78 protein-coding genes and 1 riboswitch are annotated in these 98,104 nt (G+C 73.1%); of the genes, 21 read left to right on the top strand and 57 right to left on the bottom strand.

The window, feature by feature from the left end:
• Nucleotides 1–734: 734 nt before the first annotated feature.
• The 3 genes from AB0E19_RS31325 to AB0E19_RS31315 form a co-directional block, all read right to left on the bottom strand.
• Nucleotides 735–2,696, bottom strand: coding sequence for a protein kinase (locus AB0E19_RS31325; protein WP_362185902.1), 1,962 nt, complete (start codon nt 2,694–2,696; stop codon nt 735–737).
• A 398-nt stretch (nt 2,697–3,094) separates the two neighbouring features.
• Nucleotides 3,095–4,414: a TRAM domain-containing protein gene (locus AB0E19_RS31320; RefSeq protein WP_362185880.1), complete on the bottom strand. Its 1,320-nt coding sequence runs from the start codon at nt 4,412–4,414 to the stop codon at nt 3,095–3,097.
• A gap of 68 nt (nt 4,415–4,482) precedes the next feature.
• The gene (locus AB0E19_RS31315; RefSeq protein WP_362185877.1) at nt 4,483–6,534 is read right to left on the bottom strand and encodes an APC family permease; all 2,052 of its coding nucleotides are present in this window, start codon (nt 6,532–6,534) and stop codon (nt 4,483–4,485) included.
• 235 nt (nt 6,535–6,769) lie between these two features.
• Here AB0E19_RS31315 and AB0E19_RS31310 point away from each other — a divergent pair, with 235 nt between their 5' ends.
• A complete protein-coding gene (locus AB0E19_RS31310) occupies nt 6,770–7,438 on the top strand; it encodes a TrkA family potassium uptake protein (RefSeq protein WP_362185874.1) in 669 nt (222 codons plus the stop codon).
• Nucleotides 7,438–8,112: a TrkA family potassium uptake protein gene (locus tag AB0E19_RS31305; protein WP_169094115.1), complete on the top strand. Its 675-nt coding sequence runs from the start codon at nt 7,438–7,440 to the stop codon at nt 8,110–8,112. Before AB0E19_RS31310 ends, AB0E19_RS31305 begins: the two co-directional genes overlap by 1 nt.
• A gap of 246 nt (nt 8,113–8,358) precedes the next feature.
• Here AB0E19_RS31305 and AB0E19_RS31300 read toward each other — a convergent pair whose 3' ends face one another.
• From AB0E19_RS31300 to AB0E19_RS31265, 8 genes are all read right to left on the bottom strand, one after another.
• Nucleotides 8,359–9,108, bottom strand: coding sequence for a DUF3159 domain-containing protein (locus tag AB0E19_RS31300; protein WP_362185869.1), 750 nt, complete (start codon nt 9,106–9,108; stop codon nt 8,359–8,361).
• Nucleotides 9,109–9,111: 3 nt separating this feature from the next.
• Nucleotides 9,112–9,510 carry an OB-fold nucleic acid binding domain-containing protein gene (locus AB0E19_RS31295; RefSeq protein ID WP_362185866.1) on the bottom strand — a complete coding sequence of 133 codons (399 nt, stop codon included), beginning with the start codon at nt 9,508–9,510 and terminating at the stop codon, nt 9,112–9,114.
• 45 nt (nt 9,511–9,555) lie between these two features.
• The gene (locus AB0E19_RS31290) at nt 9,556–10,242 is read right to left on the bottom strand and encodes a response regulator (RefSeq protein ID WP_362185863.1); all 687 of its coding nucleotides are present in this window, start codon (nt 10,240–10,242) and stop codon (nt 9,556–9,558) included.
• Between the two features lie 83 nt (nt 10,243–10,325).
• Entirely contained in the window at nt 10,326–12,872 is a 2,547-nt protein-coding gene (locus tag AB0E19_RS31285) for a sensor histidine kinase KdpD (RefSeq protein WP_362185860.1), read from the bottom strand.
• A 144-nt stretch (nt 12,873–13,016) separates the two neighbouring features.
• Nucleotides 13,017–13,745 (bottom strand): ABC transporter ATP-binding protein, encoded by a 729-nt coding sequence (locus AB0E19_RS31280; RefSeq protein WP_360608472.1) that lies wholly within the window; start codon nt 13,743–13,745, stop codon nt 13,017–13,019.
• Nucleotides 13,746–13,990: 245 nt separating this feature from the next.
• On the bottom strand, nt 13,991–14,758 hold the full coding sequence (locus AB0E19_RS31275) for a DUF3710 domain-containing protein (RefSeq protein WP_362185856.1): 768 nt from the start codon (nt 14,756–14,758) through the stop codon (nt 13,991–13,993).
• 1 nt (nt 14,759) lies between these two features.
• Nucleotides 14,760–15,272 carry a dUTP diphosphatase gene (gene dut, locus AB0E19_RS31270; RefSeq protein WP_043230240.1) on the bottom strand — a complete coding sequence of 171 codons (513 nt, stop codon included), beginning with the start codon at nt 15,270–15,272 and terminating at the stop codon, nt 14,760–14,762.
• Nucleotides 15,272–15,856, bottom strand: a complete 585-nt coding sequence (locus AB0E19_RS31265; protein WP_189955336.1) for a PaaI family thioesterase — start codon at nt 15,854–15,856, stop codon at nt 15,272–15,274. The genes dut and AB0E19_RS31265 overlap by 1 nt, the downstream gene beginning before the upstream one ends.
• Before the next feature lie 58 nt (nt 15,857–15,914).
• On the opposite strand from AB0E19_RS31265, the gene AB0E19_RS31260 reads away from it, so the two are divergent.
• On the top strand, nt 15,915–16,421 hold the full coding sequence (locus tag AB0E19_RS31260; RefSeq protein WP_362185851.1) for a DUF3093 domain-containing protein: 507 nt from the start codon (nt 15,915–15,917) through the stop codon (nt 16,419–16,421).
• 73 nt (nt 16,422–16,494) lie between these two features.
• Here the strand turns inward: AB0E19_RS31260 and AB0E19_RS31255 are convergent, their stop codons facing one another.
• From AB0E19_RS31255 to AB0E19_RS31240, 4 genes are all read right to left on the bottom strand, one after another.
• Nucleotides 16,495–17,559 carry a hypothetical protein gene (locus AB0E19_RS31255; RefSeq protein ID WP_362185848.1) on the bottom strand — a complete coding sequence of 355 codons (1,065 nt, stop codon included), beginning with the start codon at nt 17,557–17,559 and terminating at the stop codon, nt 16,495–16,497.
• A gap of 13 nt (nt 17,560–17,572) precedes the next feature.
• Nucleotides 17,573–17,869, bottom strand: coding sequence for a DUF4193 domain-containing protein (locus tag AB0E19_RS31250; protein ID WP_003955561.1), 297 nt, complete (start codon nt 17,867–17,869; stop codon nt 17,573–17,575).
• A 396-nt stretch (nt 17,870–18,265) separates the two neighbouring features.
• Nucleotides 18,266–19,504 (bottom strand): ATP-binding protein, encoded by a 1,239-nt coding sequence (locus AB0E19_RS31245; RefSeq protein WP_362185845.1) that lies wholly within the window; start codon nt 19,502–19,504, stop codon nt 18,266–18,268.
• Nucleotides 19,505–19,508: 4 nt separating this feature from the next.
• Nucleotides 19,509–20,162: a response regulator transcription factor gene (locus AB0E19_RS31240; protein ID WP_360608461.1), complete on the bottom strand. Its 654-nt coding sequence runs from the start codon at nt 20,160–20,162 to the stop codon at nt 19,509–19,511.
• A gap of 420 nt (nt 20,163–20,582) precedes the next feature.
• On the opposite strand from AB0E19_RS31240, the gene AB0E19_RS31235 reads away from it, so the two are divergent.
• Complete coding sequence (locus tag AB0E19_RS31235; RefSeq protein ID WP_362185841.1) at nt 20,583–20,765, top strand: hypothetical protein; 183 nt, start codon at nt 20,583–20,585, stop codon at nt 20,763–20,765.
• A gap of 103 nt (nt 20,766–20,868) precedes the next feature.
• Here AB0E19_RS31235 and AB0E19_RS31230 read toward each other — a convergent pair whose 3' ends face one another.
• Together AB0E19_RS31230 and AB0E19_RS31225 are read right to left on the bottom strand one after the other, a co-directional pair.
• Nucleotides 20,869–21,678 carry an inositol monophosphatase family protein gene (locus AB0E19_RS31230; protein ID WP_362185838.1) on the bottom strand — a complete coding sequence of 270 codons (810 nt, stop codon included), beginning with the start codon at nt 21,676–21,678 and terminating at the stop codon, nt 20,869–20,871.
• Between the two features lie 11 nt (nt 21,679–21,689).
• The gene (locus tag AB0E19_RS31225) at nt 21,690–22,817 is read right to left on the bottom strand and encodes a ferrochelatase (protein WP_362185835.1); all 1,128 of its coding nucleotides are present in this window, start codon (nt 22,815–22,817) and stop codon (nt 21,690–21,692) included.
• A 216-nt stretch (nt 22,818–23,033) separates the two neighbouring features.
• Between AB0E19_RS31225 and AB0E19_RS31220 the strand changes: the two genes are divergently transcribed.
• Together AB0E19_RS31220 and AB0E19_RS31215 are read left to right on the top strand one after the other, a co-directional pair.
• Complete coding sequence (locus AB0E19_RS31220; protein WP_362185832.1) at nt 23,034–24,293, top strand: MFS transporter; 1,260 nt, start codon at nt 23,034–23,036, stop codon at nt 24,291–24,293.
• Nucleotides 24,235–25,572 (top strand): D-arabinono-1,4-lactone oxidase, encoded by a 1,338-nt coding sequence (locus tag AB0E19_RS31215; RefSeq protein ID WP_362185828.1) that lies wholly within the window; start codon nt 24,235–24,237, stop codon nt 25,570–25,572. Before AB0E19_RS31220 ends, AB0E19_RS31215 begins: the two co-directional genes overlap by 59 nt.
• Nucleotides 25,573–25,579: 7 nt before the next feature.
• Here the strand turns inward: AB0E19_RS31215 and AB0E19_RS31210 are convergent, their stop codons facing one another.
• Nucleotides 25,580–26,566 (bottom strand): hypothetical protein, encoded by a 987-nt coding sequence (locus tag AB0E19_RS31210; RefSeq protein ID WP_362185825.1) that lies wholly within the window; start codon nt 26,564–26,566, stop codon nt 25,580–25,582.
• Nucleotides 26,567–26,977: 411 nt separating this feature from the next.
• Here AB0E19_RS31210 and sepH point away from each other — a divergent pair, with 411 nt between their 5' ends.
• Nucleotides 26,978–28,027 (top strand): septation protein SepH, encoded by a 1,050-nt coding sequence (gene sepH, locus AB0E19_RS31205; RefSeq protein ID WP_362185822.1) that lies wholly within the window; start codon nt 26,978–26,980, stop codon nt 28,025–28,027.
• A gap of 67 nt (nt 28,028–28,094) precedes the next feature.
• Here the strand turns inward: sepH and AB0E19_RS31200 are convergent, their stop codons facing one another.
• The gene (locus tag AB0E19_RS31200) at nt 28,095–28,922 is read right to left on the bottom strand and encodes a sulfurtransferase (RefSeq protein ID WP_362185819.1); all 828 of its coding nucleotides are present in this window, start codon (nt 28,920–28,922) and stop codon (nt 28,095–28,097) included.
• Nucleotides 28,923–29,081: 159 nt separating this feature from the next.
• Here AB0E19_RS31200 and AB0E19_RS31195 point away from each other — a divergent pair, with 159 nt between their 5' ends.
• Nucleotides 29,082–29,855: a VOC family protein gene (locus AB0E19_RS31195; RefSeq protein WP_362185816.1), complete on the top strand. Its 774-nt coding sequence runs from the start codon at nt 29,082–29,084 to the stop codon at nt 29,853–29,855.
• 45 nt (nt 29,856–29,900) lie between these two features.
• Here the strand turns inward: AB0E19_RS31195 and AB0E19_RS31190 are convergent, their stop codons facing one another.
• The 7 genes from AB0E19_RS31190 to AB0E19_RS31160 all read right to left on the bottom strand — a co-directional run bounded on the left by AB0E19_RS31190 (nt 29,901) and on the right by AB0E19_RS31160 (nt 41,002).
• On the bottom strand, nt 29,901–31,250 hold the full coding sequence (locus tag AB0E19_RS31190) for a polysialyltransferase family glycosyltransferase (protein WP_362185813.1): 1,350 nt from the start codon (nt 31,248–31,250) through the stop codon (nt 29,901–29,903).
• A gap of 2 nt (nt 31,251–31,252) precedes the next feature.
• Nucleotides 31,253–32,218: a glycosyltransferase family 2 protein gene (locus AB0E19_RS31185; protein ID WP_362185810.1), complete on the bottom strand. Its 966-nt coding sequence runs from the start codon at nt 32,216–32,218 to the stop codon at nt 31,253–31,255.
• 97 nt (nt 32,219–32,315) lie between these two features.
• Nucleotides 32,316–35,069 carry a YfhO family protein gene (locus AB0E19_RS31180; protein ID WP_362185807.1) on the bottom strand — a complete coding sequence of 918 codons (2,754 nt, stop codon included), beginning with the start codon at nt 35,067–35,069 and terminating at the stop codon, nt 32,316–32,318.
• Between the two features lie 296 nt (nt 35,070–35,365).
• Complete coding sequence (locus AB0E19_RS31175; RefSeq protein WP_360608437.1) at nt 35,366–36,016, bottom strand: thymidine kinase; 651 nt, start codon at nt 36,014–36,016, stop codon at nt 35,366–35,368.
• Nucleotides 36,017–36,089: 73 nt separating this feature from the next.
• A complete protein-coding gene (locus AB0E19_RS31170) occupies nt 36,090–37,295 on the bottom strand; it encodes a nucleotide pyrophosphatase/phosphodiesterase family protein (RefSeq protein ID WP_362185803.1) in 1,206 nt (401 codons plus the stop codon).
• Nucleotides 37,295–37,894 carry a DUF5998 family protein gene (locus tag AB0E19_RS31165; protein WP_189955404.1) on the bottom strand — a complete coding sequence of 200 codons (600 nt, stop codon included), beginning with the start codon at nt 37,892–37,894 and terminating at the stop codon, nt 37,295–37,297. Before AB0E19_RS31165 ends, AB0E19_RS31170 begins: the two co-directional genes overlap by 1 nt.
• Before the next feature lie 39 nt (nt 37,895–37,933).
• Nucleotides 37,934–41,002, bottom strand: coding sequence for a GNAT family N-acetyltransferase (locus AB0E19_RS31160; RefSeq protein ID WP_362185799.1), 3,069 nt, complete (start codon nt 41,000–41,002; stop codon nt 37,934–37,936).
• A 203-nt stretch (nt 41,003–41,205) separates the two neighbouring features.
• Between AB0E19_RS31160 and AB0E19_RS31155 the strand changes: the two genes are divergently transcribed.
• Entirely contained in the window at nt 41,206–41,487 is a 282-nt protein-coding gene (locus tag AB0E19_RS31155) for an HPr family phosphocarrier protein (RefSeq protein WP_362185796.1), read from the top strand.
• A gap of 165 nt (nt 41,488–41,652) precedes the next feature.
• On the opposite strand, the gene AB0E19_RS31150 is transcribed toward AB0E19_RS31155, so the two are convergent.
• The 4 genes from AB0E19_RS31150 to AB0E19_RS31135 all read right to left on the bottom strand — a co-directional run bounded on the left by AB0E19_RS31150 (nt 41,653) and on the right by AB0E19_RS31135 (nt 46,562).
• A complete protein-coding gene (locus AB0E19_RS31150) occupies nt 41,653–42,336 on the bottom strand; it encodes a GntR family transcriptional regulator (RefSeq protein ID WP_362185793.1) in 684 nt (227 codons plus the stop codon).
• A gap of 217 nt (nt 42,337–42,553) precedes the next feature.
• Nucleotides 42,554–43,324: a M23 family metallopeptidase gene (locus AB0E19_RS31145; protein ID WP_362185790.1), complete on the bottom strand. Its 771-nt coding sequence runs from the start codon at nt 43,322–43,324 to the stop codon at nt 42,554–42,556.
• Between the two features lie 7 nt (nt 43,325–43,331).
• Nucleotides 43,332–43,493, bottom strand: a riboswitch (cyclic di-AMP (ydaO/yuaA leader).
• Between the two features lie 325 nt (nt 43,494–43,818).
• Nucleotides 43,819–45,183: a pitrilysin family protein gene (locus AB0E19_RS31140; RefSeq protein WP_362185899.1), complete on the bottom strand. Its 1,365-nt coding sequence runs from the start codon at nt 45,181–45,183 to the stop codon at nt 43,819–43,821.
• Nucleotides 45,184–45,209: 26 nt separating this feature from the next.
• Nucleotides 45,210–46,562: a pitrilysin family protein gene (locus AB0E19_RS31135; protein WP_362185787.1), complete on the bottom strand. Its 1,353-nt coding sequence runs from the start codon at nt 46,560–46,562 to the stop codon at nt 45,210–45,212.
• 188 nt (nt 46,563–46,750) lie between these two features.
• Between AB0E19_RS31135 and AB0E19_RS31130 the strand changes: the two genes are divergently transcribed.
• Nucleotides 46,751–49,210, top strand: coding sequence for a DNA topoisomerase IV subunit A (locus AB0E19_RS31130; protein WP_362185784.1), 2,460 nt, complete (start codon nt 46,751–46,753; stop codon nt 49,208–49,210).
• 100 nt (nt 49,211–49,310) lie between these two features.
• Here AB0E19_RS31130 and AB0E19_RS31125 read toward each other — a convergent pair whose 3' ends face one another.
• Nucleotides 49,311–49,979: a TetR/AcrR family transcriptional regulator C-terminal domain-containing protein gene (locus AB0E19_RS31125; protein WP_362185781.1), complete on the bottom strand. Its 669-nt coding sequence runs from the start codon at nt 49,977–49,979 to the stop codon at nt 49,311–49,313.
• 93 nt (nt 49,980–50,072) lie between these two features.
• On the opposite strand from AB0E19_RS31125, the gene AB0E19_RS31120 reads away from it, so the two are divergent.
• Nucleotides 50,073–51,554, top strand: a complete 1,482-nt coding sequence (locus AB0E19_RS31120) for an FAD-dependent monooxygenase (RefSeq protein ID WP_362185778.1) — start codon at nt 50,073–50,075, stop codon at nt 51,552–51,554.
• Here the strand turns inward: AB0E19_RS31120 and AB0E19_RS31115 are convergent.
• Entirely contained in the window at nt 51,551–52,606 is a 1,056-nt protein-coding gene (locus AB0E19_RS31115) for a GTP-binding protein (RefSeq protein WP_362185775.1), read from the bottom strand. The two genes, AB0E19_RS31120 and AB0E19_RS31115, sit on opposite strands and share 4 nt — an antisense overlap.
• Before the next feature lie 180 nt (nt 52,607–52,786).
• Here AB0E19_RS31115 and AB0E19_RS31110 point away from each other — a divergent pair, with 180 nt between their 5' ends.
• Nucleotides 52,787–54,487, top strand: a complete 1,701-nt coding sequence (locus tag AB0E19_RS31110; protein WP_362185772.1) for a sensor histidine kinase — start codon at nt 52,787–52,789, stop codon at nt 54,485–54,487.
• Entirely contained in the window at nt 54,484–55,164 is a 681-nt protein-coding gene (locus AB0E19_RS31105; protein ID WP_362185769.1) for a response regulator, read from the top strand. Before AB0E19_RS31110 ends, AB0E19_RS31105 begins: the two co-directional genes overlap by 4 nt.
• A 22-nt stretch (nt 55,165–55,186) precedes the next feature.
• Here AB0E19_RS31105 and AB0E19_RS31100 read toward each other — a convergent pair whose 3' ends face one another.
• The 3 genes from AB0E19_RS31100 to AB0E19_RS31090 form a co-directional block, all read right to left on the bottom strand.
• Entirely contained in the window at nt 55,187–56,779 is a 1,593-nt protein-coding gene (locus tag AB0E19_RS31100) for a cation acetate symporter (protein WP_362185766.1), read from the bottom strand.
• The gene (locus tag AB0E19_RS31095; protein WP_362185896.1) at nt 56,776–57,159 is read right to left on the bottom strand and encodes a DUF485 domain-containing protein; all 384 of its coding nucleotides are present in this window, start codon (nt 57,157–57,159) and stop codon (nt 56,776–56,778) included. Before AB0E19_RS31095 ends, AB0E19_RS31100 begins: the two co-directional genes overlap by 4 nt.
• A 274-nt stretch (nt 57,160–57,433) precedes the next feature.
• Entirely contained in the window at nt 57,434–59,551 is a 2,118-nt protein-coding gene (locus AB0E19_RS31090; protein WP_362185763.1) for a DNA topoisomerase IV subunit B, read from the bottom strand.
• A gap of 436 nt (nt 59,552–59,987) precedes the next feature.
• On the opposite strand from AB0E19_RS31090, the gene AB0E19_RS31085 reads away from it, so the two are divergent.
• Nucleotides 59,988–60,218 (top strand): hypothetical protein, encoded by a 231-nt coding sequence (locus AB0E19_RS31085; RefSeq protein ID WP_030495106.1) that lies wholly within the window; start codon nt 59,988–59,990, stop codon nt 60,216–60,218.
• Nucleotides 60,219–60,368: 150 nt separating this feature from the next.
• Here AB0E19_RS31085 and AB0E19_RS31080 read toward each other — a convergent pair whose 3' ends face one another.
• The 7 genes from AB0E19_RS31080 to AB0E19_RS31050 all read right to left on the bottom strand — a co-directional run bounded on the left by AB0E19_RS31080 (nt 60,369) and on the right by AB0E19_RS31050 (nt 70,610).
• The gene (locus tag AB0E19_RS31080; RefSeq protein WP_362185760.1) at nt 60,369–61,190 is read right to left on the bottom strand and encodes a serine protease; all 822 of its coding nucleotides are present in this window, start codon (nt 61,188–61,190) and stop codon (nt 60,369–60,371) included.
• A gap of 140 nt (nt 61,191–61,330) precedes the next feature.
• Complete coding sequence (locus tag AB0E19_RS31075; RefSeq protein ID WP_360608405.1) at nt 61,331–62,884, bottom strand: RNA polymerase sigma factor; 1,554 nt, start codon at nt 62,882–62,884, stop codon at nt 61,331–61,333.
• A gap of 379 nt (nt 62,885–63,263) precedes the next feature.
• Nucleotides 63,264–64,154 (bottom strand): FCD domain-containing protein, encoded by an 891-nt coding sequence (locus AB0E19_RS31070; protein ID WP_362185756.1) that lies wholly within the window; start codon nt 64,152–64,154, stop codon nt 63,264–63,266.
• A 160-nt stretch (nt 64,155–64,314) separates the two neighbouring features.
• Nucleotides 64,315–66,039: an ATP-binding cassette domain-containing protein gene (locus tag AB0E19_RS31065; protein WP_362185753.1), complete on the bottom strand. Its 1,725-nt coding sequence runs from the start codon at nt 66,037–66,039 to the stop codon at nt 64,315–64,317.
• 122 nt (nt 66,040–66,161) lie between these two features.
• A complete protein-coding gene (locus AB0E19_RS31060; protein ID WP_362185750.1) occupies nt 66,162–66,923 on the bottom strand; it encodes an NUDIX domain-containing protein in 762 nt (253 codons plus the stop codon).
• 107 nt (nt 66,924–67,030) lie between these two features.
• Nucleotides 67,031–69,085, bottom strand: coding sequence for a glycogen debranching N-terminal domain-containing protein (locus AB0E19_RS31055; protein WP_362185747.1), 2,055 nt, complete (start codon nt 69,083–69,085; stop codon nt 67,031–67,033).
• Nucleotides 69,086–69,200: 115 nt separating this feature from the next.
• The gene (locus AB0E19_RS31050) at nt 69,201–70,610 is read right to left on the bottom strand and encodes a DUF4192 domain-containing protein (RefSeq protein ID WP_362185744.1); all 1,410 of its coding nucleotides are present in this window, start codon (nt 70,608–70,610) and stop codon (nt 69,201–69,203) included.
• Nucleotides 70,611–70,751: 141 nt separating this feature from the next.
• On the opposite strand from AB0E19_RS31050, the gene AB0E19_RS31045 reads away from it, so the two are divergent.
• Complete coding sequence (locus AB0E19_RS31045; RefSeq protein ID WP_362185741.1) at nt 70,752–72,935, top strand: RecQ family ATP-dependent DNA helicase; 2,184 nt, start codon at nt 70,752–70,754, stop codon at nt 72,933–72,935.
• Nucleotides 72,936–73,163: 228 nt separating this feature from the next.
• Entirely contained in the window at nt 73,164–73,790 is a 627-nt protein-coding gene (locus tag AB0E19_RS31040) for a hypothetical protein (protein ID WP_362185738.1), read from the top strand.
• Between the two features lie 51 nt (nt 73,791–73,841).
• On the opposite strand, the gene AB0E19_RS31035 is transcribed toward AB0E19_RS31040, so the two are convergent.
• From AB0E19_RS31035 to AB0E19_RS31025, 3 genes are all read right to left on the bottom strand, one after another.
• Nucleotides 73,842–74,450, bottom strand: a complete 609-nt coding sequence (locus tag AB0E19_RS31035; protein WP_362185734.1) for a hypothetical protein — start codon at nt 74,448–74,450, stop codon at nt 73,842–73,844.
• Nucleotides 74,451–74,556: 106 nt separating this feature from the next.
• Nucleotides 74,557–75,264, bottom strand: coding sequence for a ribonuclease HII (locus tag AB0E19_RS31030; RefSeq protein ID WP_362185731.1), 708 nt, complete (start codon nt 75,262–75,264; stop codon nt 74,557–74,559).
• 84 nt (nt 75,265–75,348) lie between these two features.
• On the bottom strand, nt 75,349–75,975 hold the full coding sequence (locus AB0E19_RS31025; RefSeq protein WP_362185727.1) for a TetR/AcrR family transcriptional regulator: 627 nt from the start codon (nt 75,973–75,975) through the stop codon (nt 75,349–75,351).
• 133 nt (nt 75,976–76,108) lie between these two features.
• Between AB0E19_RS31025 and AB0E19_RS31020 the strand changes: the two genes are divergently transcribed.
• Nucleotides 76,109–77,662, top strand: a complete 1,554-nt coding sequence (locus AB0E19_RS31020) for an MFS transporter (protein WP_362185723.1) — start codon at nt 76,109–76,111, stop codon at nt 77,660–77,662.
• Between the two features lie 47 nt (nt 77,663–77,709).
• On the opposite strand, the gene AB0E19_RS31015 is transcribed toward AB0E19_RS31020, so the two are convergent.
• From AB0E19_RS31015 to AB0E19_RS31005, 3 genes are read right to left on the bottom strand one after another with little or no spacing between them, the layout of a single operon-like run.
• Nucleotides 77,710–78,624, bottom strand: coding sequence for an ADP-ribosylglycohydrolase family protein (locus AB0E19_RS31015; protein ID WP_362185720.1), 915 nt, complete (start codon nt 78,622–78,624; stop codon nt 77,710–77,712).
• A gap of 12 nt (nt 78,625–78,636) precedes the next feature.
• Entirely contained in the window at nt 78,637–79,296 is a 660-nt protein-coding gene (locus AB0E19_RS31010; RefSeq protein ID WP_360608379.1) for a histidine phosphatase family protein, read from the bottom strand.
• A 33-nt stretch (nt 79,297–79,329) separates the two neighbouring features.
• Entirely contained in the window at nt 79,330–80,946 is a 1,617-nt protein-coding gene (locus AB0E19_RS31005; RefSeq protein WP_362185716.1) for an ATP-binding cassette domain-containing protein, read from the bottom strand.
• Between the two features lie 90 nt (nt 80,947–81,036).
• Between AB0E19_RS31005 and AB0E19_RS31000 the strand changes: the two genes are divergently transcribed.
• Nucleotides 81,037–81,744: a TetR/AcrR family transcriptional regulator gene (locus tag AB0E19_RS31000; protein ID WP_362185712.1), complete on the top strand. Its 708-nt coding sequence runs from the start codon at nt 81,037–81,039 to the stop codon at nt 81,742–81,744.
• A 4-nt stretch (nt 81,745–81,748) separates the two neighbouring features.
• On the opposite strand, the gene AB0E19_RS30995 is transcribed toward AB0E19_RS31000, so the two are convergent.
• The gene (locus AB0E19_RS30995) at nt 81,749–82,354 is read right to left on the bottom strand and encodes a YdbC family protein (RefSeq protein ID WP_360608373.1); all 606 of its coding nucleotides are present in this window, start codon (nt 82,352–82,354) and stop codon (nt 81,749–81,751) included.
• A gap of 233 nt (nt 82,355–82,587) precedes the next feature.
• On the opposite strand from AB0E19_RS30995, the gene AB0E19_RS30990 reads away from it, so the two are divergent.
• Nucleotides 82,588–83,118, top strand: coding sequence for a TerD family protein (locus AB0E19_RS30990; protein WP_362185708.1), 531 nt, complete (start codon nt 82,588–82,590; stop codon nt 83,116–83,118).
• Nucleotides 83,119–83,199: 81 nt separating this feature from the next.
• Here AB0E19_RS30990 and AB0E19_RS30985 read toward each other — a convergent pair whose 3' ends face one another.
• Together AB0E19_RS30985 and nrdR are read right to left on the bottom strand one after the other, a co-directional pair.
• Nucleotides 83,200–86,097, bottom strand: coding sequence for a vitamin B12-dependent ribonucleotide reductase (locus AB0E19_RS30985; protein ID WP_362185705.1), 2,898 nt, complete (start codon nt 86,095–86,097; stop codon nt 83,200–83,202).
• A 174-nt stretch (nt 86,098–86,271) separates the two neighbouring features.
• On the bottom strand, nt 86,272–86,778 hold the full coding sequence (gene nrdR, locus AB0E19_RS30980; RefSeq protein WP_030495087.1) for a transcriptional regulator NrdR: 507 nt from the start codon (nt 86,776–86,778) through the stop codon (nt 86,272–86,274).
• 435 nt (nt 86,779–87,213) lie between these two features.
• Between nrdR and lexA the strand changes: the two genes are divergently transcribed.
• Nucleotides 87,214–88,002 carry a transcriptional repressor LexA gene (lexA, locus tag AB0E19_RS30975; protein WP_031010805.1) on the top strand — a complete coding sequence of 263 codons (789 nt, stop codon included), beginning with the start codon at nt 87,214–87,216 and terminating at the stop codon, nt 88,000–88,002.
• Between the two features lie 133 nt (nt 88,003–88,135).
• On the opposite strand, the gene AB0E19_RS30970 is transcribed toward lexA, so the two are convergent.
• The 5 genes from AB0E19_RS30970 to AB0E19_RS30950 all read right to left on the bottom strand — a co-directional run bounded on the left by AB0E19_RS30970 (nt 88,136) and on the right by AB0E19_RS30950 (nt 96,343).
• Nucleotides 88,136–90,109 carry an ATP-dependent DNA helicase gene (locus tag AB0E19_RS30970; RefSeq protein WP_360608367.1) on the bottom strand — a complete coding sequence of 658 codons (1,974 nt, stop codon included), beginning with the start codon at nt 90,107–90,109 and terminating at the stop codon, nt 88,136–88,138.
• 50 nt (nt 90,110–90,159) lie between these two features.
• A complete protein-coding gene (locus AB0E19_RS30965) occupies nt 90,160–92,043 on the bottom strand; it encodes an IucA/IucC family siderophore biosynthesis protein (protein WP_362185699.1) in 1,884 nt (627 codons plus the stop codon).
• A gap of 51 nt (nt 92,044–92,094) precedes the next feature.
• Nucleotides 92,095–92,883, bottom strand: coding sequence for a GNAT family N-acetyltransferase (locus tag AB0E19_RS30960; protein ID WP_362185893.1), 789 nt, complete (start codon nt 92,881–92,883; stop codon nt 92,095–92,097).
• Nucleotides 92,884–93,083: 200 nt separating this feature from the next.
• Nucleotides 93,084–94,919, bottom strand: a complete 1,836-nt coding sequence (locus tag AB0E19_RS30955) for an IucA/IucC family protein (protein WP_362185890.1) — start codon at nt 94,917–94,919, stop codon at nt 93,084–93,086.
• Between the two features lie 80 nt (nt 94,920–94,999).
• Nucleotides 95,000–96,343, bottom strand: a complete 1,344-nt coding sequence (locus tag AB0E19_RS30950; protein ID WP_362185887.1) for a diaminobutyrate--2-oxoglutarate transaminase family protein — start codon at nt 96,341–96,343, stop codon at nt 95,000–95,002.
• Nucleotides 96,344–96,753: 410 nt separating this feature from the next.
• Between AB0E19_RS30950 and AB0E19_RS30945 the strand changes: the two genes are divergently transcribed.
• Nucleotides 96,754–97,932: a hypothetical protein gene (locus AB0E19_RS30945; protein ID WP_362185696.1), complete on the top strand. Its 1,179-nt coding sequence runs from the start codon at nt 96,754–96,756 to the stop codon at nt 97,930–97,932.
• Nucleotides 97,933–97,941: 9 nt separating this feature from the next.
• Here the strand turns inward: AB0E19_RS30945 and AB0E19_RS30940 are convergent.
• Nucleotides 97,942–98,104, bottom strand: a 163-nt coding sequence (locus AB0E19_RS30940; RefSeq protein WP_362185883.1) for a proprotein convertase P-domain-containing protein, incomplete at its 5' end; no start/stop codon positions are given.

Below are 98,104 nucleotides of genomic sequence, written 5' to 3'. Positions count from 1 at the left end.
GCAGAGATCAGACATCTGCGCAGACAGCTGGAGGCAGGCAGTGACCAAAACGGATCAAGAGAAACGACCTGATCCACAACTATTGACTATTGCTCTCGCGGCCCTGCGTTCTGTCTCATCCATGTCTGCTGCCCCCAGTACCGTTTGCCACGTTGCTGATCACAGTCTAGGGACAGCCTGAGACGGCAGGGGGCAAGAGACATCAGCCCGACGCCAGGGCGCATGCATCCGGTCACCGCGTCCAGCCAGGGGCAGACTGCATCGAAAGGCCAGCAAGTCTTGACTGCCCGAGCCCGGGAGCACCCGGACGAACCGCCGACGTGCACTCGCTTACCAGCTCGCCAATGGCCTGCGCGCCGAGGCCACGTCTCTGTCCGCGTGCGCCAGTAGCGTCGCCTTCGCCCCCATGCGACGCACGCAAGCCCCCACCGCTGGCAGCTCGACCGTCCCGAAAAGGCCCAAAGTTTTCGGCAGCAGCCAGCATTCGAGAGCGCACCCGCAGGTCATAGGCGCCCCCCTCCACCATCACCAAGTGCCTTCTCAGCACTCTGCAGCGAAGCTGCGCGGCACGCCAAAGGCGTGTAAGACCCCAATTGGAACCTCACCGAACCTCAATGCCAGCCCAGCGGGGTGCACTCGCTGAGCTGACAGGCCCAAGGTCCTGCGTTCGGCTTCTACAAACGTCGCGTTCGGCTGACCTCGACCGGACGCAACCATGGAGGGCCGAGGGAAGGTCAGCTCGTGCAGCTGCCGGCCGTGCCCCAGCGAAGAAACTCCGCACCTCCAGCGCCGTCGAGGACCGCCACAGCGTACTGTGCGTAGCCCCATCCTTGCCCCGCGCGAGATTCCGCGAGAACAGTCCGGCAGGCCACGCCGGCGGCGGCCTCTGCCCATTCCTCTCGTGTGCTCTGGTCCCACTCGGGCTTCGTGGCCCACACGTACATCACGCCTTCGTGCGGAGCGAAGCCGATGCTGGTGTTCTCGTCGCTGATGTAGCGGGGGTCTTCGAACAGACGGGAGTTGGCGTTCCAGTCGACAAAGAGCTGGTGGACCGCCTCGGTTGCCACTCTGATTTCGCGCTTGTCGACGCTGGGGATCTGGGCCGCGGCCAGTCCTTCTTCGATGGGGTGCCAGCTCGGCTCCTGTCCGGGGTCGGCGGCAGTGCGGTCGATGGTCTGCGTGATGCAGCCGGTGTTGGCGCGGAAGTCGTCCTCCCACACGATCGCCGGCGCCGTGGACGTGGTGTTGTCGACCAGGACGTACTCGTCATACGGAAGGGACTTGTAGATGCCCGCCATCATGCGCAAGGTGAGGCAGGCGTTCTTGGCCACTCCCTGCACGACGCGTGACTCCACGGCCGGGCCGCTAATGGCTATGTAGAGCTCTCTCCGGGCCGGGGCGTAGCCCACGTCGTACTGACCGCTGTAGTTGTAGTCCTCGCCCATGCCGTAGCTGAGGTCGTGCCCGAGTGCGGCCTCGGTCTCGATCTCAGCTTCTCCTTTGGCACGACGAGCTGCACGCCACGTGGCGATCGTCGCCTCGTCCGCGTTCGCAGGAGTAGGGGTCGACGCGGCGTCCACCACAGCCTGGGAGCTTGCTGTGGGTGAAGCGGAAGCTGGCATGGTGGCGGTGTTGCTGGGGGATACGCTGGCGGGAGGACGGGAACTCTTCGAAGTCGTCTCCGTCTTGTCGGGCTGCAGGGCTAGCGCTCCACCGGCCAGGCCACCTATGACGGTGCCCACCACCGCCGCGATGCCGACGAGTCGTCTGCTGGAACGGGCAGGACGTCTCCAGTTCGGGTCGTCCAGAGTGGGAACGTCCCACTGGGCGGCAACAAGATCGCCCACCAGTGTCGGCTCAACACCCGTCGGCGCGGCCTGTGTGACCTGTGATGCGAGGAGAGCGGCACATGTCTCGGCAGCGTCGCACGCGGTGGCTCGATCCCCCGGCTCCTTGGCGAGAGCGCTGCTCACGATGGCATGGAGTTCGCCAGGAACGCCACGCAGATCAGGATCCTCGGACATGACCCGGTAGGCGACCGCGTCGGGGGCTCCCCCGCCGAAGGGCGCGCGACCGGTGGCTGCGAAGGCTATGAGGGCGCCCCAGACGAACATGTCGCCCTCGGGACCCGTTGTACCGGTGCGGTAGTGCTCAGGGCTGATCCATCCTGGGGTTCCGGTCAGAATGCCGGTGCGCGTCACGGATGTGCCGTCGGCGGCATGAGCGATGCCGAAGTCCAGGACTCGGGGACCAACCGGGGTCAGGATGACGTTCTGCGGCTTGACGTCCCGGTGGACGACACCCGCGGCGTGAATGGCCGCGAGGGCCTGGGCTGTGCCCGCAGCAAAGGCGTAGAGGGTTCCACCGGCCAGCGGCCCGTGCGAGGCGATGTACCGATCAAGGGTGAGCCCTGGGGCATAGGCAGTGGCCAGCCACGGTGACGGTGCTTCGGCGTCAGCCGCGATCAGAGGTATGAGGCACGGGCCCTGGACACGGGCAGAGAGCTGCACTTCTCGGCGGAAGCGCGCCCGGAACTCCGCGTCGTCCGCCTGGGCAGGGTGGACGACCTTGACCGCGACCCGCAGACCGGCGGCGTCGAGGCCGGCGAACACCGTGCCCATGCCCCCTGAGCCGAGGCGCCCGATGATCCGGTAGGGGCCGACGCGCTTGGGGTCACCGGGGTGGGCAGCCAGCACCCGCCCACCAGAACGAGCACTGCTCACCGGGCTTCCGATCTCCTTCAGACGTGCAGCAGGCCAAAGGCCGGACGCATGCCGGTACCTGAAGCTGGATATTAGCCGCGCGTCGAGGCGATAGGCACTGCCTTCTCAGGCAATGGTCGGCAACGCTTCCTCATCAAGCGCACAAGAGCGACACGGAGCCGACGAGCCTCGCTCGCCGTGCTCCGTCGCTTTCGCCGCAGCACGTCTGTTCATCGGTGCGCGCCGCGGCCCGACCCTCCCCGACAATCGACTGACGCCCCATCAGAACGAGCGTCAAATGAGCGTCACGAGCGTCATCTCAGCGTCAAGATATCGCCCGTAACGCCCACACCGCGCATACCGCGCATCCGCAAAACCCCAGGTCAGGTGCCCTACTTCACCGGCTCCAGAATCGCCACGCACTCCACGTGATGCGTCATCGGGAACAGGTCGAAGGCGCGCAGCGTCCGGACGCGGTAGCCGCGTTCGGCGAAGTAGGAGATGTCCCGGGCGAGGGCGGCGGGGTCGCAGGCGACGTAGGCGATGCGGCGGGCGCCGAGGCCGGCGAGGTGGTGGACGGTCTGCTTGCCGGCGCCGGCGCGCGGGGGGTCGAGGACGATGAGGTCGACCTCGGTGATGCCGGTGCGCGGGAGGACCGACTCGACCTTGCCCTGTTCGACGCGGACGCGCGGGAAGCCGGCCAGGTTGTGGCGGGCGTCCTCGACGGCGCGCTTGCCGGACTCGATGCCGAGGACCGCGCCCTGCTCGCCGACGCGGTCGGCGAGGGCGCCGGCGAAGAGGCCGACGCCGCAGTAGAGGTCCAGGGCGGTGTCGCCCTTGCGCGGGAGGAGGCCCTGCATGACGGCCTTCATGAGGGTGTCGGCGGCCTTCGGGTGGACCTGCCAGAAGCCGCCGCTGCCGACGCGGTGGGTGCGCTCGTCGGCGCGCTCGCGGACGAAGGCGCGGCCGTGGACGCGGTGGACGCCGCCGTCCTTCTCGTCGACGCGCATCACGGAGACCGGCTTGTCGAGCTCGACGAGCGGGAGGCGGGCGCCGGGGCGGGGGGTGAGGATGACCTGGCGGTCGTTCGAGCCGGAGGCGGCGATCGCCTCGACGGTGGCCATGCCCTCCCAGGTACGGGCCTCGATGCCGAGCTCCGAGACGCCCTGCGCCGCGATCATGCAGTGGTCGACGACCTCGACCTCGTGCGAGCGGTGCTTGCGCAGGCCCGCGCGGCCCTCGGTGTCGATGGCGTACTGGACGCGGGTGCGCCACTGCGGGACCTCGCCCGCCGGGAGCTTGTCGCCCTCCGCGGGGACGACCGTGCCGTCCCAGCCGGCCTCCTCCGGGGTGAGGCCGGCGAGCCGCTGCAGCTGCTCGGCGATGACCTCGCCCTTGAGACGGCGCTGGGCGCCCGGCTTGGCGTGCTGCCAGTCGCAGCCGCCGCACTTGCCGGGGCCGGCGAAGGGGCACGGGGCCTCGATGCGGTCCTTGGAGGCGTCGAGGACGTCGACGGCGTCGGCGCGCAGGAAGCGGCTGCTCTCGTCGCCCTCGGTGACGCGGGCCCGGACGCGCTCGCCCGGCAGGGCGTGGCGCACGAAGAGGACGCGGCCCTCCTCCGTACGCGCGATGCAGTGGCCGCCGTGGGCCACCGGGCCGACCTCGACCTCGTACTCCTCCCCGATCAGGGACTTCACAGGGGTGTTCTGCATGATCGGGGGCTCCAGAGACAGAGGGGGAGAAGAGAAGTGGGCTGCTGTTCGGACAGCAGCCCACCAGTCTAGTTGCTCTTCGCGGTCGGTTCCCTCTTGGCCTTCTCGACCGGGCCGCGGCGGACCGAGCCCGGCGCGTTCCAGTCCTGCCGCTTCCGGGCCCGGCGCTTGGCGGCCTCGGAGGACTGGAGCTGGTACGGGACGGAGGTGACCATGACGCCGGGGGTGAAGAGGAGCCGGCCCTTGAGGCGCAGCGCGGACTGGTTGTGGAGCAGGTGCTCGTACCAGTGGCCGACGACGTACTCGGGGATGTAGACCGAGACGGCGTCGCGCGGGCTCTCCTTGCGGAGGTTCTTCACGTACTCGATGACCGGCCGGGTGATCTCGCGGTACGGCGAGTCGAGGATCTTCAGCGGCACGTTGATGCCGCGCTGCTCCCACTCCTCCTTGAGCGCCTTGGTCTCCGCCGGGTCGACGTTGACGGTCAGCGCCTCCAGCTCGTTGGCGTGCAGCAGCTTCGCGTAGGCGAGGGCCCGGAGGGTGGGCTTGTGGAGCTTGGAGACGAGGACGATGGAGCGGACCCGGGAGGGGCGTACGTACTCGTCGGGGCGCTGCTCGGCGGCGGCGATCTCCTCGGAGACGGAGTCGTAGTGGCGGCGGATCGCGGTCATCGTCACGTAGAAGATCACCATGCCGAGCAGGGCGACCCAGGCGCCGTGGGTGAACTTGGTGGCGAGGACGACGACGAGGACGAGGCCGGTGAAGAAGGCGCCGAAGGCGTTGATCGCGCGGGAGCGGATCATGTGGCGGCGCTTGGCCGGCTCGCGCTCGGTCGTCAGGTGCCGGTTCCAGTGCCGGACCATGCCGATCTGGCTGAGCGTGAAGGAGACGAAGACGCCGACGATGTACAGCTGGATGAGACGGGTGGAGTCCGCGCCGTAGACCCAGACGAGGAGGGCGGCGGCGCCCGCGAGGAGCACGATGCCGTTGGAGAAGGCGAGCCGGTCGCCGCGGGTGTGCAGCTGGCGCGGCAGGTAGCGGTCCTGGGCGAGGATCGAGCCGAGGAGCGGGAAGCCGTTGTACGCGGTGTTGGCGGCCAGGAAGAGGACGAGCGCGGTGGCGGCGGCGAGCAGCACGAAGAAGAACGTTCCGTCGCCGAAGACGGCGGCCGCGACCTGCGAGATGACCGGGTCCTGGACGTATCCCTCGCCGACCGGGACCCCGTTGTGGAGCAGGTCCTCGGCGGGCTTCTCGGCCATCCGGACGTCGGTGGCCATGGCCAGGAAGATGATGCCGCAGAACATGGTGACGGCGAGGCCGCCCATGAGCGCGAGGGTGGTGGCGGCGTTCTTCGACTTCGGCTTGCGGAAGGCGGGCACGCCGTTGGAGATCGCCTCGACGCCGGTGAGGGCGGCGCAGCCGGAGGAGAAGGCGCGCAGCAGCAGGAAGACCAGCGCGAAGCCGGCGAGGCCCTGGTGCTCGGGCTTGATCTCGAAGTCGGCCGTCGGGGCCTTCATGGTGTCGTCGAGGACGATGCCCCGCCAGGCGCCCCAGGCGATCATGCAGAAGACGCCGAAGACGAAGACGTACGTCGGGATGGCGAAGAGGCTGCCGGACTCCTTCACTCCCCGGAGGTTCATCAGGGTGAGGAGGACGATCACGCCGACGGCGCAGGCGACCTTGTGCTCGACGACGAAGGGGACGGCGGAGCCGAGGTTCTCGATGCCGGAGGAGATCGACACGGCGACGGTGAGGACGTAGTCGACGAGCAGGGCGCTCGCGACGGTGAGTCCGGCCTTCGGCCCGAGGTTGGTGGTCGCGACCTCGTAGTCGCCGCCGCCGCTCGGGTACGCGTGCACGTTCTGCCGGTACGAGGCGACGACCGTGAACATCAGGACGACGACGGCCAGCGCGATCCACGGGCTGAAGTGGTAGGCCGACAGACCGGCGACGGAGAGGACGAGGAGCACCTCACCCGGTGCGTACGCCACCGACGAGAGGGGGTCGGAGGCGAAGACGGGGAGGGCGATCCGCTTGGAGAGAAGGGTCTCGCCCAGCTTGTCGCTGCGCAGGGCCCGCCCGATCAGGATCCGTTTGGGCACGTCGGTCAGTTTGGACACGCAGAGGATCGTAAGCGTTCGAAAAGAGCCAAGCGCACCGGCACCCCCGATCGGCACCGAATCTCCCTGAGTATCACCTCGGATGAGGTCCGGGCCAGGGTTGCCGCTTAAGCTCGGACCGGGCAACCCGGCAGGGTGTTGTCCGCCACGGCCCGGGCCGATCGGGCGAGGAAAGTTGTGAGCAGGGTGTTTTCGCAGGTCAGCAGGGCGATCAGGAGTGCGGGGTAACGGGGACGTGCACATCGTCATCATGGGCTGCGGGCGAGTGGGAGCCGCTCTCGCGCAGACCCTTGAGCAGCAGGGCCACACGGTCGCCGTCGTGGACCAGGACCCGACGGCTTTCCGCCGTCTGGGCTCCGGCTTCGGAGGCCGCCGCGTGACCGGCGTGGGCTTCGACCAGGACACGCTGCGCGAGGCGGGGATCGAGGAGGCCGGTGCCTTCGCCGCGGTGAGCAGCGGGGACAACTCCAACATCATCGCGGCCCGGGTGGCGCGCGAGATGTTCGGCATCGAGAACGTCGCCGCGCGCATCTACGACCCCCGGCGCGCCGAGGTCTACCAGCGGCTCGGCATCCCGACGGTGGCGACCGTCCGCTGGACCGCCGACCAGATGCTGCGCCGGCTGCTGCCCTCGGGCGCGGAGCCGCTGTGGAGCGACCCGAGCGGCGGCGTCCAGCTCGCCGAGGTGCACACCTCCCCCTCCTGGATCGGGCACAAGATCAGCCGGCTCCAGGACGAGACGGGCGTGCGGGTCGCCTTCCTCACCCGCCTGGGCGAGGCGGTCATCCCGAGCTCGCAGACGGTGCTCCAGGAAGGCGATCTGGTGCACGTGATGATGCGCACGGACGAGATCGCGAAGGTCGAGGCGGCCTTCGCCGAGGGTCCCGAGGAGGGCGGTCACTGATGCGGGTCGCGATTGCGGGCGCGGGCGCGGTGGGCCGTTCCATCGCCGGCGAACTCCTGGAGAACGGCCACGAGGTCCTGCTCATCGACAAGGCGCCGACCGCCATCTCGGTGGAGCGGGTGCCGCAGGCGGAGTGGCTGCTCGCCGACGCCTGTGAGATCACCTCGCTGGACGAGGCGGCGCTGCAGCGCTGCAACGTGGTCATCGCGGCCACCGGCGACGACAAGGTGAACCTGGTCGTCTCGCTGCTCGCGAAGACCGAGTACGGGGTCCCCCGGGTGGTCGCCCGGGTGAACAACCCGAAGAACGAGTGGCTGTTCAACGAGGCCTGGGGCGTGGACGTCGCCGTCTCCACCCCGCGTCTGATGTCGGCCCTGGTGGAGGAGGCGGTGAGCGTCGGCGACCTGGTCCGGCTGCTGCGCTTCAGCCACGGCGACGCCAACCTGGTGGAGCTGACGCTGCCGCCGGAGTCGGCGGTGGCCGGTACGCAGGTGGGCGAGGTCGCCTGGCCGCAGGACACCTCGCTCGTGACGATCATCCGCGGTTCGCGGGTGCTGACGCCGAGCCCCGAGGAGACCCTGGAGGCCGGCGACGAGCTGCTGTTCGTGGCGGCGCAGGCCCGCGAGGAGCAGCTGGAGGAGCTCCTCCAGGTCCGCCGGGAGCCGGCGGAGTAGCAGCGCCGCACGGTACGCGGAAGGGCCCGGGACCTCACAGGTCCCGGGCCCTTCGGCGTACGGTCGGTCCGGCGGCTTACCCGGCACACGTGACTTGCCCGGCACACGTGGCCTGCCCGGCACACGTGGCCTGCCCCGGGAGACCCGGCCGGGGCCGGGGTACGTGGCGTGCGTGGCGTGCGTGGCTTGTCCGGCCGTACCCGGCGTACCCGGCCGGGGCCGGCGTACCCGGCCTGCCGGAGGCGGCTAGGCCTCGGGGGTGCGGGTGGCCGCGGCCGCGGCCTCGCGCTCCTTCTCGGCCTTCTCCTCCGCCTCCATCTCCGCGAAGACGTCGATCGGCGGCGGCGCCTTGGCCAGGAAGACCCACGTGAGGTAGACCGCGAGCAGGAAGGGCGGGATCTTCAGGGCGACGAGGACCCAGCCGAACTGGGTGGTGTCGGCCCACCAGTAGAGCGGGAAGAGGATCGCGCACTTGGCGAGCAGGATCAGGCCCCAGGCCCAGCTGGCCTTCGCGTAGGCCTTCTTCCGGCCGGGGTTCCGGGTCCGCCAGGAGAGGTTCTCCTTGAAGACCGGGCCGAGGATGAGGCCGATCAGCGGGACGCCGGCGAGCGTGGTGACGATGTACGCGAGGCCGAGGCCCAGCGTGTACAGCATGCCCGGGAGGTAGAAGTCCTTGGCGTTGCCGGTCATCATCGCGAAGACGACGCCGAAGCCGACGCCGAAGACCCCGCTGAAGGCGTGCTTGACGGTGTCGCGGCGGACGAGCCGGACGGCGACGAGCAGCAGGGAGACGGCGAGCGCGGCGACGGCCGAGCTCTTCAGGTCCTTGTTGATCGTGTAGATCGTGACGAAGAGCAGTCCCGGCAGGACCGTCTCGACCATGCCGCGGACGCCGCCGAACGCCTCGAAGAGCGCGGCCTCGGTCACCGCCCTGTCGGTCCGGGCGTCCTGGTCCGGGGGCGGCGGTGCGGTGGTCGGCTTGTCGACGGACGTCACCGGCTACTCCTGTCCGAGCGGTCGGAGCTCGTATTTGGGGTTGAAGAGGACCCGCCGGCCGTGGCTCATGGAGATCCGGCCGGAGGCGATCAGCTTGCGGCCCGGCTCGATGCCCACGATGGAGCGCCGGCCCAGCCAGACGACGTCCAGCGGCGCCGTGCCGTCGAACAGCTCGGCCTCCAGGGCAGGGACACCGGCCCTGGGGCGCAGCGTGACCGTGCGCAAGGTACCAGTGACCTTGACCACCTCGCGGTCGTCGCAGTCGGAGATCCGCGTGCAGCCCGAGGCGGCCGTGTCCTCCTGGAGCTCCTCCGACTCCAGGTCCTCCGGCGAGGAGGAGAGCCGGTCGAGCATCCGGCGGAACCGGCCTGCCGGCTTGTCGGTACGGGGTGCAGCACTCATACCCAAAAGCGTACCGGCCGCGGCCGGTACGGGAGCGGGCCCGTCTCAACGTTCGAAGCGGTACCCCATCCCCGGCTCGGTGACGAAGTGGCGCGGGTGCGAGGGGTCGGTCTCCAGCTTGCGGCGCAGCTGGGCCATGTAGACCCGCAGGTAGTTGGTCTCGGTGCCGTAGGAGGGGCCCCAGACCTCCTGGAGGAGCTGCTTCTGGCTGACGAGGCGGCCGCCGTTGCGGACCAGGACCTCCAGGAGGTGCCACTCGGTGGGGGTGAGCCGGACGTCCCGCCCGTCGCGGTGGACCTTCTTGGCGGCGAGGTCGACGGTGAAGTCCTCGGTCTCGACCACGACGACGCCGTCCTCGCCGCCGCCGACGGGCTCGGCGCGGCGGACGGCGGCGCGCAGCCGGGCGAGGAGCTCGTCCATGCCGAAGGGCTTGGTGACGTAGTCGTCGGCGCCGGCGTCGAGGGCCTCGACCTTCTCGTCGGAGGTGTGCCGGGCGGAGAGCACGATGACCGGGACCCGGGTCCAGCCGCGCAGCCCCTTGATGACGTCGACACCGTCGATGTCGGGCAGGCCGAGGTCGAGGACGACGACGTCGGGGTGGCGCTCGGCGGCGAGCCTGAGGGCGGTGGCGCCGTCGGGGGCGGAGTCGACCTCGTACTTCCGCGCCTTGAGGTTGATCACCAGGGCGCGGACGATCTGTGGCTCGTCGTCGACCACGAGGACCCGGGTCATGTCGGGGGCCTTCCTTCTCTCTGTGCGGTACGGGGGTGGGTGCGGGCCGCTGGGACCGCCGGTACGGGAACGGGGGCGCGGGGTCAGGTCACCGCGTGGGCCGGCAGGCCGGCCGGGGGCACCGGAGGCCCGCCGGCGGCGGCCCGCAGGGTGAGGACCATGGTGAGGCCGCCGCCCGGGGTGTCCTCGGCGCTGAGGGTGCCGCCCATGGCCTCCACGAAGCCGCGGGCGACGGCGAGCCCGAGGCCGACGCCGGAGCCGCGCGGGGCGTCGCCGAAGCGCTGGAAGGGCTCGAAGATGCCGTCCTTGGACTCGTCGGGGACGCCGGGGCCGCGGTCGACGACCCGGAGTTCGACCCGGTCGCCGAGGGTGCTGGCGGTGACGGCCACGGGGACGCCCTCGGGGCTGTACTTGACGGCGTTCTCGACGATGTTGGCGACGGCCCGTTCCAGCAGGCCCTTGTCGATCTCGACCATCGGCAGGGTCTCGGGGACGTCGGCCTCGGCGCTGCCGTCCGGGACGCCGCCCAGGGCCATGGGGACGACCTCGTCGAGGTCGACGGCGCGGATCAGCGGGGTGACCGTGCCGGTCTGGAGGCGGGACATGTCGAGGAGGTTGCCGACGAGGTGGTCGAGGCGGTCGGCGCCGGCCTCGATGCCCTCCAGGAGCTCGGCCCGGTCCTCCTCGGACCACTCGACGTCGTCGGAGCGCAGCGAGGTGACGGAGGCCTTGATGCCGGCGAGCGGGGTGCGCAGGTCGTGGCTGACGGCGGCGAGCAGCGAGGTGCGGATCTTGTTGCCCTCGGCGAGCTTGCGGGCCTCCTCGGCCTCGCCGACGAGCCGCTGCCGGTCGAGGACGACGGCGGCCTGGGCGGCGAAGGCGCCGAGCACCCGGCGGTCCTCGGCGGGCAGCACCCGGCCGGTGAGGGCGAGGGCGAGGTGGTCGCCGACCGGCATGTCCACGTCGGCGTCCTCGGGGCGGGCGGCCGGGTGGGGTCCGACGGCGGCGGCCCGGTTCCAGGGCTCGGCTCCGTCGGCCCGTTCGAGCAGGGCGACGGACTCCATGGAGAAGGTCTCGCGGACCCGTTCCAGGAGGGCGTCGAGGCTGGTCTCGCCGCGCAGCACGCTGCCCGCCAGATAGGAGAGCACCTCGGACTCGGCGCGCAGCCGGGCGGCCTGGTGGGTGCGGCGGGCCGCGAGGTCGACGACGGAGGCGACGGCCATCGCGACGCCGAAGAAGACCGCGATGGCCACGATGTTCAGCGGGTCGGCGATGGTGATCCGGTGGATCGGCGGGGTGAAGAACCAGTTCAGGAGCAGGGAGCCGACGGCCGCCGAGGCGAGCGCCGGCAGGAAGCCGCCGAGCAGGGCGGAGCCGACGGTCAGCGCCAGGAAGAGCAGCATGTCGTTGGCGAGGCCGAGGTCGGCGTCGGTGTGGGTGAGGAGCAGGGCGAGCGCCACCGGGCCGACCACGCCGACGAGCCAGCCGCCGAGGATCCGGGAGCGGCCGAGGCGGGCGCCGCGGGCGACCGGGAGGCCCCGGCCCTTGGCGACCTCGCCGTGGGTGACGATGTGGACGTCCAGGTCGGGCCCCGACTCGCGGGCGACGGTCTGGCCGACGCCCGGCCCGAGGACGTACTGCCAGGTGCGGCGGCGGCTGGAGCCGAGGACGATCTGGGTGGCGTTGACCCCGCGGGCGAACTCCAGGAGCGCGGTCGGTATGTCGTCGCCGATGACGTGGTGGAAAGTGCCGCCGAGGTCCTCGACGAGGGTGCGCTGGACGGCCAGCTCCTTCGGCGAGGCGGCGGTGAGGCCGTCGCTGCGCGCTATGTAGACGGCGAGGACCTCGCCGCCCGCGCCCTTCTCGGCGAGCCGGGTGGCGCGCCGTATCAGGGTGCGGCCCTCGGGGCCGCCGGTGAGGCCGACGACGATCCGTTCGCGGGCCTGCCAGGTGGAGCGGATGTTGTGCTCGCCCCGGTACCGCCGGAGGTACTCGTCGACCCGGTCGGCCGTCCAGAGGAGGGCGAGCTCGCGCAGGGCGGTGAGGTTGCCGGGGCGGAAGTAGTTGGAGAGGGCGGCGTCGACCTTGTCGGGGGTGTAGACGTTGCCGTGCGCCATGCGGCGGCGGAGCGCCTCGGGCGACATGTCGACCAGTTCGATCTGGTCGGCGCGGCGGACGATCTCGTCGGGGACGGTCTCCTGCTGCCGGACGCCGGTGATCGACTCGACGACGTCCCCGAGCGACTCCAGGTGCTGGATGTTCACGGTCGAGACGACGTCGATGCCGGCGGCGAGCAGTTCGGCGACGTCCTGCCAGCGCTTGGAGTTCCGTGAGCCGGGAACGTTGGTGTGGGCGAGCTCGTCGACGAGGGCGACGGCGGGGCGGCGGGCGAGGACGGCGTCGACGTCCATCTCGGTGAAGACGGCGCCGCGGTATTCGAGCTCGCGGCGGGGCAGCTGCTCCAGGCCGTGCAGCAGCACCTCGGTGCGCGGCCGGCCGTGGTGCTCGACGAAGCCGACGACGCAGTCGGTACCGCGCTCGACCCTGCGGTGGGCCTCGGCGAGCATGGCGTAGGTCTTGCCGACGCCGGGTGCCGCGCCGAGGTAGATCCGAAGCTTGCCACGTCCCATGGACCGACCATACGTCCGGCTGATCGGACATCCCGCACGCGGAGGAACACCCCGATGCGGTATTGACGTGATCCTGATGCCCGCCGGCGCGAGGGGCGGCGCGGCCGGCGGACCCCGGCCCGGCCCGCCGCGCCGCCGGCGGGCTCAGGCCTCGGCTATCTCCCCGTCGCGGAGTTCGAGCACCCGGTCGGCGAGGCCGAGCAGCTGGTGGTCGTGGGTGGCGACGAGGGCGGTGCAGCCCTCGCTGCGGACCACGGCCCGCAGCAGCTCCATCACGGCGAGGCCGGTCTCGGCGTCGAGCTGGCCGGTCGGCTCGTCGGCGATGAGGAGGGCCGGCTTGTTGGCGAGGGCGCGGGCGATGGCGACCCGCTGCTGCTGGCCGCCGGAGAGCTCTCCGGGCCGCTGGTCGGCGTGGTCGGCGAGGCCGACGAGGGCGAGCAGCAGGGAGACCCGCTTCTCCCGCTCGGCGGGGTCCGCCTTCCGCAGCCGCAGCGGGACGCCGACGTTCTCGGCGGCGGAGAGGATCGGCAGCAGGCCGAAGGACTGGAAGATGAAGCCGATCCGGTCCCGGCGCAGCTCCAGGAGGCCGTCCTCGCCGAGGGTGGAGAGGTCGGTGCCGTCGATGACGATCCGGCCGCCGTCGGCGCTGTCGAGCCCGCCGACCAGATTGAGCAGGGTGGTCTTGCCGGAGCCGGAGCGGCCCTTGAGGGCGACCAGCTCACCGCGCGGGATCTCGAAGGAGACGCCCTTGAGGGCGTGGACGGCCGCCTCGCCCTCGCCGAACGTACGGCGCAGCCCCTCGACCCGGATCATCGGCCCCCCGGCCGGGTCCTCGACGACGGCCGTCGCGGACCGCGTGCTGTTCTCGCTCATCTGCGTCCCCCTCCTCGAACATCTGCGCTCCAGTATGGTCGGCCGCCCGTACCGGGACCAGAGCCGGGAACCCCGACCCGACCCCGAAGTCCGGACGCCGCGTCCCGTACTGCGGACGCGGGAGGACCCGTAGGGGAACGGCCGCGGCAGGCACCGGAAACGCCGGTGGGCCGTCGCCCGTACGTCGTGCGTACGGGCGACGGCCCACCGGACCGGTTGTTCGCGCCGGTCCCGAGGGGGACGCGTCAGCGGATCTCGGAGATCTCCGGGCCGCGCTGCAGCTGGCCCATGCCGCCGGAGAAGCGCGACCCGGCCTGCTCCTCCTGCTGGACGCCGTCCGGCACCATCTGCGCGTCGTTCGGCAGCTTGAGGACGATCGGGTCGCGCGGGGCCATCGGGCCGTCACCACGGGCGACGACGGTGTCCCGGACGATCTGCTCCAGGAGGCCGGCCGCCTCGGGCTGCACCGCGCCCTGGCCGGAGATGACACCGCGCAGGAACCAGCGCGGGCCGTCGACGCCGACGAAGCGCACGATCTGCACGCCGCGGTTGCCGTCGGGCAGCTGGACGGGGACCTGCGCGCGCAGCTCCCAGCCGAGCGGGCCCTCGACCTCGTCGATCGCACCGCCCTGCTGGACGATGCCGGTGGCGATCTCCTCGCGGACCTCGCCCCAGATGCCTTCCTTCTTGGGCGCGGCGAACGCCTGGAGCTGCACGGCGCTGTCGCGCAGCACGATGGTCGCGGCGACGATCGCGTCGCCCGCCACCTCCACGCGGAGTTCCATGCCCTCGACACCGGGGACGTAGAGCCCGCCGAGGTCGACGCGGCCCTCCTCGGGCTTGGCGACCTCGGAGATGTCCCAGGGACCGTCGGGCCGGGGCGCCGGCGGAAGGTTCACCTTGCGCGGCTGGTCGGCCGCGTCCGCGGCGTCCTCGCCGTCCACGGCGTCGACGACCTGCTCGGCCTCGCCCGCCGTGTCGGCGGCACCGCTCTTCTTGCGACGTCCGAACACGTCACTGTCCTTCCCGGTCGGATACGACCGAAGCGTATCGATTCCCACCCGTCGTGCCGTCCACGGCGGCATGACCGCCGGTGGACCCGAAGCCCCCCTCGGCCCGCGCCGAGCCGGGAAGCTCCGCCACCTCGTGGAAGCGCACCTTCTCGACCTGCTGGACGACCAGTTGGGCAATCCGGTCGAAGCGCTCGAACCGCACACTCTCGCGCGGGTCGAGATTGACCACGATCACCTTGATCTCTCCACGGTACCCGGCATCGACCGTCCCTGGGGCATTCACGAGCGCGACTCCGCAGCGCGCGGCCAGTCCCGACCGCGGGTGGACGAAGGCGGCGTAGCCGTCCGGGAGGGCGATGGAGACCCCGGTGGGCAGCACGGCGCGCTCCCCGGGGGCGAGGACGGCGGCCTCGGTGGTGACGAGGTCGGCGCCGGCGTCGCCGGGGTGGCCGTAGGCCGGGATCGGCACGTCCGGGTCCACCCGGCGGATCAGCACGTCGACGGGAGGGCGCATCAGGGGTTCACCTCGAAGGCGCGGGCGCGCCGGAGCTGGTCGGGATCGGCCATGGCGGCCTGGATCTCCTCCGGCCGGCCGTTGTCGATGAAGTGGTCGACCTTGACCTCGACGAACATGGCGTCGGCGCGGACGGCGACGGGCCCGTCGGGGCCGCCGATCCGGCCGGTGGCGGTCGAGTAGATCTTGCGGCCGTGGACCGCGGTGACCTCGGCCTGGAGGTGGAGGACGGTGCCGACCGGGACGGGCCGGCGGAAGTCGGTCTCCAGGCGGCCGGTCACGGCGATGACGCGGAGCAGCCAGTTCAGGGAGCCGAGGGTCTCGTCGAGCGCGGTGGCGAGCACGCCGCCGTGGGCGAGGCCGGGGGCGCCCTGGTGGTCGGCGGTCACGGTGAACTCCGCGGTGACGGTCACACCCTCTCCCGCGCGCGCGTCCAGGTGGAGCCCGTGGGGCTGTCCGTCGCCGCACCCGAAGCAGTGGCCGTAGTGCGAGCCGAGCGCCTCGCCGGGGGCGGGCGCGTCGGGGTGGCGGGTCGGCGCCACGGCGTCGGCCGGCGGGGTGAGGGCGGCAGATGTTGCAGTCACAGGCCCAGACCTTACCCGCGCGGTCGGAGGCGGGTCGCGCCGTGCCAAGCTTGGACGCATGCAGCCTTCCGCACCGTCTCCCGCCCCGTCCCCCGAGTCCTCCGCGTCCCCGGCGGCGCCGCGCTTCGACGAGCGGCTGACCGTGCCCGGTTCGTGGTGGGTGATCGTCGTGCTGCTCGGGCTCTCCGGCGGTCTCGTCACCTTCCCGCTGGGGACGGTGCCGATGCTGGGCGGGGTGATCGTGGCGGGCGTGGCGGCCGGTGTGGCGGCGTCCTCGTACGGCTCGGCCCGGATCCGTGTGGTGGCCGGTTCGCTGGTGGCGGGCGAGGCCCGGGTGCCGGTGTCGGCGCTGGGGGCGGTCGAGGTGCTCGACGAGGAGGAGGCGCGCGCCTGGCGCTCGCACAAGGCCGATCCGCGCGCCTTCATGCTGATGCGGAGCTATGTGCCGCGGGCGGTGCGGATCGAGGTCACGGACCCGGCGGACCCGACGCCGTACCTGTACCTGTCGAGCCGTGACCCGGAGGGCCTGGCGGCCGCCGTGGAGGCGGTACGCGGCGAGGCGTGAGCCCGGGAGACCGGCCCTGGGCCCGGGAAGGGACGGCGGGCCGCCCGGTGGCGGCCCTGGACGGCCCGGAGCGCTAGAAGCCCAGTTCCTTGGGGTTGTCCGGCTGTTCCAGCGGGGGCAGCTCCACCAGCTTCTCCCAGGGCACCTGGCGGGCCCTGAGGTCCTTGCGGATGTGCCCGGCGAGCTTCCTGGTGTCGCGCCGGTTCATGACCGCGCCGACGGCGGCGCCCACCATGAACGGGGTGAGGTTCGGCAGGTTGCGGACCATGCGCTTCATGATCTGCTGGCGCAGTTCGCGCTTGAGCTGCCCGCCGAGGGCCGCGTTGATCGTCGTGGGCTTGGTGGGGTCGATGCCCCGCTCCTCGGCCCAGGAGGTCAGATAGGCGGCCGAGCGCTGGGGCAGGGTGCCGGGCGGCCGGAGTCCGTAGACCTCGTGCAGCTCGGCGATGAGCTTGAGCTCGATGGCGGCGACGCCGGTGATCTCCGCGGCCAGCTCGGCCGGCATGGCCGGCGGCACGGGGAGCATGGCGGCGGCACCGATGCCGGCACCGACGGTCGAGCTCGCGTTGGCCGCGCCGAAGACCAGTTTGTCGGCCAGCTCCTCGGGGCCGAGCCCGGGGAACTGCTTGCGCAGGGTCGCGAGGTCGCGGACGGGGACGCGCGGGGCCAGGTCGATCAGCCGGTCGGCCAGATAGCCGATGCCCGCCTTGGCTCCGTCGCCGCTCCGCTTCACGCCCTGTCGGACGCCCTCCACGCTGCGGCGGACGGCGTCGATGCGCGAGGCGTCGATCCTGATGCGGTCGAGCTGGGTGCGCGCCGGATCGGCCAGCCGCCTGACGGCGCCGAGCTTCCCGCGCCTGCGGTCGTCACGGTCTCCCGTCGCCTCGGGGTCCGCGGACCCTTCGGGGTCCCGCTCCGCGGGGAGCGAGGCCCGGTCCGGTCCGGGGGCGGCGGCAGCTTCGAGCGAGGCCGTGGGGCCTCGCTCGTCGTCCGCCACGCCGAGGGAGGGCAGAGGGGCGGCCCGCTCGGCGTCGGGAGCCTCCTGGGCGCCCTCCGTCGGGCCTGTGCCGCCCTCGTACGCCCGGGGCTTCACGGGAAGCCTCAGACGCCGCTTCCGGGACGGTGTGTCGCCTGCCACGGCCGCGCCCTGCTCAGTCGCAGTCGCGGCAGATCGGCTGGCCGTTCTTCTCGCGCGCGAGCTGGCTGCGGTGGTGCACCAGGAAGCAGCTCATGCAGGTGAACTCGTCGGCCTGCTTGGGCAGGACGCGGACGGCCAGTTCCTCGTTCGAGAGATCGGCGCCCGGGAGCTCCAGGCCCTCGGCGGCCTCGAACTCGTCGACGTCGACGGTCGAGGTCGACTTGTCGTTCCGGCGGGCCTTGAGCTCCTCAAGGCTGTCCGAGTCGACGTCGTCGTCGGTCTTGCGTGGGGTGTCGTAATCCGTTGCCATGTCGCTCTCCCCCTCTGGGTGGTTGCGGGTGTCTCAGCGCACGTAACGCGTGAGAGGTCGGACTTGTGCCCGACCTGAGGCGCAGATTTTGCCTCACATCAAGGTCTGTTACTCAATCGACACCCGTCCCGGGCTCTTCACGAGTGATCGGTACGAGTGGCGAAGCGGACCGTACACGGTCCTCGCCGCGCCCGCGTGGAGCGCCACCCCGTGTACTTTCCGCCGCCCGACGCCCGGGAAACCCGGACTTTTCCGGGTTTTCCCCCGGAATTCACGGTCACGGAGCGCGGTCGATCGGGCACTCGTGCTTGTGATCGATCACACATGACCGTCTCGGGACGGGACTCGCCGAATTCCGCTCAAAGCGAACACATCGGGCTTCGTCCCTGCAGTGTGTCAGATCGGCAGAGTGACACGCATCACCAGCCCGCCGCCCTCCCGGGGCTCCGCGCTGATCCGTCCGCCGTGCGCCCGGGCCACCGAGCGCGCGATCGAGAGTCCGAGGCCGACGCCCTTGTCGCTGCCGGTCCGCTCCTGGCGGAGTCTGCGGAACGGCTCGAAGAGGTTGTCGATCTCGTACGCGGGGACCACCGGGCCCGTGTTGGACACCACGAGCACCGCCTGGCCGTGCTGGGCCTCGGTGGTGACCTCCACCCAGCCGTCCTCGGGAACGTTGTACCGCACGGCGTTCTGCAGCAGGTTCAGGGCGATCCGTTCGAGCAGGACCCCGTTGCCCTGGACGACCACGGGGGCCCGCTCGCCGCGGATCTCCACGCCCTTCGCCTCGGCCTCGGCGTGCACCTGGTCGACGGTCCGCTCGGCGACCTCGGCGAGGTCGACGGGCTTGCGCTCCACGATCTGGTTGTCGCTCCGGGCGAGCAGCAGCAGGCCCTCGACCAGCTGCTCGCTGCGCTCGTTGGTGGCCAGCAGGGTCTTGCCGAGCTGCTGGAGCTCGACCGGCGCCCCGGGGTCGGAGAGGTGGACCTCCAGGAGCGTGCGGTTGATCGCCAGCGGGGTCCTCAGCTCGTGCGAGGCGTTGGCGACGAAGCGCTGCTGGGCGGTGAAGGCCCGCTCCAGGCGCTCCAGCATCTCGTCGAAGGTGTCCGCGAGCTCCTTCAGCTCGTCGTCCGGCCCGTCCAGCTCGATCCGCCGGGCCAGGTCGGAGCCGGCCACCTGGCGGGCGGTACGGGTGATCCTGCCGAGCGGCGAGAGCACCCGCCCGGCCATGGCGTAGCCGAAGGCGAAGGCGATGATGCTCAGCCCCAGCAGGGCGAAGAGCGAGCGGCGCAGGAGATCGTCCAGGGCCAGGTCGGTCTGGTGCCGCAGGCAGATCGAAACGGCTTCGTTGAACTGCTCGCCCGTGCCCTTGTCGGGCAGCACGCACCACGAGGTGGTGGGCAGGACCTCGCCCTTGACGATCCTGAACGGCAGCTGGGCCGCGCTGTCGCTGAGGGTCTGGGCCGTGAACAGGTAGATGATCGACAGCAGCAGGATCCCGGCGATCAGGAACATGCCGCCGTACAGCAGCGTCAGCCGTATCCGGATGGTCGGCCGGAGCAGCGGTCGCACCGGGTCCCTGGGGTCCCAGGTGGGCTTCGGTGGCGCCTGCGGGTGCGGCGCCGGGGTCGCGGCCATCGGGTCAGATCCGGTAGCCGGAGCCGGGCACGGTGACGATGACGGGCGGCTCGCCCAGCTTGCGGCGCAGGGTCATCACGGTGACGCGGACGACGTTGGTGAAGGGGTCGGTGTTCTCGTCCCAGGCCTTCTCCAGGAGCTGCTCCGCCGAGACGACGGCGCCCTCGGAGCGCATCAGCACCTCCAGGACGGCGAACTCCTTGGGGGCCAGCTGGACCTCCCGGCCGTCCCGGAAGACCTCGCGGCGGTTGGGGTCGAGCTTGATGCCGGCGCGCTCCAGGACGGGCGGCAGCGGCACGGAGGTGCGGCGGCCGAGGGCCCGCACGCGCGCGGTGAGCTCGGTGAAGGCGAAGGGCTTGGGGAGGTAGTCGTCGGCGCCCAGCTCCAGGCCCTCGACCCGGTCGCTGACGTCGCCGGCGGCGGTGAGCATCAGGATGCGGGTGGGCATCCCCAGCTCGACGATCTTGCGGCAGACGTCGTCGCCGTGGACCAGGGGCAGGTCGCGGTCGAGGACGACGACGTCGTAGTCGTTGACCCCGACGCGCTCCAGGGCGGCGGCGCCGTCGTACACGACGTCGACGGCCATGGCCTCCCGGCGCAGTCCGGTGGCCACCGCATCGGCGAGCAGCTGCTCGTCCTCGACGACGAGTACGCGCACGTCGTTCTTCCTTCCCTCGGCGCACCCCGGTCCGGGCGGACCGGGGGCGATTCTCGAACACTGACTGTGCGTGTCCATCCTGCCCCGGACGCGCGTAAACCGGCTGTAAGGCGGGGGTGCGGGGGTCACGGAGGGGTGTGGATGAAGGGACGGCGAACGGGAGGGGACGCGACGGGGACGCGGCGCGGACGGGACGGGTGCGTGGCGGGGACTCGCCACGGCGCACGGAGAATTCACCATGAATCACGGGCCAGTTGAGGTTTCCCGGCGGACGGCGCCGGGGAGGAGGAGTGCACACCCCGCGATCACGCCCTGTCTGTGGCACGCCCACGGCTCTTCCGTCCCCCGGGGAGCGTCGCAGAGCGTGATCCATCCATCCTCGGCACACCCCCGTGCCGCCGGACCCACGAGGAGGGGCGCATGGACGCGTTCACCGCAGGACTGCTGCACCGCATCAGGACCACGCAGTCGGACCTCACGCGGGCCCGCGAGACCGGCGACGAGTACCTCGCGGAGGTCGAGCAGGCCGAGCTGGACGACCTGCACCGACTGGCCGCGGAGCACGGCGTGGAGGTCACGACGGTCTACGCACAGAGCGCCTGAGCGTCGGCGCTCCCCCCCGGGAGCGCCGACGGCGATGCCCCGGAGCCTTCCCGGCTCCGGGGCATCGCCGTGTCGGGGCGCGGGACGGGCCCGAGGGCCCGTCTCAGTCGTGCCAGGCGCCCAGCCGGTCGAGCAGCTCCTGGAGGGGCCCGAAGAGCCCCTCGGGGGCCGCCACGGCCAGTTCGCCGGACTCGGGCTCCCCCGGGCGTCCACCGGTGCGCGCGCCCGCCTCGCGGGCGATCAGGGCCCCCGCCGCGTGGTCCCAGGGGTTGAGCCCGCGCTCGTAGTACGCGTCGAGCCGGCCGGCCGCCACGTCGCAGAGGTCGATGGCGGCCGAGCCGCCGCGCCGGATGTCCCTGACCAGCGGCAGGACCTCCCGGAGGACCTCCGCCTGGTGGGCGCGGCGCGCCTGCACGTAGCCGAAGCCGGTGCCGAGCAGGGCCTGGTCGAAGGGGGGCGCGGTGCGGACCGCCAGCCGGCGCTCGCCCAGGTACGCGCCGCCGCCGCGGACGGCCCGGAAGGTCTCGCCGCGCAGCGGGGCCTCGACGACGCCGACGACGGTCTCGCCCTCGTACTCGGCGGCGATGGAGACGGCCCAGGACGGCAGGCCGTAGAGGTAGTTCACGGTGCCGTCGAGGGGATCGATGACCCAGCGGACGCCGCTGGTGCCGGGGGTGGCGGAGCCCTCCTCGCCGAGGAGGCCGTCCTGGGGGCGGTGCTCGGTGAGGAAGCCGGTGATCAGCTTCTCGGCGGCGATGTCCATCTCGGTGACGACGTCGATGGCGCTGGTCTTGGTCGCGGCGACGGTCAGGTCGTCGGGCCGGCCGTCGCGCAGCAGGGCGCCGGCCCGCCGGGCGGCCTCCAGGGCCAGCGCGAGCAGTTCGTCGAGCGGGGGCGGGGGTGCGGGGGTCACGGCGTGGCTCCTCAGGCGTAGGGGCTGTCGGCGCCGGCGGCCGCGGCGCGCTCGGCGCGGGCCGGGCAGCAGCCGATCGGGCAGAGGTCGTGGGAGGGGCCGAGGGCGCCGAGGGCGCACCGCTCCGCGCGCGTGCCGCGCTCGGCGGCGGCCCGCTCCAGGACCAGTTCGCGGACGGCGGCGGCGAAGCGGGGGTCGGCGCCGACGGTGGCCGAGCGGCGGACCGGGAGCCCCAGCTCGGCGGCCTTGGCGGTGGCCTCGGTGTCGAGGTCGTACAGGACCTCCATGTGGTCGGAGACGAAGCCGATGGGCACCATGACGACGGCGGGGGCGCCGCTGGCGTGCAGCTCCTCCAGGTGGTCGCAGATGTCCGGCTCCAGCCACGGGATGTGCGGGGCACCGCTGCGGGACTGGTAGACGAGCTGCCAGGGGTGGTCGGCGCCGGTCCGCTCGCGCACCGCGTCGACGATGACCCGGGCCACGTCGAGGTGCTGCTTCACGTAGGCGCCGCCGGGGCCGTGGTCGGCGACGGGGCCCGAGGTGTCGGCGGCGGAGTCCGGGATGGAGTGGGTGGTGAAGGCGAGGTGGGCACCGGCCCGGACGGCCTCGTCGAGCTCGGCGAGGGAGGCGAGCACGCCCTCCACCATGGGCTCCACGAAGCCGGGGTGGTTGAAGTAGTGGCGGAGCTTGTCGACGCGGGGCAGCGGCAGGCCCTCGGCCTCCAGGGTGGCGAGCGCGTCGGCGAGGTTCTCGCGGTACTGGCGGCAGCCGGAGTAGGAGGCGTACGCGCTGGTGGTGAGGACGGCGATGTGGCGGCGCCCGTCGTGGACCATCTCGCGGAGGGTGTCGGTGAGGTACGGGGCCCAGTTGCGGTTGCCCCAGTAGACCGGCAGGCGCAGGCCGGCCCCGTCGAAGTCGGCCCGCAGCGCGTCGAGCAGCGCGCGGTTCTGGCCGTTGATCGGGCTGACGCCGCCGAAGAGGAAGTAGTGCTGCCCCACCTCCTTGAGCCGCTCCTTGGGGATGCCGCGGCCGCGCGTCACGTTCTCCAGGAACGGGACGACGTCGTCCGGGCCCTCGGGGCCGCCGAAGGAGAGCAGCAGCAGGGCGTCGTACGGGGCGGGATCGTGCTGATCGGACATGGCACCGATCCTCCCACCCGCCGGCGACGGCCCGTGGCGCGGCCCGTCCGGGTTTCGGCGGCCCGTCCGGAATTCGAGGGCCCGTCCGGAATTCGGGGGCCCGTCCGGAATTCGGGGGTGACCCGATCGCTTCGAACCCTTAGGCTTTAGACCTCAATTACACGTGTTGACCATGACGCGCGGCCGGCACGCCGCGTCGCAGAGCCGGAGAGCCCCTTGCCCAGTCCCTACCGCGCGATCTTCTCCGCTCCCGGTACCGCCTCGTTCTCCGTCGCCGGGTTCCTCGGCCGGATGCCGCTGTCCATGATGGGCATCGGCATCGTCACGATGATCTCCCAGGTCACCGGCCGGTACGGGCTCGCCGGCGCCCTGTCGGCGACGCTCGCGATGTCCGCCGCCGTGCTCGGCCCCCAGGTCTCCCGGCTCGTCGACCGGTACGGCCAGCGCCGGGTGCTCCGCCCGGTCACGCTGGTCTCCATGGCCGCCGCGGCCGGCCTGCTGCTCTGCGTGCAGCAGGGGGCGCCGGACTGGACCCTCTTCGCCTTCACGGCCGTGATCGGCGTCGTGCCCAGCGTGGGCGCGATGACCCGGGCCCGCTGGGCGGGCATCTACCGGGGCGACGCGCGCAAGTTGCACACCGCGTACTCGTGGGAGTCGATCGTCGACGAGGTGTGCTTCATCTTCGGCCCGATCATCTCCATCGGCCTGTCGACCACCTGGTTCCCCGAGGCCGGCCCGCTCCTCGCCGGCGTCTTCCTGGCGATCGGCGTCTTCTGGCTGACCTCCCAGCGGGCCACCGAGCCGGAGCCGCACCCGCAGTCCGCCGTCAAGGCCCCCTCGGCGCTCCGCTCCCCCGGCCTGCAGGTCCTCGCCCTGGCCTTCGTGGCGACCGGCGCGATCTTCGGCGCGGTGGACGTGGTGACCGTGGCCTTCGCCGAGGAGCGGGGCCAGAAGGCCGCGGCCAGTCTGGTCCTGGCCGTCTACGCGCTGGGCTCCTGCCTGGCCGGCGCGGTCTTCGGGCTGCTGCACCTCAAGGGCGAGCCGTCCCGCCGGTGGCTGCTGGGCGTCTGCGCGATGGCCGTGAGTATGATCCCCCTCCTACTGGCCGGGAACCTGCCGTTGCTGGCCGTGGCGCTCTTTGTCGCGGGCCTCTCCATCGCGCCGACGATGGTGACCACGATGGCCCTCGTCGAGAAGCACGTACCGCACACCCAGCTGACCGAGGGCATGACCTGGACGGGCACCGGCCTCGCGATCGGCGTGGCCCTCGGCTCGTCCGCGGCCGGCTGGGTGGTCGATGCCTCGGGGGCGGAGGCGGCGTACGTGGTGCCCGTCGTCGCGGGCGCGCTCGCGGTCGTGGTGGCGCTTCTCGGCCACCGCCGGCTGCGTACGCCGGCGCCGGACCGGGAGGGGCGAGATGAGCACGAGGACAGCGGGACCGGGCAGCGCCAGGACGGCGGGCAGCCCGTGGCGTAACTGGGCGGGGAACGTCACCTCCCGTCCGGTGCGGGAGGTGAGCCCGGCCTCGGCCGAGGAGCTGGCCGCCGAGCTCCGTCGGGCGGCCCGGGACGGGCTGCGGGTGAAGACCGTCGGCACCGGCCACTCCTTCACCCCGATCGCGGCCACCGACGGGGTGCTGATCCGCCCCGACCTGCTCACCGGGATCCGGCGGATCGACCGCTCGGCGATGACGGTGACGGTGGAGTCCGGCACCCCGCTGAAGCGGCTCAACGTGGCACTGGCCCGGGAGGGCCTGTCGCTCACGAACATGGGCGACATCATGGAGCAGACGGTCGCCGGGGCCACCTCGACCGGCACCCACGGCACCGGCCGGGACTCCGCCTCGATCGCCGCCCAGATCCGCGCCCTGGAACTGGTGACGGCCGACGGGACCCTGATGACCTGTTCGGCCGACGAGAACCCCGAGGTGTTCGCGGCGGCCCGGATCGGCCTCGGCGCGCTCGGCGTGGTCACCGCGATCACCTTCGCCGTGGAGCCGCTCTTCCTGCTGACCGCGCGGGAGGAGCCGATGCGCTTCGACCGGGTGATCGCCGAGTTCGACCAGCTGCACGCGGAGAACGAGCACTTCGAGTTCTACTGGTTCCCCCACACGGACAACTGCAACACCAAGCGCAACAACCGCAGCGCCGGCCCCGCCGCGCCGCTGCCGCGCATCGGCGGCTGGTTCGAGGACGAGTTCCTCTCCAACGGCGTCTTCCGGGCGGCCTGCGCGCTCGGCCGGGCGGTGCCGCCGGTCGTCCCCTCGATCGCCCGGGTCTCCAGCCGCGCCCTGTCCGCCCGTACGTACACCGACATCCCGTACAAGGTCTTCACGACCCCGCGCCGGGTCCGCTTCCTGGAGATGGAGTACGCGCTGCCGCGGGAGGCCGCGACGACGGCGCTGCGCGAGCTGAAGGCGATGGTGGAGCGTTCGCCGCTGAAGGTGAGCTTCCCGGTGGAGGTGCGCACCGCCCCCGCCGACGACATCGCGCTCTCCACGGCCTCCGGCCGGGAGACGGCCTACATCGCCGTGCACGTGTACAAGGGAACGCCCCACCGCGGGTACTTCACCGCGGTGGAGCGCATCATGACCGCGCACGGCGGCCGGCCGCACTGGGGCAAGGTCCACACCCGGGACGCGGCCCGGCTGGCGGCGGCCTACCCGCGCTTCGCCGAGTTCACGGCGCTGCGCGACCGGCTCGACCCGGAGCGCCGCTTCGCCAACGACCATCTGCGGCGGATCCTGGGCGACTGACGGGGGCTCACCCGGCCGTGTCCCCGGAGGGGGCCGCGGGGGCGTCCCCGGAGGCCGGGCCGGCGCCGGGGTCCTCGGTGGGCGCGGTGGGCGCGGTGGGCGCGGTCGGGGTCGCGGGCTCCGTCGGCCCGGTCGTCGGCTCGCCGGGCTCCTCGGTCGGGGTCGTACCGCCGTCGGCGGAGCCGTCCGGGTCCGGGGTCGGGGCCGTCGTGGCCCCGTCGCCCGGCGTCCCGGTCCCGGGGTCGGGGGTGGCGCCGGTGGACGGGGTGGCCGCGTCCGGCTCGGCGTCGGGGCTCGCGGAGCCGGTCGGCGCGGGCGTCTCCGGCTGCTGCCCCTGCCGCTCCTGTACGGGCTGTTCGGGGGCGTCCTGTCGGCCGCCGCCGTCGCCGCGGACCACGGAGCCGAAGGTGGTGGTGCCCTGGGTGCCGCTGAAGTCCTCGCCGGAGACCAGCTCGTAGGCGGTGATGCCGCCCATGGTGACGCCGAAGACGAGCGCGGCGGCCAGCACGGGGCGTTTCCAGCCACGCAGCCGGGTTCCGTGGGTGGTGGCCGAGCCGAACTCCTCGTCGTACGGGAAGGGGGCCACGGCCTCGGGGAGGGTGCCCGGCACCAGGGTGTGGCGGTCGTCACGGACCTCCGCCGGGGCGGGGAGCGGGACCTGACGCGCCCTCGGCTTGGCGGCGGTCGTCGCGTCGCGCACCTGCTCGCCGGTCCGTTTGAAGAGCTGCTGGAAGAGCGGCCCGCCGCAGGTGGCGATGACGCTGATCACACCGGCGCCGAGGATCGTCCCGTAGACCCCGAGGGTGGAGGCGAGTTTGGCGGCGATCACAGCGGCGAGCGCGCTGCCGGCGACCTGGGGCACGCTCAGGTCGATCTTCCGCTGTGCCTTCTCCCCCGGCTCCGGGGGGTCGTTCCCGGGGGCCGGAGCCCGTATCTCCGGGTCGTCCGTGTCGGTCGGCTGCCTGTGACGCATCTCCACCCTCTGTTCGCCCATCTGTTCCACGGTGCACCCAGAAGGGACAGATAGGCGAAGCGAATAGTTCCGGTTCAGGGGGTTCTGTGAAGAGTGCCACGCGGGAGGAATGGAGACGGAGGCTCAACTCCCGCCCACCCCGAGAAGTTGGGCGGCGCGCCGGTCCACCCGAGTGGCCCGAATGGAGTACATTGGCGAACCCTGGGTCCGGACGCCCTCCAGGGCGCCCGGGAACGGAACCGCTACACAGTGTGACCCTCGGTCACTCCGGGTAGTGAACAGGTAACCGTGCCATAACGGCGGCTCCGGGTCCACGCCCGACACGCCGGGCAACTCGGCAAGGTAGTGGCAGGCTGCACCCGGGCAGGCCACACTCGACTAGCGGAAGCAGCGACGCACGTGACGTCGGCAGGCACCACCCGGGAGGTCCCCATGCCCGAACTGCGTGTCGTGGCCGTCTCCAACGACGGCACACGACTGGTGCTCAAGGCTGCCGACAGCACGGAGTACACACTTCCGATCGACGAGCGGCTGCGGGCCGCCGTGCGCAACGACCGCGCGCGCCTCGGGCAGATCGAGATCGAGGTCGAGAGCCACCTCCGCCCCCGGGACATCCAGGCGCGGATACGAGCCGGTGCCTCCGCCGAGGAGGTCGCCCAGCTGGCCGGCATCCCCGTGGACCGCGTCCGCCGCTTCGAGGGCCCCGTCCTCGCCGAGCGCGCCTTCATGGCCGAGCGCGCCCGGAAGACCCCGGTCCGCCGCCCCGGCGAGAACACCGGCCCCCAGCTCGGCGAGGCGGTGCAGGAGCGGCTGCTGCTGCGCGGCGCCGACAAGGACACCGTGCAGTGGGACTCCTGGCGGCGCGACGACGGCACCTGGGAGGTGCTGCTCGTCTACCGCGTCGCGGGCGAGGTGCACACCGCCAGCTGGACCTACGACCCGCCGCGCCGGCTCGTCCAGGCCGTGGACGACGAGGCGCGGGCGCTGATCGGCGAGACCGACGACACCCTCGCCGCCACGCCGGAGCCGAGCTTCCCCTTCGTACCGCGCATCGCCCGGCTGCCCCGGGACCGGCCGCTCGACCGGACCCTGGACCGGCCGCTCGACCGCGCCCTCGACCGGCAGCTCGACCGGGCCCCGCTGACCGCCTCGGCCGAACCCGAGGAGGAGCGGGACTCGCTCACCAGCCTCCTGGAGGCGGTGCCCAGCTTCCGCGGCGACCTGGTCGTGCCGGAGCAGCCCGACAGCGAGCCGTCCGACGAGGTCGAGGCGGAGGAGCCGCCCGCTCCCGCCGCCTCCGCCGGGGCGGGCGCGGCCTACGCCGACGTCCTCATGCCCCGCTCCGTCTCCGGCCACCGCGACCGGCTGCACGGCGCCACCGACCGGCAGGCGGAGGCCGACGGCGTCCGCCCGGGCCGCCGCGCGGCGGTCCCCAGCTGGGACGAGATCGTCTTCGGGACGCGCCGGAAGACCAAGGAGTAGTCCCGGTACGCCGCCGGCAGGGGCCCGCACCGAACCCTCGGCGCGGGCCCCTGCCGTACGCCTGGCGCTACCGCGGGTCCGGGCCGGTGGCCACCGGGCGTGAGGGGTCCGAGGACCACTCCGACCAGGAGCCGGCGTAGAGGGCCGCCGGGATGCCGGCCAGCTCCAGGGCCAGCACCTCGTGGGCGCCCGAGACGCCCGAACCGCAGTAGACGCCCACCTCCCCCGCCGCCGTCGCGCCGAGGCCCGCGAACCGCTCCCGCAGCTTGTCGGCGGCGAGGAAGAGGCCGTCCCCCGCCACGTTCTCCGTGGTCGGTGCCGAGTGGGCGCCCGGGATGTGGCCCCCGACCCGGTCGATCGGCTCGACGTCGCCGCGGTACCGCTCGGCGGCCCGGGCGTCCAGGAGCAGCCCGGAGCGGGCCAGCGCCGCCGCCTCGTCCGCGTCGAGCAGCCGCAGCCCGCCCGGCTTCGGCGTGAAGTCGCCCGGTTCCGGCTCCGGCACCGCGGTCGACAGCTCCCCCGGCCAGGCCGCCAGGCCTCCGTCGAGCACCCGCACGTCCTGGTGGCCGGTCCAGCGCAGCAGCCACCAGGCGCGGGCGGCGCCCCAGCCGAGCCCGCCGTCGTAGACCACCACCGGGCGGTCGGCGCGGACCCCCGCCCGGCGCATCACCGCCCCGAAGGCCTCCGGGTCGGGCAGCGGGTGCCGGCCGCCCTCCCCGGGCGGTCCCGCCAGTTCGGCGTCGAGGTCCACATAGACCGCGCCGGGCAGGTGCCCGGCCTCGTACGCGGGGCGCCCGGGCGGGCCCCCGAGGGTCCAGCGCACGTCCAGGAGCACAGGCGGCCGGGCTCCCGCCGACTCGCTCGCGAGTTCGCTTGCGGAGATGATGGGCTTCATGGGGCCATCCTCGCGCAGCCATGCCCGCGTCGGGGACGGACCCGGCGTCCTCCCGGAGGATCGCGCCAGACGGGGTGCGACCGGGGCGCGCCGTGCGCGACCCGGCGAGGTCACCGGTGGCGGAGCACGGCCACGACCAGGTCCGAGGAGAGGGTGACGATGACCGAGGCCGCTCGACGCAGCCCGGGAACACCCTGCTGGGTGAGTCTGATGGTGCACGGGATCGAGGGCACACAGGACTTCTACCGGGAACTCTTCGGCTGGGAGTTCGTCCCCGGTCCGCGGCAGCTCGGTCCGTACGTGCGGGCGCTCCTCGGCGGGCGCGAGGTGGCCGGCATCGGACAGCTGCCCCCCGACCGCCACCTGAACACCGCCTGGACGACCTACCTGGCCACCGACGACGCCGGAGAGACCGCCGAATCCATCCGCTGCTGCGGCGGGACCGTGGCGGTGGGCCCGCTGGACGCGGGCGAGGCGGGCCGCCTCGTCATCTGCGCCGACCCCACGGGCGCCGTCTTCGGCGTCTGGGAGGCGGAGGCCCACCACGGCACCGCGCTCGCCGGCCCGCCCGGGACGCCGGTATGGAACGAACTGCTCACCTACGAGACGGCCACGGTCGGCAAGTTCTACCGGTCGGTCTTCGGGTACGAGGTCGAGCCCGTCGTCTCGGCCGACTTCGACTACGCCACCCTGCACGTCGACGGGCGCCCGGTCGCCTCGCTGCACGGGGTGGGCGAGGAGCTGGCCCGGGACCGGGGCCCGCACTGGATGACGTACTTCGAGGTCGACGACACGGACGCGGCGGCCCGGCTGGTGGTGGAGCTGGGCGGCCAGATGCTGCGGCCGCCCCGGGACGGCACGGCCGGGCGGCTCGCCCTGGTGGCGGACCCGGAGGGCGCGGTGTTCACCCTCGTGAGGTCGCGCTCCCGTTGACGGCACGCGCCCCGGGGCCCGTACCGGCACCCGTGTCCTCCCTCCTCAGCGGCGGCCGCGGGCCAGGCTCCGGCGGAGCAGCGAGGGACCGGCCGGGGCGGGCTCGCCGCCCGGGAGACCCAGCTGGGTGAGGCGGACGGAGCCGAAGTGGTGGGCGACCTCCGGATCGTCGTGGTGCGCCGCCAGGTACAGCTCGGTCTCGGCCCGCAGGCCGGGGTGGGCCTTGTGCCGCATGCAGTAGCCCACCGCGCGGACGAGCGGGGCGAGCGACGCGGGCGCCGGCCCCGGCACGGCGGGCGCCGCGTCGCCCTCCAGGTCGGGGACGAGGTGGTCGACCACGGTGAGCGGGATCCGGTTGCTGTTCTCGAAGGGGGTCAGCCGTTCGAGGAGTTCCTCGGTGCCGACCCGGGCGGCGGGGACGCCGTAGTAGACGGCCGCGGTGAGCATCGCCGTGGAGAAGCACCCGACGACGAGCCGCAGCTCGCAGCGCTCGTAGAAGGTCTCGGCGAGCAGCGGCACGTCGAGGACGGTGAGCCGGACGTCGGCCTCCTCGGCGGCCTCGCGCAGCACGGTCGAGTATCCGGCGGGCGCGGTGGGGTGCGGCTTGAAGACGATGCTGCGGTGGCCGAGGGCGGCGGCGCCGCGGATCATCCGGACGTGCAGTGCCTCCTCCTCCTCGACGGTGAGGAGGCCGAGGGCGGCGAGGTACTGGCCGAGGAGGAGCGCGGTGGGCCTGGCGGCGACGGCCTCGGCGACCGCCGGGTCGTCGCCCGCGTCGGCGGCGATCTCGGCGAGCACCGCGCGGAAGGCGGCGTCGGGGACCAGCGCGGAGGGGGTGCCGTACTCGGTGAGGAGCATCGGGGTGAGGCCGGGCACCAGGTCGAGGTGGAGCAGCCGGCGGATGCGGCAGGCCAGGGACTGGGCGACGTCCGTGCGGGTGGGGCCGTAGCTCATCAGCCCGTCGGCGTACACCTCGACGGAGCTCTCCGGGAAGCAGGCGCCGAGCGCCTTGGCCGGGTTGACCTGGATGGACTCCACGATCAGCTCGACGCGGGCGGTGCCGAGGTCCCAGGCGGTGCGCAGCACCCGCTGCCAGAGCGGGGCCTCCTCGGGGCGGGGGGCCCAGGCGGCCGGGTGGTACGGGTGGATCGTCTCGTTCCAGTCGAGGACGCCGTCGAAGCGGGCGGCGATCCGCGCGTAGCCGGTCATGGACTCCAGGCGGAGCGCGGTCTCCGGGATCTCGGCGTTGTGCGAGAGCAGCAGGAGGCGGCGGGCGGCGCCGGGGGCGCCGTAGAGTCCGGCGTCGACGGCGGCGGCGACGGTCGCGGCGCCGTAGAGGGTGGAGACCTGGAAGATCTGGACCGTGCCGGCCCCGGTGGCGGTGTCGGTGGTCATGGTCAGACGGTCCTTCCGGTCTCGCGCAGGCTCCGCAGAAGGGTGGCGCGGGGGGTGTCCATGGTGGCGAGGGTCTCTTCGAGGACGTCCTGCGGCATGCGGTGCAGGGCGTCGGCGACGTCGGAGCGCAGCCGCTGGGCGACCTCGGGTTCGTACTTCCCGGCCTTGTTCACGTGGAAGGCGATCATGGCGCAGTAGGTGCGGACGGCCTTGGGCAGGAAGCGGTCGGCGTCGCGGTCCCGGGAGACCTCCTCCAGGAGCAGGTCGTAGGAGGGGATGAAGTCGAGCTGGCGGTTGTCGCTGATCTGGGTGAGCGAGGTGGTGACGCCGCGGCGGTAGAAGACGCCGTGCAGGGAGAGGGCGGCGTAGGTGCGGGCCTTGAGGTGGAGGCGCCAGACCCAGAGCCGGTCCTCGGCGGTGCGCAGCTTGGTCTCGAAGCGGGACTCGCCGTTCTCGAAGAGGGTGCGGCCGTAGATGCCGAAGGGGACGAAGGGGTAGTCCACCATCGTGATCATGCTGGCCGGGGCGATGCCGTCGCGGGGGTCCATGACCGCGTCGCGGAGCTTGGCGGGGGCGTACTTGATGTTCCGCTTGCGGCCCTCCGCGAGGACGTGGTCGGTGCGGGCGAAGTCGCAGCCGAGCCGCTCTATGCCGTCGACGGCGGCCCGGAGGTGGCCGGGGGCGTACCAGTCGTCGCCGTCGAGGAAGGTGATGTAGTCGCCGGTGGCGGCGTCGATGCCGGTGTTGCGGGCCTGGGCGACGCCGAGGTTGGTCTCGTGGCGGATCACCCGGGTGTTCGGGACGCGGTCCCGCCAGCGGTCCAGGACGTCCGGGGTCTCGTCGGTGGAGCAGTCGTCGATCAGCAGGAACTCGAAGTCCGGGTCCGCGTTGTGGGCGAGGCTGCGCACGGTGTCGGGGGCGTACGGCCCGACGTTGTGGAAGGGGACGACGACGGAGAGTTTGGGCACGCGGAGAATCCCCACACTGGATCGGAGACGGACACGGAGGGCTCGGGGGCGTACGGAGGAGTGCCGTACGCGGTGGACTCGGGGTGTCGTCCGGCTGTCAGGCGCCGGTACGGCGGGCAGCGTAATCGGCGTCCTCAGCACCCGAACGAGCCTCGTGTGGACGGCCGGTGAACTCTTGTCGTCCCTCGTGCGAACCGCCCTCCGGCCGCCGGGCGCGGCGCCGGGCGAGCAGCGCGGTGCCGGCGAGCGCGAGCAGCGCGGCGACTCCGGCGGCGGCGCCGAGCCGGACGCCCGGGGGCCGGAAGGAACAGCTCACCCGGGTGGCGCGGCCGTCCAGGGGGACGGCGAGCAGGCCCCGGTGGGAGCGGGCGGAGATGGGCTCGGCGTCCCCGGCGGCGCACCGCCAGCCGGTGGCGCGGGGGACGGCGACGACGGCGAGGCCGGTGCTTCCGGGCGGCAGCTCGGCGGTGAGGGTGTGGCCGGTGGTGGTGACCCGGGTGGCGCCGGTGGCGGTGAGCCGGGTGACGGCGGCGGCGAGCCGGGCGCGGTCGAGGCAGCCGACGGACTGTCGCGGGAGGGTCGGCTTCCGTTCGGGGACGAGCAGGATGCGGACCTCGCCGCCGGCCGGAACGGTGCCGAGGGCGCGCATCGGGGCGCGGACGGCGGGCGGGCGGCCGTCGTAGGCGGCGGGGGCGGCGCCGTCGAGGGCGGCGGTGCCGTGGTACTCGGGTGCCCAGAACCAGACCTCGGCGCCGGCCGGGCAGCGGGCGGTGAGCGTGGTGCCGGTGCGGCGCACGGCGGGCAGGGCGTAGACGGAGGAGCCGAGGAGCAGTTCCTGGTTCCGGAAGGCGGAGTCGGCCGGGTCGACGGCGGCCGGGCGGCCCGGGTGGACGGTGACGAGCGGCGGTACGGGGGTGGTCGTGGCGGTCGCGGTGCCGCGGGGCGCCGCGTCCTGGCGCACCGGCTCGGTGGCCTCGGAGCGGATCCGGGTGCCGATGGAGAAGATCGCGTCGGTCACGGGGTTGTCGAGGGTCTCGGGGTGCCGGCCCTTGGCGTAGTGGCCGAAGCCGAGGGAGTCGAGGGTGCGGGAGGTGTTCTCGGTGGTGAGGCTGGAGTAGGCGTCGGCGCCCTCGCCGCCGAGGAGGAGGGGTTCGTTGCCGCCGGGCAGCGGGCCGGGGTCGGTGCGGTGCGCGGGCCAGGCGTCGGCGCGGGCCACCTCGGCGCCCACCGCCCGCTGCCAGTCGCCGATCCGGGGCGACCAGGCCACGTCGGCGCGCTGCTGCTGCTCGACGCGCGCCCCGCTGACGGCCGCCTCGCCCGCCTGGGCGGCGAGCAGGAGGGCGGCCGCGCCGGCGGCGAGGGCGGGTGTCCGGACGCGGCCGCGCAGGAGCAGGAGGAGCGCGGCGACGCCGGCGAGCAGGAGGGCGGCGCCGGCGACGGGGTAGGTCCAGGCGTCGATGTCGGTGCCGGCGCGGGCGGCGAGGGCGAGCGCCCCGAGGAGGGCGGCGGCGCCGAGCAGGGCGGCCGGGCGGGGCACGCCGGGGGCACCGGAGAGCCAGGCCGCGACGAGGAGCAGGCCGCACAGGACGAAGGTCTGGCGGTACGGATTGCCGTTCGGCGAGGCGCCGGCGTGCCAGAGGAGGTGGGTGGGGCCCCACTGGAGGGAGAGCGTGACCAGCACGACCGCCGCCGTCCAGCCGTACCGCACGCGCGGGGCGACGGCCCGGTTGAAGGGCAGGGTGAGGGCGAGGAGGAGCGCGGGCGTGCCGATGAAGAGCGCCGGCGTCTCCACGTTGGCGGTGGCGGGCAGGAAGCGCCCGAACAGCTCGCTCCAGGAGGCGGGCACGAAGACGGTCTCGGGCGTCGGGTCGGCGTACTTGGTGCCGCTGAAGACGACGAGGACGAGCGGCGCGGCGAGCCCGACGCCGAGGCCGACGGTCCACACGGCCCGCAGAAGGGCGGCGAGTCGCGGCCGGACGCGGGCGGTGGTGGTGGCGGTCGTGCCGGAGGTGCCAGTGGTGCCGGCGGCGCCAGAGGTCCCGACAGTCCCGGCGGCCCCGACAGTCCCGGCGGCCCCGGCGGCCCCGGCGGCCCCGGCGGCCCCGGCGGCCCCGGCGGCCTCGGCGGTGAGGAGCCGGACGGCGAGGAAGAGCGCGGCGCCGAGGGTGGCCATGTAGGCGGTGTAGAAGTTGGCGATCCAGGCGACGGCGACGACCAGCGGGCCGAGGACCGGCCGCCGCCGCGCCCGGGCCCACTCCGCCACCAGGCAGAGCAGCGGGAAGGCGATGAGCCCGTCCAGCCACATCGGCACGGACGCGCCGTGGTTGAAGGTCCAGCCGGAGAGCGCGTACGCGGCCCCGAGGAGGGCGGCGAGCGGCCAGGGGCCGTCGGACGGCCCGGCGGGGCGGAGCCGGATCAGCAGCGCGGCCATCGCCGCCCCCGCCGCGGTGATCTTGAGCGCGGTGACGACGTACAGCGCGAGCTCGGGCCGGTCGGCCGGGAAGAGGACGACGAGCAGGGAGAAGGGGCTGCTCAGATAGGTGCCGATGTCGCCGAGGAAGCCGGCGCCGAAGCCGGAGTTCCAGTTGAGGAAGGCGTCGCCGTGGGTGTCGCCGAGCAGGAAGGCGCGCCAGTAGGCGTGGTACGGGAGGTACTGCTGGCCCAGGTCGACGACGTTCCGGGTGTACGGCCCGAGGGGGTGGCTGCGGGCGAGCGCGGTGGCCAGGACGAAGACCAGGGCGGTGAGCAGTCCGGCGCCGGCGGGGGCGAGCAGCAGCGGGTTCCGGGCCGCGCGGAGTCCCCGTACTCCGTCCCGGGCAGGGGTGGGCGCGGGCGGGGCGGCGGGTGGCACGGGTCCTCCAGAGAGCGCACGGCTCGTCGATCACCCGCGGCGAACGCACGGCGGGACGAACCCATTACTCCCGGTTGGAGCGTCTCGGAGTGGATCACCGGGCGATGTCCGGGCAGCGCCCGGGTGAACACCCGGTGTCATCGGCCGGAGGCGTACCGGCGTCGGATGCGTACCGGCGTCGGAGGCGTACCGCGTCGGACGGAGCCCGGGCGAGGGGCGCTCGGCCGGGTGACCGGGTGACCGGGTGACGGGTCCGACGGACGCCGCAGGCCTCCGGTCACCGCCCGACCGGTTCCTCAGGCCGGGGTCACCGGCAGTACGTCCGGGGACAGCGCCGCCGCGCGGGCGCTCGCGCTCGTCATCCGCCGGCGGTGGTGGCGCCGGCACAGCACCTCGTACCCGACGACCTCCGCGGCGGTGTTCACATCGCCGACGACGACCTGCTCGCCCTCGACGACCATGTGGCCGTCGACGGTCCGGGCGTTGTGGGTGGCGCGGGCGCCGCACCAGCACAGCGCCTCCACCTGGAGCTGCTCGATCCGGTCGGCGAGCTCGATCAGCCGCTGCGAGCCGGGGAAGAGCTTGGTCCGGAAGTCGGTGGTGATGCCGAAGGCGTACACGTCGAGCCCGAGGTCGTCGACGATCCTCGCGAGCTGGTCGATCTGGACCGGCGCGAGGAACTGCGCCTCGTCGACGATCACGTAGTCGGCCTTGCCGCCCTGGGAGAGCTGGTCGACGAGGTACGCGTACAGGTCCATGCCGTCCGGCGCCTCGACGGCCTCGGTCACCAGGCCGAGCCGCGAGGACAGCTTCCCGGCGCCCGCCCGGTCGTCACGGGTGAAGATCACGCCCTGGAGTCCGCGCGCGTCGCGGTTGTGCGCGATCTGGAGCGCCAGCGTGCTCTTTCCGCAGTCCATCGTTCCGGAGAAGAACACCAGCTCGGGCATGACGGGTCGCAGACCTTTCGGGTCGGAGGGGAGGGACGGGAACCGGAGGAACGGGAACCGGAGGAACGGAGGGTCAGGACCGGACTTCGAGCAGAGGCACGAACTGCTCGGCGGGGGTCATCGAACCGTGCATGCCGGTCATCCGGGTCTCCAGCGGCTCGCCGACGGACGCGACGAGGGCCACGTCGTCGTGGGCCGCGGCGACGACGTCGCCGATCCGCCCGTACACCCGCTCGTCGACCGTGTCGCCGAACCAGCCGAGGGCGATGGCCTCGTCGCGGCCAGCCACCCAGAACTGTTCGCCGAGGACCTCGCGCCAGCAGGTGAGGACGTCGGCCTCGGCTCCGGGGACGGCGTAGACGTGCCGGGCGCGGCCCTCGCCGCCGAGGAGGGCGACGCCGGCGCGCAGCTCCCAGTCCTCGTCGACGTCGATCCGGTGCTCCTCGTCGAAGGGCACGTCGACCATGCCGTGGTCGGCGGTGACGTACAGCGCCGAGCGGGCGGGCAGCTGCTCGGCGAGCCGCTGGACCAGCCGGTCGACGAGCATGAGCTGACCGCGCCAGGCGTCGGAGTCGAGGCCGAAGCGGTGCCCGGCGCCGTCGAGTTCGCTGTAGTACGTGTAGACCAGCGAGCGGTCGCCGCCCGCCAGCTGCTCGGCGGCGAGGTCCATGCGCTCCTCGCCGGAGAGGCGGCCGTGGAAGGTGCCGCCGCTGAGCGCGATCTGGGTGAGCGGGGTCTGCTCGAAGATCGGGGAGGACACCTGCGCGGTGTGGATCCCGGCCGCGTGGGCCTGCTGGAAGACCGTCGGGTACGGCTGCCAGGCCTTCGGCGGGGTCCAGGGCCGCCACTTGAGCTGGTTCATCAGCTCGCCGGTCTCGGGGTTGCGCACCGTGTAGCCGCCGAGGCCGTGGGTCCCGGGGGCGCGGCCGGTGCCGACGGAGGCGAGCGAGGTCGCGGTGGTGGCGGGGAAGCCGGCGGTGAGGGGCCGGCCGGTGCCGCCGCGCGAGGAGCCGAGCAGCGAGGTCAGGTACGGGGCCTCGTCCGGGTGGGCCTTGATCTGCTCCCAGCCGAGCCCGTCGACGAGGAAGACACAGACGCGGTCGGCCGGGGTCAGCTCGGCGATCCGCGCCTCGTGCCCGGGCACGCCCTGGCCCGCGACGAGGGTGGGCAGCAGGTCGGCGAGGGAGCCGGAGCCGTACTCGGGCAGCGGGGCGGACCCGGGCGCGAGCGGAACCGGATCGTCCGGCCAGCCGTGGGCGACGGAGGTCGGCTGCGCCATCAGCGGCCGGCCGTCGGCGCGGTGTCGGCGGTGGCCTCGGAGAGCGCCTGGGCGAAGGTGAGGGTCTGCCGGACGGTGTCCGGGCCGTCCCCGGCCTCGCTGACGCGCAGGCTGAGGTCGTCCGCGGTGGCGTTGCCGGTGTAGCCGTGGTCGGCGTCGCAGTTCGGGTCGCCGCAGGCGGCGGGCTCCAGGTCGATCCGGGAGACGGCGCCCCAGCCGATGGTCAGGACGACCTCGCGGGGCACGGAGCCCGGGGTGTACGACTCCGGGTTGGCGACGACCCGGCTGACCACGACCGAGGAGATCCGGTCCAGCTTCACGGACTCGGTGGACGTCGTGGCGTACGGGCTCGGCGAGCTGTTGTCGGCCGCCTGCTCGTCGGTGTGGCTGACGATGAAACGGCTCGGGGTCAGCACGAGGACGGTGACGTGGCGCCGGACCTCGTTGGCGTCGAAGGTGGTCTCCTGGTGGACCACGTACGACGCCACGTCCTCGCCGCCGACGGCGGCCTCCACCGCCTCGGACACGAGGGCCGGGTAGTAGCCGCTGCGCTCGATCGCCGCGCGCAGCCCCTGGGTCGTCGTACCGCTCTTCACCATGGACTCCATCCTACGGGGCCGCGCGGCCCCTCCGGCCCTTCAGTAGCTGGGCAGGCGGCGGGGGCCGAGGTCGGTGGTGGGCGCGGGTGGGGCGAGGCGGACCGCGGCGCCGAGGACGGAGACGCCGGAGGGGGCGACGACGGCCGGTTCGAGCGCGACGGAGACGATCTCCGGATGGTCGTCGACCAGGCGGGAGACCCGGAGCAGCAGCTCCTCCAGGGCGGGGGTGTCGACGGGGGCGGAGCCGCGCCAGCCGAAGAGCAGCGGGGCGGTGCGGATGGAGCGGACCAGCTCGGCGGCGTCCCGGTCGGTGGCCGGGACGAGGCGGTGGGCGGTGTCGCCGAGGAGTTCGGAGGCGGCGCCCGAGAGCCCGAAGGAGAGCACGGCGCCCACGGCGGGGTCGATCGCGGCGCGGATGACGGTGTCCACGCCGCGGGGCGCCATCGCCTGGACGACCGGCTGGAGCTCCTCGGGCTTGCCGAGGGCCTCGGTCAGCTCGGCGAAGGCGGTGCGCAGCTGCTGCTCGGTCGCCAGGTCGAGCCGGACGCCGCCGAGGTCGGGGCGGTGGCGCAGGTGGGGGGCGGTGGTCTTGAGCGCCACCGGGTAGCCGAGCCGGGCGGCGGCCGCGACGGCCGCGTCGGGTCCGGGCGCGGGCAGGGTGGGGCGCAGCGCGATGCCGTACCGGCCGAGCAGTTCGGCGGTCTCGTCGGCGGTGAGGGTGACGCCCCGGGACTCCTGTCCGGCGCCGCGCTCGCCGAGCACGCGGTCGATGAGCGCGGCGGCGCCGGCCTCGTCGATGGAGTCGTACTCCGGTACGCGGCCCGGGTCGGCGGCCTGCCGCCGCCATTGCGCGTACCGAACGGCCTCGGCGAGGGCCCGGACGGCCCGCTCGGCGGCGGGGTAGGCGGGGATGTTCCGGACGGGGGCGGCGGCCTGGTCCGCGACCTCGGGTGCGCCCTGCTCCGCCGGCGCGCCCTGTAGTGCCGGTGCGTCCTGTGCCGCCCGCGGGCCCTGCGGCGGCGGTGCGTCCTGTGCCGCCCGCGTGTCCCGCGCCTGCTGTGCGCTCTGTGTGTCCTGTGCGCTCTGTGCGTCCTGTGCCTGCCGCGTCTCCGGTGGTGCGGGCGCGGCCGTGCGGCGGGGGCGGGCCGGGGCGGGGCGGGTGCTGGTGGCGGCGGAGAGGGCCTCGGCGAGGCCGCCCATCTCGACGTGGACGACGACGACCGGCTTGGCGGCGCCCGCGGCCCCGCCGCCGGCGACGGCCTCGCGGAGGGAGGCGGCCAGGACCTCGGTGGTGCCCTCGATGCCGACCCAGGGGATCGCGGTGACGACGACCGCGTCGCAGGAGTCGTCGGCGAGCGCGGCGGCGAGCGCGTCCCGGAAGTCGGCCGGGGTGGCGCCGGTCGTCAGGTCGAGGGGCCGCTGCGGGCGCAGGCCCTCGGTGAGGCAGGCGTCGTACGCGAGGAGGCCGAGGGACTCGGAGTTGCCGAGGATCGCGACGCGCGGGCCCGCGGGCAGCGGCTGTCCGGCGAGCAGCACCCCGGCGTCGACGAGCTCGGTGACGGTGTCGACGCGGATGACGCCGGCCTGGCGCAGCAGCGCGGAGACGGTGGCGTGCGGGATGCGGCTGACGGGGACGCGGTGGCCGGGCGGGGCGCTGCCGCTGTGCCGGGCGCCCTTGACGACGACGACCGGCTTGACGGCGGCGGTGCGGCGGGCGAGCCGGGCGAACTTGCGGGGGTTGCCGAGGGACTCCAGGTAGAGGAGGACGACGTCGGTCGCGGGGTCGTCGTACCAGTGCTGGAGGACGTCGTTGCCGGAGACGTCCGCGCGGTTCCCGGCGGAGATGAAGGAGGAGAGGCCGGCGCCGCGCCGGTGCAGCCGGGCGAGGAGCGCGACGCCGATGGCGCCGGACTGGGTGAAGAGGCCGATGCGGCCGGCGGCGGGCAGCTCGGGGGCGAGGGAGGCGTTGAGCCGCACGTCCTCGGCGGTGTCGATGATGCCGAAGGCGTTGGGGCCGATGATCCGCATGCCGTACGAGCGGGCCTGGCGGACCAGGGCCCGCTGCCGCTCGCGGCCTTCGGCGCCGCCGCTCTCGGCGTAGCCGGCGGAGAGGACGACGAGTCCGCGCACCCCGTGCTCGCCGCAGTCGGCGACGACCTCGGGGACCCGCTCGGCGGGGACGGCGACGACCGCGAGGTCGACGGGGGCTCCGATGGCGGCGACGGAGGGGAAGGCGGGCACCCCGTCGAGTTCGGCCTCCGCGTCCGCGCCGAGCGCGGGGTTGACCGCGTACACCTGCCCGGTGAAGCCGCCCGCGAGCACGTTGCGCAGCACGGTCCTGCCGACCCCGCCGGGGGTCCGGCCGGCGCCGACGACGGCGACCGACCGGGGGGCGAGGAGCCGCTGGACGGAGCGGGCCTCGGCGCGCTGTTCGCGGGCGCGCTGGACGGCGAGGGAGCGGTCGGTCGGTTCGAGGTCGAGGTGGAGGCGGACGGAGCCGTCCTCGAAGCTGCGCTTCTGGGTGTAGCCGGCGTCCGTGAACACCTTGATCATCTTGGTGTTGGCGGGGAGCACCTCGGCGGCGAAGCGGCGGATGCCGCGCTCGCGGGCGACGGCCGCGATGTGTTCGAGGAGGGCGGAGGCGACGCCGCGGCCCTGGTGGGCGTCCTGGACGAGGAAGGCGACCTCGGCCTCGTCGGCGGGGAAGGAGGCGGGGCGGCCGAGGTCGTTGATCCGGTCGTAGCGGACGGTGGCGATGAACTCGCCGCCGACGGTGGCGGCGAGGCCGACCCGGTCGACGAAGTCGTGGTGGGTGAAGCGGTGGACGTCCTTGGCGGAGAGCCGGGGGTAGGGGGCGAAGAAGCGGTAGTACTTCGACTCGTCCGAGACCTGCTCGTAGAAGCTGACGAGCCGGTCGGCGTCGTCGGCGGTGATGGGTCGGATGCGCGCGGTGCCGCCGTCCCTGAGCACGACGTCGGCCTCCCAGTGGTCGGGGTAGGCGTGCCCCTCCGGCTCCGGGCGGCCGGCCGCCGCCCCGCCCGCGACCCCGGCCTCGGTACCGCCTCCGGCCCCGCCCGGTCCGTCCGTCTGCTCCGACGCGCTGCGCATGGGCAAAGCCTACGGCCGGGGTCCGGCACCGGCACCGTCCGCGCGCCCACTCCCTGGCGGTACACGGCTCGCGCGGCCTCCCGGCCCCGTGCAAGGTAGGAGGGCCGAACGTCGCACGGATGCGGGACCTCGGTCGGCAGGAGCACGCCGCAACCCGTGAGAGACTGGTCTAGACAACCGCTGAAGACCTGAAGGGCAACACCATGGCTGAGCGCCGCGTCAACGTCGGCTGGGCCGAGGGCCTGCACGCCCGCCCCGCCTCCATCTTCGTCCGTGCCGCCACGGCCTCCGGTGTCCCCGTGACCATCGCCAAGGCCGACGGCAACCCGGTCAACGCGGCGTCGATGCTCGCGGTCCTCGGCCTGGGCGCGCAGGGCGGCGAGGAGATCGTGCTCGCCTCGGAGGCCGAGGGTGCGGAGGCCGCGCTCGAGCGCCTCGCCAAGCTCGTCGCCGAGGGCCTCGACGAGCTCCCCGAGACGGTCTGACCCGGCGGGTCGATCCACAGCTCTCCCCGACGGCCGTGTCCCCGGAATTTTCCGGCGGATGCGGCCGTCCGGCATTTCCGGGGTCGGGGAATTAGCTATTCGGAGAGTTTCCGGGCAGCCCGAAAGAGGCCCTGGAATTGCTATTCTTTGTATACGGCGTCCGTGTTAATTCCGGACGCTCGCCGTGTTGACGGCATGTTGCGAAACCCTCACACGGCCCCGCTCGGGCCTTTTCAGCCGGTGCAGCGGAAGCGTGTGCTCGGCGTGCTGCGCGGTGAGTGCGCGGGCCCGTTCGGCGTCCCCGCGGGCGATGGCGTCGACGATCGCCCCGTGTTCGGCCCAGGCCTCGACGGGCCGGTCCGGCTGGTCCACCACGTACATCCAGGCGATCTTGTGGCGCAGCTGGGTGAGGAGCGCGGCGAGCGCCGGGGAGCCCGAGGCCTGGGCGAGCGTCTCGTGGAACCAGCCGCCGAGCGCCCGCAGGTCCTCGCCCTGCCCCCGGCGGGCCCGCTCCTGCCCCAGCCTGACCAGGCCCCGCAGCACCTTGAGGTGGGCGTCGGTGCGCCGCTGGGCGGCCCGGGCCGCCCCGAGCGGTTCGAGCAGCGCCCTGACGTCGAGGAGGTCGGCGGCCTCCTGGTCGGTGGGCTCGGCGACATGGGCGCCCGCGTGCCGGCGGCTGACGACGAAGCCCTCGGACTCCAGGGTGCGCAGCGCCTCGCGGACCGGGACGCGGGAGACGCCGTAACGGCGGGCGAGCTGTTCCTCGGTCAGCCGGCTGCCGCGCTCGAAGATCCCCGAGACGATGTCGTCCCGGATCGCCGTGCATACCGATTGCGCGGGAACCCGCATGTCCGACCTCCGTATTCGCTCCGCGCGCACCGAATTCGAGCAGCGCCGTTCACGCGACTCTATTGCAGGGCGCGGGAAATTCCGATGCCCCCTCGGAATTCGTCCGGTTCGCGGTGGAATCCCTCCGGATCCGGAGCACCGCACCCGCTCGCCGGGGCGCGAAAAGGCCCCGGCTCGTGGGAGCCGGGGCCTTTCGGTGCAGCGGGGGCGCGGGACGTCAGAGGCTGACGCCGCGGGCGCGGAGGTACGCGACGGGGTTGATGTCGGAGCCGTACTCGGCGGTGGTCCGGGCCTCGAAGTGGAGGTGCGGGCCGGTGGAGTTGCCGGTCGAGCCGGAGACGCCTATCTGCTGGCCGGGCTCGACGCTCTGGCCGACATAGACGCCGATGGACGACAGGTGGCCGTACTGGGTGTACGTGCCGTCGTTCATCCGGATCACGATGTTGTTGCCGTACGCGCCGCCCCAGCCGGCCTCGACGACGGTGCCGGAGCCGACGGAGACGACCGAGCTGCCGTAGGAGGCGTGGAAGTCGACGCCGGAGTGGCTGCCGGAGGACCAGAGCGAGCCGCCGGTCTTGTAGCCGGTGGAGACGTACGAGCCGGCGACCGGGAGGTTGAAGGAGGCGAGCCGGCGGCGCTCGGCCTCACGGGCGGCGCGCTCCTTGGCCTCGCGGATCTCCTGGGCGCGGGCCTCGGCCTTGCGCTTCGCCTCGGCGCGCGCCTTGGCCCGGGCCTCGGCCTCGGTGGCCTCCCGCTCCTGGGCGGCGGCCTGCGCGTTGACCTGGTCGGCGATGGACTCGTCGGCGATCACCCGGGTGAGGCCGGTGTCCTCGGGGGAACGGTCGTCCGTGTCGGCGGCGAGCGCCGGGGAGGCCAGGGTGCCGACGACGCCGGTGGTCGCGAGGGCGGCCACGCCGGCGATGCCGGCGCTGCGGCGAGCCAGTCGGCTCGCACCACGATGCTTCCCGGTGGCACGGGTGAACGCCAAGACGGTTCCTTTCCTTCCTTCTCGCCTACCGGGTTAGCTGACGGGTTCGGAGCAGGAAGGTCTCCTACGGACCCCTCCGCGTGGCGAAGGCGTCCGATTCACCCCAGGGACTGCGTGGGTCCCCGGCTCCCCAGGCTCGCGCCTGACGGGGACTCGGCGATGTCTGTCCGGTTGCCGCGGGTGCGGCGCGTGCGTCGGGTCGGACAGACGGATCGACGCTAGGCCGGACGGATGTCGATCGCCAAACAGACACGCTCATTTGTAAGACATGCCACAGGGCATACGATCATCTTTGACGCCGTAACGGACAAAGCGGAGGTCTCCGGCGCTTCTACGCACCGGAGACCTCCGCCCGGGGTTGACGACCGGTCAACTCACCGTGGGCCTACTCACCCGGAGTCAACTCACCATGGGTCGGCTCACCCCGAGGTCGGCTCCCCACGAGGTCGGCTCCCCACGAGGTCGGCTCACCACGAGGTCGGCTCACCCCGGGATCAGCTCACCACCGTCACCTCGCCGATGCCGAGGGCCCGCACGGGCTCCTCGATCTGCGACGCGTCGCCCACCAGGACCGTGACGAGCCGGTCCACCGGGAAGGCGCTGACGACGGCGGCCGTGGCCTCGACCGTGCCGGTCTCGGCGAGCCGCGCGTACAGCCGGGCCTGGTAGTCGTCCGGGAGGTGCTGCTCGACCTGGTCGGAGAGGGTCGCGGCGACCGACGCGGCCGTCTCGTACTTGAGCGGGGCCACGCCCACCAGGTTCTGCACCGCCACGTCCCGCTCGGCGTCGGTCAGACCGCCCTCCGCCAGGGTGCGGAGCACCTGCCACAGGTCGCCGAGGGCCGGACCGGTGTTGGGGGTGTCGACCGAGCCGCTGATCGCGAGCATCGAGGCGCCGTGCCCCTCGCCGTCCGAGCGGAGCACCTGCCCGAAGGCGCGCACGCCGTACGTGTACCCCTTCTCCTCGCGCAGGACGGCGTCCAGACGGGACGTCAGGGTGCCGCCGAGGCAGTAGACGCCGAGGACCTGCGCGGCCCACACGGAGTCGTGGCGGTCCGGGCCGATCCGGCCGATCAGCAGCTGGGTCTGGACCGCCCCGGGGCGGTCGACGATGACGACCCGTCCGGTGTCGTCGGCGGTGATCGGCGCCATCGGGCGCGGCGCGGCCGGCTTGCCGCTCCAGCCGCCCAGGGTCTCGGCGAGCACCTTGTCGAGGTCGACGCCGGTGAGGTCGCCGACGACGACCGCGGTGGCGGCGGCGGGCCGCAGGTGCGCGTCGTAGAAGGCGCGGACGGCGGCGGCGTCGATGGCCTTCACCGTCTCCTCGGTGCCCTGGCGGGGCCGGGACATCCGGGTCGCGGCCGGGAAGAGCTCCTTGTAGAGCTGCTTCGCGGCACGGCGGCTCGGGTTGGCCGCCTCGTGCGGGATCTCGTCGAGCCGGTTGTCCACCAGGCGCTTGACCTCGTCCGGGTCGAAGGCCGGGGAGATCAGCGCCTCGGCGACCAGCCCGAGCGCCTTGGGGAGCCGGGAGACCGGGACCTCCAGGGAGACCCGGACGCCGGGGTGGTCCGCGTGGGCGTCGAGCGTGGCGCCGCAGCGCTCCAGCTCGGCCGCGAACTCCTCGGCGGCCCGCTCGGTGGTCCCCTCGGAGAGGGCGCGCGCCATGATCGTGGCGACGCCGTCGAGGCCCTCGGGCTCGGCGTCCAGCGGCGCGTCGAGGAAGATCTCGACGGCCACGACCTGCTGGCCGGGGCGGTGGCAGCGGAGCACCGTCAGGCCGTTGTCGAGCGCGCCGCGCTCGGGGGCCGGGAAGGCCCACGGCCTGGCCGTGCCGGCCTTCGGCTGCGGGTGGAACTCCATGCTCGTCAGGGACGTGGCGGCGTCGGTCACCGGTCCGCTCCTTCCTCGTCGTCGCCGTCGGCGCTGTCGGCGCTGTCGTCGGTGGACACCGGCTCGTAGACCAGCACCGCGCGGTTGTCGGGGCGCAGCCGGGCCGCGGCCACCTCGCGCACCTCGTCGGCGGTGACGGCGAGGACGCGGTCGACCGCGGTCAGGGCGAGCTGCGGGTCGCCGAACAGCACGGCGAAGCGGCACAGTTCGTCGGCGCGGCCGGCCACCGTGCCGAGCCGGTCGAGCCATTCGCGCTCCAGCTGGGCCTGGGCGCGCTCCATCTCCTCGGCGGTCGGGCCCTCGGCCGCGAAGCGGGCGAGCTCCTCGTCGACGGCCGCCTCGATGGCGGGGACCTCGACGCCGCCGGAGGTCTTGACGTCCAGCCAGCCGAGCGAGGGGGCGCCGGCGAGCCGCAGCAGGCCGAAGCCGGCGGCGACCGCGGTGCGGTCGCGGCGGACCAGGCGGTTGTGCAGCCGGGAGGACTCGCCGCCGCCGAGCACGGTGAGGGCGAGGTCGGCCGCGTCGCACGCGCGCGTGCCGTCCTCCGGCAGCCGGTAGGCGGCCATCAGGGCGCGGGCCGGGACGTCCTCGACGACGACCTCGCGCAGCTGCCCGCCCATGACGTCCGGCAGGGCGCCGTCGCGCGGGGCGGGCTTGCCGTCGTGGCCGGGGATGGAGCCGAAGTACTTCTCGACCCAGGCGAGCGTCTGCTCCGGGTCGATGTCGCCGACCACCGACAGGACCGCGTTGTTGGGCGCGTAGTACGTGCGGAAGAAGGTCCGCGCGTCCTCCAGGGTGGCCGCGTCCAGGTCCGCCATCGAACCGATGGGGGTGTGGTGGTACGGGTGGCCCTCCGGGTACGCGAGCGCGGTGAGCCGCTCGAAGGCGGTGCCGTACGGCACGTTGTCGTACCGCTGGCGGCGCTCGTTCTTCACGACGTCGCGCTGGTTCTCCATCGACTCGTCGTCGAGGGCGGCGAGCAGCGAGCCCATCCGGTCCGCCTCCAGCCAGAGCGCGAGCTCCAGCTGGTGGGTGGGCATCGTCTCGAAGTAGTTGGTGCGCTCGAAGCTGGTCGTGCCGTTGAGCGAGCCGCCGGCGCCCTGGACGAGTTCGAAGTGGCCGTTGCCGTGCACCTGCTTCGAGCCCTGGAACATCAGGTGCTCGAAGAGGTGGGCGAGGCCCGTGCGGCCCTCGACCTCGTGGCGCGAACCGACGTCGTACCAGAGACAGACCGCGGCGACCGGGGTCAGGTGGTCCTCGGAGAGGACCACCCGCAGGCCGTTCGCCAGGCGGTGCTCGGTCGCTGTCAGGCCGCCGGAGCCGGCCTCGGCCGTGGCCGTGTGACCCATGGGCATGTACATCCCTTCGATCGCGATCTGGAAAAGTCCTGCCACTGTATGCAAGCGCGCCGACACCTGGCGAAGTTCCCGGAGTCCTCCGATGTCCCTCGTCCGGGTCGCGGTCCGCGTTGTCGGTGGCACGGTCCACAATGGTCCGCGTCAGATCAAGCTTTGTCGGAGAAGGAGCCGCAGCCGCGATGGCCCGCCGCAGCACGAAGACACCGCCGCCGGACGACGCGTACGAGGAGAGGATCCTCGACATCGACGTCGTCGACGAGATGCAGGGCTCCTTCCTCGAGTACGCCTACTCGGTCATCTACTCGCGCGCCCTGCCCGACGCCCGCGACGGCATGAAGCCGGTCCAGCGGCGCATCGTCTACCAGATGAACGAGATGGGCCTGCGCCCCGACCGCGGGTTCGTCAAGTGCGCCCGCGTGGTCGGCGAGGTGATGGGCAAGCTGCACCCGCACGGCGACGCCTCGATCTACGACGCCATGGTGCGCATGGCGCAGCCCTTCTCCATGCGCGTGCCGCTGGTCGACGGCCACGGCAACTTCGGCTCGCTGGGCAACGACGACCCGCCGGCCGCCATGCGGTACACCGAGTCGCGGATGGCCCCGGCCGCCCTGCTGATGACCGAGTCCATCGACGAGGACACGGTCGACTTCGCGCCCAACTACGACGGCCAGGAGCGGGAGCCGGTCGCGCTCCCCGCCGCGTATCCGAACCTGCTGGTGAACGGCGCCTCGGGCATCGCGGTCGGCATGGCCACCAACATGCCTCCGCACAACCTCGGCGAGGTCGTCGCGGCCGCCCGCCACCTGATCCGCTACCCGAACGCGGACCTGGACGCGCTGATGCGCTTCGTCCCCGGCCCCGACCTGCCGACCGGCGGCCGGATCGTCGGCCTGAACGGCATCCGGGACGCGTACGAGACGGGCCGCGGCACCTTCAAGATCCGCGCCACCACCTCGGTGGAGACGGTGACGGCCCGCCGCAAGGGCATCGTCGTCACCGAACTGCCCTTCACGGTCGGCCCCGAGAAGGTCATCTCCAAGATCAAGGACCTGGTCGGCTCGAAGAAGCTCCAGGGCATCGCCGACGTCAAGGACCTCACCGACCGGGCGCACGGCCTGCGCCTGGTCATCGAGATCAAGAACGGCTTCGTGCCCGAGGCCGTCCTGGAGCAGCTCTACAAGCTGACGCCGATGGAGGAGTCCTTCGGCATCAACAACGTGGCCCTGGTGGACGGTCAGCCGCTCACCCTGGGCCTGAAGGAGCTCCTGGAGGTCTACCTCGACCACCGCTTCGAGGTCGTCCGCCGCCGCTCCGAGTACCGCCGCGGCAGGAAGCGCGACCGGCTCCACCTGGTCGAGGGCCTGCTCGTCGCCCTCCTCGACATCGACGAGGTCATCCGGCTCATCCGGGAGAGCGAGAACTCCGCGCAGGCCAAGGAGCGCCTGATGGAGCGCTTCTCGCTGAGCGAGGTCCAGACCCAGTACATCCTGGACACCCCGCTGCGCCGGCTCACCAAGTTCGACCGCCTGGAGCTGGAGACCGAGCGCGACCGGCTCACCGGCGAGATCGACGAGCTGACCGGGATCCTGGACTCCGACTCCGAGCTGCGCAAGCTGGTCTCGGCCGAGCTGGCCGCGGTCGCGAAGAAGTTCGCCACCGACCGGCGCACGGTCCTCCTGGAGTCGGCGGGCGCCCCGGTGGCGGCCGTGCCGCTGGAGGTCGCGGACGACCCGTGCCGGGTGCTGCTCTCCTCGACCGGCCTGCTGGCCCGGACGGTCTCGGCGGAGCTGCCGCCGGCCGACCCGGACGCCAAGCGGACCAAGCACGACGTGATCGTCTCGTCCGTCGCGGCCACCCAGCGCGGCGACGTGGGCGCGGTGACCTCGACGGGCCGCCTGCTGCGCATCGCCGTCATCGACCTGCCCCAGCTGCCCGACACGGTCGCGGCGCCGACCCTGGCGGGCGGGGCGCCGCTGAGCGAGTTCCTGTCGCTGGAGGCGGACGAGACGGTGGTCTGCCTGACCACCCTGGACGAGGCCTCCCCCGGTCTGGCGCTCGGCACCCTCCAGGGCGTGGTCAAGCGGGTGGTGCCCGACTATCCGGCGAACAAGGACGAGCTGGAGGTCATCACCCTCAAGGACGGCGACCGGATCGTCGGTGCGACCGAGCTGCGGACGGGCGAGGAGGACCTGGTCTTCATCACCTCGGACGCGCAGCTGCTGCGCTACCCGGCCTCCCAGGTGCGGCCGCAGGGCCGCCCGGCCGGCGGCATGGCGGGCATCAAGCTGGCGGCCGGCGCCGAGGTGCTGTCCTTCGCCGCGGTGGACCCGGCGGCGGACGCGGCCGTCTTCACGGTGGCGGGCTCGACCGGCACCCTGGACGGCTCCGCCGCGACCTCGGCGAAGCTGACCCCCTTCGACCAGTACCCGCGCAAGGGCCGGGCGACCGGCGGCGTGCGCTGCCAGCGCTTCCTGAAGGGCGAGGACACCCTGCTCCTGGCCTGGGCGGGCGCCCTGCCGGCCCGCGCCGCGCAGAAGAACGGCACACCGGTCGAGCTGCCGGAGGCGGACCCGCGGCGCGACGGCTCCGGCACCCCGCTGCCGCAGCCGGTCGACGTGGTGGCGGGCCCGGCGAGCTAACCGCCCGGTCAGGCCCTGGTACAGGCGAAGCCCCCCGCTCCCGACGGAGCGGGGGGCTTCGCCGTGCCCGGGGCCGGAAGAGGTCGGGCACAGGGCCGGGTCAGGTGCGGGCGGTGCCGGGGGCGTACAGCGTCTCGACCCCGGCGACGATCAGCCGCAGCCCCTCCTCGAAGCGCTCGTCGTAGCCGGCGAAGATCTCGGCGCCGGCCGCGGCGGCCAGGGGGTAGTCGGCGAGGCGCCGGGCGCGCTCCTCGATGTCGAAGCCCTCCCGGGGCTCGCCGGGCTGGGACTCGGTGCCCTGCTCCTCGGTGACGAAGCCGAGCGTGTACATGTACGCCGTCGTGCTGGCCCGCACCGCCTCGCGCAGCGAGAACCCGGCGTCGACGAGGGCGCCGAGCTGGCGCTCCAGGTCCTGGGCGTGGTCGGTGCCGGTGAAGCGGGCGCCGCTGTAGACCTTGGCGCCGTCCCGGTAGCGCAGCAGTCCGGCGCGCAGCCCCCGGTTGGCGGTGAGCATGAGCTCCTGCCAGCTCTGCCCGGCGGCCGGCCGGGCGTCCGGGGCGGCGACCATCCGCCGGTACATGACGGTCGCCATCTCGTCGAGCAGGGCCTGCTTGTTCTTGAAGTGCCAGTACAGGGCCGGGGCCTGGACGTGGAGCTCCTGGGCGATCGCGCGGAGCGTGAGCCCGTCCAGGCCGCGCTCGTTCAGCAGCCGCAGGGCGGTCTCCGCCACCTGGCCGGGTTCCAGCTTGCTCGTCTTCTTGGTCGCCACACCGTCACGGTATCCCCTTGACTCCTTAACGTCGTTAAGGTCATCCTTGACGCAACGGCATTTAACGACGTTAAGGAACGGAGGCGGTCACCCATGGCAGCGGACGGGCACAGCCACAGGGACACGGACGTCGTCATCGCGGGAGCGGGCCCGACGGGGCTGGTGCTCGCCCTCGACCTCGCCCGCCGGGGCGTCCGGGCGCTCCTCCTGGAGCGGGCCGGCGGACTCTTCCCCGGCTCGCGCGGCAAGGGGCTCCAGCCCCGCAGCCAGGAGGTCCTGGACGACCTCGGCGTGCTGCCCGGGGTGCTGGCGGCGGGGGGCCCGTACCCCCGGATGCTGGCCTGGGAGGGCACCGAGCGGCGCGGCGAGTGGGACATGGTCGAGCGCTCCGAGCCCACCGAGCAGGTGCCGTACGCGAACACGCTGCTGATCCCGCAGTCCCGCACCCAGGAGCTGCTGCACGCCCGCCTGACCGAGCTCGGCGGCGCCGTCCGGTTCGGCGCCGAGCTGTCCGGGTTCGACCAGGACGAGGACGGCGTGACGGTGGGTCTGGCCGGCGGCGGGACGATCAGGGCCGGCTGTCTGGTCGGCGCCGACGGCGGCCGCTCCACCGTCCGCAGGGCCCTCGGCATCGGGATGTCCGGCGAGACCGTCGATCCGCGCCCGATGCTCGTCGCCGATGTGCGGATCGCCGCCGGCGCGGTGGCCGACCGGGACCACTGGCACGTCTGGCGGGCTCCGGACGGCGGGGTGGCGCTCTGCCCCCTGCCGGGCGGCGACGGCCTCTTCCAGCTCGCCGCCACCTTCGAGGACGCCGCCGCCGGCGTGGACACCACCCCGGAAGGCGTCCGTGCCCTCCTCACCGCCCGCACACCGCTGACGGCGGACGAGATCACGGACGTGCCGTGGGCCTCGGACTACCGCGCCCGGGCCGCCCTGGCGGACCGCTTCCGGGAAGGCCGCGTCTTCCTGGCGGGCGACGCGGCCCACATCCACTCCCCCGCCGGCGGCCAGGGCCTCAACACCGGCGTCCAGGACGCGTACAACCTCGGCTGGAAACTCGCCCAGGTGCTGCTCCACGGCGCGCCGGCCGCGCTCCTCGACTCGTACGAGGCGGAGCGCCGCCCGGTGGCGGCGGAGGTCCTCGGCCTCAGCACCCGCCTCCACAGGGCGACCGCAGACGGCGAGGCCACCCGGCGGGGCAAGGAGGTCCAGCAGCTCGGCCTCGGCTACCGGGACTCGGCACTCTCGGTGGACACCCGCCCGAAGGCACCCGGGGACACCCTGCGCGCGGGCGACCGCGCCCCGGACGGCCCGTACCACGGGGCCCGCCTCTTCGACCTCTTCCGGGGCCCGCACTTCACCCTGCTGACGATCGGCGCCACCGCGGCGCCGCCGTACCTCCCGCCGTCCGTCCGCACGGCCGGACTGGCGGCCTGCGCCCCGTACGGCCCCGGCGTCTTCCTCATCCGCCCGGACGGCTACGTGGGCTGGGCCGGCACCCACGCCGACCCGACCCTCGGCACCTACCTGACGACGGTCGGCCTGACACCGGCGGAGGTGACGGCGGGCTAGGCCGTCTCTTCCGCGGGCGGCTCGTCCCCCTGGGGGACGTACCGCAGGACGCCCCACATGCTGTGCTCGTCCGGGGTGTCCCCCGGCCCGTCCTGCTCGCAGGCGGCGAGTTCCTTGCGCAGGGCGGCCGCGTCGACGCCCGCGCCGATCAGGACGAGCTGCGAGAGCCGCTCCTCCCCGGCCGGCCAGGGTTCCGGGTAGAACCGCAGGAAGCGGCCGACGGCGTGCACCAGATAGCGGTGCTCGGGGTCGGCGACGCCGAAGTCCACGAAGCCCTTGAGGCGGTACAGCCCCTCGGGACGCGAGTCGAGGAAGGTCATCAGCCGCCGCGGATGCAGCGGCGCGGCGGTGGCCAGGGAGACGGTGTCGTAGGCGGCGTGCGGGTGCGCGTGGCCGTCCTCGTCGGCGTAGAGGACGTCCTCGATCGACATCTGCCCGACGATCTCGTCCTCCGGGACGACCCGGTCGAAGAGCAGCTCGGGATCGATCCGGCCGTGCGCCGCCTCGACCACCGCGGCCCGCCCCGCGAGCCCGGCCACGGTCTCCCGGACCGCGCTCAGCTCCTCCCCGGACACCCGGTCGGCCTTGTTGACCACGACCAGGTCGGCGAGGGCGAGGTGGCGGTCGGTCTCGGGGTGCCGCTCCCGCGTGGCGGCGAACTCCGCGGCGTCGACGACCTCGACGAGGCCGCCGTACACGACCCGCCGGTTCTCGCTGGCGAGCACCATCCGCACCAGCTCCTGCGGCTCGGCCAGCCCGCTCGCCTCGATCACGATCACGTCCAGGCGCAGCTCGGGCCGGGTCAGCACCTCCAGGTACTCGTCCAGCTCGCTCGCGTCCACGGCGCAGCACAGACACCCGTTTCCCAGGGAGACCGTCGACCCCACCTGCCCGGCGACGGTCATCGCGTCGATACCGATGTCCCCGAAGTCATTGACCATGACCCCGATCCGGGTCCCCCGCGCACCCCGCAGCAGCTGGTTGAGGAGCGTGGTCTTCCCGGCCCCGAGAAACCCGGCGAGAACGACGACGGGAATCTGCTGCGCACCCACGAAACGGACCTTTCACTGAACGACGCCGGACACGGCCCGGCACGGAACCCGGCGCGGGCCCCCGGACCGGCCCCCAGGATAGGCAGCCCTCCTCCCGCCCCCACCCCGCACACGCGAACCTCCCCACCCCCCACCCGCGGCATTTCCGGTCGCGCGGGCCGTCCCCGTACCGTTTCGGGCATGACCAGCACCGCTTCGTTCCCCTCCGCGCGGTCGGCCGTGCGCCGGCGGCGCCGGCTCGGATGGCCGCGGCGGGTGTTCTCGCAGGTGCTGCTGATGCAGCTGGCCGTCGCGACCGGCGTGACCGTGCTGGCCACCGGCCTCTTCCTGGCCCCGCTGAGCGCCCAGCTCGACGACCAGGCCATGCGGCGGGCCCTCGCCATCGCCGAGACCATGGCCTCCACGCGTACCGCCGCGGACCTGGCCGGCGGGCCGCCGTCGGCGACCGGCCCGGTGCAGCGCGAGGCCGAGCGGATCCGGGCCGCGACCGGCGCCGAGTACGTCGTCGTCATGGACACCCGGGGCGTGCGCTGGTCGCACACCGACCCGGCCCAGATCGGCCGGACCGTCTCCACCGACCCGAGCGAGGTGCTCGCGGGCCGTGAGGTGATGGAGATCGACAGCGGCACCCTCGGCCGCTCGGCGCGCGGCAAGGCGCCGCTGCTCGACGCCGACGGCGGGATCGTCGGCGCCGTCTCCGTCGGCATCGAGTACGACAGCGTCCGCGACCGGCTCCTCTCCGCCATCCCCGGCCTCCTGGCCTACGCGGGCGGCGCGCTCGCGGCCGGCGCCCTGGCGGCGTACCTGATCTCCCGGCGGATCCAGCGCCAGACCCGTGACCTGGCCTTCTCCGACATCTCGGCGCTGCTCGCCGAGCGCGAGGCGATGCTGCACGGCATCCGCGAGGGCGTGGTGGCGCTGGACCGGAAGGGCTCCGTACGGCTCCTCAACGACGAGGCGCAGCGACTGCTCGGGCTCGGCCCCGAGGCCGCCGGGCAGCCGCTCGACGCGCTCCTCGGCCCGGGCCGCACGGCGGACGTGCTGACCGGCCGGGCGACCGGCGCCGACCTCGTGACCGTCCAGGGGCACCGCGTGCTCATCGCCAACCGGATGCCCACGGACGACGGCGGCGCCGTGGCGACCCTGCGCGACCGCACCGAGCTGGAACGGCTCGGCCGGGAGCTTGACTCCACCCGCGGCCTGATCGACGCCCTGCGGGCCCAGGACCACGAACACGCCAACCGGCTGCACACCCTCCTCGGACTGCTCGAACTGGAGCTGTACGAGGAGGCCGCCGACTTCGTCACCGAGGTCGTCGGGGTCCACCGGGCGACCGCCGAGCAGGTGACCGAGAAGGTCCACGACCCACTGCTCGCGGCGCTCCTCGTCGGCAAGGCGACGGTCGCCGCCGAACGGGGCGTCTCCCTGCGGATCGCCCCGGACTCGCTGCTCCCCGACCGTCTGGTCGACCCTCGTGAACTGGTCACCGTCGTCGGCAACCTCGTCGACAACGCCCTGGACGCCGCCGCCGGCACCGAGGACGCCCGGGTCGAGGTGGCGCTGCGCGCCGAGGGCCGGACGGTCGTCCTGCGGGTCGCCGACAGCGGCCCCGGCGTCCCCGAGGACCGCCGGGAGCTGATCTTCACCGAGGGCTGGACCACCAAGGAACCGCCCTCGCACGGCCGGCGGGGCCTCGGCCTCGCCCTCGTGCGCCGCCTCGCCGAGCGCCGCGGCGGCTCCGCGCGGGTGGCTGCGGCCGAGACCGGCGGCGCGCGGTTCACGGTGGTCCTCCCGGACGCCCTCACCGAACGGTCCCAGGACCTCACGGCCCCGGACAGCCCGGCAGAGGCCCCGCCCGCGCCCCAGGAGGTGACCCGATGATCGACGTGCTCGTCGTCGACGACGATGTCCACGTGGCGCGGGTGAACGCCGCGTACGTGACCAAGCTGCCCGGCTTCCGCGTCGCGGCCACCGCCCACTCCACCGCCGAGGCGCTGGACGTCCTCGACGGGCACCCCGTGGACCTGGTCCTCCTGGACCACTACCTCCCCGACGAGAACGGCCTCGCCGCCATCCGCGAGCTGCGGGCCCGGGGCCACCAGTGCGACGTGATCATGGTGACGGCCGCCAGGGACGTGGCGACCGTGCAGGCGGCGATGCGGCACGGCGCCCTCCAGTACCTGGTCAAGCCGTTCAATTTCGCCGGGCTGCGGTCCAAGCTGGAGGCGTACGCCACGCTCCGCCGCACCCTGGAGAGCGGCGGCGAGGCGGAGCAGGCCGAGGTCGACCGGATCTTCGGCACCCTCGCGGCCGGCTCCGTCACCCCCGACCTGCCCAAGGGGCACTCCCCGACGACGGCCGAGCTGGTCCGCCAGGCGCTGCTCGCCGCCGGCGGACCGCTCTCCACCCAGGAACTCGCCGAGCGGACCGGCGTCAGCCGCCAGACCGCCCAGCGCTACCTCAAGCTCCTCGAACGGACCGGGCGCGTCCGGCTCTCCCTCCGGTACGGCGAGACCGGCCGCCCCGAGCACCGCTACACCTGGGTCTCCTCCCCCTGACCAACCGCCGTTCCCCGCTCCGTCAGGCCGCCCCGGCCCCCGTCAGCGCCCGCACCTCGGTCTCCGCGTGCCGGGCCTCGTCGGGCGGTTCGGCGGAGGTGACGGTGCCGAGCCAGCCGGCGAGGAAACCGAGCGGGATGGAGACCAGGCCCGGGTTCTGGAGCGGGAAGAGCCGGAAGTCGACACCGGGGAAGAGCGCCTCCGGGCTGCCGGAGACGACCGGCGAGAACAGCACCAGGAGCACCGCGGGCACGAGTCCGCCGTAGACGGACCAGACCGCGCCCCGGGTGGTGAAGCGGCGCCAGAAGAGCGAGTACAGCAGCACCGGCAGGTTGGCCGAGGCGGCGACCGCGAAGGCGAGGCCGACGAGGAAGGCGACGTTGAGGTCGCTGGCGAGCAGCCCGAGGCCGATCGCGACAGCACCGATGACCGCGGCGGCCACCCGCGCCACCGCGACCTCGCTGTACTGCCGCCGGCCCGGCCGGCGCAGCGAGGCGTAGAGGTCATGGGCGACGGAGGCCGAGGAGGCCAGGGTGATCCCGGCGACGACGGCGAGGATGGTCGCGAAGGCGACGGCCGCGACGACCGCGAAGAGCACCGTGCCGCCGGTGGAGCCCGCTCCCCCGCCGAGGTCGAGCGCGAGCAGCGGGACGGCCGTGTTCCCGGAGGCGTTGGAGGCGCGGACCTCGGCGGAGCCGATGAGGGCGGCGGCGCCGAAGCCGAGGACGATCGTCATCAGGTAGAAGCCGCCGATGAGCCCGATGGACCAGACGACGGAGCGACGGGCGGCCCGCGCGGTGGGCACGGTGTAGAAGCGGGACAGGATGTGCGGCAGTCCGGCGGTGCCGAGGACGAGCGCGAGGCCGAGGCTGATGAAGTCGAGCCGGGCGGTCCAGTCGCCGCCGTACTTCAGTCCCGGTCCGAGGAAGGCGCTGCCGTGCCCGCTGCGTTCGGCGGCGGTGCTGAGCAGGCTGTTCACGTCGCCGTGGAAGCGGACGAGGACGAGGACGGTGAGCGCGACGGTGCCCGCCATCAGCAGCACGGCCTTGACGATCTGGATCCAGGTGGTGGCCCGCATCCCGCCGAGCGACACGTAGACGACCATCAGCGCGCCGACGCCGATGACGGTCCAGGTGCGCGCCGCCTCGCCGGTGCCGCCGAGGAGGAGCGCGACCAGGCTGCCGGCGCCGACCATCTGGGCCACCAGGTAGAGCACCGAGACGGCGACGGAGGAGGTGCCGGCCGCGATCCGTACGGGCCGTTCGGCCATCCGCGCGGCGACGACGTCGGCGAGGGTGAACCGGCCGCAGTTGCGGACGAGTTCGGCGACGAGGAGGAGCACCACCAGCCAGGCGACGAGGAAGCCGACCGAGTAGAGCATGCCGTCGTAGCCGTAGAGCGCGATGAGGCCGGAGATGCCGAGGAAGGAGGCCGCCGACATGTAGTCGCCGGCGATGGCGAATCCGTTCTCCATCGGCGAGAAGAGCCGGCCGCCGGCGTAGAACTCCTCGGCCGAGCCGTGCCGGTCGCGGCTCACCCAGGTCGTGATGGCGAGCGTCACGGCGACGAAGACGCTGAAGAGGACCAGGGCGAGGGTCTGGTGGTCTCCGGTCACCACTGCCCGGCTCCCCTCGTCATCTCCTGGGTGTCCCAGCGCAGTTCGAGCGCGGCCCGGTCCCGGCGCAGCCGCGCGTGCCGCGCGTAGGCCCAGGTGAGGAGGAAGGTGGTGAGGAACTGTCCGAGTCCGGCGACCATCGCCACGTTGACCGCGCCCGCCACCGGGCGGGCCATCAGACCCGGGGCGGCGGTGGCGGCGACGACGTAGGCGAGGTACCAGAGCAGGAAGGCGAGGGTCGCGGGGAAGGCGAAGCGGCGGTAGCGGCGCCGTACCTCCTGGAAGGCGGGGCTGCGCTGGACCTCCAGGTAGACCCCGGCCGCCCCGGGCGCGCCGTGCGCGGCCTCGTCGTACCGCCGGCGCGGTAGCCCCGGCGGGATCCCGCCCGCCCCGTCGTCCCGCGCCCCCGCGCGCTCCTGCTCGTCCAGCTGCTCCACCGGTCAACTCTCCTTGTCAGCGAACCGTTTCGGCCGCGTGCCCAAGGATGGACAGAGTGGGCAGATCCCGGACTCTTCTCCCTCCGCTCTTCACCCCATCAGGTGACTCTTCGGCCCGACGACTGACCGGACCGGGCCGATATGCGTATGGACGCCGAACGGCCCGGACCCCGTGGGACGGGGACCGGGCCGGTGCGGCGGAGCGGGGCGGTACGGCTCAGGCGTCGATGCGCGAGCGGTCGAGCGTCGCCGCCGAGCTGGTGATGAACTCCTTGCGGGGCGCCACGTCGTTGCCCATCAGCAGGTCGAAGACCGTCTCCGCCGCGTCCAGGTCGCCGATGTTGATCCGGCGCAGGGTGCGGTGGCGCGGGTCCATCGTGGTCTCCGCGAGCTGGTCGGCGTCCATCTCGCCGAGACCCTTGTAGCGCTGGATGGAGTCCTTGTAGCGGACCCCCTTGCGCTGGAACTCCAGGAGCGTCTGCCGCAGCTCGTTGTCGGAGTACGTGTACACGTACTTGTCCTGGCCCTTCTTGGGCTGGACCAGCTCGATCCGGTGGAGCGGCGGCACGGCCGCGAAGACCCGCCCCGCCTCGACCATGGGCCGCATGTAGCGCTGGAAGAGGGTCAGCAGGAGAGTCCGGATGTGCGAGCCGTCGACGTCGGCGTCGGTCATCATGATGACCTTGCCGTAGCGGGCCGCGTCGATGTCGAAGGTGCGGCCCGAGCCGGCCCCTATGACCTGGATGATCGCGCCGCACTCGGCGTTCTTCAGCATGTCCGAGACGGACGACTTCTGGACGTTGAGGATCTTGCCGCGGATCGGCAGCAGCGCCTGGAACTCGCTGTTGCGGGCGAGCTTGGCCGTGCCGAGCGCGGAGTCTCCCTCGACGATGAAGAGCTCGCTGCGCTCCACGTCGTCGCTGCGGCAGTCGGCCAGCTTGGCCGGCAGCGAGGAGGACTCCAGGGCGGTCTTCCGGCGCTGCGCCTCCTTGTGCTGGCGGGCGGCGATCCGGGTACGGGCCGCGGCGACGGCCTTCTCCAGGACGGCCCGGGCCTGCGCCTTGGCGTCCCGCTTGGTGGAGGTCAGGAAGGCCTTGAGCTCGCGGGCGACGACGGTGGCCACGATCCGGCGGGCCGCCGAGGTGCCGAGGACCTCCTTGGTCTGGCCCTCGAACTGCGGCTCGGCGAGCCGGACCGTGACGACGGCGGTCATGCCCTCCAGGGCGTCGTCCTTGACGATGTCGTCCTCGGCGACGCGCAGCAGCTTCGCCGAGCGCAGCACCTCGTTGACGGTCTTCGTGATGGCCTGCTCGAAGCCGGAGACGTGGGTGCCGCCCTTCGGGGTGGCGATGATGTTCACGAAGGACCGGACCGTGGTGTCGTACCCGGTGCCCCAGCGCAGCGCGACGTCCACGCCGAGCTCGCGGGTGACCTCGGTGGGGGTCATGTGGCCGCGGTCGTCCAGGACGGGGACGGTCTCCTTGAAAGTGCCCTGACCGGTGAGGCGCAGCACGTCGCAGACGGCCTTGTCCTGCGCGAGGTACTCGCAGAACTCGCTGATGCCGCCGTCGAAGCGGAAGACTTCCTCGCTCTTGCCGATCCCCTCCAGGTCCCGCTCGTCGCGGACGACGATGGTGAGGCCGGGCACGAGGAATGCGGTCTGGCGGGCGCGCTGGTGCAGCGTCTCCAGGGCGAGCTTGGCGTCCTTGAGGAAGATCTGGCGGTCGGCCCAGTAGCGGACGCGGGTGCCGGTGCGGGTCTTGGGCACCCGCTTGCCCTTGATCAGCCCGCTCGACGGGTCGAAGGGGCTGTCGGGGCCCTGCTCGGTGAAGATGCCGGGGACGCCGCGCCGGAAGCTGATCGCGTGCGTGGCGCCGTTCCGGTCGACCTCGACGTCGAGGCGGGCCGAGAGGGCGTTGACCACGGAGGCGCCGACGCCGTGCAGACCGCCGGAGGCCGCGTACGAGCCGCCGCCGAACTTTCCGCCGGCGTGCAGCTTGGTCATGACGACCTCGACGCCGGAGAGACCGGTCTTGGGCTCGACGTCGACGGGGATGCCGCGGCCGTTGTCCCGGACCTCGACCGAGCCGTCGTCGTGGAGGATGACGTCGATGTGGTCGCAGTAGCCGCCCAGGGCCTCGTCGACCGAGTTGTCGATGATCTCCCAGAGGCAGTGCATCAGGCCACGGCTGTCCGTGGACCCGATGTACATTCCGGGGCGCTTGCGGACCGCTTCGAGCCCTTCGAGGACGAGCAGGTGCCGCGCGGTGTAGTTGGAACCGTCACGGTCTGCGGTCAGCAGCGCACTGGACGGCACGGACGTTTCGGCGGTCACGCGGTTCGCTCCTCGCTGAATTTGAAATCTTGCCCGATGGGGTGAGTACCGGCGTCGCTCACCGCTCAGAGGGTACCGATGCCTGGTGGGGCCGCTGAAACGCCACCCACTCGGTTTCCTCATGCTAGTCCAGACTCGCATAGACGTTCGATCCCTCGAAGGGGTGACGCGAACATCACGTTCCCTTCCAGGCATGAACCATCTAGGCTCCGGGCACGTCCTCATGAACAACCGGCAACCCCGCCGGGAGGACGACCGACACACCACAGCAACGCGAAACCCGTAGAGCGACGCAATACGGCTCATTCGCCGCCAACCGGCAGCAAACAGCCACCTTGGGAAAAAGTTTCAAGGAAAAGCCACGAGCGGGAACGTTTTCGGCCTGGTTGGATGTTGACCCTGGTACGACAGCTCGTCGAGCTAGAGAAGAGGCGACGTGACTACTGTTCTGACCCCCGCGAGCCCCCTGACGGCCGCTGACCGCTGCGACCGCTGCGGCGCCCAGGCTTACCTGCGTGTCGTCCTGGCCAGCGGAGGTGACTTGCTCTTCTGCGCCCACCACGGTCGCAAGTTCGAGCCGGAACTCAAGAAGATCGCCGTTGAGATACAGGATGAGACGGACCGGCTGACCGACGTGCCGGCCCGCACGGTGGGCGACGAGCACTGACGCCGCGCATCCACGACGAGCTCAGGGCCGGCCCCTAGACGGCCGGACGACGGGCGGCCATCCCCTGGACCAGGGGATGGCCGCCCGTTCTCGTACCCCCACGGGCCCGGGAGACCCCCGCGGGCCCCGGTCAGGCCCCCACCCGTGCCCTCAGAGCCGCTCGGGCAGCACCGCGGACACCCGCGTGTAGACCCCGGGATTCTCGGCCTGTCCGCAGCCACTGCCCCAGGACACCAGGCCCACCAGCACCCCCCGCGCCACCAGCGGCCCGCCGCTGTCGCCCTGGCAGGCGTCCCGGCCACCCCGGGGATCCCCGGCGCAGAGCATCGTCTCCTTGCGGTACGAGACGCCTCCGAAGCGGCCCGGGTACGCCTGCTCGCACGCCCCGTCCGGGAGCACCTGGACGTGCGCGGAGCGCAGCGAGGTGGCGTAGCTGCCGTTGCCGCTGGTGTCGCCCCAGCCGTACACCTCGGCCGCCGTGCCCGGGTTCTCGGCCGCGTCCCCCGGTGCCGCCACCTTGATGACGTAGGAGCTCGGCAGGGACTCGGCGAGGGTGAGCACGGCGAGGTCGCCGGAGTTGGTCGTCGGGTCGTAGTCGGGGTTCACCCAGGTGTCCGAGATCCGCACCTCCTGCCCGCCCTGCCCGCGCAGCGCCGCCCGGCCGGCGATCACCGACAGGTCCCGCAGCTGCCAGGGGGCGCCGCCGAGCGCCTCCCGGCTGAGGCAGTGGGCGGCGGTGAGGACCTTGGTGGGCGCGACGACGACGCCACCGCAGAACTGGCCCGCGCGCGTACCTCCGAACCGGTCACGGCTGGACAGCGCCACCACCCAGGGCGCGTCGGTGATCTCGGTCGGACTGCCGCCCACCACGACGCTGTCGGCGGCGGCCGGGGCCGCGCCGGCCACCGCTCCGGTCACCGCAGTGATCGCACCCAGGGCACCCGTCAACGCTCGGGCGAAGGGACCACGCATGGAGCCTCCTGACTCTCCGCTGATATCCGTTCACCCAGCGTCCGGCACGGAGGGGTCCGCTGCACCCGCGAACGGCCGAAGGGCCCGGCCCCCGAGCGGGGAACCGGACCCTTCGTCCGCTGCCGTGTACCTCGGACCGATCAGTCGAGGTAGTCCCGGAGGACCTGCGAGCGCGACGGGTGCCGCAGCTTCGACATCGTCTTCGACTCGATCTGGCGGATCCGCTCACGGGTCACGCCGTAGACCTTGCCGATCTCGTCGAGCGTCTTCGGCTGGCCGTCGGTGAGGCCGAAGCGCATGGAGACCACGCCGGCCTCACGCTCGGAGAGCGTGTCGAGGACGGAGTGCAGCTGCTCCTGGAGGAGCGTGAAGCTGACCGCGTCGGCCGGCACGACCGCCTCGGAGTCCTCGATGAGGTCACCGAACTCGCTGTCGCCGTCCTCACCCAGGGGGGTGTGGAGGGAGATCGGCTCGCGGCCGTACTTCTGGACCTCGATGACCTTCTCGGGGGTCATGTCGAGCTCCTTGGCCAGCTCCTCCGGGGTGGGCTCGCGGCCCAGGTCCTGGAGCATCTGGCGCTGGACGCGCGCGAGCTTGTTGATGACCTCGACCATGTGCACCGGGATACGGATGGTGCGGGCCTGGTCGGCCATGGCGCGGGTGATCGCCTGACGGATCCACCAGGTGGCGTACGTGGAGAACTTGTAGCCCTTGGTGTAGTCGAACTTCTCGACCGCGCGGATCAGACCGAGGTTGCCCTCCTGGATCAGGTCCAGGAAGAGCATGCCGCGGCCGGTGTAGCGCTTGGCCAGCGAGACCACCAGACGGAGGTTGGCCTCCAGGAGGTGGTTCTTGGCGCGGCGGCCGTCCTCGGCGATGATCTCCAGCTCGCGCTTGAGCTTCGGGGCGATCTTGTCCGAGTTGGCGAGCTTGTCCTCGGCGAAGAGACCGGCCTCGATGCGCTTGGCGAGCTCGACCTCCTGCTCGGCGTTGAGGAGGGGGACCTTGCCGATCTGCTTCAGGTAGTCCTTGACCGGGTCCGCGGTGGCACCGGCGACGGCGACCTGCTGGGCGGGAGCGTCGTCCTCGTCCTCGTCGGACAGGACGAAGCCCTTGGTCTCGCCCTCGGTCTCCTCCTCGTCCTTGCCCGGCGCGACGTCCTCGAGCAGCTCCTCGCCCTCGATCAGTTCGTCGTCGGACTTCTTGGACGCGGTCTTCTTGGCCGCCGTCTTCTTGGCGACGGTCTTCTTGGCCGCCGTCTTCTTGACGGCGGTCTTCTTCGCGGCCGCCTTCTTGGCGGGCGACGCGGCCTCGTCGGCCGGGTCGGCGCTCTCGGCCGCGGGGGCCGCCGAGCCGGTGGCGACGGTGGTCCTCGTCACCGTCGCCGCCCTCGCGGTGACGGTGGTCTTGGCGGCGGTGCGCTTGGCCGGGCTCTTCGCTGCTGCGCTCTTGCGGGCGCGCTTCGGCGACTCCGCTGCACTGACCATCAGCGTCACACCCTCTTCCTCGAGGATCTGATTGAGGCTGCGCAGAACATTCTTCCACTGGGTTGGCGGAATCTGGTCAGCCTCGAAGGCCCGACGCACGTCATCGCCGGCGATCTGCCCATCAGCCTTTCCCCGCTCGATGAGCGCCATCACAGACTCGGACTCGGCGATCTCCGGCGGGAGCGTACGGGATGTGCTGGCCGACACGAACAACCTCTCGGAACGATGGAAACGGCTTCCGGCCCCGCCCGAAGATCGAGCCGGAGCCGACGACCGTCGACGGGGAATGTGCCGACGGCGCGGGCTGGACCGGGGAACTGCACAGCGCCTGCACCGGCTGCTGTATTCCTTCCTCGGCTGTCACCTCTTAGGTCATCGCACGGCTCGGAGGAGTGTTACGCCCAATCTTCGTGTCCCGAGTCACACCGCATCCGCGACCAAAGGGGCGAACAGTTATCAAGCGTACATTCGGCGCTGCCGACACCCTGGCGCGGTCCGGGGAACCCTGACGGGCTCCCGGACCGCGCTCGGGCCCGGCGGCACTCCTCGTGCACGCGCCCGTGCGCTTCCTGCCACGGTCCGCGGGTCAGTGTTCGCGGGGGGCGGGAACGACGCGGGGCTCCACCTCGGGGTGGACCGTGAGCAGTTGGCGCATGGCGGTCTCGGCGCCCGCGGCGTCCCCGGCGGCGAGGGCGTCGACGATCCGGCCGTGGTGCGTCAGGCAGGTCTCGCTGGGGCGGTCACAGGCCGTGACGGGCCCGCCGGAGACCTGGAGGGCGGCGGCGACGATGCCGGAGAGGTGCTCCAGCATGCGGTTGCCGGCGAGCTGGATGAGCAGGGAGTGGAACTCGGTGTCGGCGCGGGAGAAGGTGATGCCGTCGCCCTGCGCGTACGCGTGCCCCATGATCTGGACCATGTCGGCGAGGCGCTGCTGCACGTCCTCGCGGCCGTGGCCGGCGGCGAGGCGGGCGGCGAGCGGCTCGATGGTCCAGCGCAGCTCGTTGAGCTCGCGCCGCTGGTCGTCGCGCTGCGGGCCGAAGGCGCGCCACTCGATGATGTCGGGGTCGAGCAGGTTCCAGTCGCTGACCGGGCGGACCCGGGTGCCGACGTTGGGGCGGGCGCTGACGAGGCCCTTGGCCTCCAGGACGCGGAGCGACTCGCGCACGACGGTGCGCGAGACCTCGAAGCGCTGGCCGATCTCCTCGGGGACGAGGGGCCTGTCCGCGCCGAGGTCGCCGGAGACGATCATCTGGCCGAGCTGCTGGACGAGCTGGCCGTGCAGTCCGCGGCCCCGGCTGCCGGCGGTGCGGCGGCCGACGCGGCCGAGATCCGTGTCCACCCCCTCCCAGGAGGGCGGGCCCACGCGGTCGGCGGCGGGCGCCTCCGCGTAGGGGTAGCGGTCGAGATCGCCCGTGGCGCCGAGGCCGGAGTCGACGGAGCGGGCGGCGGTCATCATCGTGTGCGCAAGGGTACTCACGCATCCTTTGTCGGCGTGGCCTCCGTGGCCCTTGAGGTCTTTGGTGAAAAGCACACGAAAGGGTGATCGGCACCCCCTACACAATTGACGATCATTCGGGCATAAACGGCATTTCGCAAGGGAGTTGCCGTCCAAGCGGAAGGCATCGATCCGCAAATGATCACCAACGGGCCTGCCGGCGAAGCCCCGTGAGCACATAGGCGCAGAGAAGGACCGTCAACGTGAGCGCGAGGGCCACTCCGGCGGGCTGCGCCACCACCTCGAGCGTCCTGGAGATCCACCGGTCGAGCGGCGGCGCCCACCGGGGCCCGGCGAACTCGCCCAGCCGGGCCGGGAGTCCCGCGACGGACCGGACCGCGGGGCCGCTCATCACCTGCCGCAGCAGCGGGACGAAGGCGACCGGGACGAAGAGCACGGCGGCCACCCCGGCCGCGGCGGCCCGGAACACCCCGGCCCCCAGCACCCCCGCCCACGCGCAGCCGACCGAGAGCCCCAGCCAACTCGCCACCATGGAGGCCCAGTTGTCGGGTGCGGCAATCAAGTCCGGGCCGTAGAAGAGGCGGAGCGCCGCCAGATCGGCCCCCGCCACCAGCACGCCGAGGAACAGGGCCACGGCCGCCGATACGGCGAGCTTGGCGAGGAGCAGCGCCAGCCGGCGCGGCACGGCGCCACGGCCCGCGGCGAGCGCGGGGTAGCGGTACTCCTCCCCGAAGGCGAGTGCGCCGATCAGGCCCGCGGCGAGCGCGGCGGGCGGCAGCGGCAGGAGCTCGGGCCAGGCGGTGAGTGCCGCCGGGAGCGGGGTGCCGCCGCCCCGGCCGAGCAGCACGGCCAGCACGGCCGACACCGCCAGGGCGCCGGCGAGGATCAGCCCCGTGGACGGTACGCCGGCGATCCGGCGCAGCTCGTAGCGGAGCGGCCGCAGCGGGGAACGCACCGGCCGGCGCGCACCGGGAAGCGGCGCGGGCGCGCCCTCGGCCGGGCGCTCCACGGGCCCGGCCGCGACCGGACCGGGGCCGCCGTCACCCGTCTCCTCCACGAGCCGGTGGACCGGGACGCCCAGCCGGAACGCGGTGTCGCCCACCTGCGCGCAGTCTCCGCCGTACACCAGGAGGAGGGTGCCGTCCTCCGTGTCGACCTCGACCGGGCGGCGCGCGGCCCGGGCCTCCTGGGTCACCGCGGCGGCGAGCCGGGCGGCGTGCGGGGTGCGGACGGCGACCCTCGGCCGCAGCCGGGTGCGGGCGAAGTCGCCCGCCTCCTGGGCGGCGACGAGGCGGCCGCCGTCGAGGGCGACGACGTGGTCGGCGTTGCGGGCCGCGTCCTTGGGGTCCCTGGTGGTGTAGAGGACGGTGCCGCCGGCCTCCGCGTGCGCGCGCAGCAGTTCGTGCAGCCGGAGCCGCTCCGCCGGAGACAGCCCTGCTCCCGGAGCGTCCAGGAGCAGGGTGTGCGGCTCCCCCAACAGTGCGGCGGCCAGGGCGAGTCTGCGGTCGGCCCCGCGCGGCAGGGTGCCGAGCCGCGCCCCCTCCAGTCCGCCGAGGCCCACGTCGCGGATCACGGCGTCGGCCCGGGCGACGGGAACCCCCGCACCCGCGGCGAGCATCCGCAACTGCCCCCGGACGGTACGGGACGGATGGCCGGGCACATCGCCGAGGGCGACGCCGACCTCGCGCGCCGGCTGGGCGATCCGGCGCAGCGGCCGCCCCCGGAAGTAGGTGAGTCCGCGCCCCGGGTCGAGTTCGAGGAGCAGGCGCAGGGCGGTGGTCTTGCCGGAGCCCGGGGGGCCGACGAGGGCGGTCACGGCCCCGGCCGGGGCCTCGAAGGTCAGATCGTCCACGGCGGGCGGGCGGTCGCGGCGGGGGGCACTGGTCAGTCCGATGGCCTGGAGCATCGCTTCTCTCGCGGTAGGAGTCACCGCTCCGCGGCAGGGCGGTGCTATCGCAGCAAGATAACGTTAGATTTCGGACTTTTCCCGCAGGGTTGCCGCCCCGGGGGCGGCGGAGGCAGGGCTCCTCAGACCTCGGGGCGCAGCATCGGCGGGTTGAGCAGGGTCGCTCCGCCGGCCCTGAACAGCTGGGCGGGGCGCCCTCCCTGACGGGTCGTGGTTCCTCCGGTCGGGACGAGGAAGCCGGGGGTGCCGGTGACCTTGCGGTGGAAGTTGCGGGGGTCGAGCGTGACGCCCCAGACCGCCTCGTACACCCGGCGCAGCTCGCCGACGGTGAACTCCGGCGGACAGAACGCCGTGGCGAGCGAGGAGTACTCGATCTTCGAGCGGGCCCGCTCCACCCCGTCGGAGAGGATCTGGGTGTGGTCGAAGGCCAGCGCGTCCGGGGAATCGGGGTCGGCGGCCCACGCCTGGGCGAGCAGTTTCTCCACGGGTGCCCAGCGCGCGCTGTTGGCGTCGCCCCCGGGCCGGGGGGCGGGCAGGTCCGGGGCGAGCGCGAGATGGGCGACACTCACCACCCGCATCCGCGGGTCGCGCCCGGGCGCTCCGTAGGTCGCGAGCTGCTCCAGGTGCGCGCCGTTGTCCGGCACCGGCGACGGCGCCGACGGATCGTGGGCGCGCAGCCCGGTCTCCTCGGCCAGCTCGCGCGCGGCGGCGGCGCCGAGGTCCTCGTCGTCACGGACGAAGCCTCCCGGCAGCGCCCATCTCCCCTGGAAGGGCTCCTCTCCTCTGCGGACGACCAGGGTGCACAGCGCGTGGCTCCGCACGGTGAGGACGACCAGGTCGACGGTGACAGCGAAGGGCGGGAAGGCCGACGGGTCGTAGGGCATGCCGCGATCATAGTCGTCCTTTTGACGATAAACACGCGTCGTGCGCGCTCCGCCTTCGACCTCCTCCCCCGGCCGGGAGGGCTTTCGCGTCCCCGTGTCCGGCATGGTCACACCCCCAGTTGCAGGGACTCGGCGGCCTCCTCGACCATACCGAGCCCGAGACGGCTGACCCGCACGGCGAAGGGTTCCCCGGCGACGACGAGCCCGGAGAGCCGGAGCGCTCCGAGGGGTGCGGAGGCCATGGGGTGCACGGCGACCGTCCGTGAGGGGGCGTCGGGTCGGATCCCGGCCAGGGCGGCGAGCGCGTGGACCGCTCCGGCGGCGGCGACGGCCGCGGGCCGGCAGGCTGCCGGGTGCGGCACGGGGCGCGTCCCCGTGGTGCGCTGCTCGCCCGCGTACATCTCGGGCAGCCGGTGGCCGAAGAGCTCGGCGGCGTCGAGGAGACCGCGGAGCAGGGACACGGCCTCCTTCTCGTATCCGACGGCGGCCAGTCCGGCGACGGCGACGGCCGTCTCGTGGACGCGGACGGCTCCGGCCCGGTGTCCGAAGGGGTTGTGGCCGGGTTCCTTGGCACCCAGGCTGCGCAGCCCCCAGCCGGAGTCGAGCGCGGGGGTGCCGAGCAGCCGCGCGAGCTGTTCGGTCTCCGTCCGGTCGAGCAGCCCCTGGGCGTACCGGCCGCCGTCGAGGAGCCCGGTGTCGAGGAGGTGGGCGGCCCACCCGCCGAGCTGGGGCCAGGTGCGGCCCTCCGCCGACCGGGCGGCGGCGGGTCGGCCGCCGGACAGGTCGTCGAGCCAGAACTCGGCGCGGAAGCGGGTGCGCAGCGTGCGGGCGGCGGCCCGGAGCTCCTCCCCGCCGGGCCGTCCGCAGGAGTCGAGGAGGTCGGCCCCGAGGACGGCGGCCCGGTGTGCGTGGGCCTGTGTCTCGGCCCGCCAGGGGCCGCCGGGCGCCGGGTCCGGCAGGAGCCCGTCCGTGTCGAGCCCGCGGCGCAGCCAGGCGAGGCAGCGCTCCGCCACCGGAAGGAGCTCGTCGAGCTCGGCGGCCGGGAGGCCCCACCGGCGGGCTTCGGCGAGTACGACGGGGAAGGCGAGGGTGGCCTCGACGCCGGTGCAGCGGGGTGGGAGGTGCGGTCCCGCGTCCCGCAGCGGGCCGGGGATGCGCCCGGACTCGGTGCCGCCGGCGACCTGGGTGCGGCCGAGGGCGCGCAGGGTGGCGGCGGCGAGCCGGGTGCCGAGCGGCAGGGCCATGCGGGCCGCCCAGAGGGCCTCCGCGGTGACGGACCCGCACCGCCACGGGACGCCGGCCGCGAGATGGACGTCGGCGGGGTGGGCGGGGTCGCGCTGGAGGAGGGCCCGCAGGTCCTCGACGGAGGCGCGGAGCAGCGCGCCCGTCCGGTGGTCGTCGCCCTCCGCCTGGACGTCGGGGAGCAGCTGCCCGCCGGGGCGGGCGCCCCCGGCGGGCGCGGCGACGCCGGGGGTCCGCTCGGCCTGGACACGGAGGCGGAGGGTGGTGGCGGTGCCGGGGGCGAGGTCGGTTTCCCAGCGGAGGACCCCGGCCGCCGCCAGGGCGTCCGTCGGCGGGGGGTCGGCGGTGACGGCCACGGAGCGGCCGTCGGGGGCGGTCCAGCGGAGTCCGGTGCCGTGGACGCTGGGCCTGAGTTCGGGGCGGGGCCGGCCGGACGCGATCGCGCCCAGCTCCGCGAGATCCGTGCCCAGAGCGACCTCCACCGGGACACGGACGGGGCGTGGTACCGCGCTGCGGAGGGTGATCCGCTCGGTTCCGTCGGCGCCTCGGGAGCGCTCGACGGTGACGCCGGGGTCGGGGCCGGTGTCACCGGGGACGCGGAGGGCCCCGACGAAGACGGCCCGGTCGGCGGCGGCGAGCCGTCCCTGGAGGGGGACGGGCTCGCGTCCGGCGACCCGCAGGACGCTGCGGGAGAGGAGCCGTCGCCCGGAGGCGTAGACGCCCTCCGGTCCGTGCCCGGTGAGCTGGCCGTGCTCGGGTGAGACGGCGAAGGCGGGCAGGGCCACGCAGAGCAGGGCGTCGTGGACCGGGGGGAGTTCTCCGGGGCGCGGCCCGTGGACGGCGGGGGTGCCGCCCACGGGCGGCTTCCGGGTGGGGTGTTCGCTCGGGTGTCCGGGGGCCGGGACAGGGCTGAGGACCATGGGAGGTGTGGCGCGCTCTCTGTGCGATCCGGACGGCCGGCGGGGTGTCGGCGGCTCGGCTCGCCCGGCTCCGCCACAGAGGTGAACGGTCCGGTGGTGCGCGGGGTCACGGTCGTCATCGGCCACTCCTCGTCCCGCGTCGCCCGCCGTGGTGCGGGGCGGGCCTTCCGGGCCGGGTCGCGGCCCGCCCGGCGGGCCGGACGCCGGGCCGCCCCCGCCCCCTCCCGCGCTCCTGCGGGGAGCCGTCGTGGACCGCTCGCGGGAGCACCGGCCTCGATCCGGCGCCGCGCACGCCCCGCGTGCGGGTCCGGGTGCGCGTCCGGGCGACGCGGGCGGGGGCCGCGTCGCTGCCGGCCGCCGCGGCGCGGTCCTCCTTCTCCTGGCGCAGACAGGCGCGCAGCGACTCGGGGTCGAGGCCTTCGTTGCACGCCTGGTGCAGCAGCCTCGCGAAGACGTACTCGGGATCGGCCTGGAGGGCGAGACCGAGGGCGACGCGTGCGGTCGGTTCGTCGCCGGTCGACCAGGCGGCCCAGCCGGCGAGGGTCAGGGGCGCGGCGGCGTACTCCTCGTAGGGGGAGACACAGCGCCTGGCGAGGACGCGCCACAGCCGCACGGCCGCGGCGCCTTCGGCTCCCTCCATCCACTCGGCGAGCCGGTCGCGGGTGGCGCGGTCCTGGAGCCCCAGGATCAGGGCCGCCGCCTCGCCGGGGTCGACGCGGGCGTCGTCGTCCGCCTCGATCGCTGCCCGGCCCCGGCGGGCGCCGTCCTCTCCGATCCGGCGCGGCGGTTCGGCGAACCTGCCGAGGAGTCGGCCGGCGAGGGCCAGGGTGGTCTCGCGGAGCTCCGCCCGGAGGTGCTCCTCCGCGCCGTCGACGACGCGGGGGACGATCGCGGCCGCGGCCGCGTCGAGGGCGGCGCGCTGCTCCGCGTCGCCGGGTGCCCCGGTGGGCCTGAAGGCGGCCTCCATCTCCCGCAGCGAACCCCGTACCCGGATGCCCGCGTAGGCGGCCGCCGCCGCCATGACCGAGGTACCGGCGAGGGCGAGCGGGGTGCCCTCCGGCGGGCAGCAGCGGGTGTCGGGGCAGCAGTACGAGAAGTGGCGGCCGTCGGAGATGCACAGCACCTCGTAGACGGGGATGTCGAGGGCTCCGCAGGCGGTCCGCAGGCGCTGGGCGAGGGGCCGCAGCCGCTCGTGGACCTGCCGCGCGGTCTCGCCCGGCTGGGGGTCCTGGCAGAGGAAGCCGACGATGCCGTCGGGTGGCGTGGTGCGCTTGGCGGACGTCTCGACGAGGCATTCGGCGAGGTGGTCCGCGGTGGAGTCCCACTCGCCCGGCGAGCGGGGAATGCCGACCCTGATCCGGCCGCCGAAGCGGCCGTTCGCCCCGTGCAGGGCGACGAGCACGACCGAGTCGGTCGGGTGGAAGCCGAGCACGAACGGCAGGGCGTCGGCGAGCTCGGAAGGGCTGCGCAGGGTGATCTGGCGGCCTCGGGTGGATGCGTTGATCTCGTGGTGGTTCGCGTTCATGGCGAGGACCGTCTCGTGATCTCCGATTTCCGACAACCCCTGTGGATAACTCCGCAGATACAGTCAGATGATCCGATATGCACTGTCCACAGATCTCCGCCTGGTTCGCCGAATGTCCGAGGCATCGGGTTGCATGGACGCATGACCCACGCAGACCGCCCGGAAGACCGCGCCGCGCTCCGCGCCACCGCCGACGCCGTACTGGCCCGACTCGTCGGGGACCCGACCGGCACGGCGAGACTCCGCGAGGACCAGTGGCGCGCCATCGAGGCGCTGGTCGCCGACCACCGCCGGGCGCTCGTGGTGCAGCGGACCGGCTGGGGCAAGTCCGCCGTCTACTTCGTCGCGACCTCCCTGCTGCGCGAGCGCGGCAGCGGGCCCACGGTCATCGTCTCCCCGCTGCTCGCCCTCATGCGCAACCAGGTGGACGCGGCGGCCAGGGCGGGCATCCGCGCCCGCACGATCAACTCGTCGAACACCGAGGAGTGGGAGAGCGTCCACGACGAGGTCGCGGCCGGCGAGGTCGACGTCCTGCTCGTCTCCCCCGAGCGGCTGAACAACCCGGACTTCCGCGACCAGGTCCTGCCGCGGCTGGCCGCCGCCACGGGTCTCCTCGTGGTGGACGAGGCGCACTGCATCTCCGACTGGGGCCACGACTTCAGACCCGACTACCGGCGGCTGCGCACCATGCTGGCCGACCTCCCGGCCGGCGTACCGGTGCTCGCCACCACCGCGACGGCGAACGCCCGGGTGACCGCGGACGTCGCCGAGCAGCTCGGCACCGGCGCGGGCACCGACGCCCTCGTCCTGCGCGGCCCCCTGGACCGCGAGTCCCTCAGCCTCGGCGTCGTCGCCCTGCCCGACGCGGCCCATCGGCTCGCCTGGCTCGCCGACCACCTCGACGAGCTGCCCGGCTCCGGGATCATCTACACGCTGACCGTCGCGGCCGCCGAGGAGGTCACCGCCTACCTCCGCCAGTGCGGCCACACGGTCGCCTCGTACACCGGGCGGACGGAGAACGCGGACCGTCAGCAGGCCGAGGACGACCTGCTGGCGAACCGCGTCAAGGCGCTGGTGGCGACCTCGGCGCTCGGCATGGGCTTCGACAAGCCGGATCTCGGCTTCGTCGTCCACCTCGGGTCGCCGTCCTCGCCGATCGCCTACTACCAGCAGGTCGGCCGTGCCGGACGAGGTGTCGAGCACGCGGAGGTGCTGCTGCTCCCCGGCAAGGAGGACGAGGCGATCTGGCAGTACTTCGCCTCCGTCGCCTTCCCGCCCGAGGAGCAGGTGCGCCGGACCCTGGACGTCCTCGCCGCAGCGGGCCGGCCGCTGTCACTGCCCGCCCTCGAGCCCCTGGTCGAGCTGCGCCGGACCCGCCTGGAGACCATGCTCAAGGTCCTCGACGTGGACGGGGCCGTCCACCGCGTCAAGGGCGGCTGGGAGAGCACCGGTCGACCCTGGGTCTACGACACCGAGCGGTACGCGTGGGTGGCCGAGCAGCGGTCGGCGGAGCAGCAGGCGATGCGCGAGTACGCCACCACGACCGGATGCCGGATGGAGTTCCTGCGGCGTCGGCTGGACGACGAGGAGGCCGCGCCCTGCGGCCGCTGCGACAACTGCGCGGGGCCCCGGTTCGACCCCAAGGTGACGGACGCGGCGCTGGACGCCGCCAAGGGCGAGCTGGGCCGCCCCGGCGTGGACGTCGAGCCCCGCCGGATGTGGCCGACGGGTCTGGCCGCCGCCGGCGTCGACCTGAAGGGCCGGATCCCGGCCGGCGAGCAGGCCTTCGGCGGCCGTGCCCTCGGACGCCTCTCGGACATCGGCTGGGGGAACAGGCTCCGGCCGCTGCTGGCCGAAACCGCGCAGGACGGCCCCGTGCCGGACGACGTGGTGCAGGCGGTGGTCCAGGTGCTCGCCGACTGGGCGAAGGGGCCCGGCGGCTGGGCCTCCGGTGCCTCCGACGCGCCGTCGCGGCCCGCCGGGGTGGTGACGGTCGCCTCGCGGCGGCGGCCCGCCCTGGTCGGCTCGCTCGGCGCCCGCATCGCCGAGATCGGCCGGATGCCCCTGCTCGGAGCGGTGGAGTACACCCCCGAGGCGGAGGATCTGCGGCTGTCGCGCACCAACAGCGCCCAGCGCGTCATCGGGCTCCACCGGGCCCTGGAGGTGCCGCCCGCGCTCGCGGAGCGGGTGGCCTCGGCGGGCGGCCCGGTGCTCCTGGTGGACGACCTGTCCGACACGGGCTGGACCCTCGCCGTGGCCGCGCGGCTGCTGCGGCGCTCGGGAGCGGAAGGAGTCTTTCCTCTGGTGCTCGCCGTCCAGGGGTGAGAAGGGTTGGGGAACGGCGAGTGAATACTGGGTAACTGGGCAGGGATATCAGTGGCATAACGGTTCATTACCGTCAGCCGCCTCAATTGCTCGTTGCCGCCCCCGCTCGGGCCACGCCAGAATTGGGGAACCGCCCCACACGGCTCGAAGCGGTCCGGAAGGACTGTGCCGTGCTGCGCCCTCACCCGACCTTGCCCGCCTCGCGGGCGCGTATCCGAAGGGAGGACCGTGACCCTCGGATTCGCTCCGTCCACCACCTCGCTCGGCTCGAACTCCGCCTCAGCGAGCCGGCTCGCCCGGATGCTGGAGCCGGCCGACTGGGCCGGGGCCGGAATTCCCTTGCTGCGCAGTCCTCGTGAGGTCGTGAGCGGACTGCACTCCCGCCATCACCCGCTGCCCACGACCGCGGTCGTGGCGGTGCTCGACCACGAGGAGCGGCTCACCGCGAGCGCCTCGTTCACGCGTCGCCCCGGCCCCGCCGACGGCTGGGAGTTCCGCAACGCGCTCCTCGCGCATCTGCGGCGGGTGGTCCCGCACGACCTCCGGCGGCGCGCACCCGTCCGGACGGCGGTGCTCGTGTACTGCCGGGACGGCGACGAGCGCTGGACGGAGGAGGACGGGGCCTGGATGTGGGGGCTCCGGGACGCCTGCACGCTCCACGGGCTGCGGTGCGGCGCGTACATCACCCTGACCAAGGCCGGCTGGCAGGTCTTCGGCGAGGGCCGGGGCGGCCGCCGGCCGAGCTCGGACTCCACGCCGCTGGCGTTGGGCGAGCCGACCGGCGAGCTCGGTCACCTCGCGCCGCGGACGGCCGGCGGGGCGGCCGAGCCGCTGCGCAGGGCGGCCGCTCGCTGAGCTCCCCGGCCGCTCCGCCGGGCCGCTTCCGGTCCGGCGGAGACGCGACCGTCAGACTCCGGCGCCGAGGAGCGCGGTGACCCGCTCCGGTTCTCCGCAGACCACGAGCAGGGCACCCGCGCGGGACCGGGCGACCGGCAGGGCGCGGGCGGCCACGTCGTCACCGCCGTTGACGGCGACGATCACCACGGGGCGGGCGGCCACCCGGTCCACCGAGGCGGCGTCCGCGAAGAACACGTCCTCGACGGTGTCCTGCTGGGCCCAGTAGGACGCCTCGCCGAAGGACAGCTCGTGCGCGGCCCACGGGTGACGTTCTCCGGTGGTGAGCACCAGGACCTCGCCGGGCGACCTGCCGCTGTCGAGCAGCATGTCGAGGGCCTCCTCGGCGGCGTCGAGGGCGCCGTCGGCCGGAGCCGGGATGAGCTGGAGCTGCGGGTTGTCGCCGCCGGAACGATTCTCCGGACGGCTCTTGGGTGCGGGCGGACCAGGCACGGGCCGCTGGGCCGGCGGCGCGGGGCGAGCCGCACCGGGACGCGGGGAGGCCGCCGAACGGGGGCCGGGTACGGGACGTGGGGTCGGCGCGGGACGGCCGGCGGCCGTGGTGGCGCTAGGACCCTGGGCGCTCTCGTGAATCTGAGGCTCCTCGGGAGGGAGAGGCATGGGTGGATGTCTATCAAATGCCGTTTCGGACGGCACCGTCGGGTGGGCGCACGGAGGCGCCCCCGGTCCGCGGGGACCGCGTCGGTGAGGTCCCGCGACCGGAAGATCAGAAGTCGAAGCCGAGTTGGCCCCCGCTCTCCAGAGCGGCCGCCTCCGCGGAGAGGCGGACCTTCTTGAGGTGGCGCCATCGGGGCATGGCGTCCAGGTAGGACCAGGAGAGCCGGTGGTACGGGGTGGGACCCAGCTCTTCGAGGACGGCCTTGTGGACGGGCGAAGGGTAGCCCGCGTTGGCGCCGAAGCCGTAGCCGGCACAGCCGGGGGCTTCCTCCAGCTCCGCCATCATGGCGTCCCGCCGCACTTTGGCGATCACCGATGCGGCGGCGACGGAGATGCAGGACTGGTCGCCCTTGATCACCGTGCGCACCCGCCAGGGGCTGCCGAGGTAGTCGTGCTTGCCGTCGAGGATCACCGCGTCGGGGCGGACCGGGAGGCCTTCGAGCGCCCGGACCGCCGCGAGGCGCAGGGCCGCGGTCATCCCGAGCTCGTCGATCTCCTGCGGGGACGCCTCGCCGAGCGCGTAGGCGGTGACCCAGCGCTCCAGCTCGGCGGCGAGGGCGGTACGCCGCTTCGGAGTGATCAGCTTGGAGTCGGTCAGGCCCTCGGGGGGACGGCGCAGGCCGGTGACGGCCGCGCACACGGTGACCGGCCCGGCCCACGCCCCGCGTCCGACCTCGTCGACCCCGGCGACGATCTTGGCGCCGGTGGTGGCTCGGAGCGACCGCTCGACGGTGTGGGTGGGAGGTTCGTACGGCATGGCGCCTGACAGGTTACGCCGCCGGGCACCGCGTGCGGTACCCGGATTCCCGTCAGGCGTTCCTCCCCCGTGCCACGGGCTCGGTCAGACCGGCGTCGAGCGGACCAGCGGCACCATGATCCGGTCGATGACATCGGCCATCTCGGCGTCGGGCCATTCGCTGCCGCACACCTTCGAGCGGTACATCATCATCGCCGGGATGACGTCGAGAACGAGATCGTCCAGGGCGTCGGCGCGCACCTCCCCGCGGGCGATCCCGCGCTCCAGCACGCACGCGAAGAGCTGCTTCGAGGGGCCGACGACACCGGTCTCGATCAGGGCGCGGAAGCGTGCGGCCGCCTCCTCGTCGCACTCGTGAAGGACCGCGCGCAGGGCGAGGCCGGAGCGCGAGTTCATGATGTCGCGGACCCGGCGGCAGAGCTCGTACAGCTCGTCGCGGAAGCCGCCGAGGTCGGGAGCCTCGTCGAAGCGGGGCAGTCCGGCCTGAAGGGCGTCGGCGACCAGGTCCTCCTTGGACGGCCAGCGCCGGTACACCGCGGCTTTGCCCGTCTGCGCCCCGAGCGCGACACGCTCCATGGTCAGGCCGCTCCAGCCGACGCTGCTCAACTGGTCGAGCGCCGCATCCAGGATGGCGCGTTCGAGCACCGGTCCGCGTCTGCGGGACACCGCCCCGTCCGGCCGAGCGGCGGCCATGGAGCGCGAAGTCATCATCAGGGTCTCTCCGTTGGGGCCGAAACGAACCACCGGCAGCGCTCAGTGAACGGTTGCGTTCACTGACGGGGACTCACTACCGTGAAGACCAGTGAACGGTCACGTTCACTAATTCTTCCGTGGGGGATCCATAGTGACAACAACTCCGGTCGACACACAGGCCGAGAAAGGCCTCGCCGGCTCCGGGGGCCGGCCGGGAATCGCACTGACGGTCATCGCCGCCTGCCAGTTGATGGTCGTCCTCGACGCCACGATCGTGAACATCGCGCTGCCGGACATCCAGGACGCGCTCTCCTTCTCCACCACCGATCTGTCGTGGGTGCTCAGCGCCTACACGCTGACCTTCGGCGGGCTGCTGCTCCTCGGCGGCCGGGCCGGCGACATCCTCGGCCGCCGCCGGGTCTTCATGGCCGGCATCCTGCTCTTCACCTTCGCCTCGCTCCTCGGCGGCTTCGCACAGGAGCCCTGGCACCTGCTCGCCGCACGTGCGCTGCAGGGCGTGGGCGGCGCGATCGCCTCACCGACCTCGCTCGCCCTGATCACCACCACGTTTCCCGAAGGTCCCGAGCGCAACCGGGCGTTCGGCGTCTTCGCCGCCGTCTCGGCCGGCGGCGGCGCGATCGGCCTGCTCGCCGGCGGCATGCTCACGGAGTGGCTGGACTGGCGCTGGGTCCTCTTCGTCAACGTGCCCATCGGCCTGCTGATCGCCTTCCTCACGCCCCGGTACATCAACGAGTCCGAGCGCCATCCCGGCCGCTTCGACCTCTCGGGGGCGGCGACCTCCACCCTCGGCATGGCGGCGCTGGTCTACGGCTTCATCCGCGCCTCGGAGAACGGCTGGAAGGACCCGCTGACGGTCGGCTCGTTCGCCGGCGCGGTGGTGCTCCTCGTCGCCTTCGCACTGGTCGAGTCGCGCGCGAAGGAACCCATCACCCCGCTGCGGATGTTCGCCGACCGCAACCGCTCCGGGACGTACGTGATCATGCTGAGCCTCGCGGCCGCCATGTTCGGCATGTTCTTCTTCATCGTCCTGTGGGTGCAGGACGTGCTCGGATACTCCCCGATCGCGTCCGGCCTCGCGTTCCTGCCGGTCACGGTGGCGATCGTGACCGGTGCCGGTCTGTCGCAGCGGTTCCTGCCCACCCTGGGCCCGAAGCCGTTCATGGTGGCCGGTTCCACGATCACCGGCCTCGGCCTCTTCTGGCTGACCTTCATCGAGGCGGACAGCAGCTACGCCGGCGGGGTCCTCGGGCCGATGGTCCTCTTCGGCTTCGGCATGGGCCTCAACTTCGTCACCCTCACCCTGACGGCCGTCTCGGGGGTAGCCCAGCACGAGGCGGGAGCCGCGTCCGGCCTGCTCAACGCCACCCAGCAGGTAGGCGGCTCGCTGGGCCTCTCCATCCTGGTCACGGTCTTCGGCACGGCGAGCCGCACCGAGGGCGACAAGCAGGTGTCGGACTTCCTCGCCACCGCGACACCGGAACAGCAGGCCGATTTCCTGCGCACGAAGGAGCTCCCGGCGCCCTGGAGCCACGAGGTGCTGACCTCGGGCATCTCGACCGCCTTCACCGCGGCCGTGGCGATGGTCGCGGTCGCGCTGCTGACGGCGGTCCTGGTCATCCGGGTCCGCCGCAGCGACCTGGAGGCGCTCAGCGGCAAGGCCGAGGCCGCCGGCCCCGTGGCCTGACGGCGGGCGGGGGTCCGGACCCGCGCGGGTCCGGACCCCCGTCGCGTTCAGCTCCGGGCCGTCCCCCGCGGAACCCAGGCGGGAAGGTCCTCGGTCCGCTCCAGCCAGTCGGCCGGGGGCGCGCCTCCGGCGGCGGACGCCACCACCCCTCCGGCGATGGCGCAGGTCGTGTCGACGTCCCCGCCGACCTGGGCCGTCGTCCAGAACGTCGTCTCGAAGTCGCCCAGGCCTCGGGCCGCCGACCAGAGGGCGAACGGCACCGTGTCGTGGGCGCTGGTGCGCCGCCCGCTGCCGAGTACGGCGGCGACGGTCCCGGCGTCGCCGTAGTCCAGCATGTCCCGGGCCCGGCGCAGCCCCGCGCCGACCGCGCTGCGCGGGACCAGGGCGACGACCCCGTCGAGCAGCGCCTCCGGCGTGGGGGGACCGGCCGGATCGGCGGCGAGGGCGGCCGCCGCGGCGACGGCCATGGCGCCGACCACGGCCTCGCGGTGCTGGTGGGTGGGGTAGGCGGAGATCTCGGCCTGGTGGGTGGCCTGTTCGGGGTCGTCGGCGTACCAGGCGCCGAGCGGGGCGATGCGCATCGCGGCGCCGTTGCCCCAGGATCCCTGGCCGTTGAAGAGGGCCGCGGACAGCTCGCGCCAGTCGCCGCCTTCCCTGATCAGCCGGAGCATCCGGTTGACGGCGGGGCCGTATCCGCGGTCGAAGTCGTGGTGGTCGGCGAAGGAGGCGGCCAGGGCGTCCTGGTCGATGCGGTCGTGTCGGGCGAGGACGGCCAGGACGGAGCAGGCCATCTCCGTGTCGTCGGTCCACTGCCAGGAACCCGGCGGCAGTTCGCGCCGCTTCAGCAGGGGGTAGTGCGCGGGGACGAAGAACTGGGAGCCCAGTGCGTCCCCCACGGCCAGTCCGCGCAGACTGGCGAGGGCGCGGTCGAAGCGCCGGTCGAATGAGGAGTCAGCGGTCATCGGTGCGCCACTCTATCCGGTGGGACCGTACGGTTCCGGGGTACACCAGCGTTCGAACGGGCGGTCAAGCCGGTAGCGTCCGCCCTCCCCGAGCGTCAGGACCCGGGTCTCCGCGTTGCCCGGGTTGGACAGCGATTCGAAGTCGGCCACGCTCCAGTGGAACCACCGCATGCAGAAGAGACGCATGGTCAGTCCATGGGTGACGAGCAGGACGTTCGGCGGATGGTCGGGGGCCTCGAAGCTGCGGTAGAGGCTCTCCAGGAACGCCCCGACCCGGTCGTACACATCGGCTCCGGACTCCCCCTGCGCGAAGCGGTAGAAGAAGTGGCCGTAGGCGTCCCGGTAGACCTTCTGGAGGCGTACGTCCTCCCGGTCCTGCCAGTTGCCCCAGTCCTGCTCCCGCAGCCGGGGCTCCTCGCGGATCCTGACCTGGCCCGGTGGCAGCCGGAAGGCCTGCAGGGTCTCGTGGGTGCGGCGGTAGGGCGAGACGTACACGCTGACCGCCTCGTCGCCGAAGAGCTCGCGCAGCCGCTCCCCCGTCGCCTCCGCCTGCCGACGGCCGGTCGCGGTGAGCCGGAGGGCGTGGTCGGGCTCCCGTTCGTAGACGGTGTCGTCGACGTTGCCTTCGGACTCCCCGTGCCGGACGAGGACGATGCGCCGCGGTCGTGCCATGGTCCGACCCTAGAGGGAGCCGCCCCGTTCGGCTCAATCGAGGAGTCGCCCGGAGTCCATCCGGCGTATCCGCCCGGTGAACCGGCGCCGCAGTTCGCGGTCGTGCGAGACCACCACGACGGCGCCGGGCCACTCCTCCAGGGCCTGTTCCAGCTCCTCGACCAGGCCGAGGGCGAGGTGGTTGGCGGGCTCGTCGAGGAGCAGCAGGTCCGCGGGGCGGGCGAGCAGCCTGGCGAGGGCGAGCCTGCGCAGCTGTCCCGTCGAGAGGCCTCCCACCGGCACGGTGAGGTCGTCGGGCCGGAACAGTCCGTACGACAGGAGCCGTTCGGTCAGGCCCTCCTCGTCGAGCCCGAGCCCCAGCCCGTGGCCGAAGGCGGTGAGCAACGTCTCGACCGGCCGCGGGACGGTGACCTCCTGGGCCAGGAAGCCGGTCCGGCCGCGGCGGCGCACCTCTCCCCGGTCGGGGCGGAGGGCCCCTGCCATCACGCGGAGCAGGGTGGACTTGCCCGCGCCGTTGCCCCCGTGGACGAGGAGCCGTTCGCCCGCCCGGAGGGTGAGGGTGTCGACCGCGAGCCGCTCACCGACCCGGATCCCGTCCAGGGCGAGCAGTTCGCCCTGGACGGCGCCCGCCTCGGGCCGTGCGGTGAAGGCGAGGGGCGGGGCCGGTTCGGACACCGGGTCCTCCCTGAGGCGGCGGAGCCTCTCCCGGGCGTTGCGGACGCGTCCCGAGACGGATGCCTGGACGCGTCCGCCGGCCCGGTCGTAGGCCATCTTGTTGTTGTCCTTCATGACGCGGCCCGCCGCGACGGCGTGGGCCGTGCCCTCCGCGTACGCCTCCAGGCGCTCGGTCTCGGCGCGCCATTCCCCGTACTCCTGACGGCGGCGCCGGCGGGTGGCCTCGCGGGCGGCGCGGAAGCCCGCGTACCCCTCGCCGTGGCGGACGAGGCTCCGCAAATCGGTGTCGACCTCGACGAGGGCGGTGGTGACACGCTCCAGGAAGACGCGGTCGTGGGAGACGGCGACGACGGTCCCGCGATGGCCGCGGAGGGATTCCTCCAGCCAGTCGAGGGCCGACGCGTCGAGGTGGTTGGTGGGTTCGTCGAGCAGCAGGACCTCGGGCGCGGCGGCCACGGCGACGGCGATGCCGAGCCGGGCCTGCTCGCCGCCGGAGAGGCTGCCGAGCCTGCGCTCCCGGGGGATGTGGGCGATCCCGAGGGCGTGGAGCGCCCTGTCGACGCGGGCGTCGGCCTCGTATCCGCCGCGGAGCTCGTAGGCGGTGAGCAGGTCTCCGTACGCGGCGAGGTCCTCGGCGGCCGCGTGGTCCAGGCGGGCTTCGAGGGCGCGCAGGCACGTCTCCATGGCGCGGAAATCGGCGAGGGCCGCGTCCACCGCGTCGGCGACCGTGTCCTGCGGGGGCAGCTCGGGCGTCTGGCAGACGAGCCGCAGTCCCCCGTCGGCCAGGGCGGTCACGCGACCCTCGTCCGGTGCGACGGCGCCGGCGAGGAGGTGGAGGAGGGTGGACTTTCCGGCGCCGTTCTCCCCCACGATCCCGACCCGCTCGCCCGGGCGGACGGAGAGCGAGACGCGGTCGAGGAGTATCCGCTCCCCTCGGGAGACGGTCACGTCGTGGAGCGAGATCTGTGCGGGCATGGCACCTCCCGGGAAAGAGCAAACACAACTCTTGTCGCGTTAATGGTGAGTGTGGCACACTCGGAGTCACTAACGCAACGGGAGTAGCAATTGAACGAGTCGACCGAGGACCCCGCCCCTGGCAGCCGGCGCCCCGGCGGGCGCACCGCCCGCACCCGGGCCGCCGTCCGCGACGCCGTCCTGACCGGACTGGCCGAGCACGGCTACCCCTCCCTGACCGTGGAATACCTGGCGGAACACTCGGGGGTGCACAAGACGACGCTCTACCGCCGCTGGGGAAGCGTGGAGGGCATGGTGGCCGACGCCCTCGACCTCGCCGGGGAGGACGCGTGGACACCGCCCGACACCGGCAGCCTCGCCGGTGACCTGCGCGCCCTCGCCCACGAGGTCGTCGACGGCTTCCGCGACCCGGCGGACGCCGCCGCACCCACCGCGTTCGTCGGCGCCGCCTTCCAGTCACCGCGCGCGGCCGAGGCCCTGCGCGCGTTCTACGGCGAGAGGTTCCGCCGCTGCGAGACGGTCGTGACCCGGGCGGTCGGCCGGGGCGAGGCGCCCGTCGGCACCGACGCCGGCGCCGTGGTGCGCGCGGTCTCCGCCCCGCTCTTCCTCCGCCTCTTCGTCACCCGCGAAGCCGTCGACGAAGGACTCGCGGACCAGGCGGCCGACGCGGCGCTCGCGGCCGTGACGGCGGGCGTCTTCACCGGACCGGCCGGGAGACCGGCCACCACCACGGACCCCTCCCCCGCCACCGCACCCGGCTCCGATCCCGGCCCCGACCCCGACCCCGAACAGGGCTGAACGCTCAGACGGTCCAGGTGGGTTCGAGCCGCACCACGTCGCCCGAGAGCGCGGCCACGTCGGCCTCGGTCTGCGCCCGCAGGCCGAGGCGCTCCACCCGCTCCTCGCGGTACTTGCCGTGCTCGGCGGCGGAGTTCCAGAGGGAGAGCACCAGGAACTCGTGACCGGGCGACTCCCCGAAGAGCCCTCGGAGCATGCCCGGCGACCCGGCCATCGCCGGGTTCCACACCTTCTCCTGCATCAGGGCGAAGTGCTCCACCCGCTCCTCGTGGACGCGGCAGTGCGCCACCCGCGCCACGTCCGCGTCGGCGAACTTCGGCTCGAAACCGGTCTTCACGTCGAAGCGGTGGTCGAAGAGCCTGACCTGTGCGTCCTTGTACGTACCGGACTGCGCGGCGGCCAGCCGGTCGTGCGAGCGGGCCATGAAGGAGTCGTAGAAGGCCCGGCTCTCCCAGAAGGAGAAGACGTGCGCGATCTCGGGACGGGCCCGGCTCCAGCCACCGCCCTGCCCCCGGAATCCCGGCTCCCCGAGCAGCCCCGCCCACTTCCGCTGTCCCCGCTCGAACCCTCGACGGTCCACGACGGCGCAGCGAATCCACTTGACCAGCACCGCGCCATCGTACGGCTCCGGAGAGCGCCCCGGCAGACCGTCACCACAGACGGGCGACCCGACGTGAGCTCTCGTCAGGACCCGTTTCATTCCGGCCAGTCGGACGTCGACTTCCGGCGGGTCCGCACCCCGCGGGCCGGAACGGCCGGCCCAACTGTCGTACGTGCGTGACACCATGAGGAGAGACCCGGGGCGAAGGGTCTTCACGGGGACACGGGGAAAGGGGAGGCATCGTGAGCGGACTCAGCAAGGGCGTCGGCAAGGTGGAGGTGGCGCTCAAGTGGGATCCGGCGCCGGCGGGCGCGCCCGCGCACGACCTGGATCTCGTCGCCGCCGTCTTCACCGCCGAGGACCCCCACGGCGCGCCCGCGCAGCTGGTCCACTTCGGCAAGCGCTCCCCCGACGGGACGATCACCCTCCTCCGCGACAGCCGCACGGGGCAGGGCTTCGGATACGACGAGGCGATGACGCTCGAACTGGACCGGCTGGCCGAGCGGTACACCCGTGTGGTGGTCGGCGTGGTGATACAGCAGAGCGGCGGCCGGGTGACCTTCGGCGGGACGGCCCAGGCCTCGGTCCGGGTCAGCGAGGGCTACACGGAACTGCTGACGTACGACTTCGGCGGCGCCGCCGACGCCACCGCCGCGACCGTCGTCGAATTCGTCCGCGACGCGTCGGCCGGCTGGACCTTCCGCCCCCTGCAGAGGGGCTTCGACACGGACCCGCAGTCCTTCGGCTCCCTGATGGGCACGGCGCGCGCCTGAACCGGCCAGCCCCGGGCACGCCGAAGGGGACCGGCCGTGGGCCGGTCCCCTTCGTCAGTCACGCGTCAGCCGCGGCAGGTGTCAGCTGCAGCCGCTGGTCGAGCCGCAGCCCTCGCAGATGTAGCAGGAGCCGGCGCGCTGCATCTTCGTGCCGCAGGAGAAGCAGAGCGGGGCGTCGGCGCTGATGCCGAGCTGCATCTCGACGAGCTCCGCCGAGGTGTGCGCCTGCTTCGGGGCCGGGCCCTCGGCCTTGACGACCGGGGCCGGGGCGGCGACGGCCTTCAGCGCCGTGGCGACCGGGGCGGACTGGGCCAGACCCTCGACGTCGACGTCGTCCTCGGACGGCTCGTAGGAGCCGGTCTCCAGGTGACGCTGACGCTCCTCGGCGGAGTGGATGCCGAGCGCGGAGCGGGTCTCGAAGGGCAGGAAGTCCAGCGCCAGGCGGCGGAAGATGTAGTCGACGATCGACTGCGCCATCCGCACGTCCGGGTCGTCCGTCATGCCGGCCGGCTCGAAGCGCATGTTGGTGAACTTCGAGACGTAGGTCTCCAGCGGCACGCCGTACTGCAGACCGACGGAGACGGCGATGGAGAACGCGTCCATCATGCCCGCGAGGGTCGAGCCCTGCTTCGACATCTTCAGGAAGACCTCGCCGAGACCGTCGTCCGGGTAGGAGTTGGCGGTCATGTAGCCCTCGGCACCACCGACGGTGAAGGAGGTGGTGATCCCCGGGCGGCCCTTCGGGAGGCGCTTGCGAACCGGGCGGTACTCGACGACCTTCTCGACGGCCTCGCGGATCGTCGCCTCGGACTTCGCGGTGACCTCGGCCTTCTCGTCCTCCTTCTTCTTGGCGGAGAGCGGCTGGCCGACCTTGCAGTTGTCGCGGTAGATCGCGAGCGCCTTGACGCCCATCTTCCACGCCTCGAAGTAGACCTCCTCGACGTCCTCGACCGTGGCCGTCTCCGGCAGGTTGACGGTCTTGGAGAGGGCGCCGGAGATCCAGGGCTGGATGGCGGCCATCATGCGGACGTGGCCCATCGCGGAGATGGAGCGCTCGCCCATGGCGCAGTCGAAGACCTCGTAGTGCTCGGTCTTCAGGCCCGGGGCGTCGATCACATTGCCGTGCTCGGCGATGTGGGCGACGATCGCCTCGATCTGCTCCTCCTGGTAGCCCAGGCGGCGCAGGGCCTGCGGGACGGTGCCGTTGACGATCTGCATCGAGCCGCCGCCGACGAGCTTCTTGAACTTGACCAGGGCGAGGTCGGGCTCGAGACCGGTGGTGTCGCAGGACATCGCGAGACCGATGGTGCCGGTCGGGGCGATGACCGACGCCTGCGCGTTGCGGAAGCCGTTCTTGGCGCCGAGGCGGATCACGTCCTGCCAGGCCTCCGTGGCGGCGGCCCAGATCGGCGAGTCCAGGTCGTCCATGCGGACGGCCTTGTCGTTGGCGTCGGCGTGCTGCTTCATGACGCGCTGGTGCGGCTCGGCGTTGCGGGCGTAGCCGTCGTAGGCGCCGACGACCGCGGCGAGCTCGGCGGAGCGCTTGTACGAGGTGCCGGTCATCAGGGAGCTGATGGCGCCGGCGAGGGCGCGGCCGCCCTCGGAGTCGTACGCGTGGCCGGTCGCCATCAGCAGGGCGCCGAGGTTGGCGTAGCCGATGCCGAGCTGGCGGAAGGCGCGGGTGTTCTCGCCGATCTTCTGGGTCGGGAAGTCGGCGAAGCAGATGGAGATGTCCATCGCGGTGATGACGAGCTCGACGACCTTGGCGAAGCGCTCGACGTCGAAGGACTGGTTGCCCTTGCCGTCGTCCTTGAGGAACTTCATGAGGTTCAGCGAGGCGAGGTTGCAGGACGTGTTGTCCAGGTGCATGTACTCGCTGCACGGGTTCGAGCCGTTGATGCGGCCGGACTCGGGGCAGGTGTGCCAGTGGTTGATCGTGTCGTCGTACTGGATGCCCGGGTCGGCGCAGGCCCACGCGGCCTCGGCCATCTTGCGGAAGAGCGCCTTGGCGTCGACCTCCTCGATGACCTCGCCGGTCATGCGGGCACGCAGACCGAACTGACCGCCGGACTCCACGGCCTTCATGAACTCGTCGTTCACGCGGACGGAGTTGTTGGCGTTCTGGTACTGGACGGACGTGATGTCGTCGCCGCCCAGGTCCATGTCGAAGCCCGCGTCACGGAGGGCGCGGATCTTCTCCTCCTCCTTGACCTTGGTCTCGATGAAGTTCTCGATGTCGGGGTGGTCGACGTCGAGGATGACCATCTTGGCGGCGCGGCGGGTGGCGCCACCGGACTTGATCGTTCCCGCGGAGGCGTCGGCACCGCGCATGAAGGAGACGGGGCCGGAGGCGTTGCCGCCGGAGGAGAGGAGCTCCTTGGAGGAGCGGATGCGCGAGAGGTTCAGGCCGGCGCCGGAGCCGCCCTTGAAGATCATGCCCTCTTCCTTGTACCAGTCGAGGATCGACTCCATGGAGTCGTCGACGGACAGGATGAAGCAGGCGGAGACCTGCTGGGGCTGCGGCGTGCCGACGTTGAACCAGACCGGCGAGTTGAAGCTGAAGATCTGGTGGAGGAGGGCGTAGGTGAGCTCGTGCTCGAAGATCTCCGCGTCGGCGGGCGAGGCGAAGTAGCCGTAGTCCTCGCCGGCCTTGGTGTAGGTCTTCACGATGCGGTCGATGAGCTGCTTCAGACCGGTCTCGCGCTGCGGGGTGCCGACGGCCCCGCGGAAGTACTTGCTGGTGACGATGTTGACCGCGTTCACCGACCAGAAGTCGGGGAACTCGACGCCGCGCTGCTCGAAGTTGATCGAGCCGTCGCGCCAGTTGGTCATGACGACGTCACGGCGCTCCCAGTTCACCTCGTCGTACGGATGCACGCCGGGGGTGGTGTGGATGCGCTCGATCCGCAGGCCCTTGCTCGCCGCCTTGGCTCCCTTGGTGCGGGAACCACGTGCCGGGCCGCTCGCCGTCTCTGTCATGCCGCCTCCCATATACGGGCAAAACACCCTTTGGCGCCCAGATAATCCCAGAGCACCGTCTTCTGTACTACGTTCTGTACTGCTTGACCCACGGGTGCCACACAAGTCACCCGGGGCAGGTCTGCACGGCCGCACCGCGGCCGGTCGCCGGGCCCGCGAAGGCCCGGACCGCCGTCAGTCGGCGGCGCCGGCGGGAACGGGCACCTCGGGGGTGCCGGTCCCGCCGTTCTCAGCGGGAGGCCGCACGCGGAGTTCCGCGATGGCGGCCTCGAAGTCCTCGAGTCCCTCGAAGGCCTTGTACACGGACGCGAAGCGCAGGTACGCGACGAGGTCGAGCTCCTGCAGCGGCCCGAGGATGGCCAGGCCCACGTCATGGGTGGTCAGCTCGGCGCTGCCGGTGGCGCGCACCGCCTCCTCGACCCGCTGGCCGAGCTTGGCCAGGGCGTCCTCGGTGACCGGCCGCCCCTGGCACGCCTTGCGCACGCCGGAGATGACCTTGGTGCGGCTGAAGGGCTCGGTGACGCCGGAGCGCTTGACCACCATCAGCGAACAGGTCTCCACCGTGGTGAAACGGCGGGCGCAGTCGGTGCACTGGCGGCGGCGTCGGATCGACGTGCCGTCATCGGTGGTGCGGCTGTCGACGACCCGGCTGTCGGGGTGCCTGCAGAAGGGGCAGTGCATTGGTTACGACCCTCTCCTCATGGCACGACTGAACAGCCTCGGCCGACCCGTCAAGGCCCTCGAAGCGACCACCAGCATAGGCGATGGACGGCACCCCGGCAGACCGGGGACCACTATCCCTGGGTGGCCGGTGCCATCCAACCACTAGATCTTGGGTTCAGGGGCTTGCGACACCCCCAGCGTGTCGCGGCACCCCGGAGCCGCGAACGCGACCCGCGGGTGGGAGACTGGGAGGGCGCGCCGGAGTCCGGAAACCCAGCGGCGAAGGCTACCGTAAGGGCGGGATCGACCTCCGAGGGCCCACTCCCATACACCCCCACCCGCACACGCGTAAGGCAATCTGCGGATTTTCACTCGAACGTGTGTTTGGCGCAACCTTTCGAAAGCTACTACCGTTGTGCCAGCCAGGGAGACCATTCGAGAGGGGCCGACGACGTGACCACCACCGCAGACAGCGCCACCATCACCGCCCAGGACCGCTCCCAGGGCCGACTCGAGCCGGTGCACGCCATGAACGACACAGCCATGAACGGCGAGGAGCCCGGGCGTCCCGCCCGAGCCCTCCCCGGACGGCCTCCAGGCATCAGGGCCGACAGCTCCGGTCTCACCGACCGCCAGCGCCGGGTCATCGAAGTCATCCGCGACTCGGTCCAGCGGCGGGGGTACCCGCCGTCGATGCGCGAGATCGGCCAGGCGGTGGGCCTCTCCAGCACGTCGTCGGTGGCACACCAGCTGATGGCCCTGGAGCGCAAGGGCTTCCTCCGCCGCGACCCGCACCGCCCCCGGGCGTACGAGGTCCGCGGCTCGGACCAGCCCAGCACCCAGCCCACCGACACCACCGGCAAGCCCGCGGCCTCGTACGTGCCGCTCGTCGGACGGATCGCGGCCGGCGGCCCCATCCTGGCCGAGGAGTCGGTCGAGGACGTGTTCCCCCTCCCCCGGCAGCTGGTGGGCGACGGCGAGCTCTTCGTCCTCAAGGTCGTCGGCGACTCCATGATCGAGGCCGCCATCTGCGACGGCGACTGGGTCACCGTCCGCCGCCAGCCCGTCGCGGAGAACGGCGACATCGTCGCCGCCATGCTCGACGGCGAGGCCACCGTGAAGCGCTTCAAGCGCGAGGACGGCCACGTCTGGCTGCTCCCGCACAACGCCGCGTACCAGCCCATCCCCGGCGACGAGGCGACGATCCTCGGCAAGGTGGTCGCCGTACTGCGGCGGGTCTGACCGCACCCGCCGGCTCCGACCGGGCCCCGGGACCCACTGCGCCGGTCCCGGGGCTCGCTGTACGACCCGTTCTCCTGGCTCGCCTCCGGCCCCGGCTCTCCGCCGGGGCCGGAGGCGTGTCCGCACCCCTTGCTCAGGCGCCGTCCGCCTTCGCCTTCGCGTCGATCGCCGCGAGCGACCTGCGGACCTGATTGCGGTCGGTCGTGTACCAGAAATCGGGCATCGAGGCCTTCAGATAGCTGCCGTAACGGGCGGTGGCCAGCCGCTGGTCGAGGACGGCCACCACGCCCCGGTCGCCCGTCGCACGGACCAGGCGACCGGCACCCTGGGCCATCAGCAGCGCGGCGTGCGTCGCCGCCACCGCCATGAAGCCGTTCCCCCCGGCCTCCTCGACCGCCTTCTGCCGCGCGCTCATCAGCGGGTCGTCCGGGCGCGGGAAGGGGATCTTGTCCATCACGACGAGCTGGCAGCTGGCGCCCGGCACGTCCACGCCCTGCCAGAGCGACAGGGTGCCGAAGAGGCAGGTCTTCGGGTCGGCCGCGAAGTTCTTGATCAGCTCGCCCAGGGTGTCCTCGCCCTGGAGCAGGATCGGGTACTCGGGGATACGGGTCCGCAGCTCCTCCGCCGCCAGCTGCGCCGCCCGCATCGAGGAGAAGAGACCGAGGGTGCGGCCGCCGGCCGCCTGGATCAGCTCGGTCAGCTCGTCCAGCATGTCACCGCGGTCGCCGTCCCTGGCCGGCTTGGCCAGGTGCTTGGCGACGTACATGATCCCCTGCTTCGGGTAGTCGAACGGGGAGCCGACGTCGAGGCCCTTCCAGACCGGGAGGTCGTCCCCGGTGGTGCCTTCCGGCGCGAGGCCGAGCGAGGCTCCCACGCCGTTGAAGTCGCCGCCCAGCTTGAGCGTGGCCGAGGCGAGCACCACGGAACGCTCGGTGAAGAGCTTCTCCCGCAGCAGCCCGGAGACCGAGAGCGGCGCGACCCTCAGCGAGGCGCCGAAGCGGTCGTGGCGCTCGTACCAGACGACGTCGTACTCGGAACCGTGGGTGATCCGCTCGGCGACGCCGTGCACGGTCTCCACCGAGGCCATCGCCTGCTTGCGGACCGCGTCCTCGTCCTGCACCGAGCGGTCCCGGGTGTTGCCGAGGGCGGTGATCACGGTGCGGGCCGCGTCGCGCAGCGCCGCCAGCGCGTACGCCAGGTCCTCCGGGATCTTCTCCAGGCGGCCCGGCAGGGCCAGCTCCATGACCCGCTCGAAGCCCTCCGCGGCGGTCTGGAGCTCGTCGGCGACCTTCTCGTCCACCAGCTTGGCGGCCCGGCGCACCGCCCGGTTCACCTGGCCCGGGGTGAGCTCGCCGGTGGCCACGCCGGTGACCCGGGAGACCAGCTCGTGCGCCTCGTCGACGATCAGTACCTCGTGCTGCGGCAGCACGGGGGCGCCCTCGATCGCGTCGATGGCGAGCAGGGCGTGGTTGGTGACGACGACGTCGGCGAGCTTGGCGCGCTCACGGGCCGCCTCGGCGAAGCACTCCGCCCCGTACGCGCACTTGCTCGCGCCGAGGCACTCCCGGGAGGAGACCGAGACCTGGCCCCAGGCCCGGTCGGAGACGCCGGGCGTCAGGTCGTCCCGGTCGCCGGTCTCCGTCTCGTCCGCCCAGTCGCGCAGCCGGATCAGGTCCTGGCCGAGCTTGCTCGTCGGCGCGGCCGCCTCGAAGGGATCGAAGAGGCCCTCCTCCTCGTCCTGCGGCACCCCCTCGTGGAGCCGGTGCAGGCACAGGTAGTTCGACCGGCCCTTGAGCATGGCGAACTGGGGGCGGCGGCGCAGCTGCGGGTGGAGCGCCTCGACCGTCCTCGGCAGGTCGCGCTCGACGAGCTGGCGCTGGAGCGCCAGCGTGGCCGTGGCCACCACCACTCTCTCCCCGTGCGCGAGCGCCGGCACCAGATAGCCGAGCGACTTTCCGGTGCCGGTGCCCGCCTGGACGAGCAGGTGGGAGTTGTCGTCGATGGCCTCGGCCACGGCCTCGGCCATGGTGACCTGGCCGGGGCGCTCCGTGCCGCCGACAGCGGCGACGGCGGCGTGGAGGAGGTCGGGGAGGGATGGCTTCGTCATAGCGCTCCCAGCCTACGGCTCCGCACCGACAGCGGGAGCACTCCTCCGGATCACGCGAGGGGGTTGGGGACGGTGCCGTGGACGGCGGCGTGCGGGCGGTCGGAGCGGTCGCGGTAGCCGTCCATGTGCAGCCGGTTGCGGTTGAGACAGAGCCGTTCGATCCGGGGCGTGAGCAGGTCGAAGAGCTCGAACCGGTCCTTCAGCTCGGGGAAGCGTTCCTGGTGGCGGAGGATCTCGGCGCGCACGAGGGCCCAGAAGTCCGCCTCGGGTACGTCGAGTTGCTCCTCGCACAGCGGCGCGAGGTAGCGGAAGACGCCGACGAAGAGCCCCGAATGGATGAACTGGGTGAGGAAGCCGGGCTCCTCGGTGAGCAGGACGGCACGGACGTCGTCGGGCATCGTGTCGTGCTCGGGGAGCGGGTGGGCGCTGATGTTGACGTCGTCGACGAAGTCCTTGATCGCCAGGCGGACGGGGACGTCCCGCTCGTCGTAGACGACGATCGCGTTCTCTCCGTGCGGGGAGAAGACGGTGCCGTAGCGGTAGAGGAAGTGGAGCAGCGGCGGCAGCAGGGCGGCGAAGAGGTGCCGGAGCCAGACGGCGGGGGTCAGACCGGAGCGCTCGACGAGTTCGGCGACGAAGGCACGGCCCTCGGGGTCGGTGTGGAGCAGGGCGGCGAGGGTGCGGGCGCGCTCGCCGGGCGGCAGGCGGAGGGGTTCGCGCCAGATCGCGCCGAGCAGTTCCTTGTACTGGTACGGAACTTCGGGCAGCCGGTCGTAGAGGGGGTGCTCGACGGTGACGGAGGCGACCTCGCCGAGGAGGATGACGCCGCACTCCTCGCGGAGGAAGGGGTCGGCGTCGCGCAGGGCGTGGACCCAGGCGGTGACGGCGGGGGCGGCGAGGGTGCGCTCGGTGGGGAGCCCGCGCCAGACGAGGGTGTTGAGCACGGAGAGCGGCAGCTTGACGGTGTGCCGGTCGGGGCGGCTGGTGTTGAGGAAGGTGCGGATGGACTGTTGCGGCAGGCGGAGGTCGGCGTCGGCCGGGAGCGGGACGATGGCGCCGGAGGCGATGGCGGGGGCGTAGAGCGGGAGCAGGATCTCGTCCCACTGCCAGGGGTGGACGGGGAGCAGCAGGTACGCCTCCGGGTCGAGGCCCCTGGCGGTGAGCTCGGCGCGGAAGGCGTCGAGGACGGGGGCGTCGAGTTCGCCGGCGTAAAGGCGCTCGGGGGTGGCGAGGCCCGCGACGCCGCGGTAGGCGGCGATGCGGTTGCTGACCGCGATCCACGGGAGCCGGGTGGCGCGGCGGGCTTCGGGGGCCCAGCGGGCCGCGTCGCCGGCGGAGAAGCCGATGCGGCCCTTGTTGAGGACGAGCCAGGGGTGGCCGGTCTGGTGCCCTTCGAGCTCGGCGTAGGACAGGTCGGCGAGGCGGTCCGCGGTGAGGGCGGTGTGGTCGAGGCGGGCCTCGGCGGCGAGGGTGGTGGTGAGCTCGCGGATGAGGTGGCCGAGGGTGGCGCCGTCGAGGCCGAGGAGCCCTCGGGCGCGGACGAGCAGGTCGAGGGGGTCGGTCAGCGGGCGGCCGTCGTGGGTGATCGTGCCGGGGTCGACGCGCCAGCCGCCGTAGGCGCCTCGGCGGGCGGTGAAGGCGAGGGGGGTGCCGTCGTCGAGGGCGAGGGTGTACCGGCCGGGGGCGTCGGGGCCGGCCGCGACGGGTTCCAGGATCTCCTCGTAGGCGAACTCGCCGAGGGCCTTGGCGAGCGTGCGGGCGCCCGCGCGGGCCCAGGCGGTGGGGTTGAGCTCGGGGGGCGCGAGCAGTTCGGGGGCCGGGGCGGCGGTCGCCGCGGGTCGTCCGGAGTCGTGGGGTGCTGGGGACGTCGTCACATGGACTCCTCGAAGGGGGAACCGCTGTGGGTCGAGCGGTGTATCAGTCGAGCGGTGCATCAGGGGCAGGGGCTGTTCACGGAACGCGGGTGTTCACGGAACCGTGGGTGTTCACAGAACGTGACGGAGGGACCGGTCACGGATCATGAGCGCGGCCCGCTTGTCGGGGAGGTCGATCTCCGCCGCGTAGCGGAAGCCGGCGCCGAGGAAGGCCGCGACGGAGGGGGTGTTGCGGATGTCGGGTTCGGCGACGACGCGGGTGCACCGGGGACGGTGGTCGAGGACGAGGTCGGCGACGGCCCGCAGCAGTGCGGTGCCGACGCCGCGGCCGCGGTCCGCGACGCCGCCGAGGAGGAGATGGATGCCCGTGTCGTGCGGGAGGGCCGGGTAGGCGCGGGCGAGCGGGTCGAGGTCGGCCCGGTAGATCTCGAAGTAGCTCATCGGGGTGGAGTCGAGGACGCCGAGGCAGGGGACGCTGCGGCCGTCGCCTTCGAGCTGGGCGCGGACGTGGTCGGCGGTGACGGTGTCGGGCCCGGCGAGTTCCCAGAAGGCGGCGACGGCGGGGTCGTTCATCCAGCGGGTGAGCAGGGGCAGGTCGTGTGCCGGGCGGACGGGGACGAGGCGGAAGGCGCCGAAGCGGGTGGCCGCCGGGGCCCAGGAGGCGACCGAGTCGAGCGGATGGCCGCCGGGGCGACCGACTGCGGCGGTGGCGGGGTCGCCCGTACCGACGCCGGGTCCGGTGCCGGTGCCGTGTCCGACGCCGGGTCCGGTGACCGTGCCGCGTCCGACGACGGCGCCGGGTTCGGAGCGGGTGTCGGGTTCGGAGCCGGTGACGGGTCGGTCTCCCGCGAGGAGGGCCAGGAGGTCGTCGACGCGGAGGTCGAGGGTGTCGTCGGACATCGGCGTACCCGCCGGACCGCCGGTCGGGAGACCGGGCCGTTCGGCCGGTGGCTGGTCGGTGGCCGGGGTGCCGGCGTCGTGTCTGTGGTCCGGGTGTATGGACATGCGGCGGGTCTTCCCTGGGTCGGGGGCGCCCCCTCGGTGGGTGGTCGGGGGACGCGCCGGTGGACGGGGCGGCGACGGGCGGGCCGCCGGGGCGTTCAGGCGCGGAGGGGGTTGGTGATCGTGACGTAGACGGACTGGGTGTCGACGGGGCCGACGAGCTCGTCGAGGCCGTGGAGGCGGGTGAGGAGGTTGGCCTTGCTGCGCAGGGTGGCCGCTTCGAGGAGGCGGTGCGGGAGCGGCGATCCGAGGCCGGTGGCGGAGGTGAGGAAGGAGCGGAAGGCGGCGAGGAGGATCCGCTCGTCGGCGAGGTGCTGGGCGCCGAAGGCGCCGATCAGACCGAGGACGTTGTTGATGCCGAGGTAGTAGGCGAAGCGCTCGTCCGTGACCTGGTCGGAGACGAAGGTGTCGCTGTGGGCGCCGATGCCGGGGAGGCGGCTCTCCAGCTCGGCCCGGTGGGACTCGCGGAAGTAGTAGCCCTGGTTGTCGCGGTAGCGTCCGCCGGCCGGCCAGCCGTCGGGGTCGAGGAGGACGAGGGTGTTCTGCTGGTGGGCCTCCAGCGCGATGCCGGCGTGGCCGTCGAGCCAGAGGACGGGGCGGACGACCTGGTCGAGGTAGCGCAGGAACCACTCGGCGGAGACCGCGGCGACGGGACGGCCGGTACGCCCGGCGAGGCGGTGGACGAGGTCGGCGAGGCGGGAGCCCATGCCGGTGGCCCCGGGCCGGGGGCGGGGCGCGGTGAGGGCCGCGAGGCAGACGGCGTCGTCGCCGGGGCCGAAGGGGTTGTGCCGGATCATCAGGTCGAGCCCGGGGACGGGGGTCCCGTCGGGGGCGTCGACGGCGAGCCAGGCGGGGTCGCGGACGATGTCGAAGCCGGGGTGGGCGGCCTGCCACTCGTCGACGAGGCCGGTGCGCAGCAGGCGGTGGACCTCGACGCCCCGGTGGAGTTCCTTGCGGAGGTTCTCGCGGCGGGAGTTGGTGATGCGCAGGCCGAGGGAGAGCTTGAGCATGGCGCGGGCGCCGGGGCGGTGGACGGTCCGGACCGAAGAGGTGGGGTGCCAGTGGCTCCCGTGGGACCCCAGGTCGTGGAGGAGGCCCTGGTCGAGGAGGTCGCGGATGTCGGCGCGGTGGAGGAGTTCGCGGGCCTGCCAGGGGTGCAGGGGCAGGGGGGCGGTGCCGGCGGGGTGGGCGAGGCCTTCGGCGAGGCCGGCGGCGAGCTGCTCGGCGGTGACGGGGCGTCCCTGCTCGGTCCAGGCGGAGTCGGAGGCGAGGAGGGTGTGGTCGACGGCGAACCAGTGGAGGGGGAAGGCGCCGTGGAGTTCGGGCGAGTAGAGGCGGGACTCGGCCTCGGAGAGGCCCTCCCGGCTCTTGGGGGTGGGGTGGAGGGGGTGGCCGAGGAGGAGGGACTGCTCGGCGGCGAGGAAGAGGTCGGCGTCGGGATGGGGCCGGGGGTCGCCGCGGCGGGCGGCGAGGAAGACGGCGGTGCGGCGGGCGGAGTCGGCGACGCGGCCGACGAGTTCGGTGGCCTCGGGGCGGCCGGTCTCGCGGCTGAGGAGGGCGGCGAGGGTGACGGCGTCGACGGCCGGGGCCGTGGACGGGAGGCCTTCCAGGGTGGGGGTGCCGAAGCGGTGCCAGCCGGTGGGCGACCAGTAGGCGACGGGGACGAGGAGGGCGGTGCCGCTGGCGCCGAGGGGGACGCGGAGGGTCGCGGTGTCCGGGGCGGGGAGGTTCTTCTCCCGGACCCAGCAGCGGAGGAGGTTCTCCAGGGCGGCGGCGTCGGCGGCCCGCTGCGGGTTCGGGTCGTCGAGCGGGTCGGCGGCGGGGGCGGCGGAGCGGTCGCCGGCCGGCGCTTCCCCGGGGCGGGACGGCCGGAGGGGGGCGGGGCCGGTGTGCTGGCGCGGGACCGTGGATTCCTCGGCGTCGGGCTCGGTCATGGTCGCGGTCGCGGTCAGCTGGGAGGTGGGGGTGGCGTTCACGCGGGTTTCCTTGGGGAGGGGGCCGGGGGCGGTCCGGGTCAGTGGGACGGTCCGGGGGCGGGCCGGTGGGGGGCGGCCGGCCGGGGGACGTGGGCGCGTTCGGCGGCGGCGAGGGCGTCGGCGAAGCGGTCGAGGACGGCGGTGGCCTGCTCGTCGGTGAGGGTGAGCGGGGGAAGGAGGCGCACGACGGCGGAGTGGCGGCCGCCGAGCTCGACGATGAGTCCGCGGGCGAGGCATTCCTCCCGGACGGCTCGGGCGAGGACGGGGGCGGCGGGCGGGACGGTGTCGTCGGGTCCCGCGGCCTCGGGGTCGACGAGCTCGACGCCGATCATGAGGCCGCGGCCGCGGACGTCGCCGACGCAGGGGTGGGCGGCCTGGAGGCCCTGGAGGCGGCCGAGCATGTGGGCGCCGAGGGTGGCGGCCCGGTCGGCGAGCCTGTTCTCGCGGACGTACGCGAGGGTGGCGGTGCCGGCGGCCATGGCGAGCTGGTTGCCCCGGAAGGTGCCGGCGTGGGCGCCCGGCTCCCAGGCGTCGAGCCCGGAGCGGTAGACGACGACCGCGAGCGGGAGGGAGCCGCCGATGGCCTTGGACAGGACCATCACGTCGGGGACGACTCCGCTGTGCTCGACGGCCCAGAAGGCTCCGGTGCGCCCGACGCCGGTCTGGACCTCGTCGACGACGAGGGGGATGGAGTGCCGGGCGGTGATGATCCGCATGCGGCGCAGCCAGGCGTCGGGGGCGGGGAGGACTCCGCCCTCGCCCTGGACGGCCTCCACGATCATCCCGGCGGGGGTGGTGACACCGCTCTTGGGGTCGTCGAGGAGGGACTCGGTCCAGCGGGCGGAGAGCTCGGCGCCGCGCTCGCCGCCGACGCCGTAGGGGCAGCGGTACGCCTGCGGGTACGGGAGGCGGGTGACGCGGACGTCCTCGGCGCCGCCGGAGACGGCGAGGGCCCCGGCGGTCATTCCGTGGTAGGCGCCGGTGAAGGCGAACAGGCCGCGGCGCCCGGTGGCGGTGCGGACCAGCTTGAGGGCGGCCTCGACGGCGTCGGTGCCGGCGGGGCCGCAGAACTGGACGCGGGCGTCGGCGGCGAGCTCCGGGGGGAGGGTGGCGAAGAGCTCGGAGGTGAAGGCGTCCTTGACGGGGGTCGCGAGGTCGAGGACGTGGAGGGGGGCGCCGGATTCGAGGACCTTGCGGATGGCTTCGAGGACGACCGGGTGGTTGTGGCCGAGCGCGAGGGTTCCGGCGCCGGAGAGGCAGTCGAGGTAGCGGCGGCCGTCGGCACCCTCGATGGTCAGGCCGCGGGCCCGGACCGGGACGATCGGGAGCGAGCGGGCGTAGGTGCGGGCGGCGGACTCGCGCTGGGCCTGCCGTCGCAGGATCGCCTCGTACCCGCCTCCCGGCGCCGTCCCGTACCCCCGCCGGGTGGGGGCGGTGGCTGAAGCTGATTCGGTAACGGCCACGGCTCGGTGTCCTCCCGCGATAACGGTTGCGTTGCACATCGTCGGGGCGTCCGGGCGTGCTCAAAGGCCGCTCCGAGCGCCGCCGTTGTGTCCCCCGTCCGTACCAACGACGGGAACTGCCGGGGAACACGGGCCGGAGGCAAGATCCTTGGCGTGTCCCGGATCACGGCATGACAACGGCCGCACCGGCTCCGGAACCGCCGGCGGGGCGCGTACCGTCCCCTCCGGCACCGGCATAGTGGGGGCGGTCGTTCCCACGTCCGGTCGGACGAGAGTGCGACCGATGCCCAGAAATGCACCAGTTGACGTAGTCCCAGGGGGATCACGAGATGCGATCGATTCGTCCGCTGCTGATGGCGGCGTCCGCCGTCGCGGCGCTGACGCTCACCGCGACGGCCTGTGGCCCGACCGAGGAGAACGCAGGAGACAAGCCCAGCGCGCCGGCGAGCGAGAACCCGGTCGACAAGATCAAGATTCCGGAGGACCTGAAGCAGCGGCTGAAGGACCACGGGATCGATCTCGACAAGTGGCGCGACGGCGAGTGGAAGAACTGGGACAAGGACAAGTGGCTTCGCGAGGCGAAGGACTTCGTCAACCCGATCATCGAGGACCTCTGGGACCCGGACCGGATGCGGGACGCCGAGCGCCCCGAGCCGCGCCCGGTCGAGGAGGAGGACATCTCCGGTGACGAGGGCGTCACCGACCCGACGCCGGACCCGGTGAAGGCGAAGGCGGTGCCGGCGAAGTACCACGCGAACTCGCCCGCGTCCGGCAAGGTGTTCTTCGACGGTCCCGACGGTTCGATGGTCTGCTCGGCCACCGTGGTGAAGGACCCGGCCCACCCCGGCAAGTCCAACCTGGTGTGGACGGCCGGTCACTGCGTCCACAAGGGCAAGGAGGGCGGCTGGTACCGCAACATCGCCTTCGTCCCCTCCTACAACGACGCCGCGATGGAGACCTCGGCGCTGGAGAAGGCGACGCGCGAGCAGATCGCCCCGTACGGCGTGTGGTGGGCGGACTGGGTGAAGACCTCCGACGAGTGGATCGCGCAGGGCGCCTCCACCGGCGGCGCGGGCGCCCCGTACGACTTCGCGGTCATCCAGGTCACCCCCGAGAAGGGTTCTTCCGGCAAGTCCCTGGAGGAGACGGTCGGTACGGCCCTGCCGGTCGATTTCAACGCCCCGGCGGTGCCGAAGATCAAGGCCATGACGGCCACCGGCTACCCGGCGGCGCCCCCGTTCGACGGCCAGAAGATGTTCCAGTGCGCGGACAAGCCGGGCCGGCTCTCGCTGAAGGCGGAGCAGCCGACGATGTACCGCATCGGCTGCACGATGACGGCCGGTTCGTCCGGTGGCGGCTGGGTCGCGCAGGGCCGGGACGGGAAGCCGGCGCTGGTGTCGAACACCTCGATCGGCCCGTCGACGGCCGGCTGGCTGGCGGGCCCGCGCCTCGGCCCCGAGGCCAAGGCGATCTTCGACGAGGTCAGCAAGAAGTACGCCGGCCGGTAGGCGGCGCGATCACCTGACGTAGGGGGGCGGGACCGGATCGGTCCCGCCCCCCCTTCGTACGGCAGAAAGGCGCCGGCCCCAGGAGTCGATCTTGCCGGTGTCGGCGTTGGCGTTGTCCGTCACGCGGAGCTTCCACGTGCCGTTGGCGACCTCGGAGGAGGCGTTCACGGTG

This window comes from Streptomyces sp. NPDC047974 (genome assembly GCF_040653375.1).
In the GTDB taxonomy this organism is placed as follows: Bacteria; Actinomycetota; Actinomycetes; order Streptomycetales; family Streptomycetaceae; genus Streptomyces.
This window is presented reverse-complemented; position numbering and strand designations above follow the sequence as displayed.

Excerpts from the sequence above, each read along its gene's own strand:
- AB0E19_RS31320 (WP_362185880.1), bottom strand. The coding sequence starts at position 4,414 with ATGCAGAACACCCCTGTGAAGTCCCTGATCGGGGAGGAGTACGAGGTC.
- AB0E19_RS31305 (WP_169094115.1), top strand. The coding sequence starts at position 7,438 with ATGCGGGTCGCGATTGCGGGCGCGGGCGCGGTGGGCCGTTCCATCGCC.
- AB0E19_RS31295 (WP_362185866.1), bottom strand. The coding sequence starts at position 9,510 with ATGAGTGCTGCACCCCGTACCGACAAGCCGGCAGGCCGGTTCCGCCGG.
- AB0E19_RS31290 (WP_362185863.1), bottom strand. The coding sequence starts at position 10,242 with ATGACCCGGGTCCTCGTGGTCGACGACGAGCCACAGATCGTCCGCGCC.
- AB0E19_RS31285 (WP_362185860.1), bottom strand. The coding sequence starts at position 12,872 with ATGGGACGTGGCAAGCTTCGGATCTACCTCGGCGCGGCACCCGGCGTC.
- AB0E19_RS31280 (WP_360608472.1), bottom strand. The coding sequence starts at position 13,745 with ATGAGCGAGAACAGCACGCGGTCCGCGACGGCCGTCGTCGAGGACCCG.
- dut (WP_043230240.1), bottom strand. The coding sequence starts at position 15,272 with ATGCGCCCTCCCGTCGACGTGCTGATCCGCCGGGTGGACCCGGACGTG.
- AB0E19_RS31260 (WP_362185851.1), top strand. The coding sequence starts at position 15,915 with ATGCAGCCTTCCGCACCGTCTCCCGCCCCGTCCCCCGAGTCCTCCGCG.
- AB0E19_RS31250 (WP_003955561.1), bottom strand. The coding sequence starts at position 17,869 with ATGGCAACGGATTACGACACCCCACGCAAGACCGACGACGACGTCGAC.
- AB0E19_RS31245 (WP_362185845.1), bottom strand. The coding sequence starts at position 19,504 with ATGGCCGCGACCCCGGCGCCGCACCCGCAGGCGCCACCGAAGCCCACC.
- AB0E19_RS31235 (WP_362185841.1), top strand. The coding sequence starts at position 20,583 with ATGGACGCGTTCACCGCAGGACTGCTGCACCGCATCAGGACCACGCAG.
- AB0E19_RS31225 (WP_362185835.1), bottom strand. The coding sequence starts at position 22,817 with ATGTCCGATCAGCACGATCCCGCCCCGTACGACGCCCTGCTGCTGCTC.
- AB0E19_RS31215 (WP_362185828.1), top strand. The coding sequence starts at position 24,235 with ATGAGCACGAGGACAGCGGGACCGGGCAGCGCCAGGACGGCGGGCAGC.
- AB0E19_RS31210 (WP_362185825.1), bottom strand. The coding sequence starts at position 26,566 with ATGGGCGAACAGAGGGTGGAGATGCGTCACAGGCAGCCGACCGACACG.
- sepH (WP_362185822.1), top strand. The coding sequence starts at position 26,978 with ATGCCCGAACTGCGTGTCGTGGCCGTCTCCAACGACGGCACACGACTG.
- AB0E19_RS31200 (WP_362185819.1), bottom strand. The coding sequence starts at position 28,922 with ATGAAGCCCATCATCTCCGCAAGCGAACTCGCGAGCGAGTCGGCGGGA.
- AB0E19_RS31195 (WP_362185816.1), top strand. The coding sequence starts at position 29,082 with ATGACCGAGGCCGCTCGACGCAGCCCGGGAACACCCTGCTGGGTGAGT.
- AB0E19_RS31190 (WP_362185813.1), bottom strand. The coding sequence starts at position 31,250 with ATGACCACCGACACCGCCACCGGGGCCGGCACGGTCCAGATCTTCCAG.
- AB0E19_RS31175 (WP_360608437.1), bottom strand. The coding sequence starts at position 36,016 with ATGCCCGAGCTGGTGTTCTTCTCCGGAACGATGGACTGCGGAAAGAGC.
- AB0E19_RS31170 (WP_362185803.1), bottom strand. The coding sequence starts at position 37,295 with ATGGCGCAGCCGACCTCCGTCGCCCACGGCTGGCCGGACGATCCGGTT.
- AB0E19_RS31165 (WP_189955404.1), bottom strand. The coding sequence starts at position 37,894 with ATGGTGAAGAGCGGTACGACGACCCAGGGGCTGCGCGCGGCGATCGAG.
- AB0E19_RS31160 (WP_362185799.1), bottom strand. The coding sequence starts at position 41,002 with ATGCGCAGCGCGTCGGAGCAGACGGACGGACCGGGCGGGGCCGGAGGC.
- AB0E19_RS31155 (WP_362185796.1), top strand. The coding sequence starts at position 41,206 with ATGGCTGAGCGCCGCGTCAACGTCGGCTGGGCCGAGGGCCTGCACGCC.
- AB0E19_RS31150 (WP_362185793.1), bottom strand. The coding sequence starts at position 42,336 with ATGCGGGTTCCCGCGCAATCGGTATGCACGGCGATCCGGGACGACATC.
- AB0E19_RS31140 (WP_362185899.1), bottom strand. The coding sequence starts at position 45,183 with ATGGAGTTCCACCCGCAGCCGAAGGCCGGCACGGCCAGGCCGTGGGCC.
- AB0E19_RS31135 (WP_362185787.1), bottom strand. The coding sequence starts at position 46,562 with ATGGGTCACACGGCCACGGCCGAGGCCGGCTCCGGCGGCCTGACAGCG.
- AB0E19_RS31130 (WP_362185784.1), top strand. The coding sequence starts at position 46,751 with ATGGCCCGCCGCAGCACGAAGACACCGCCGCCGGACGACGCGTACGAG.
- AB0E19_RS31120 (WP_362185778.1), top strand. The coding sequence starts at position 50,073 with ATGGCAGCGGACGGGCACAGCCACAGGGACACGGACGTCGTCATCGCG.
- AB0E19_RS31110 (WP_362185772.1), top strand. The coding sequence starts at position 52,787 with ATGACCAGCACCGCTTCGTTCCCCTCCGCGCGGTCGGCCGTGCGCCGG.
- AB0E19_RS31105 (WP_362185769.1), top strand. The coding sequence starts at position 54,484 with ATGATCGACGTGCTCGTCGTCGACGACGATGTCCACGTGGCGCGGGTG.
- AB0E19_RS31080 (WP_362185760.1), bottom strand. The coding sequence starts at position 61,190 with ATGCGTGGTCCCTTCGCCCGAGCGTTGACGGGTGCCCTGGGTGCGATC.
- AB0E19_RS31065 (WP_362185753.1), bottom strand. The coding sequence starts at position 66,039 with ATGCTCCAGGCCATCGGACTGACCAGTGCCCCCCGCCGCGACCGCCCG.
- AB0E19_RS31060 (WP_362185750.1), bottom strand. The coding sequence starts at position 66,923 with ATGCCCTACGACCCGTCGGCCTTCCCGCCCTTCGCTGTCACCGTCGAC.
- AB0E19_RS31055 (WP_362185747.1), bottom strand. The coding sequence starts at position 69,085 with ATGGTCCTCAGCCCTGTCCCGGCCCCCGGACACCCGAGCGAACACCCC.
- AB0E19_RS31050 (WP_362185744.1), bottom strand. The coding sequence starts at position 70,610 with ATGAACGCGAACCACCACGAGATCAACGCATCCACCCGAGGCCGCCAG.
- AB0E19_RS31045 (WP_362185741.1), top strand. The coding sequence starts at position 70,752 with ATGACCCACGCAGACCGCCCGGAAGACCGCGCCGCGCTCCGCGCCACC.
- AB0E19_RS31035 (WP_362185734.1), bottom strand. The coding sequence starts at position 74,450 with ATGCCTCTCCCTCCCGAGGAGCCTCAGATTCACGAGAGCGCCCAGGGT.
- AB0E19_RS31030 (WP_362185731.1), bottom strand. The coding sequence starts at position 75,264 with ATGCCGTACGAACCTCCCACCCACACCGTCGAGCGGTCGCTCCGAGCC.
- AB0E19_RS31025 (WP_362185727.1), bottom strand. The coding sequence starts at position 75,975 with ATGATGACTTCGCGCTCCATGGCCGCCGCTCGGCCGGACGGGGCGGTG.
- AB0E19_RS31015 (WP_362185720.1), bottom strand. The coding sequence starts at position 78,624 with ATGACCGCTGACTCCTCATTCGACCGGCGCTTCGACCGCGCCCTCGCC.
- AB0E19_RS31010 (WP_360608379.1), bottom strand. The coding sequence starts at position 79,296 with ATGGCACGACCGCGGCGCATCGTCCTCGTCCGGCACGGGGAGTCCGAA.
- AB0E19_RS31005 (WP_362185716.1), bottom strand. The coding sequence starts at position 80,946 with ATGCCCGCACAGATCTCGCTCCACGACGTGACCGTCTCCCGAGGGGAG.
- AB0E19_RS30985 (WP_362185705.1), bottom strand. The coding sequence starts at position 86,097 with ATGACAGAGACGGCGAGCGGCCCGGCACGTGGTTCCCGCACCAAGGGA.
- nrdR (WP_030495087.1), bottom strand. The coding sequence starts at position 86,778 with ATGCACTGCCCCTTCTGCAGGCACCCCGACAGCCGGGTCGTCGACAGC.
- AB0E19_RS30970 (WP_360608367.1), bottom strand. The coding sequence starts at position 90,109 with ATGACGAAGCCATCCCTCCCCGACCTCCTCCACGCCGCCGTCGCCGCT.
- AB0E19_RS30965 (WP_362185699.1), bottom strand. The coding sequence starts at position 92,043 with ATGCACCGCTCGACTGATACACCGCTCGACCCACAGCGGTTCCCCCTT.
- AB0E19_RS30960 (WP_362185893.1), bottom strand. The coding sequence starts at position 92,883 with ATGTCCGACGACACCCTCGACCTCCGCGTCGACGACCTCCTGGCCCTC.
- AB0E19_RS30955 (WP_362185890.1), bottom strand. The coding sequence starts at position 94,919 with ATGACCGAGCCCGACGCCGAGGAATCCACGGTCCCGCGCCAGCACACC.
- AB0E19_RS30945 (WP_362185696.1), top strand. The coding sequence starts at position 96,754 with ATGCGATCGATTCGTCCGCTGCTGATGGCGGCGTCCGCCGTCGCGGCG.